Here is a 111,775-nt window from a genome sequence, read left to right as displayed (position 1 = left end):
CCAGCTGCTGAACGAGGGATGCAAGGTTGCCATTGCCGACATCCGGCAGGATTCGATCGACAAGGCGCTGGCATCGCTCGACAATCGTGAAGTGATGGGCGTGCAGCTCGACGTGGCCAGCCGCGATGGTTTCAAGGCGGCGGCGGACGAGGTGGAAGCCCAGTTTGGCCCGGTTTCGATCCTGTGCAACAATGCGGGCGTGAACCTGTTCCAGCCGATCGAGGAAAGCTCCTATGACGACTGGGACTGGCTGATGGGCGTCAACCTCCACGGTGTGATCAACGGGGTGATGACGTTCGTTCCGCGCATGGTCGAGCGCGTGAAGGCGGGCGAGCAGAAGGGCGGGCACGTGGTCAACACCGCGTCGATGGCGGCCTTCCTCGCCGCGGGCAGTCCCGGCATCTACAACACCACCAAGTTCGCGGTGCGCGGGCTTTCGGAATCGCTGCACTATTCGCTGCTGAAGTACGAGATCGGCGTCTCGGTGCTCTGCCCCGGCCTGGTGAAGAGCTACATCTATGCCAGCGACGACGTGCGGCCCGATGCCTTGAAGGGGGCGATGAAGCCGGTCGATCCGAGCGCGGTGGAGCGGCTGCAGGGGCTGCACGAATTCGGCATGGAGCCCGACGTGATCGGCGCCCGGGTGATCGAGGCGATGAAGGCCAACCGCCTGCACATCTTCTCGCACCCCGACCACAAGCAGGAAATGCGCGAGATCTTCGACGAGATCATCGCCGAGTATCAGGACTACCCGAAGGACCCCGGGTTCGACCGCCGCGTGGCGTTCGAGAAGTTCCGGGCGGACAGCTTTGCCGAGGCGCGACGGCAGTCAAGGGCTGCGGATTTTTGAGGGGCTGCGTTTGTGCCCACCCCTGCCCCCTCCCGCTTGCGGGAGGGGAATGAGAGCGCTGTCTTTGCCCTCCCGCAAGCGGGAGGACCGCGAGACTTAGCGAGCCGAAGGCGAGCTTAGTCGCAGCGGGGTGGGCAGCCCGCGCCGCTCAAGCGACGTCGCGCAGGGCCTCGACGAACTTGTCGATGTTGCCGGTGGTCAGACCCGCAATGTTGATGCGGCCGGAGCCTGCCATGTAGACGCCATGCTTTTCGCGGATGGCGAGGATCTGCTCGCCGTTCAGCGGCAGCATCGAGAACAGGCCGTTCTGCACGCCCAGCGGGGCCATGTTGATCGGGCCGACTTGCTGCGCGGCGGCGAGGCGATCACGGACCCAGCGCATGCGGTCGCGCATCTCGTCGAGCTCGGCCAGCCACAATGCGGTGAGGCTTTCGTCGGCGAGGATCAGGCGGACCGCAGCCGCGCCATGGTCAGGCGGCATCGACCACGATGCGCGGGCGATGGTTGCGCCGTTGGCCATGGCGTTGGCGAGCGCGGTGGCATCCGAAGTCACCGCATAGAACGCGCCGACGCGGTCACGATAGAGGCCGAAGTTCTTGTCGCACGAATAGGCCACCAGCGCTTCGGGCGCGAGGCTGAGCACCTTGCGCAGGCCATAGGCATCGGCTTCCATGCCAGCGCCAAGGCCTTGATAGGCAAGGTCGAGGATCGGCAGGACCTGGCGCTCGACCAGCAGCGGGGCGATTTCGTCCCACTGGGCTTCGGTGTAATCGACGCCGGTCGGGTTGTGGCAGCAGCCGTGGAGCAGCACGGCATCGCCGGCCTCGGCCCCTGCCAGCGCGGTCTTCAGCGCTTCGAGATCGGCAAAGCCATCGGCGGTCATGTGGCTGAAGGTCTTCAGTTCCATGCCGGCAGCCGCGATGATCTGCGCGTGGTTGGGCCACGAAGGCGTGCCCATCCACACGCGCTTGACGCCCGAGCGCTTGGCAACCTCTATGGCGAGGCGCACCGCGCCGGTGCCGCCGGGGGCCTGCATGCCTTCCACCTTCGAACGGTCGAAGTCCTTGCCGAAGACGTAGGGGATCAACGCGTGGACGAAGCCCATGTCGCCTTCGGGGCCGAGGTAGGCCTTGGAATCCTGCGTTTCGAGAAGCTTCGCCTCGGCGGCCTTGATCGCCTTGAACACCGGCGTGTCGCCTTCCGAGGTGCGATAGACGCCGACGCCGAGGTCGATCTTGTCGGCACGCGGATCGGCGTTGTGGAGCTTGATCAGCGCCAGCAAGGCATCAGCGGGCTGCGCGGCAAGATTTTCGAGCATGGTTCTCAGGCCTTCCATCCGGGGAGCGAATTGCGGCGGCTCCATGCCGCCGGAAGGCCGCGGGGGCAACCCCCGCATTTCAATTACAAGGTATGCGGGGGGCAATTTGCACGGTTGTTGCGCAAAACCCTCAGAGCGGGAACCAGTTCTGCTTGCGCGAGAACTTCATGTAGCCCCCGTTGATGCCAAGCCGCAGGCCCGCACCCGAGCGGACGGGAATCAGCACCGTATCGCCCTTGCGCAAGTAGCTCACGTGGAATCCGCCGACGAGGTAGGCCTGCCCCTCGCCCGCCGGGAAACGCTTGTAGAGCTCCTCGCTGTCGAACAGGTTGTAGACGAGCACGAAGGTGCTGGCGGCATTGGCGCCTGCGTCGAAGCCGATCGACGGGCCGGTCCAGTAGACCGGGCGCTCGCCTTCGACCTTGTGATGCAGCGTGCCCGAACCATAACGCAGGCCGACGACCAGCGCACCGCCCGCCTCGCGACCGACGATGTAGGCATTGGGTTCGCCCTGCTTCTTGAGCAGATCCCTGATCAGGTCGGCAAGCCCGGCGGCACCCTTGCCGAACACGCCTTCGGCAGCGCCGATCAGGTCGTCGTCCTTGTAGGTCGTGCCTGCGGCGGCCTTGGTGGCAGGCGGCGTTGCGGCGGGGGCTGGAGCCGTCGTGGCCGAAGGCGGCGGTGCGTCTGCGGGGAGCGCGGGGAGGCTACCCGCCTCGGCTCCAGCCGGGCTGGCAGCGGGGGACTGCGAGGGCGTCTGCGCGGGCTGCGCGGGCATTGCGCCGGGGGTGAGATCACCATCGATCACGGCGTTCGGGTCGACGGTCTGGACTTGCGCCGAAACGCCTGTCGCGGCCACGGACAGACAGGCCGTCATGCCGATGGCAAAGCGGCGACCGAGCACGCGTGCGTGATAAACCAGTGTCGTCATAGTCCTGTCCGTCCGATCCCTGCGCAATGCGCGCGCCCCTGCCACGCCACCAGAATCCAAGGCTGGCCTGCGGACAATGAACCGGCGATGAGCCGAGTCGGAAACGCGCCAAAGCGTCGCGAGGAACAGATTTCCACCCATGCGCATTTTTGCCGCGCAAGCCCTTGCCGCCCCCCACAACCCTCGTTATAGCGCCCCCTCGCCGCTGCGATCCGGAGACGTGGGTGAGTGGCTGAAACCAACGGTTTGCTAAACCGTCGTACTGGTAAATCCGGTACCGAGGGTTCGAATCCCTCCGTCTCCGCCACTGCGCCTTGATTTTCCTTGATAAAATTCAAGCAAGGCTGGTGGTTCCCATAACCGCTCCCCGATAGCGCGCTTGCTTGAAGCCGAACGCCACGGGACAATTACGCTCGAAAGGCGTTGGCCACACCTCCTAGCCGCAGTTAATGCCATGACGGTCACTCAAGAGGGGTTCGCATTCGGGCGGCGACGCCAAATGCTGGGAACAGGGCACACACCCTACGCGACAAATCGCGGCTGGAAATGTCTGAATTATGCGGGTTTCGAGCGGTGGCAGCTTCTTAGTCGAAAATGACTAACGACTTGGATTCGACCAAGAGGGCCGTTTTCTGAGGGTTTGCGGCAAATCACTTGCGGGGCAATTTCAGGAATTGTGCTTTCCCACATAAATGCGCGAAGATGGCCGCCGACCGCAGGTTTCGGGGGATAGTGGCGTGAGTAGTTGGCAGTTCGTCGCGTTGGCGGCAATGATCGCGGTCTATGGTGGAATGGTCCTAGACCGGCTTCCAAAGCCCAAAAGGCATAGGGACTACACCTTCGAGCTTCCCGACGATTACGTCACCTTCCGGATTGAAACGATCCTTGAAGATGAGTTCAAAGTTGCATTCATTGACGATTGGGACGTGGGACGCACCTTTGCTCTGTATGGCTCTGTCATCCCCGCCGACGATCAGAAAACGAGCGCTCCACCGGAGTTCGGAAAGCGGATTGGTGTGAAGATTGGCGCAATGCCCGAATGGTTCCAATCATCGCGGATCGGCGGCATCAGGACGTATGATCGCGGCGGCTGCGAATGCTTCATAGGGTTGCCCTACCAACTAGCACGCCACGCATTGGAGGAGGTTCGCCGTGATCCAGAACAACTCGTCACGTTGGGCTACAAGCGAGTGACCGGGAAAGACGGAAAGACGGCATTCCCGATTTACAGCTTTGAACTTACGAAACCTCTAGATTAGCGCACCAGCCGCGCAATCTCCCTAAGGTATCGAGCCGCGGTCATCGCCCTGGCTGAGCGCCCGCCATGCTTCCGGGCGTTGGTATTGCCCTCAGGCGCACCCGGATTCGTGCCCCCGTGCATACGGCACCGCTTCCGCCCCTTCACGGCTGGGGATTGGCACGCCATTCCCGAACGGGTCCGCGCCAAGCAGCGCGGGGCCGATGCCAGCCGCTCCGGTTGCATGGGATTGATCGTCAATTTTTCCATTTTCCTTCCCCCCGGTGTGGACGTTTTCGGCAATGACGGCTTGCCCGCCGCGATTATCGACGTGGACGTGTCGCACGACCTGTTCCCCGCCGCGACGCATCCGAGCCAGCGTTTCCATTTGCCCCTGAGAGGTGCGCAGCAGCTTTGTGGCGAGGTTGCCAAACATCTGCGCAGTCGGCACCCATTCCGCTGATCCAAGCTGGCTGAGTGCCCGGATTGCCGCGTCATGCGTGACATACATTTGCACCAGCAACAGCGCCTCCGCCTGATCGCGCGGGGCCATGCTTTCGATGAACGACAGCGCAGCGTTGTAGCGGTCGGCATTGTCCGCGCCGACTGAGCCAAGGTATTTCAGCAGTTCATTGGCGCGGGCGTTCACCGGGTCCATCGAAACCGCCGCGAACGTCTTTTGCAGCTTGAGCAAGCCGTGTGCCTCACATTTCCCGGCGATGCCGATGGACATTCCACCTTCCGGCTTGCGCGTGAGCGTGACCTTGACCGGTTGGCGTTGCTTTCGCTGCTCAATGGCAATCTCTGCCAGTTCGGTTTGCTGTTCCTTGCTCATTTCATCCCAGCCGGGGATGCTTTTCGCCAGCGTGTCCTTGGCTTCCTCCGCCGTGCCCGATTCCGGCACTGCAATCTCAATCCTATATTCCTTGGTCGGGTCTTTCGATCCGGTTGCCTTCCGGCTTGCCGGTTTGGTTTTGGTATTCTTCGCCGTCATATCCGCACCTTTGATTTAGGCTCTAAACCTCCACTCACCCGCACCCGCACCACCTGCACTCCCTATAAGGGAAGTGCGGAAGGTGCGGACGGGTTCAGCACGGGTCGCCAGCCGCACTTTCCGCACTTTCCGCACCGCACTTTTCAGGGTGCGGGTAACTCACCTGAGCCGGGTCCACGGGATCACCGACCACGACGAACGGACGTTCATCGCCGTTCTTGTCGGGCAGGTTTTCCACCTTGAGCGCGCCGTTGCGCTTCCACGTCTTGAGGATCGCCTTGATGCGGGCCTTGTCCTTGTCGACAGAAAGCCCGGCGACCTGAGCGACCACATGGCCGACCCAATCCTTGGCCTGTGCACTGTCCCGCCACCGGCCAGCCGCGACGCGCAATTGCACTTGGTAGAGGTGCCACGTGTTCAGCCCGTGGAACACGTCCGGCTTTTCCCAGAGGCAGGCGACGCCGACATAATCGGCAGGCTCGCTGCCGTCGCCGTTATCGAGGCACTGACTTTCCAGCTTGATCCACGTTGCCGCATCCGGGGGAGCGCGATTTGCCTTGCCGGTATCGACGCGCACCAGCGAGCGGCGAAGCGCAGGATCGGTAATGCCCAGTTCCTCGGCCTCGGCCTGGCTCATCGCATTGAGCGGCAGCACGACGCGGGCAGCATCGCGCAAGGCGACCGCGCCGCGCCCGTCCTCCGCCGTTACCTCGCGCCCGCCCAGCTTCTTGGTATGGTGCACCAGCACGACCGCGCAGCCGGTTTCCTGAGCCAGCCGCTTCCACCGCTTGGCGATGGCGTCGATTGCCTCATTGCTACTTTCACGCACGGTATGGCTGGACACGAACGGGTCCACGATCACCACCGAGATTGCCCGGTCCCGCACCGTCGCCGCCACCTGAGCAAACACGCCCTCGGCAATAGCGAAGCCGTCGCGATCCTCGGTTGCCGTGCAGAGCGGCTGGACCAGCCCGCTATCGACACAAAGCCGGTTTCGGCAGTCGTCCGGCACTATACCGTGGAACAGGCAGGCAGCCGACACTTGCCGGTCCAGCTCGTCTTGCGAATCCTCAAGGTTGTAGATCCATGCAGATTGCGGGCCGCGCGGGAGTGGCTTGCCAAGCAACGGTTGCCCGGATGCAAGCGACAGCGCCAGCGCGGTGCCAATCGTGCTCTTGCCAGTCCCACCGGGCGCAATGATCGCCGTCACCTCACCCCTTAGCAGCCAATGGCCAAGCAGCCATTGCCGGGTTGGCAGCGAACGGGGATCAGGCCAGCGGTATGGCGTGGCGCGAATGGCCGTGCCGGTATGCGTGGCACCGGCAATGCGGCTGGCCACGTCATCGGGTTCCATATCGGCAAAGTCCATGGGAGCGGTCGCGCTATGCATGGCCAACACTCCCGGCCTGAGCGATCCGGGCCACGGCCTCGGCAGGCGCAATATCCGCAAAATCGGTTCCTGAGTCCGCTGAGCGCGTTTCTGGCCCAAGGGGCAGCGGAGTGGCCAGAAGCGCCCCAATGGACTCAGCGGCCCTCTGAGCGGCATTCAGCCCGATATTCTCCGATAGGTGACGGTCATCGTCCGCCGCGACGATCAGCGTCCGGCTGGGGAACCGCTTGCGCATGGCGCGGGCAACGGTTTCGAGGTTCCGGGCGGACATAGCGGCGACAACGCCGTGCCCGGTCGCATGGTGGACCGCTGCCATGGTGGCGAAGCCTTCCCCGATGACCAGTGGCCCAGCCGATGGCCTGCCATCCTGCACGAACGCGCCGTGCGACCAGAACATGCCTTCGGTGCGCCCGCCGGACAGGAACAGCTTGCGCCCGTCCGGATAGATGCGCTGGACGTTCCACAGGCGGAAACCGCAATCGACCATCGGGACAAGCAGGACGTCACCATGCTGCCGGATACCGACAGGAGCAAGGCACTTGCGGGCCAGATACCCATGCGCGGGATCGGGCTTGCCAGCGTCGCGCCACAGATCACGAGCAACGCCAGCCGTCGCTTCCTGTTTTGCCTCGGTTGCCGCTTTGCGCCGGGCCTCGCTTTCACTGGCCTGAGCCATGATCGCGCGCCGTTCGGCTGGGGACAGCGAACGGGGATCGCTCCCCGCGCGCCATACCGTCCGCACGCCCAGCCGGTAATGCCGAAACACGCCAGCAGGCACGCCATCGAGGTGCAGCCATGCCCAGCCGTTGCGCCGTCCGGGCTTGTCGCCATCAGCGCGGAAGCGGACGGGATCACCGGAAGCGAGCTTGTCGGCAATCGGCTCCACGGGACGGATGCCAGCCACCCCCATGGCATCGAGAAAATCCGAAACGGGATCGGTCACAGTGCGGCCCTCCCTTTTTCGGTCAGGCGAAGCACCGCCGCGCCCTTTCCCGACGGATTGCGCCGACGCGCGCCAGTCGGCTCCACAAGGCCCATGGCCCGCAGTTCGGAGAAACGCGGTTGCAGGCTTTCGCGGGCGACCTCGGCAAAGGCGACGGCTTCAAGCACCGTCGCCTCGCCCAGCCGATCCAGCGAGCGCATGGCGATGCGGCGAAGGTAGGAAACGCATGGCTTGATAGCCTCGGCAGCGTCTTGGCTAGTGCCGTCCGGGCCTTTTGCGCCGGGAATGTCGGGATAGCGATCAGACATGCACCCCTCCCTCAGCCAGTGCGGGAAGGCCATGCCGGGAAAGCAGGATTCGTAGCCAGTTTGCCTGCTTGTCGCTGAGCGGGGCAGTGCGGAAGGCAAGGCCACCGCAAAACTGCCCTTCCTTTTCGGACAGGGAATCGACGGCCAGCAAGGCGCGTGCGGCATCGGGGAAGCTGGGGAAGGTATCAGCCATGATAGGCATCTCCCCCGAATGCGAGCGCCGCGACCATAACGGCCAGTTCCGGGCGAATGCCGTAGCTGTCGATCAAGTATTGAGCGCGATAGGCAGAAACGGTAAGGGATTCCGTGGAAGCGCCGACCAAAGCATTCCACAGAACCCGGTCGCCCTTGGCGGTCGGGTTTTGCTTTAGGGGCATGGCTCAAGCCTCCCCCGCGATCAGGGCGTGGAGCGCCTCGGCTGGGATGATCGTCCTGCCACCGACGCGAACCGCGCGAAGGCGACCAGCCGAAATGTGATTGTAGAGCGTCGTCCGGCCAAGGCTGGACGCATGGCAGGCTTCCCGAATGCTGTAACCGATCTTCGGGGGATCGTGTTTGACGGACTGCATGAATTTGGCCCCATTTGGCCCGCGCGGAGGTGCAACGGACTTCATGGGACAACCAGTTATGGCGCGCCGGAATTTTAAGGAAGACGACTTAATTCGTCGCTATTTCGACCCGACAAAAGCCTGAGGTATTTCGGCCCGACAAAATTCCTTCTAATTTCCTCCCTAGTCCTGAGGTTTGCTAGTTGAGGTAGGGTTGGACAGCAGGCCAAATAAGCCACCCGATTTTTTGGGTTGGCTCAGCGTGTTCAGAGTCAGCAGGGCATTGCGCGCAGCGTCTTCGACTTCTTTCATGGACATATGGGCAGGCGGGGCCTCGCCCTTCTTCGCCTCATAGTCGGCTACATCCGATTTTGCCCGATCCCGGATCGACGCCCAAACAGGATGAGAATCAGCTTCACTCAGTGCTTCGAGCGCGCGAATATGCACGGCATAGGGATAGCCTTCTCGGCTAAAATTCTCGGCTGTAACCAGCGTCATCCACACCCGTTTTTGCACCAGCTTGCGCTCAATTCGCTTCATGGTAGCCGGGTGACTATGGCCGGGATTTTTGTCCGCGAAGTCTTTGGCGATTGAATAGTTGGACCGGGAAGAAAATGGATCACCCCCGGCGAGCCAGTCGCGTGCATCCGATTCAATGACCTCCCGTAATTCTGGCCAATCCTTCTCTGGCTTTCTCCCCCGCTTTGGCTTGGTGACCCTTTTGACGGCCTGCTTCACGGCTTCGGTGCCATAGCGCGCAATAATGCGGCGAATGTCGTCATCGACGGTAGGACCGACCAGATCGAATTTGGGGCCGTCAGGCGACAGGCCAGTTAGTGCATTAATTGTCAAATTCCGCCTCCCTAGCGGTTCCCAAAAAGGTGACGGGGAAGCACGTGGGAAGCGTGCTTGTCGGATGGCCGTCCTATCCCCGCTCCCAATTTATGGCCTCAAGTGTGGGCTTGCCAGCCTCACTCAGAAACCGTCCTCATATTCCTCGGATCGCCTCGATAGCTGCCAGTCCGCGAATAACTCTTTGCGGTCGTTTGTTTTCACGACATAGAATGCGACTAGTGAAGGTGGCCGCTCGCGGTTGTTAGCCAAAGCGAAGCTACCACCATGTTGTTCGATCGTGGAATCGGGGGGCACAATGAAGACAATCTTCACGGTGGTATTGCTGGTCGTATTTGCGACAGTGGCAAACTTTCTGATCGTATTCTTGTTGAACGTAGCGGGGGTTCCTGGTGCCTTGGTCGCTGGCAAACCGGGACAACGAAGCGCGGCACGATTCATAGCGGGTGCGGTTGTCGCAGCGTTGGGTCAATCGCTTGTATACCTTGGATATGTTGCATTTATCGTGAATTGGACGCGGCTCGCTGTATCAATCCAAGACGTTAACGTAATAGTCTGGCCGATAGCTTTCCTAGTTGTCATGGCTCCGATTTGGGTGAACCTCATCCGCGCTAGATTAGAAGCAAGAGAGGCGAGCTTCGCAAACCCACAAGTGGAAGCGCTACATGTGACAACACTCATTGCGCTGCTAGGGTTCTTCGTCTTCGCTTTCGTGCCGAGTGCGATTGAGCCAGTTTATGGTTGGCTTCCCTACGTTGCTGCGAGTGAGTAGGCGCGACCGTCCTCCACGAGATTTGAAATGCTAGGCAACGTGGGCATTCCTGATCGACGTCACTTTGCCACCAACCGCACGACCGCTGGCACAATACTTAGCCCAATCGTCCATGAGCCGCCGCCGCTTGTCGAACAGGTCGCCGCGCCGATAGGCCCGCTCAACCTTGTTCTCGATAGTGTGCGCCAAGGCCATTTCCGCGACCTCATGGGCATAGCCGGTGCATTCGGCGGACCAATCGCGAAAGCCAGAACGGAAGCCGTGCACGGTCACGTCAACTTTCATCCGGCGAAGCAGCATTGTCATGGCCATGCCGGACATTTTCCCGCCCTTGGTCGCCGGGAACAGCCATTCCTTGCGCAGCCCTTGCGTGGACTTCAAAATCTCAATGGCGCGGCCCGATAGGGGAACGCGATGTTCCTTGCCCGCCTTCATGCGGCTGGCAGGGATCGTCCAGATTGCCTTGTCCAAATCGACCTCATCCCACTTCGCGCCGATCACCTCGCCAGTGCGGGCAGCGGTCAGGATCGTAAATTCCAGCGCCAGCGCCGCGACGGCCTCCCGTTTGTGCAGCGCGCCGACAAAAGCCGGGATCGCTTCATAGGCCATGGCCTTGTGATGGCCGCGCGTGAGCCGTGAACGGGCAGGCAAGATTTGGGCGATATGCCCGCGCCACCGAGCAGGGTTTTCGCCCTCCCGGTATCCGCGCGCCTTTGCCGCATCGAGGATAGTCTCCATGCGACCGCGCACGCGGCTGGCAGTCTCGGCCTTGGCTTTCCAGATCGGCTCAAGGATTTTCAGGACGTGGGCAGTCCCGACCTCGGCAACGGGCAATTCCCCGATCACGGGATAGACGTAAGTGGCCAGCGTATTCTTCCATTGCTGGCGATGCTTGTCATTGCGCCAGCTTCCCTCATTTGCGCCGATGTAGGTTTCCGCCACAGCCTTGAACGTCATTCCGGCGACCTGCGCCGCCTGAGCCGCCGCAAGGGCCTCAGCGGCCTCCCGCTGGCGTTCCTCAAGGGGATCAATCCCCGCCTTCACCTTGAGGCGCAGCGCGTCGCGGGCGTCGCGGGCATCGGCAAGGGAAATGCCGTCCGGTCCAGCCGGGCCAAGCCCAATGTCACGCGATTTGCCGTTGAGCATGAAGCGATAGACCCATGACCGGGCACCGCTTTCCTTCACCAGCAAATGCAGCCCGCCACCATCGGCATGGCGACCGGGCTTTGCATTCTTCACCGCCAAGGGCGTGAGCACGTTGCTGAGCTTTTTTGGCATTATGGCTCCATGTCCGGGAACCGAACCTGCCCTTAGATCGCCCCAATAGCGTCGCGGCATCGCGTTCCCAAAACCGTTCCCCGATAATAGCGCGGTTTTATGGGAACGCAACGGGACACATTCGGACTAGCGAACGGGCAGGGCCTCACTGAATCCGCCTATTTTAGCCGTTATCGTGGAGAGATTTGGACGCGGTGGGACGCTAGTTAGGCGGACTCCGTCTCCGCCACTCATCTCAGACAAACTTTTCTCTGAAAGGCCGCTCTCGGGCGGCAAGTGCGCGGATTCGTGCGACTTTTTTCTGCAGAACGGAACCACGAAACTGAACTGCCGGAGCATGGGGCGCAAACTCGTGGCCATGGCCCGCAGCGGAGAATCGAATCTGGTTCCGTTTGCCGCAGCGAAATTGCATCGCAAGAGGGCGCAGCGTTCACAAATTGAACCTTTTCGAGCATGAATTGTCGCTCTGGCCCGAAGTTGGCTGGGCTATTGCCGGAAGCGCCCAGAATCCCTGCCTTTCAGCAGGTTTGGTGCGTCGCGTTACAGGCCTGCGATTCCTGCAAACAGGCTGGTCCTTCATGTGATCAGGCCTGCATTTCGTGCTGGGCGTCTTTCGCAGGTCAGCCCGCATTTTCCGCTTGGTCCGTACAGGTCGTGACAAAATCCTTGGCCCCGCGCTGCGGATGACAAGGGCCCACTCGCGCGCACCACTGGCGAGGCCCCGAGCAAGAATGAGTGATGGCAAGGAAGTCGTGGAACAAGATGACTGCGCTGCCCCCGGAGGGCAATGCGTTCGATCTGGCCTTCGAACCGCTGATCGAGATCAAGGGGCCGGTCACCGAGAAGGTTTCCACTTTCGATGTGCTGATGCGTCGGCGCTACCGTGAGGCGCTCGAAGGCAAGGTTGACGCGATCAAGGTCATGCTGAACGTAATCCGGCATGACGCACGGTTTCGTGCTGAAGCAAACGGTCCGCATCGGACCAGGATCGTGCGCGAGGGAGCGAGCGGTATCGTGCCCGCCACTCCTGCCATGCGCCTGCTCGATATTGCACGGCCCATGGGATTGGCAGGTCGCATCGGCATCGCTCCGTGGGTCGCCGCACTGGTGCGCCAGCGACTGGGTGACCGTGCGGTGGACGCCTGTCGGGAGTATCTCTGCGACCCAGTCAGCAGCGAGGGCTCATGCTCGGAGGACGGTGCCAAGCCGGTGGAACGGTACAGCCTGCACGATGATCCTGACTATTACATACCGCCCAAGGCGAGCGCGCCGCAGGCGACCTGGTTCCCCAAGGGCAAGAGTGGCAACCCGGCAGGTCGCCCTCCGCGCCGGGACATTGACGTCCCCTTTGGCGGCTTCCTGCAGGGAATGGTCGCGATCAAGATTGAAGGGCAGGAGCGAACGGTCACGCGTCTCGAAGCACTGGTTTACCAGTTGCAGGTCAAGGCACTCAACGGCGACGCCAGCGTTTCGAGGCTGCTGGTCGAGGCCGGGGTTGCCGAACACCTCGATCGCTGGCGTCGCCGGCCCGAGGTGATGCGCATCGTCTACGAAGGCTCGCGCGGCCTTGGTGAGGATCCCTTCGTGTGCTGCCTGCAGGACCTGCGCCTGCTCAATCGCCGCGCCCGCAAGCATGCGCTGCTCGAACCGTGGATCGTCATGGCCGCGCTGGCCCGTCTCGATCGCGATGCCCTGAACGAGGAAGAGCAGGCGGTCGTCGTCCGCTCGACCAGCACGCCGCACAAGGTCAACTGGCCCGGATGGTGGTCCCCTGCCCTGCGCAAACGCCAGCGGGTTGACCGCCGCCAGCCCCGCGTGCGCACGCGCAAGCCTGCCGATGAAGCGTGGTAACTGAGGGGGATGGGAGGGCGATGGGAGGCAAGCCGAAGGCTGTGGGACAAGCGGATTGGCGGCCCTGACATGGCTTTTGCCGCCAATCTGCAAATCAACCCCATGCACAGTAGCTGCCTGCCTCTTTGCGCAAACAACCTTTGGCCTCGCCAAGGTCGTGACAGCAGATTCGAATCGGGGCGCGTTGCCCCGGGAATGACCGACGATGATTGACGACAACAACGGGAACGACCCCAGGCGCGAGCGCAAGCGGAGCGGGCAGTTCAGCGGGGACCTGCTCAAGTCGCTTGAACAGAGCGCCGAGGGTCTCGATCCGATCGTGGACGGCTTCGATCAGCTCCTTCGCGAGCTTCAGGACTTTGCGCTCGACAGCTTTGTCGAGGCGCGACAGGAGGCGTTCGACTTGCGTCGCGAAGAGCTGCTCAAGCTCGGCATGACCCTCACCAACACGTTCGGCTCGCTTGCCACCAAGCGGGCTGCGCACGTGAAGATGCTGCGCAAGGTCTGAGACATGCCCAGCACCCACCAGCGCAACGTCGGTCCGATGATCAGCGCTCCGCGCTGCGGCGCGCGCACGCGCAAGGGCACGCCTTGCGCCGCCCCGGCGATTGCCGGTGCCGCGCGCTGCCGGATGCACGGGGGCAAAGGCTCAGGCGCACCCCGAGACAACACCAATGCGCGCAAGCATGGCGCCTATGACCGTGACATGCGCGAGAAGCGCGAGACGCTCCGCGACCTGAAGAAACGGGCCAGGTTTCTGACAGAACTGGCACAAGCCAGTGCACGCGCGAACGCCCGCGGCAAAGACCAGTGAAACATAAGATCCGCAGTCGCAGATAAGACTTGAATGACACGCAAAGTCATGGCGACACACGGGACATCAAGCGCGAGGTGATTTGCATTGCCTTTGAGTAGCTTGGGTAACGTTGAACAGCAGATTGGTCAGCCATGCGTACCAGTATCACGCACCCGTTGCAGATTGCCGAAGTCGCGGTGCCTGGCACCGGCGGCCGGATCGGGGTGACGTTCCTTCCCGGCAAGAAGCAGCCCCATGCCGCAACCGGGCCGTGGGCCCGTGATCTCGACCTCGACCTTGATGCCATCGCCGCGTGGAATGCGGCGGCGGTGGTGACGCTGGTCGAGGATCACGAGCTGGTACGCTACGAGGTCGACGGCCTCGGCGCTGCCGTTGAAGCGCGGCACATGGCGTGGGTACACCTGCCGATCCCGGATATGGGCATTCCCGGTGCAGTGTTCGAAGATGCGTGGAACAAGGTTGGCGCCGGACTACGCTCAATTCTGCGCGATGGCGCGAGCATCGTGGTCCACTGCAAGGGTGGACTGGGCCGTGCTGGCACGGTAGCGGCGCGGCTGCTGGTTGAACTGGGCACGGAGCCTGCAACGGCAATCGCGCAAGTGCGCGCCGCGCGGCCCGGGGCGATCGAGAACGTGCGCCAGGAGAACTACGTCAACGGTCTGAACCAGGTGGATGAAGCTCTCCCCGACACCGGACCCGATGCCACCCGCGATCGTGCGATCGGCGCGCTGCTTGGCCTTGCGGTTGGCGACGCGCTTGGCACCACGCTGGAATTCTCCCGCCGGGACAGCAAGCCGCGCGTCACTGACATTGTCGGTGGCGGTCCCTTCCGCCTGCGCGCGGGAGAGTGGACCGACGATACCGCCATGGCCGTGGCGCTCGCGACCAGCCTGATCGAGAAGCGCAAGCTCGACGAGGCCGACCTGATCGAACGCTTCTGCGACTGGCAGGACAACGGCGAGTATTCCTGCACTGGCACCTGCTTCGATATCGGTGGCACGGTCAGCCAGGCGCTGGCGCGCTATCGCAGCACTGGCAATCCGATCGCAGGTTCCACCGCGGCGCACAGTGCGGGCAATGGCAGTCTGATGCGACTTGCGCCCGTTGCCATCCGTTACTGGCAGGACCGGCAGGCTATGCGCGATGCCGCAGCCCGGCAGAGCCGCACCACCCATGGCGCGCCAGAAGCGGTCGACGGCTGCGTTGCCTTTGCCGGAGTGCTGGCCGATGCGATTACGGGCCTGCCGCGTCATGAGGTGATGCGTTCGCGAGCTGATGACTATGCCGGAGCGATTGCGCCGATCATGGCAGGCTCTTGGCGTGGCAAGCAGCGCCACGAGATCAGCAGTTCGGGCTATGTCGCGCACAGCCTTGAAGCCGCGCTGTGGTGCGTCGGCCGCACCGCGAGCTTTGCGCAAGCCGTGATCCTTGCGACCAACCTTGGCGATGACAGCGACACCGTTGCGGCGATCACCGGACAACTGGCGGGCGCCCTCTATGGCTATGAGGGCATTCCGAAAGACTGGCTGGACAAGCTTGCCTGGGCCAAGCCGCTGGAGACCATGGCGCTGGAACTGACCACGCCGTGGGGATGGTACCCGGACTAGCGCTTCACCGCAGCGGCTGCCTCAGCTCTGCCCGCCACCGCCTTCAGCAACCGTCTTGCGCAGCAGCAGGTCGGCATCGACCTTCAGCGCGTTCGAGAGGAGTTCGACCATCTCCAGCGTCGGGCAATACCGCAGCCGCTCCAGTGAACTGACGTAGGTCCGGTCAATACCCGCAAGGTGCGCCAGCGCCTCCTGCGACAGGCCGCGCTCACGCCGCCAGTGGCGCAGGTTCCGAGCGAAGATCTGTTGCAGCGACATGGCCCGCACATGGCAGGAGCGCTGACTTTACATCTACGGAGTATACTCTACATTCTTTGTCATCCATGCAACTCGATGAGGGAAACCGTGCCTGAGTGCTATCTTTGTGGTGCCTATATCCAACCGGGCCGCGGCCACCGTCGCAACATCGAGACCGGGACTTCCGTGCGCTACTACATGAACCGCCATGGGGGCACGTCCTACGGTGTCCGATACGGATTGCGCACCCTGTGCCACATTTGCGCGCAGATCCATGATCGCTCCCGCGAAGGCCGCGGCGCTCGTGCTGCACTTTACGCAATCGGATGGGGTCTATCGGCATTCCTCGGTTGGCAGCTTCTGGGTCAGGCCGAAGGCCCGGGCGGAAAGCTGTTCGGCATCGGCTTTCTGCTTGGCTTGCCGGTGTTCATTCTCGGCTTCATCGCCGAACAGCAGCGCAGTCAGGAAATCGCCAGCGAGGTCCGTGCTTTTGCCGATGAGGACGTGTCCGATGGACCGGCAGAGGCGTCCCTCACCCGCACTGCCCAGGAAGAGGCTGATGCTCTCGCAGCGCGGCAGACCAACGCGGAAATGACCAGTGCGCTGGGGCTGCCAGCCTTCGGGTTGCTCGCGATTATCGGGTGTCTGCTGATCTTCGTTTTGTTCAATCAGTGATGGGATTTGATTGGCCGCGAATGACGGAAGATGGGACAAAGCCGTCATACCGGTCTGGCCAATCCGGCGGCGGGTTTATCGACAACAGCTGACGTTCAGCAAACGATAGGCTGGACAAGCAGCGCGGCCACGTCAGAATGCGAAACCAACATTCGCTTCCACATAACGCGGCCTCGGCGCAGACATTTGCGGGCTGGAACCTGAGGCAACCGGGCTTCCAAAGGCAAAGTCTTGTCTTCTACTGTCGAGCAGGTTGGACCCACGCAGAAGAAATGACAGCTGATTGTGTTGCAGGCGCAAGGATGCGCTCATGTCTAATGCGGCAGGCAGTCTCGCTCCCCCCAGAGTTGAGGGGAAGAAGTCACGCCTCGCTGTAAACGTCGCATCGGATTGAACGATGACGCGCCAACCGGCCAGGTCGAACTGTTTCGCAAGTTCTGCGTTGCCACGAAACGGCGCGGCGAATGTCAGCCCGATCTCGGCATCTCGCCGGTTGGCGGTGCTCAGGCTGGTTGCCAGCAGAAAGATGCCACTTCGGAACGAGACCCCATGTGACAGTGAAACCTCGCCGCGCAAGTCAAGGCCGGTCAGTGTCGCGTCGCCGATGTTGCGCGCAGAGATTATGCCTCCCGCGATCAGCACGTCGGCCTGAATGTCATGCCAGCGCGCGTGATGGAGATTTGCTTCCAGAACCAGCCCCGGCGAGCGGTGCCGCCAGCCAAGTTCCATCGAACGAAGCTCGTCGCCATCGGTTCGCGAGACGTCGGCGTCCGTGCGCGCCAGCCCGCCCTGGCGGAATCCCGTGCTGACCCGGGCGTAGATCGAATCCGTTGTGTTCGGCCGCCAAGCCAGCGTTATGGCGGGCGTGAAGGCATCCTCTGATACACTTTGTTCATAGCGTGCAGCCGAGGTAATGATCGTGTCTTCGACCGTGCCGTGGAGCAGCCGTCCGGCGAATGTAAGGTCAACCGCGCGCTGGATTGGCACTTCGATGCTCGCAAAGACGGCAAGGTCATGGGAAGCACGGGCCGCTGCTGAACCCTCGTCGCCGTAGACGCGGCCTACGTAACGTCGTGACAGGTCCTGTCTGGCAAAGACGTAGGATAGGCCCGCCAGCCATTTCACATTGCCCGATTGGCCATCGGCGCGAATTTCGTTGTCCCATGTGCTGTACTGACGATTGTCTAGCGCCTGTTCCGCATCTGGCGAGGCATCGAAAGCCTCGCTCGCTTCATGCCATGTCTTGGCCGAGATCGCGACGAGCCGGGTGCTACCCAGCTTGCCCTGCAGGCGGACCGCCAAGTGATCGAGATCGTTGTCGTGCGGTTCCGGCCTCTGCGCCGAACGGGACCGGTCGCCCTCGCCGCTGACATATTGCGTGTCGTCAATGGCCAGACGCTGGTGCAACCCGCTCAGGTTGATGTCCCAATCGGGTGAGAGCGAGGCCTTCAAGGCAAGTCGCACTCCGAACAGGGAGCCGCTGTTGCTGTCACGGCGATCTCCGGTATCGATCCAGCCTGGCATTCGCTCGCCGTAGCTGACGAGCCGCACAGCAGAAGAGCCCGATAGCGGCAGATTGACCATGGCATTGCCAAGATAGCCCTGGCCGGGCCCTGTCAAAGCTAACGCACCCGTTGGAGCTGGGCACTGCCTTCGCTAACTTGAGCTGATGCCAAGGCCGCGCAAACCTCCCAGTCCATTCCGCTACTTCAACTCCTCGCCGGAGATCATTCGGCTCGCGGTCATGATGTACGTCCGCTTCCCGCTGTCGTTGCGCAATGTCGAGGACCTCCTGTTCGAACGGGGGATCGACATCTGCCATGAGACGGTGCGGCTGTGGTGGAACCGCTTCGGACCAATGTTCGCAGCCGACATCCGGCGACAGCGGGTGAACCGCATGCGCGGCTTCCGGCATTGGCGGTGGCATCTCGACGAGATGTACGTGAAGCTCAACGGCGAGATGGTCTATCTCTGGCGCGCGGTGGACCAGGAAGGCGAAGTGCTTGAAAGCTACGTCACCCGCACTCGCGACAAGGCGGCCGCCCTCACCTTCATGCGCAAGGCCCTGAAGCGCCATGGTTCGCCAGAACGGATCACCACCGATGGGCTGCGCTCGTACCGCGCCGCGATGACCGAACTCGGCTGCGAGGATAAACAGGAGATCGGGAGATGGGCCAACAACCGGGTGGAGAACAGCCACCTGCCCTTCCGACGAAGAGAGCGTGCGATGCTCCGCTTCAGGCAGATGAAGGCGCTACAGAAGTTCGCCTCGGTCCACGCCTCGCTCCACAATCACTTTTCCCAGGAACGCCACCTCGTCGATCGACAGACCTTCAAACAGCGACGCTCGGCAGCTCTTGCCGAGTGGCAGTCGCTCGCATCCTGAAGTCTGTCTGCCTCTGGGGGCTCTTTGTCAGCAGAGAACGTTTCGCTTTAGACTGACAGCTCCCCGCAAAGCTTGTACGATGATCAGCGCGAGAACCATGATCGTGATCCATGACCATGGCGTTGCCCAGGGTGTCTGTCAGGCCTGATCTTCCAATCGATAATTCACGGTCTCGAAAAAGGGGCCAATCTCGTCAGCTACGACGGCAACGTAGCCTTCTCGCTGCTCTTGGGTACGCCAGCGATTTTCCCACACGACGGCATAGGACCAGAGTTGGGCTCTGGCGGGCATTTCTGCGAGGAATTTCTGCCACGCCTCGTGGAGGTGACCAAAGGGCACACGCGGGGCTCCGCCCAAGGGATCGTTGACGATTTCGTGCGCCTCGATTTCCTCAGCCGTAAAACTGCTGACGAGATCCTCCTTGCTCGGAGCAAAGATGCGCTCTTCGCTCTTCCGTTGCGTCTCATTTCGCCGCGAGGTCCACTTTTCATAGATGATGAAGGGAACGAAAAGCGGCCAAAGGATCGTCGTTACGAGCACGACCAGGACGTAGGATCGGAGCGCTTGGGCGGGCGCGGGACGCTTGGCCCTCTCGGAGAGACTGACCCAGATTTCCTTCGCCAGAACGGCGACCATGGGCACTGCGAGGACCAGCCCAATTACAGGATACCATTGCCAGTAGGGCATCGTGTCAGCTCTCACCCGAGCGATTGCCAAGTGTTGTCAGAGCGGCGATGCCATAGCCTTCTGGCGCCTCCGGTTCTCCCGTTCCGTTCTCCCGGACCGAGCGCTCGATCAATTCGCCCCTGCTAAAGCGCAAGAGAAGGTCCCGCTCATAAGTGCTGCCATAGCCCATATGGACGTACTTGAGCTGTTTTCCCTGAGGGAGCCTAACCGTATCGGTGAACCAATGGGCAAAAACTCGCTCGCCATATCCCGGGAACACCGTTTCAAGCGTCGCTTCTTCTCCGCTCTTCAGCCAGCCCTTCAGCTCCGTGAGGTAAAGTCGTTCGTCGATGACCTCCCAAGTGCCGACATACCCTCTCCAGCAAGCGGTGTGCGGCGAACGGAATTCGGGCCGCCTTCCACCTAAACCAAAGAAATCGCCCAGTGGCTCCGAGCACATTGAGTGTTCGCGACCCTCAAAAATCAACCGCTCAGGCGTTTGCGCTGTCATGGCTCACCTCCCGGTTGATCAGGCAATCAGCCCCGACAGAACGGCAACCTTCTTGGCCCCGACTTGGTTGGGCATGCGGTTATTGAGCATGTCGCGGACTGCCGCCCGCACACCATCGATATCGCCGTCCTCAGCACAGGCCATACCCCGCTGCACAATGCTGTCGTGCAAGGCCTTGTCGAGCGCGGCGTAGCGTTCCCCGGCAAGATCCGCGAACATCCCCAGAATGAACTCCGGCTGCGCGTAAAGCGCATTGTAGAACGTCGCGTACATCTGATCGATGATCTGGCGGGCCTTGGCCCAGTCCTCGCGACCAATAGCCTCGCGGGCGCTATGCCCGAGCTGATTCAGGCGCTCCACAGTGCCGCGATCGAGCTTTTCGACAAGTTCGGATACAGCGTCTTCGAAGGCCGCAAGGTCCCTGAGCATGACAGCGTGGCGATTGTCCGGAGCGTCGCGTAACCGGGCCAGTTCCTGCTGGATGTGCAGCGCCTCCTCGGTTGCTGCGCGGCGAGCCTCTGCGTCGGCAGAGTTCTCGAGGAGTTCTTCCATCCGGGTAAGACGCCGCGTCAGCGTGGAGATTTCAGGGGCGTTCTTTTGGCGCAGGGCCTCCTGGGTCTCGGTGAGGGCTTGCCGGGCGCTATCTAGCTGCGCCCGCGCGAGTTCAGCTCCTTCCTCGCCGTCAAAGTTGCGGTGGCCAACTTCGGGGACATAGAAGTTCTTTTGCTGAATGCTAAGCCCGAGGTCCGGGATCTCGACTTCGCAGGCAATCAGGCCGTTGTCATCCATCTGCCAATGGATGTTGATCGGCGAGCCCGCCTGCAAGCGTTGCCCGGGATCAAGCACTTCCTCGGCTGCAATGCGGAACACGCCGATCGGCAAGTTTAGCACGGGATCCTCGACGCCCTCAGCCTGATTGTAAATCTCAACGTCAAACCTGCCTTCTTCTCCACCGATCAAAGTCTCGCGGAGGCGGAAGTTTTCCGTGCCCTGAGCAGGAAGCGGAGTGCCCTTGGTGATGAGCGGAACCAGAACATTCCGTCGTTCGGCGGCCGGGCCTTTGGCGACTTTTACCGATACGGTCTGGGTTGCCGGAATGGCCGTGGCGGTCGCTTCAGTGCGAACAATGACGATGTGCTGTACGTCGCAAAGCCTGCGCCCATCCTCACCGACAACTTCAATCGAGAATGCGTTTTCGCCCATGACGGCGAGAGGCAGAGACAGCGTTTCGTCGCCGTCGAAAGGCGCGAACCCCGAATCATATCCTTCCGGCCCGGTGACCCTCACTTTGCAGCCGCCGCCGGGCAGGTTCGCGCGCAGTTTCAGCCTTGCCCGCTGATCGGACGCGCGCGCGGTAAAATCGAGACGAAGATCGATCTCACCCTTCACGGCCTTGGACCCGCGTGCACTCTTACGGCGGCCCTTGGCCTCGTCCCATTCACGGCTCTCGGCAAAGATCGCAGCGCCTCGCGCAACTGCGGTCATCGGATCGCATTTCAAATCGGCAGGAATGCCGAGGGAGGTGCTCACATGTTCGCGCACGATTGGCATCTTCGAAGGTCCGCCAATGAAAACAATCCGGTCGATGTCTTCATGACTGAGGCTGTTGTCCTTTAGGATCTTTCGGCACAGATCGATGCTGTCATCGATCCGGTCGGTAATCAGTCCCTCCAGGGTCTTCCGGTCCAGCGGGCACTCGACATAAATCGGCTCTCCGTCGCTGTCCTCCGCGCGAACGTCCTCGTCGCTGAGGAAAATTACTGTTTCCTGCTTGGTGGAAAGCTCAACCTTTGCCTGCTCGGCTTTGAGCCGTGCCACCGCAAAGAGGCGCTTATATGCCGGCAGAGCCATGACATTTGCGGGTAGCGTAAAATGGGCATCGAGCCACGGCCGGATAACGGAATCCACGATAACCCGGTCGAAGTCACGACCGCCCAGCATGTTGATGCCTTCGTGAGCTATGACTGTGACAGAGCCGGACGTCGCCTCAACCAGGGCAACGTCGAAGGTGCCGCCTCCAAGGTCGTAGACCAGGAACCGGCCGTCCCGCCTCGTCGCACCTTCGAGGGCTGCCATGGCTGCTGCGATCGGCTCCTGGAGCAATCCGACTTGCTCGAGGCCGGCCATATGGGCCGCCTTGATCGTAGCCTCGGACTGCATCTGGTTGAAGGCTGCCGGAATCGTGATGATTGCGCCGGTTACCTCGACCTTGCCAAGTTCGGCCTCAACTTGTCGCAGCAGCGTCTTGACGATCTCGGCGCTCGCTTCCTCGGGCGTAATGCTCTTGCCGGCGGCGGCCAGATCGAGATGGCTTGAAGTGCCCATAAGGCGCTTGAAGCCTTGGGCAACGTTTCCCGGAGCAAGCTCCGCCTGTGCATGGGCCCGGCTACCTACCAGCATGTGACCGCGTCTATCGAAGTAGATCATGCTTGGCAGGACATCCCGCCCATCATCAGTCTTGAACAGGCGGAGACCCTCACTGTCGCGACCGACGATAGCCGAGTTCGAAGTCCCAAGATCAATCCCAATGTACATTATACGCCCCCTGCAGCCGCTACGACGCGACCTACTGAAACAATCCGTGACCCGGCAACAACCGCGGGCTCAATAGTGCTTTCCACGATAACCCCGGCTTGTCCCTCGAACTCATCGGCATTGATGGCAACGATCGGCATCTCCGCGGCGATCGCCTGCCCTTCAAAAGTCGCAAGCTGAAGCCCGTAAGCTTCCAGATGGGTCGAGAGGCGTCCTGCCGAAAAGCGCGCCTGAGCTTGCAGACGTGCAGATTTCTCTGCCGGCGCTTCGGATGCGAGGCGTTCAAAGGATCGCAGAAGCTTCCAGTAATCGACGGCCAGAGCCCCGAGGATTGTCTCCGCATCTGCACTCATTACTCGCTCCCGATAATGTCTTGCGCCTCAGCGCGAATATTCGTCTGATCGTTCGCCATTTCCCTGTTGACGGTGTCCATATCAGACTCGCGGTAACGGAAGCTCCCGCACCGCGAGTTATAGTCTTCAATGGCGGAGTTGAAGCGATCGATCTGTGGGTTGGACATCGGCTCGTTCTGCACTGCTTCAAGCCGTGCCTTTTGCCGCTTGCAATAACGCAGCTCAGAGACAGAGACCGTTCGATAGCTCTGATAAGGCGCGGGCGGGGTTTCGATCTGAGAGCTGCCTGCATCATCCGCGTAGGGCGCTGCGGCTGCAGCTTCGGATGCGGCAGCGGCTGCGTCAGATGCCGCAGCGGCGGCAGCTGCAGCAGCGTCAGCTGCGGTGCCCGCAACATTGGTCGGGTCCGTAACTTCGATCGCGTCGCTAGGATAGTCATAGGCCGTACTGGCTGATGTGTCGTAGCTCGATCCGGAATTCGAGTTATCGTTGGCTACAATGATCGCGAGGGCAATGGCGGCAAAAACGCTCCATCCTACGAACTTCCGCTTCCGGGCCTTCTTGCGCTCGACGATCGCCGAACGGACACCGAGCAGGATCCCGCGGGTTTCTGTGTCAGCGCCATCAAGCATGCCTTCGGCAAGTCGATCGGCCTCGTCCAACTGGCCGAGTTTCATCGCCTCGGTCATCGCGTTGAAATCGATATTGCGCTGCAACGTCTTTAGGTCGCCTTCCAGCGCCTTGATCACATCAACCGGCAATGAGGAGCGGTGCTTCAGCAGCCCCTTCACGATCGCCAGTGCCGCATGGTTGTCGTTGGACTCGTTGCACAGATCAATGCCGAGATTACGAACCAGGCGGGCGCCCATGCCGTTGAGTTCGATATCGCTCGACATGCGGATCAGGGAAGCAAATGCACCATGCATTTCCCGAACCGGCGTTGGCGCCTCAGCGCTGAAGCCAGACTTTCTGAGGCCCGCGCAGGTCTCGGAATGGCGACCGTCGGCATCCGATACGGCCTTGCCGAGTGGCGCGAGTAATTCTGCTTTGGCCTTCTGGGAGGACAAGTCAGAAAGCGTCTCGATATCCTCCTCGAGCTTCCCTGCCGCATCAGGGAGCTCCGAGAAGACTTCGGCGGCAAGTTCGCTGATGGCCAAGGCTTGCGAATATAGCCCTCGCTCATTGGCGAATGAGAGGCAGACGTCCCGGATCTCTCCGAACAGTTCTCGGGAATGATGCTCATCGATCCCTCGTGCGCGGTCCGCATTCTGAAGGGGCTGTGCCAGCCTGTCCCATTCACGAAGATCGGTCGCCAAAGCCGTGATGAGGCGCCGGTCTTCAGGATCGGCATCAACGGCAGCCAGACTATCCCGCACCTTGGAAGCGGCGTGCCCAAGTTCGGGAGCGATCCGAGACTCATACTCCTGAAGCAATGCCTCCAGGAAAGCACGTCCACTCGGGCCAGCGCAGGACAGTTCGTCGGCCCAAGTGGCGAGATGGTCTACGCCGTCATCGTTTGCGAGGATGGCATCCAAAGCGGCGCGGGCATGAACCAACCTGAGACGATTCAGCGCAGTTTTCACCTGCGCGGGCTCGACCGGGCCGAAACCAGAGACTGAGCGCAAGGCATTCAGAGATTGCGAAACTTCGTCGAAATCCAATGCTTCATAGCCTGCGACCAGCTGATCCGCGTGTTTGAACCGCTCGCTCGGGTTGCCAATGCCGCACAGGTGCGCAGAAAGGTTAATGAGGTCCAAGCCAGCGACTTCGCCGAAAGGAAGGTCGCTAGCTCCGTTTCTCAGGGACGAAAGGATGGTCTTGGCTGTCGAAGGCTTCGTATCAATGAAGTACCCCAACTCGCTTTCGAGACGGTCACGGGGGGATATGAGTGACTGCTGGGCACGATTGAGAACAGCTTCAGCTTTATGATTATCTGCCTCCAGAAGCGCATCTTGGTAGGCATCTTCGAGTTGTGCCCGATTTGCTCGTGGCGTCACATCCAATAGTGCGAAGGCATTTTTCGTTAAGTCAAACGCTGCCACCCCATTGCACTCCATACTTCATTTCAGAAAATAGACCAAAGAAAGCCGACTAAGCAGTGTCCGTGGTTAAGAAAAGTTTAGCCGACTGCCCCCAAAATCGTTACTTAGCATAGCCGGAGATCTTGATATCAAGCAAGTCCGGCTGGGACAGCCGCTCTCAGGATGCGCTTGGCCGCCGCATTGCGGCGTGCAGCAATCCGGCCAAGCGCCACCTCGATAGGAAAGACGTCAAGCTCGTCGGGGTCGTATTCGTCCAGCCACTCGCTGATCTCGGCATGGTCCGGATGTGATGGATCAGCTCTGGCTTCCAACATCTCGTAAAAGCCGGGAATGCCACCGCAATCTTCGGGTGGGCAATCTCGCTCGCCGCCAATGTAGCGGGGGTAGGGGCCCTGTCAAAGCTAACGCACCGGTTGGAGTAAGATGCTCCGTCCGCTAGCTTCGCCTGATGCCAAGACCGCGCAAACCTGCGAGCCCGTTCCGCTACTTCAATTCCTCGCCGGAGATCATCCGGCTCGCTGTCATGCTATATGTCCGCTTCCCGTTGTCGCTGCGCAACGTCGAGGATCTCTTATTCGAGCGGGGGATCGACATCTGCCATGAGACGGATCTGCTGTGGTGGAACCGTTTCGGACCAATGTTCGCAGCCGACATCCGCCGGCAGCGGGTGAACCGCATGCGCGGCTTCAGGCACTGGCGCTGGCACCTCGACGAGATGTACGTGAAGTTGAACGGGGAGATGGTCTATCTCTGGCGTGCAGTGGACCAGGAAGGCGAAATACTTGAAAGCTACGTTACCCGCACACGGGACAAAGCAGCCGCCCTCACCTTCATGCGCAAGGCCTTAAAGCGCCACGGATCTCCCGAACGGATCACCACCGATGGTCTACGCTCGTACCGCGCCGCGATGACCGAGCTCCGATGCGAGGACAAGCAGGAGATCGGCAGGTGGGCGAACAACCGGGTGGAGAACAGCCACCTGCCTTTCCGACGACGAGAGCGTGCTATGCTCCGCTTCAGGCAGATGAAGGCGCTACAGAAATTCGCCTCGGTCCACGCCTCGCTCCACAACCACTTCTCCCAGGAACGCCACCTCGTAGACCGACAAACCTTCAAGCAGCGGCGCTCGGCAGCTCTTGCCGAGTGGCAGTCGCTCGCATCCTGAAGTCTGGCCGCCTCTGACACCACTTTGTCGGCAGAGAACGTTTCGCTTTAGACTGACAGCTCCCATTGGAATATTGGGGTAATCCTTAGAGCGTTTTCCACAGCGCCTGAATCGCGAGGGATTCCGTTGGCGTTGAAATTCTGATTCATCCTGCTGGCTGGGCAGGAGGCCAGCATGGATGGCCAGAGCTTTATCTCAGGATTTGCGGGACCGTGTCGTTGCGGCGACAGACGAGGGCATGAGTTGCCGGGCGGCTGCGGCTCGCTTTGGGGTTGGCGTCGCCACGGCGATCCGCTGGCGGCAGCTGGCCCGTGAACATGGCCGCGCCATTGCAGGCAAGCCCGGTGGCGATCAACGCTCGTCGAAAACTGACATTCTTGCGGACCAGATTATGGCGATGCTGGCTGAGAACGGCGACATCAAGCTGGTTGAAATCCAGTCGGGTCTTGCCGTCCAAGGCGTGCATATCGGGATCGGCACCTTGTGGCGGTTCTTTGATCGACGCGGCATCACACGCAAAAAAAGACCGGGCATGCGATCGAGCAAGACCGTCCCGACATCTTGAGACAGCGCCGGGTTTGGTTCGACGATCAACTCGATCTGGAGCCCGGGCGCCTCGTGTTCATCGATGAGACCTGGACCGCGACCAACATGACCCGCAGTCATGGGCGGTGCGCCAAGGGCGAGCGCCTGCGGATGGGCTTCCCCCACGGTCACCGCAAGACGACTACGTTGGTCGCCGGGCTGCGGATGACCGGTATGGTCGCGCCGATGGTGCTCGACGGCCCGATCAACGGCGACTGGTTCGAAGCCTACGTGACGCAGGTACTCATACCCGAACTTCGGCCCGGCGATGTCGTGATCATGGATAATCTGTCGAGCCACAAGCGGGCAACAGTGCGTGAGCGGATCGAAGCCGCAGGCGCATCCCTGCGCTTCCTTCCACCCTACAGCCCAGACTTCAACCCCATCGAAAAGGCGTTCTCCCGCCTCAAGGCTATGCTGCGCAAAGCGGGTGAACGAACCGTCTCAGGCCTGTGGGATCTGATCGGAATGCTCGTCGACATCTTCAAGCCCGACGAATGCGCCAACTACTTCAGCTCGTGTGGATATGATCCAGAATGATCGGAAAACGCTCTAGACTGACAGCTCCACCCGTGGCGTTGTCGGAGCTTCAAGCTCGTTAGACTGATTGGGATCCAGCCAGCGGACACCATCAGGGCAAGCGGTCCATTCATGCCGCACAAACAGGCCAGACAGATGGCCGCACCCTGTCAGATCAAATCGTCAAACCAGAATCCCTCTTGCAGCGCATGGGCCATCCACAGATGACAGCTCCCGGTCTCGGCATCAGCGAAATCCAGCAAGCGGTGCATCCAACTCCAATCGGCGCGTTTGCTTTGACGGTGCCATCTGAATACATGCGCTCCATCGTTGGAACCCGCAGAATGCGCCGAAGGATGATGAGTTTATGTCCGCATACAACCCTTCGGTGACACATATCGCCATACTGTTAGCATGCTCGCTGCCTGCGGTTGCTCGTGCGGACACCCCGGGTGATCAGGCATCCACCTTCTGCGTGGACCGTCCAGGCCAGACCACGCCGCCCTGCGTGCTTGGCGTTAACGAGGCAATGATCGAGATTGGTCTTGCCAGCTGGGACCGCACCGCGACTGGCGGCTCCGACCGTGTGACCGATCTTGCGCTTGGGGCTTCGATGCTGCGCTTCGGTGTCGGATCGCAGACCGAAGTGCAGTTAGGCTGGGCTGGCATGCTGCACAGTTCCTATCGCGACATCGCCAGGGATACCGGCCACGGGCAGACCGATGCAGGCGACATGACGATCGGTTTTGCCCATGGCCTGTCCGGTGCGAATGGCCCGGTTGCGGTACAGGGCTTCGTAACCTTGGCCACGGGTACTGGCAACGCGACCGCAGGAGAGTGGAACGGTGGCCTGCGCGTCCCGGTTGCACTCGATCTGGGCCAGAATTGGCAGATCGGATTGACTCCGGAATTCGATCTGGCGGCGAATGCGAGCGGACATGGCCATCACGTGTCGTTTGGAGGCGCGGCAGGTCTCTCCCACCCGGTCTCGTCCAGTCTCAGTGCGGGTATCGATGTCAGTCTGTTCGAGGACCGGGACCCCGAGGGGACGTCGGCCAACTCGACAGCAACGGCGTCACTGGCCTGGCAGGCAGGCGGTAATACCCAACTCGACCTGGGTGCCGGGTTCGGCATTTCCGGGGATGTCCCGGGCATGCTGTTCTATGTCGGACTAGCCCAGAGGCTATAGGCTTCAGAATGCGGCGTCCAAGCTGCGCAAGGCGCGTTCGGTAAGGTCTATGGCTTCCTCGAATTTGCGCGCAAGAGCGGGGTTGGCGTTCAGAAACTGCAGCACATCGATCGTATCCACCACCAGGACCGTCGTTTCCTCGGTTGCGACAAGATAGAGGCCGGAAGGTGATGTGGTAAGGTATGCGCGATTTACGAAGAAATCGCCGTCGCTCACCGTCTGAACCGCCTCGCGTCCCTCGGGCCCGTCGACTTGTGCGGAAAGCAGCCCTTCCAGCACGACGAACAATCGCGCGAACGGCTCGCTCGCAGCCAGCAGCACCTCGTCCTCGTCGTAGATCTGGATCCTGGCCGCATCTACCAGAGCATCGAATCCGTTGGCGTTGCGAGGGAATATTCCGGTGCCCGCCATGGCTTCGGCGATCTCATCGCGCGGTACCACGTGTGGCGCAAACCGATACCGGCGATTGACCGCACCGGCGAAATCAAGTCCTTCGCGTTGGCAGACGTACCAGAGCTTCCGGAAGAAATGGGTGAGGCCCTCGTCGCCATCGAAGCGAGTGGCGGCGTGGAAGGTGACTTCAAACTCGATCCCGTCATCACCAAGCCCGACAATGTCGATGCCCGGCCCCGGTTCCCTGAGGATCAGGCTGACTGCATTCAGGGCGCGTTCGATCGCGGCGCTGGCGCGGGCAGGGGGAACCGAATAGGCGAACTTCACGCGCACGCTCTGGCCAAAGGGCCTGACATCGGTGTTGATCACCATGAACTGCGCTTTGGCGAGTTCGGAATTGGGGAACACGACAAGGTGCTCGTCGTCGAGCGTTTCGACAGTGACCGAGCGCCAGTCCATCTGCACGATGCGCCCGGCTACCCCGTCGCTTTCGATCCAGTCGCCTTCCTTGAAATGACGGCCCGAAATCAGCGATATGCCGGCAAACAGACCGGACACGGTATCCTGCAATGCAAGGCCGAGCACGACCGACCCGACGCCCAGTGCAGCCAGCATGTTGCCAAGATCGACGCCCCAGATGCTTGATGCGACGAAGGCGGCCGCGAGCAGCACGATGATCAGACGCAGCAGATCGAGGATCAGGGCGGGTATGCGGCGCGCCCAATCAGCTGCAAGCATTCCGGAGTGAACCGCAGCGTTGATAGCGGCAAGGCCGGCATTGATCCCGGCAACCACAAGCAAGCTCTGCAACACGCGCGGCAGCAGGTCATCCGGATGCATGCCGGAAATGCGCGTTGCGAGCACGAACAAGGCCGCTGTCGGCAGGATCGTCAACTGGATCAGCGTGCAGATGGCCGCCGCCTTGCGGAAGCGCGGCAGCAGACTGCGCCGCAATTCCAGCAACATGATCACCAGTGCCGGGTAACCGATCGTGACGGCCAAGGTCCAGCCAAGCGTGGCCATGACGCTTTCAGACACGGGCCGAAGCCTCGATCGCCGTGCTTTCGATAGCAGCAGTCTCGGCCAGTTCGGCGGCCATCGCCTCGCTGAAGTTGATGCCCGGACGTCCGTCAATCAGGGCAAGGCGCCGGGCTTCTGCAACGCATTCGCCGAGCAGTTCATAGACGAAGCGCCTGCGCCCCACGATGCCGGCATCTACCTCGCCGAACGCGAGACCGACCTGTAATTGGAGTGAATAGCCCTTGGCCTGATTGAAGCGGGCGAGGATGACAAGCATTTCCTCGGCGAAGGCGCGGGCCCGCTGGCGGTGGTCAAGTCGCGGCGTGGATAGGCCGCAGGCGGCGAGATAGGCATCGCCGATGGTCTTGATCTTCTCGACGCCATGCCGTTCCGCAGCTTCGTCGATGGCATCGACCAGTTCGTTCAACAGGCCGATCGACTCTGCCGCCGAGGTCTGTTTGATGATCGAATTGAGGCCGTGGATGGTTGCATAGATGATGCTGACGTTCTGGAAAGTATCCGCGACCATCGTCTCCCCGCCACTGACCCGGTCGGCCACCGCATCAGGGAGAATATTGCGCAGAAGCTTCTCGTACTGGGCAGTCTTCGAGGCGATAACCTGATTTCGCTCATCCAACTCGTCCAGCATCTCGTTGAATGCCTTGCCGAGTTCCTCGAACTCGTCGGTGCCGATGATTGGAATCTGGAAGTGGGTCTCACCACTGCGCAGGCGCTGTACACCGGCCTGAAGGCGCGCGATCGGGCCGAGGAAGAAGCGCGATCCGAACATCGAGAAGAGCGTGATCAGGATCGCCATCAGGCCCGTGGCAAGAAACACCCGCTCGCGCAGGGTGCTGACTGGTTCGAGCGCTTCGGCCACGTCCTTTTCGGCGATGATTGCCCAGCGCATGCCGCCCACATCGAAAGGTGCATAAGCCGAAAGCACGGGCTCGCCGCGATAATCGCGGATGCTGTCGCTGCCGGTTTCTCCATCAAGCGCACGCTTGACGGCCAAGGTGGCGAAGGTCTGGTTCAGGATCGAATGCCCAGATGTACGGATCGCTTCGATGGTCGGTTTGGAGACCTCAAGGCCGGCCAGCGTCTTGAGATAGCCCGCCTTGTCCTCGACAAGGAAACGGCTGTCCGACCGAGCGGTGCCGTCCTGTCCAACAAGGTAGACTTCCCCCGTCTTGCCAAGGCCTTCCGAAGTCCATCTACCTGACGACGTCAGCGCAGCGTTGAGGTCGTCGATCGAAAGCTGGCCGATCACCACGGCGACAGTGCGCCCGTCCATCTGGACCGGTGCGGCAATGAACGAGGAGGGGATGTCGAAAGAGGCGCGATACTTGTCGAAATCCACAAGTGCCGTTCCGGTCGCATCTACGCGACCATCCCTGGCCAGCCTGAAAGCGCGCGCGAGGCCGCTGTCACGATAAGGGCCGGTCTCGAGATTGGTGGCGAAATCCGCTTCCTTCTGAGCGGAGTAAAGCACATCGCCGCTGGCTACATCGACCAGGAACAAGTCGTACAGCTTCATCGCTTCCATGGCCTTCACCATTCCGGGATGAAAGCGGTTGTGCGCGGCCGAGTAGGCTTTGACGCTTGCAACCTGTTCGCCATTCAGGCCGAGTTGATAACGCTTGCTGTCGCTGTTCGGATTCGATGCGATGTACGCGGCCTGCAGCCGGACGGCCGATGTGGTCCTTGGCCAGTAGTCTGCCAAAATCGCACTTCCCGCGTGGTCCGGGACCTTCGGCAGGAATTTCTCGCGATAGTAGGCTTCGAGCTGTTCCTGAGCAATTCCATCGCCATCGCGCGCTTCGGCTGCGAACGCAGCGCGCAACATCGCAGCAGCTTCCGGCAGTTGGGCGCTGCGCGCATAGACCGCGAACATACGGGCTTCGCTGTCGAAGTAACGGGCAACATCAGCCTTCTTCGTTTCGCGGATCGAGACCAGTTGGTCGGTAATCGCCCCGCGCAAGGCGCTCTCGGCACTGAAGTAGCTGATGCTGCCGATCGCGAAGGCCGCTGTGATGCCGCTCGTGCAGAGCATGACGAGCAGTTTCGAGCTGACCGAAACGCAGATGCGCATCCTGCTACTCCCTTGCCGATTGCCGGTCGTCAGAACAGGATGCCGACGCCGACCGCGAACTGCTCGGCGCTGGTCTTGTCGAGGTGGCGGTACTCGATGTCGGCTAGGAATTTGCCGAAGCTGTGTTCCAGACCTGCGCCGTAGACCGCCTGGGTTTCCTCGTTACCGCCGGTCGAGACGCCGCCCAGGCCATAGAGCTTGTCGGCCTCGCTGAGCTTTGCGCCCGCGCGGACAACCGTTGCGAACGTGACCTTGGTGTCCTCGGCGAGCACCTTGTCGATGCCGATCTCGGCGCCGACGAACAGGGTCTTGCCAAGGTCGAAGTCGTAGCCCGCTGCAAAGCCTACAAGGCCTTCGCTCTCGCCCTCTGCGCGTTCGACACCAGCGTTGATCTGGGCGTGGCCTTCGCCTTCGATACCCTCGGCAAATGCGGGCGTGGCGGCCAGCAGGCCGACAGCCAGAAACAATATCTTCATTGTAACCCCTCATGACGTCTGGCGACTGATCTGCGCCATGCCGACCAGCAACCAACCAGACACAAAACCCCTATTCCGAGGTGGACAGGGAAGCCATAACCGACCCGGCTATGCGTTGAGTGGTTGTCGTCAAGTCAGACGCACCGGTTGGAGAGGGACGCTCGGACCGCTAGCGTCGGGGCACTGTCAAAAGGAATGCACCACTAGCGATGGATGAGGGCGGGTTGCAGGAACCATTTATGGGCCGCCCTCGCAAACCAGAAAATCCATTCCGCTATTTCCACTCCTCGCCTGAGGTCATTCGCCTGATGGTGATGCTGTATGTTCGCTTTCCGCTAAGCCTGCGAAACGCGGAGGATTTGCTGTTCGAGCGCGGCATAGACATTTGTCACGAAACGGTGCGGCTATGGTGGAACAGGTTCGGGCCGATGTTCGCGGCCGACATCCGGCGCCAGCGCGTGAGCCGCATGCGCAGTTTCCGGCATTGGAAGTGGCACCTCGACGAGGTCTACGTGAAGATCAACGGCGAGATGGGCCCTGTCAAAGCTAACGCACCGGTTGGATTAAGATGCTCCGTCCGCTAGCTTCGCCTGATGCCAAGACCGCGCAAACCTGCGAGCACGTTCCGCTACTTCAATTCCTCGCCGGAGATCATCCGGCTCGCTGTCATGCTATATGTCCGCTTCCCGTTGTCGCTGCGCAACGTCGAGGATCTCTTATTCGAGCGGGGGATTGATGTCTGCCATGAGACGGTACGGCTGTGGTGGAACCGTTTCGGACCAATGTTCGCAGCCGACATCCGCCGGCAGCGGGTGAACCGCATGCGCGGCTTCAGGCACTGGCGCTGGCACCTCGACGAGATGTACGTGAAGTTGAACGGGGAGATGGTCTATCTCTGGCGTGCAGTGGACCAGGAAGGCGAGGTGCTTGAAAGCTACGTGACCCGCACACGGGACAAAGCAGCCGCCCTCACCTTCATGCGCAAGGCCTTAAAGCGCCACGGATCTCCCGAACGGATCACCACCGATGGTCTACGCTCGTACCGCGCCGCGATGACCGAGCTCCGATGCGAGGACAAGCAGGAGATCGGCAGGTGGGCGAACAACCGGGTGGAGAACAGCCACCTGCCTTTCCGACGACGAGAGCGTGCCATGCTGCGCTTCAGGCAGATGAAGGCGCTACAAAAATTCGCCTCGGTCCACGCTTCCCTCCACAACCACTTCTCCCAGGAACGCCACCTCGTCGACAGAGAGACCTTCAAGCAGCGGCGCTTGGCAGCTCTTGCCGAGTGGCAGTCGCTCGCATCCTGAAGTCTGTCTGCCTCTGGGGCAACTTTGTCAGCAGAGAACGTTTCGCTTTAGACTGACAGCTCCGCCGAAACTTGCCATCCGGTGGACCGCGAGAGCACTCCTGCCCATGTCCGGGTTTGCGGACGATCCGGAAGGGCAGCTTACGGACCGCGAAACCGAGTTAGCGGCCGTTTAAACGAGGCGGCGCCAACGGTGGCTGTCGACCAAAACTTGCCAGTCAGGCGCGGTGCCGACTATGTCGGCTTTGGTGCTAATCGGTCGATCGCTCCAACTAGGCTTAGCAGGTGGCGAGACGCTAAAAGAAGTTAGCAATATTCTGCGCCGTCGCGCGCATTGCAGTGACAAAAATCGCTACTTCCTCGAGCCGCATCGAAGTATTAAGCACATTCAACTCCCTAGCTGCGCTCCATCTTTCAGGTCATCAGCGATTTTCGACACTTTGACGCAGTATTTCGCTTCAGAACGGCCAGCCTTTTCGGGACGGGCCGACGCAAACGTCAGCCACAGTTTCTGAGGCACCTGTTCACTGTTGAATCCGCTGTCATCGATGGTCAGTTCGACGCCAACGCCGTTTCGGATTGCCAGATCAACGATGGCTTCCGCGAGTTGTGCAAGGAACACGTCGATTTCAGGACCGCCTGCAGACAACGATTTGACTCGAGTTGGGTGCCCCGACGTTCTTCCGCTGCGCAAGTTGCTCGCATGGGGGTTGATCGAAAAGTCATGCGTTCTGGCGATCTCGTCGATCCGGCGCCTTGTTTCAGCCCTTACACCAGGCTTGCCGGCAAGCGATCTTGAGACGGTAGAAGGGGTGACACCAGCCAACCGCGCAATATCGGCGATAGTCCTGACGCCTTGCGGTTGGAGGTGGCAGCTTGCTTCACCCATGCGTGCTGTCACAGTGCGCGGAAGCGGATGGCCTGCCCGCCGCCCGACGCCAGAGCGAGAGTGAGAACAGTTCTGGAGGTAACGATCTTGCGCTGGATAACGATGCGCTCGGGCGCAGTCCGCCAGTCCGCTCCCGGCCCGTCGGCATAGATCTGCGCTTCGTAGCGCTTGCCTGGCTCAAGGAAGTCCAGTGGGATGGACAAGTTCCGGGCAGTGTCGTTGGTCAGGGCACCAAGGAACCAGTCCTTTCCGGATCGTGCTTGCCTCGCTGTGACCACATACTCGCCGATCTGCCCTGCCAGTGTCCGGCTTTGCTCCCAGTCCGTGGGCACCTCTCGGATGAACTGGAAAGCAGGGTTGCCCTCGTAGTTCTCGGGCAGATCCACGGCCATTTGCACAGGGGAGTAGATCACGACGAAGAGCGCAAGCTGCTGCGCGAGCGTCGAGGGGACGCGATTGCCCGGGCGCTTGTCCCGGTAATCGAAGTTGAAGACGCCGGGGGTGTAATCGAATGGCCCTGACAGCATTCGCGTGAACGGGACGATGGCAAGATGGTCCGGCGCATTTCCGGAGTCCGGGCTGCCGCCATTGTATTCCTGCCCGCGCGCGCCTTCGCGGCTCATCAGGTTGGGCCAGGTCCGGCGCAGGCCTGTGTCCTTGACCGGTTCGTGCGGGAAGAGCGCGATGTGGTGCCTCGCCGCAGCTTCGACGACCTTCTGGAAGTTCTCTACCGCATACTGTCCGTCGGGCCATTCGGTCATGTCATGACGCGTGCCGACATAGCCCAGCTTGATCGCCTTGATCCCGTAGCGGTCGTAGTAATCGAGCGCGGGTTCGAGTTGGCGCAGGTAGTCCTGCACCTGGGCCCCGGTCTCGTGATGGCCGACGATGTCCACCCCTCGGGCCTTGGCGTGAGCGGAGACCGCATGCATGTCGAAATCCGCAGCCGCTTCGTTCTGGATGAAGCGGGAGTGCCCGTTCAGCCACCATTGCGGCGCTTCCCAGCCCTTGTTCCAGCCTTCGAACAGCACGCCGGGGATGCCATGCGTGGCTGCCCAGTCAATGTATCGCAGCGCGCGAGCGGTGGTTGCGCCATGGTCCGAGCCCGGCTCCCAGGTGTACTTGCCGATGTGCATGCCCCAGAAGATGCCGATGTACTTCATCGGCTTGGCCCATGATGCATCGCCCAGACGGTTAGGCTCGTTGAGATTGAGAATCAGGGTTGAGTCGGCAAGCTTTGCGGCATTGTCAGCCACAAGAACGGTCCGCCACGGCGTTACGAGGCCGCCATGGGCGCGCACCAGATCACCGTTGGACCATGGCGACAGATCGGCCTTCAGGGTCTTTGTGTTGTCCGCAACCAGCCGCAAGTTCATCGAGGCATAATCGACCAGCGCGGCTTCATGAACCGCCATGGCGACGCCTTGGCCCTCAACCGTAAGGGGCGTCTGAACCGCCGGCAGGGCGGACAATGCCGAGCGCGAATACTCGTACTCGGAGTATTTCTCGCGATAGGCCGGAATCCACCACGCGCGGTAATTTTGCGCGAACGCGAACTGGGTGACCTCATCGCTGATGACAAAACGCTCCGACGTTTCGCCGGGGAGGACGTAGCGGAAGCCGAACCCGTCGTCGAAGACACGGAATTCGATGCGCAGCTTGCGTCCGTCAGATGCCGTGACGGTCGCGAGGAAGCCGTTGCTCTCGTCCTTGATGACCCGGCGTTCGCCCCAAGGCTGTTGCCATGACGCATTTGTCGACGTTCGCCTGGTGTCGGCGAGCACCAGGCCTGAAACCAGCGGCTCGCGGTCCTTGAAGCGGAAACCCAGCAAGGAGCGATCAATGATCGGCTTGCCCTTGAAGCTCGCGCGATAGACGGCCTCTCCCTTGTCGACGGCGAAGTCCACCTCCAGCCGCCCATCGGGTGAGCGGACCTCCAGCCACTCCTGCGCCCGCGCTGCAGGAGATAAAAAGAAAGCCGTGGCAGCAAGAGCTGCCACGGCAAGGTGGGAGGTGAATTGACGGATGGCGGTCAGGAGAACCATCGTCGTCAGAACTGGAAGGTTACGCCTGCGCGGACCCGGCGGCCGAAGATCGGACGGCCCTGAAACGCAGTCTCGTTCACGCCGGTGATCACACCTGCACGCGGGTTGCCTTCGGTAAGACCCACCGTATCGAACAGGTTCGTGACAATGACTTCGGCCGAAAGGTTGTCGGCAATGTTCCACCGTCCGCCAAGGCTGACTTCGGTGAATGCCGGCAGATCGATGCGGTTCGACACATCGGCAAAGCGCTTACCAGTGTGCATGACGTTGCTGTAGATATCGACCTTGCCGTCGAGCAGGTGGAGGACGGGGCGGATCGAGAAGGTCATGGCCGGCTGGCGCACGATGCGGTTGCCGCTGAAGTCGAACGGACCATTGCCATCGGTGCCGCTGAAACCAGTGTACTTGATCGACTGCAGGTTGCCCGAGAAGTTGACCTCGAACATCTCGACCGGACGGAGCGCGAGTTCCAGTTCGACACCGTAGGAGCGAGCGGCCGCCTGCGCGGTCTGCGGAGCGCCTGCGACGATGTTGTTGAACGAGATGTTCGGGAAGTTGTTGTAGAACACGGTCACGAAGGCCGAGACTGGGCGCGAGGAGTACTTGAGGCCTGCCTCGACCAGATCGATGCGGTCTTCCACCGGATTACAGCAATTGAACCACTGCGAGAATTCAGGCGTGACGCGGAAGCTGCGGCTGTAGCGGGCAAAGGCGGCAAGGTCGGGGTTGAACGTGTAGTTCAGACCTGCCGAGAACGCCCATTCTCCGGTCTTGAACTTGTAGGGCGTGATCGCGCCGCTCAGCACGGTGACCGCATCGTCGAGCACGGTGTTTGGATCACCAAGGTTGACGGTCTTGCTCTGGGCAATCGTGCCCTTCTTGCTGACGTGGTGGTAGCGTGCGCCGAAGTCCAGGCGCAGGGCCGGGCTGACTTCGAACGAGTCCGCAAGGTACAGCGCGTTGATCGTCACGTCGTCGCGGAAGTCCTGCAGGTTGCTGTGCAAGCCGACGATGCCGTTGCGGGTCAGGGCGATGGTCTTGTTGCCGGCAGCATCAAGACCGAAGACATCGATCGATCGGGGCTGGTTGGCAGCCTCGGTCAGCACGTTGTTCCAGTTCCACTGCTGCCGCTGCGTGAACTGGCTGTGATAGTAGCCGACGGTCAGCGTGTTGCTGCCGGTCTTGGCTGTGAAGCTGAGATCGCCCACCAGATTGTCGACATCGACATAGGTCGAGAAGATGTTCTGAACCAGCGTGAGGCCATTGGCGATGCTGGCCGTGGGAATCGCCGCACCGGTATTGGCGTTGAAATAGCCGGCACGCACCGTTGCAGGATTTGCTGCCTGCAGACGTCCCAGCGAGTTGTCCAGGAACGCCTGCGCGCCAGCCACCTGGTCGCTGAACAGCGCGTTGAAGTCGACCACGCCGCCGGTGTAGCGGCCCTTGGCGCTGACGCTCAGCCAGTCGTTGAACTTGTTGTCGAAAGTAACGGTGAACGTATCGGTGTTGGTGTGGACACCATTGCCGAGGTCGATCGAGGTGCTGCCGGTGCCGTAGAGATCCGGCACGGTGATGTTGCGGAATGCCGGGGATACGACCGTGCCATCGCCCGCATCGAGACCGGGCAGGCCCTTGCTCTTGCTGGCGAGCGGAATGCCCGTGTAGAAGATGTTGCGATCGTTGAGCTTGCGATAGCCGACGTAGATCTCGCCATCGTCGAGCAGATAGGTAAGGCCTGCACGGAACTGGCCGCCGCGGTTTCCGGTGAAGCCCGGATCGCGCATGCCGTTGTTCGAGCGATAGAACCCGCCGACGTTGAAGCGCAGCTTGTCGTTAATAGGACCGGTCAGGCTGAAGTCACCGCGATAGTGATCGTAGTCGCCCCATTCCAGCTTCACGAGGCCCTGCAGGTCGGCCGTGCCCTTCTTGGTGATGACGTTGAGAACGCCGCCAGGGGCATTCGAAGCTGTGATCGATGCCGAACCGCCGCGCACGATCTGGGCGCTCTGGATGGTCTGGTCGACGCGGTAGAAGATGTCGGCATTGGTGAAGGCACCGGCGCCTTCCTCCCACACGGGAAGGCCATCTTCCAGAACGGGCACGTAGCGGAAGTTGTCGTTGGGAAGCCCGCGTGAATAGACGTTGTTGCCGATTTCGCCGCCAGAGGATTCAGCAAAGATGCCCGGCGCCGTGGCGTAGACTTCCGAAATGCTGACCGGCGCACGCTGCTGCAGATCGGCCGACGACAGCGTGGTAATCGCGTAAGACGTTTCCATCTTCTTGCGGCCCGAACTGGCGCCGGTGACGATGATCTCGGCAAGGCCGAGGTTGTCGTCAGCCGCAGTAGCATCTTCCGTGGCCGCAGGCTGTGCAGTCTGGGCGTGGGCTGGTGCGGCCATCGCAACGAGTGCGACAGTGGAGAGCGCGGCGATACGCGTCGAAACCTTCATGACATCCCCCTTGAAAAGGTGCTTGCAGACGACTCATTGGTGGCCGTCTGGCCGACGCTCTTTTCCCGCAAAACAACAATCGATTGCAATGAATTTGTGCAATAATATCCAGAGTTGCAGTCCATCCAACCGCTCCATGGATGATAATGAACTGATTTAGCTTGGTTTAACTGCAATCGCCCAGAGCCGTATGGTTGGAAGTTGCATAACTTTTTCGATTCCTGGCGCGAAGGATTGCAGTCACGCGCCACAGGATCCACGAATGATCAGCTCTGTTGGCAATCGCTCGGATACGGCGCGGTGGCCGTCCATCATGCGCAGCACTTTGGACACCAGCATGTTGCCAGCCTTGATCACGTCCTGCCGCACGGTGCTCAACTGCGGGCTGGAGAACGAGGCAACGTCGATATCATCATAGCCGATCAGGGCGACATCTTCGGGGACACGCAGGCCGTGCCGCTTGAGCGCCTGCAAAGCTCCGAGCGCAACAATGTCCGAGGCAGCAACGATCGAGTCGAAAGCTACCCCGCGCTCGACGAGATTGTCGACGGCATCAGCACCCTCATAACGGCTCGAGAACGGAGTCTGGACGATTGCAGGATCAAAAGGAATGCCCTCGGCGGTCAAGGCAGCCTTGTAGCCCTCGAGCCTCTGGGCGATCTGAGACAGTGCCGTCCGCGCCTCGGCGATCGGCGGCATGGATCCGAAGAACGCAATACGCTTCCGACCGGTCCGGATAAGGTGGCGCGTCGCGCGGAAGCCACCATCAAAGTTGTCGGTGCCCACCGAACAGTAGCGCTGCCCTTCGGTTTCCACGCCCCAAACCACGATCGGACGATTGGCCGCCCCGAAACGATTGAGCGCATCATGAAACTGCGACTGCCCGAAGAAGATGAACCCGCGATAAGGGGAGGTGTCGATGAACTCGCTCAAAGTCCGATCATCATGCGGAGTTTGCCAACTGATCGAGAAATCGCGACGCCTTTCTCTTAGCGCAGCGCCGATGCCGCCGAGCAGCGACAACTCGAACGGATTGCCGAGCTGTCCGCCATGCCCGGTGGCAACAGGCAGGACGACGCAGACCTGTTCTGGCAGGTTCCCCTTGCCGGACTTGCCCTTCGGCCCCCGCTTGGGTGCGGAGTAGCCCAGCCGTGCCGCCGTCTGGACCACCAGTTCGCGTGTCTCCTCACTGATTGCAGTGTTCCCTGCAATCGCCCGCGACACCGTGGCGGTCGAGAGGCCGAGCTCCTCGGCAATGTGTTTCAGCGTAAACTTGCGTCCGGCACCATCTTCCATGCAACTCTCCTTGGACCCAGCCATCGGAGATAGATTTGCGCAAAATATTGCACAGTTTGCAAACTAAATTGCAGATCGCCGTGCCCCGGTCGCCGCGATGACGGCGGCGAGACAGCAGAAAGCCCCGGCGATCAGCAACGTGCCTGACGGGTTGCCCGCTGGAAACATCCGGACCACCGCGCGCATGCCAAGGCCCATCACCAGCTGCGGCACTACAATGAACACGTTCATCAGGCCGATCGCGCCGCCTGCCTCTCCCTGCCGGGCGATACGGCTCGCCATGACGAAGGGCGCGCTGAGCATCGAGGCATAGGCTATGCCGATCAGGCCAGCGCAGACCAGCAGCAGCAGGGGGGTTCCCGCCAGCGCTACACCTGCAAAGCCGAAGGAACCGGCCAGAAGGTTAGTGGAATGGACGCGAGACACGCCGAACTTCTCGAAGAGGCGGGGCAAGATGAAGGCGAAGAGCCCCGCCACGCCATTGTATGTCGCGAACATGACACCGACCCAGTCCGCGCCGTCGCCATAACGCGGATCTTCTACCGATCTGGCAGCGAAAGCGCCCTGTGCTACGACCGGCGTTGCGTAGACCCACAGCAGATAGAGCGCAGCCCAGGCAAAAAACTGCATGGCCGCGATCCGGCGATAGGCAAGAAGATTGGCTAGCCAGTCTGCCGAAGTCCGTCCGGTCTCGCGCTCGTCCACCTGTTGATCCGTCAAACAGATGCCGAAGCGCGCGTAGTCTTCCTTCGAGTATTCGCGCACCTTGAGGACCGTGCCGGCGACCGAGATCGCCAGGCATGTCGCCGCCGCAAGGAACGCCAGCCGCACCGAGACCGGCGTGGCACCTTCGGCAACGACATTGGGCATTCCAGCGACGCTGAGGGCCTTTGGCACCAGAGCACCAAGGAACGCACCAACACCGATGAAGACGGTCTGCATGGCAAAGCCCCTGCCGTGCTGCTGCTCGGGCAAAGTGTCGCCAACCAGCGCTCGGTAGGGTGCATTAAGGGCGTTCATCGAGATTTCGAGCAGCCAGATCATTGCGATTGCCCAGACCAGGCTCGGCGCGAACGCGATCCCTGTGAGCGCAGCAGTCGCGATGGTTCCCGAACCGAGCATCCATGGCCGACGGCGCCCGAACCGCGTCCAGCTCCTGTCACTCAGGCGGCCGATCACCGGTTGAACCAGCAGCCCTGATACTGGCCCTGCGAGCCACAGTAGTGCCAGATCTTCGACGCCGGCCCCAAAGCCCTGATAAATGCGGCTGAGGCTGGCGCTCTCTATCCCGAACGTGATCTGCAACCCAAGATAGCCCGCGCTCAGGCCAATGATACGGCTCTGCGTGACTGGCGGCAATGCACCCTTCATTGTTCAGATCCCTGCCATCCTCTGGACTATGGTCGCGCGAACGGCGGTGGGTCGACAAGAGTCAAGATAGCAAAAGTCACAACTTTCGAAACACGCTTCTCGGATAGGCGGTGGGTTACGGACAGAGCCATGAGGCGAATAACGGATGGTGGACTCCCCACCTTTGGCGAGGAGCCACGATCTTAAATCTCGGTGTTCTCAGCAAGCACAAGCGCGTCTTCCACATCAATGCCGAGATAACGAACGGTATTTTCGATCTTGCTATGGCCGAGAAGGATCTGGACAGCCCGCAGATTGCCCGTTGCCCGGTAGATGATCGATGCCTTCGTTCGCCGCAGCGAATGGGTTCCATACTCGCTGCGCATCAGCCCCACTCCAGTCACCCACTCATCGACAAGCCGCGCATACTGTCGGGTGCTGAGATGACCGTTGCGATCAACCCGGCTTGGAAAAACAAAATCCTCCACCGTGCCGCCGCGACGTTGAAGCCACGCCAACAAGCTGCTGCGAGCGTCTGGCAAGAGTTCGAACTGGACGGGGCGGCCGGTCTTCTTCTGGATTACCATCGCGCGTGTACGAATGGTCCCGCCGCTGACTACATCGCCGATCTTCAGTCGCACAAGGTCACAGCCGCGAAGTTTGCTATCAATGGCTAGGTCGAACGACGCGCGATCTCGCAAGCGTTTCCGTTGATTGAGATAAAACCGAATCTCCCACATTTACTTTGGCTTCAGCGCACGCTTCGCACCAACTGCTCGTCCTGCGTTCCAAACCTGCCGCTTTGTTGAGGTGGATCCTGTTTGGGGCATCTCCATGATCGTTCTCTGATGGCCAAAGTGGCCACGCTTAAAACGTGCGACGCACAGAAGCGGGAATGAGGCAAAAGCGATCATACATTCCCCAGCAATCAAAAAATTGAATGGCGGGTTTTGGCGACGGATCTGCCTATCGGCGTGCTGAGCGAAAACGGCAGTTTTGTCCCAGACCAGATCAAGCCCTTCAGCCCGATCCACCATTCGATGAACGTATGGCAAGTTCTGACTGCTTCACCTTGAGCCTTGAACGTCCGAAATGAAGGCGATTGCCGCGAAGTGACTGCAATCGAAACGCACCGGCCGACCAGAATACCTTGTTCCGATACGGGTGCTCGACAGCCCGAAGATTGCGGAAACCCGATCTTCGCGTTTGGCTGACCACTCGAACAGCTATTGTTGCTCTTCAAATACGACCTTGGCCCGGCAGTCTGCCACGGCACGTGGTTTACATATGCTACTTCGGACAGAGCCTCTGCTCATTGGTGCTCGATCAGCTGAGGGTCGGGAGAATTGCGGCAGGAACCTGCGCGCATTATCGCCGTTTTAACGGGCCGGAGAAAGCCCCTTATGAACGTAACGACCCAAGACCTTAGCTATGCGGAAGAAGCCCTGTTCAAAACCATCTCTGCACCGGAGTTTCCTTGTGTCGGTGCCAAATCGGCAATGGCACGCGGCACGCTCAAGGTGCTGACCTGCCGCAGCCTTGCAAGTGGTTGGGACGATCTGATCATCCATCGCGAACTGATGGACTGGGCTGCGCAATACCGCTCGGAGCCAGAGGGCCTGCGCAGCCTTGCCGTGTCGTTTGACGGTCCGGGCGATCTCGATGAAGCGCAATTCGAGGCGCTGATGTGGGAGCGTATTCAATCCTTTGCCGACAAGGACGCATGGCTGGGGCAACCCTACGATCACCGCGTCAGCGCCGATCCATCCGACCCGCACTTCTCGCTCAGTTTCGGCGGCGAAGCATTCTTCGTGGTTGGCCTTCATCCCAACGCCTCGCGCCCGGCACGCAGGTTTGCTCGCCCTACACTTGTGTTCAACCTTCATGACCAATTCGAACGCCTGCGAAGCGAAGGCCGTTATGAAAAGATGCGCGAACGCATTCTTGAGCGCGACGTCGCGCTTGCCGGGAGCATCAACCCGATGCTCGCCAGGCATGGATCTGCAAGCGAAGCAGCGCAGTACAGTGGGCGGCTGGTCGACCAGGAATGGCGGTGCCCTTTCCGCGACAAGCGCGATCCGGCCGCGTGAGCGTTCAGGAAATAGCGCCACGGTCCGGGACCGCGTTCGTGCTGCGCAAAGGCGAAATACTGCGCGTTATCGACCCTCGCGGCGTTCAGGTGAGCGATATGCTTGCGTTTGCTCAAGCCGATGTGCGGGAAGTGATCTCGGCCGGGCGCACGTTCGATTATGAGGAAACGATCAGGCTCACCACGGGGAACCGTATCTGGTCCAACCGGTCGAATCCCTTGCTCGAGATCATAGAGGATACTGTCGGACAGCACGATTTCCTGCTGACGCCGTGCAGCGAAGCGACCTTTCGCCATTTCTATCCCGACGAACCGGTACACCGGGGCTGCTTCGGCAACCTGGCCGAGGCGCTCGCCCCCTACGGGATTGAACCCGATGCCATCCCGGTGGCATTCAATATCTTCATGAACGTGCCGGTGGACGGTGAAACGGGACAGATCGCAGTGCTGCCACCGACGAGCCGCGCCGGCGACTATATCCGGCTTGCCGCATTGACCGACCTTATCGTTGGGCTGACCGCATGTTCTGCCGGGGCGTCCAACGGCGGCAGTTTCAAGCCGATCCATTACCGGATCGAAGATTGATGGCGATGAAGACCGACATCACCGAACTGGCACGCCGTATGGCGGCTGCGGCCGAGGCCCAGGACTTTGAAGAAGCGCGGCGACTCCGTGACCAGATCAACCTTATACGCGGCGGGGCCAGCCCGACGGAAGCCGCCCGCGCTGACACGGCGGGGCTGTCCCGTCAAAAGTCAGGGGCAATGGGCATTGGCACCAATACGCCAAAGCCGGTCAGACCCGCGGGTTGGCAGTCGCCCAAGAAGCCGGACCCTATGACGTCGGGTCGGCGGGCCAGGCAACGGTGATGCTCAAGACAAGCAAGCCGGCTCGTGGCTTCTGTGCCGGTCATCCTGACCATGACAGAACCAGACCTGTATAGGGGGGTACGTCATAGCACAGTTCGTCCGGGGTCGCGGTGAAGGCTGGAATGACCTCGCCCGAGAGCTTGCGCACAATGACCTCGGGCAACGCCGCGCGGCCCGTGCGTACCAAGGCGAACCTTGCGACGTGATTGTCTTCGCCGTCGATCTTGAGGCTTAGCGTGCGATCATCGATGCGGGTGACGGCGCGCAGGAAATAATCGCAGAAGATCACGAAAGGCGCGCCGGGAACGCGGTGGTAGGAGCGGGTCGCGAAGACCATGGCAGCCCCGGCGCCATAGATCTCTTGCCCCACCTGGCCGGCAGGCTGCCCGTCGGGATAGAGATCCTCCACTGGGAAAGACAAGGCGCGGTCTATCTCGCCGTTGCGCTGTTGGGTAGCGATCGCCTCTTTTGGCAACGCATCAGGATAGTAAAACCAGGCGCGATGCAGAGCGTAGCGGCAGTACTCGGACACCAGCATCTTCGCAGAAGGAATCAGGTCCGGTCCCCCAAGGTCCAGATACCGTTCGAAAGCGGCATAGCTGTCGAAGCATTCGTAGAGGGCCATGTAGGGCGCATCCTGCAGGCAGGTGACAGCCATAAAGTTGGAGTAGTGCTGTGCCAGGCCGATTTCACTCTCCCAAATCTGTGCGTTGTGAAAGAAGCTGGCGAGGTAGACGTAGCTCAGAGCTAGGTAGGTCTTGCGGTTCGTGATGCGCCAAAGCCGGATGCAAGCAGCTGCCCCCCAAGCTGTTAGGTTGGCCTGATAGTTGAGATCGAAGCGCATGCCCCGCGCGGTCTCCAGGGCGTTGCGCGCTTCGTCGAGAAAGCGGACTTCGCCGGTCAGTTCGAAGGCCTGGAGCATGACCCAAGCATAAATGCCTCCGACATCGGTCTGGCCGAGGTTGTCAGCAGGTGCGACCCGGGTAATGACTGAGAAGTCAGTCACATCGTACTGGACTGGCCACTTGTACTTGAAATGCTGCGCCGCGCGGATGCCATAATCGATCGTGCGCAGGAAAAGGTCCTTGGCTTCCTCGTCCCCTGCCAAGGCTAGATTGCTGAGATTGAGGAGCGGATGGTAAAGGTACCAACTATCGACCGCATCCGCGTTCTTGTCAGGTCCAACATCGGAGAGATAGCGCCGCAAAGTCTTCAATTTCGGGTCGTAGAAATTCTCCATGCCGCGCCGAATTTCGGCACCAAGGGGGTGGACCTTCCCTTCCCAGATCCCCAATCCCGAATAGCCGAGGCCAGTGTGAGCTGGACCATGGAATCCGGATATTCGGCCGACGTGTAGGGGTGGAAATAGACTTCGCCAAAATGCCGCCCGCGCGCCTTGGGGGAGCGGGCAAGATCCCGCAAAGTGCGCTTGGTGCGTTCGATCCACGGCCGCCGCATTGTCCGGGGCTTGTCGAGGTTGCGGTAAATTGCGCCCAGCATATCCAGGAACTGCCAAGCGCTCTCGGTCTCATCCTCTTCAGCCTTGCGGCGGAAAACGAGGTGCGTGTCGTACAACACCGTTTGCAGGCCAGCCGGAATGGCCGCCGAAGGGTTACCCGGCTGAGTGGGCGCAAGATAGCCGAGGACCGGCCACTCGCCGCCAACGACGCTTTCAGGCGTGGTGCCGGTTGCGAGGAAATAGGGATTCAGCGCGGTAAGGTTCTGGACATAAAGCAGTTTTCCGAGCTTGGGGCGTTCCAGTTCCAGATAGCATAGCCCTGTGTTCAGCTTGCGCTGCCTGGCCTCGAGTGTACCGCGCGTGCCCAGCGGATCCCCGTCTTTGTCAAAGGGGATAAGGTCATGCGGGAAGTAGGGTAGGTGGACCGTCTCGGCCGGGGTGAAGCGGACACGGTAGGCAAATTGCGCCAGGCCGGTTTTCTCACCAGTCAGCTCGCCTGTAAATCGGCCGATCTCGCTACGCGCTTCCCAGGCGATCAGGCAGTCCTTTGGACGCTTCCGGGTAACCGAAGCTGACGCGGTGAACAGCGGCGCGCGCAGAGCTATCCCGCCACTGTCACCGCCTCGCATCACGATCCAGACGTCGGCGTTGTGGTGCACCAGCTCGATCTGGAAATTTTCGTGCGCGGCGGCCTTTCCGATCCTCTTGCCGCGCTTGACCGCCTCGCGGGCCTCGATCGCTTCCAAGGGCAGGCTTTCCATCAGGCCGCACCGGCCCAAGGGCCGCGGCATGCACCGTAAGGACCACCATTGCCGGTCACGTGTCGAGCAAAACGAGAGAAAACCAACTGCGCGGGGGCTCCAGCGCTGTGACGCTGCGTCTTCGTCAAATGCGTGGCCCGCACGATACCACCGACGTCTCCAGATTTTCGGATGATGCCTAGCGCATTCACGTGAGGCTGCGGGTTACGGCCGCAACATGTGGATTTGACCCCGCAACGGGTGAGGTGGGCCTCAATGGCGGTGGCCGATACGCTAGGCTCCCGCGTTTGTGCGGGGCGCTGGCTGTCAAGAGGGGGCCAATCGGCATCGGCGCCTCGGAAACCGGGAGTGTTTTGGACCATCGTGCCCTCGTTCCTGCGCGCCCCGCTTTCAAAACCACAATTCTGACGTTTGTTCCCCCACCAGAGATGGAACAGATTGCAGTTAGATGGCCAACTTTCTTGCAGAAGGTGCCCACGCCCTAGAAGTCGGCAGCCGACGGCGAAACGGCGATGTTCGATGCCACATCCCAGACAGCAGTCGCCCTGATTGGACAGACGTCGGAATCAGGTCAAACAACCACCCCATTCGACTCATGTCCTGTTGGGCCCACTTGGAACACAGCTAAATCCCCGGACTGGTCAGGTCGGGTGGCTAAGGGAACAATGACAGGTCGATCCCGTCTCCCATTCTGGCGTAGCCGGCATCACTGGGATGAAGGTGGTCGCCGGAGTCGAACGCGGCCTTGAACGCGTCGGCATTCTCTGGATCCCGCACCATCGCTTCAAAATCGATCACGGCGTCGGGCTCGCCTGAGTTCCTGATCCAGTGATTCACGGACTCTCTCAGACTGACCTTGGCAGCGGTGTTCAACTCGCTCGCCGGGTTGGGGGTCAGGGTTGCGATGTAGACCTTTACGCCTCGCTCATGGGCCCGGGCAATGACCTGCCGGTAGCCCGCGATCAGCTCATCGGCGGACAAGTCAGGGTTCGTACCGAACAGGCTCTGCCCCGAGAAGCTGATGTCGTTGATGCCTTCGAGGAGTATCAGGTGCGAGATGCCCTCGATGCGCAGGGCATCGCGGTCGAGCCTGGCAAGGCCTGCTGCGCCCCAGCCCGGCGCCAGCAACCGGTTGCCCGCGATCCCGGCGTTGACCACATTGTAGCGTCCGCCGCGTGTTCGCCCCTTAAGCCGCTGGGCCAGTCGCTCAGGCCAGCCATGCGGAGCGCGGGGATCTACGCGATTGCCGTCAGTGATCGAATCCCCGAAGGTGACAATGACATGCGGTGGCGAGCCGCTCAGAACACTCACTCCCGACACGAGCGAGCGCCCCTTCAGCGGGCTGCTCCGAGCGATTGCCAGATCACGGGTCTGGTCCCCGGGCGCGAGCAGAAATCCGCTGCCGCCGCGCCCTTCATTCATCATGGGCGAGGCAAGGGCCGCACTCACGACCAACTGGGTTCCGAACTCGACCGGCAGGTCGACGGGATCGCTGATCACAAGTGCAGCAGTCGGGATCGTCACGCCATGCGAACCGCCGCTGAAAGTAACGGAGTGGAGTGACCCCGGTTTCACGATGAATGGACCTTGCGCAAGGCCAACGGTGACGGCCGTCAGACGGAGCGGCGCATTCCCTTCCTGGTTCGACAGCCGGAGCCGGATGCGTGACCCGTCAGCCATCAAGGTTACCTGATAACGAACCGTTCCAGTGACAGGCTGGGGCGTCAGCTCAGCCAGCAGCGCTTCTGGCGGCAGGTGCCAATGCTGCCTGGCAAATTCCAGAAACACATCTGACGGCTTCTCGTACGTTGCAGGGCTGGATTGAAACGCTTCGCGCCAAGCTGGTTGCGCTATCGCTGTGGTGGCACCACAGATCAACATGGCCGCGCCCACCAAACCAGCCCATATTGTTTTTGCTGTCACCGCGTCTCTCAATGTTTGCCTGGGCCGCCGAACCCGATACCAGGTGCATGCAGCGGCCGCTTGTCGAGGCCCTCATCAAAGCGCAGATCGAGCCCGCAAGCAATTTATTAAAACCAGCATTCTTATTTAGAGCAACAACGCAATGGGAAGCGTTGTGCAGCCGATGTAGATCGGGTTGCGCAAGATTGCATAGACCTGTCCCCGCGACAGGAACGTGCCGCCATGGCTGCGCCCCGAGGCGGTCTTGCGCCTGGGGCTGATGATCCCTTCGCTGCGCAAGGCCTCGGTCACAAGGCGTACGTTGCCAAGGGTGCGGTAGCGCGTGAAGATCTCGCGCACGAGTTCGGCATGCTCCTCGACCACCACCAGCGTGCGGCCCGAGGGCCGGTAGCCCAGCGGCGGGATGCCGCCCATCCACATGCCCTTGGCCTTGGAGGCAGCGAGCTTGTCGCGGATGCGCTCGGCCGTCACCTCGCGCTCAAACTGGGCGAAGGACAGCAGCATGTTTAGCGTCAGCCGTCCCATCGAGTTGGTGGTGTTGAACGACTGGGTGATCGAGACAAAGCTCGTGCCGCAGCGGTCGAAGGTCTCGACCAGCTTGGCAAAGTCGAACAGCGAGCGTGTCAGGCGATCGACCTTGGATGACCTCGCGTTTGGACTTGGGCTTGCAGTCAGCCGCTACTTCAGCGGGTGGCGACGCGTCGCAATTTGGCGCTTTCTGCTCGGCTGTCCCTTGCTTTAGTCTTCTTGCCATCTCGGGCTCCCTGTCTCGCAGGAGCCGCTTCTCGGCTCCCACCAGCCGGAGCCCGGACCATCGCCTATGGCCGGGTATGCGAAACTGCTGACGCAAGCGCAGATTCGCTGCAGCGGACATAGGCAAATGCAGCGCTGACAGTCGAGTGGAATCAGTGGTTTGGAAACAGAAACGTGACTGCAGGCCCCACCGGTTTCACACTATGGCTAGCCGCGAAACGAGGAAATGAGCCAGCCGGATTCCCTAGGCAGCGTTGGCCTCGATCTCCCTTGCCGCATTCCTAAGCGCATCGAGGATCACTGGATCCGCATGATCCTGATGGCCGGCGCCAACAGGCAGCGACACGGATATCGCTGCGACTACTCCACCCTGTGCCGTCCGGATGGGCACGGCGTAACAGAGCAAGCCATCCGCAATTTCTTCATTGTCGACAGCGTAGCCCTTGGCCACCACATTTGCGAGTTCGGTTCGGAGTTCCGCTGGGTCGGTTATCGTGCGTTGTGTCAAGGCAGGGAACGGTCCGGTCGCGAGATAGGCTTCACGAACTTCAGGCTGAAGGTGCGCCAGGAGCACCTTGCCGATGCCGGTACAATAGGCCTCGAGTTGAAGCCCCACCCGGGTAAAGAAATCGCCAGCCCCGCGCCCAGTCTTGATGCGGTATGTGACCATGTCGTTATCGAGAGTTCCAAGCTGCGCCACGCACCGTAGCTTGTGCGCCAGTCGGTGGAGCACGGGCGCTGCAGCCGCGATCAGAACCTGTTTCTGGTCTACCGCTTCGACCAGCGCCATCAGACGAGGCCCTGCAACGAGCCGCCGGTTTTGGAGGCGTCGGAGGTAGCATTCCTTCAGCAGCGTCGCCACCTGGCGATGCGCGGTGGCTTTGGGCAGGCCGACGTCGTCCGCAATCGCGGCAACGCTGCGGCCTTCCCGGTCGCCGAGGATGGCTTCGAGCAGGACGAGTGTTCGGCCGAGCGAAGCGATGGTTGGTGTGCCGCCTGCAGGTGGCAATTTTTGTCTCATATGGTGAGACTATAGACTGGGCCCGATCTGGTTCCAAGCCTGCACCGCCGTTAGATCCCGGTGCGAGCAGGAGGAACCGACCGATGCAACAACCCAGCCAAGAAGCTCTCGCCGAGCGCCTGCGCGATGCTAATTCCAGTTGTGCGGTGGCACCGCTTCGCGACGGGCTGGAGCCGACCGATGCCGCAGGTGCCTATGCCGTGCAAGAGATCAACACCCGCTTCTGGGAAGCGCAGGGACGCCGCATCGTTGGTCGCAAGGCGGGGCTCACGGCCAAGGCGGTGCAGGCGCAACTCGGCGTGGATCAGCCCGATTTCGGGGTGCTGTTCGCGGACATGCGCGTAGCCGATGGCGGCGCGCTCGATCCGGCGCGATGCCTTCAGCCCAAGGCCGAGGCGGAGATTGCCTTCGTGCTGGCGCAGGACCTGCCCTCGCCGGATACCACGCCCGATCAGGTCGCCGCTGCGGTGGCCAGCGTTCATGCCGCGATCGAGATCGTCGACAGCCGGATTGCCGACTGGAAGATCACCTTTGCCGATACCGTGGCCGACAACGGCTCGTCTGCCTTCTTCGTGCTGGCCGATCAGGGTCTGCCGGTGGACGGGCTGGATCTGAAAGGCGCAGGCATGGAGATGACCTTCGATGGCGAGGTCGTCTCGACCGGGGTCGGTGCCGCAGCGCTCGGCAATCCGCTCAACGCGGCTGCGTGGCTGGCCCAGACGCTGGCGGCGCGGGGAGAGCCGCTCAAGGCCGGGGACGTGCTGCTGGCAGGTGCGCTCGGCCCCATGGTCGCGCTTCGGCCGGGCGTCACGATTACCGCAAAGATCGCCGGCATTGGCGAATGCAGCTTCACTTATGGAGACGCCTGAGATGAGCAAGACCAAGGTTGCCCTCATCGGCTCGGGCAATATCGGCACCGACCTGATGATCAAGGTCATGAGCCTGTCCGAAACGCTCGAAATGGGCGTGATGGTGGGCATCGACCCCGCCTCTGACGGGCTGGCCCGCGCGCAGCGGATGGGCGTGGCGACGACGCACGAGGGCATCGACGGGCTGCTCGCCATGCCCGAGTTTGCCGACATCGGCATTGTCTTCGACGCGACCAGCGCAGGTGCGCACGAGCGCAACAGCGCGCTGGTGCTGGCGGCGGGCAAGCGCATGATCGACCTCACGCCTGCGGCCATCGGACCCTACACGATCCCGCCGGTCAACGGCGATGCCAACCTCGATGCGCCCAACGTCAACATGGTCACCTGCGGCGGGCAGGCGACGATCCCCATCGTCGCCGCCGTGAACCGGGTGGCCAAGGTCCACTACGGCGAGATCGTCGCCTCGATCAGCTCCAAGAGTGCAGGCCCGGGCACCCGCGCCAATATCGACGAGTTCACCGAGACGACCAGCGAAGCGATCCGCCATGTGGGCGGCGCGACGCGCGGCAAGGCGATCATCATCCTCAACCCTGCCGAACCGCCGCTGATCATGCGCGATACGGTCTATTGCCTGTGCGAGGACGGCGACCGCGAGGCGATCCGCCAGTCGATCCACGACATGGTGGCGCAAGTGCAGAGCTATGTGCCGGGCTACCGGCTCAAGCAGGCGGTGCAGTTCGAGAGGATCGGCGGCAACCAGCCCCTGCGCATTCCCGAAATGGCCGAGACCGGGCAGAACTCGTTCACCGGGCTCAAGGTTTCGGTCTTCCTCGAAGTGGAAGGCGCGGCGCACTACCTGCCAGCCTACGCCGGCAATCTCGACATCATGACATCGGCGGCGATGAAGACTGCCGAGAAGATTGCGATGAGGATGGCGGCATGACTTTCGATCCGACCACGCAGAAGCTGTACATTCAGGACGTGACGCTGCGCGATGGCATGCACGCGATCCGCCATCAGTATGGCCTCGATCATGTCAAGAAGATCGCGAAGGCCCTCGATCTGGCCAAAGTCGATGCCATCGAAGTCGCCCATGGCGATGGGCTGCAGGGGTCGAGCTTCAACTACGGCTTTGGCGCCTATACTGACTGGGACTGGATCGGCGCGGTGGCCGAAGCGCTGGAGCATGCCGTCCTTACCACGCTGCTGCTGCCGGGCATCGGCACGGTACACGATCTGAAGCATGCCGCCGAAATGGGCGTCAAATCGGTCCGCATCGCGACGCATTGCACCGAGGCCGACGATTCGAAGCAGCACATCGAGGCTGCGCGCAATCTCGGCATGGATGTCTCGGGCTTCCTGATGATGAGCCACATGACCAACCCGGAAGCTCAGGCGAGCCAAGCCCTGCTGATGGAAAGCTATGGCGCGCATTGCGTCTATGTGACGGACAGCGGCGGCGCGATGAATATGGCCGACTATGCCGCGCGGCTTCGCGCCTATGATCGCGTGCTCAAGCCCGAGACCCAGCGCGGGGTGCATGCGCATCACAACCTGTCGCTCGGTGTGGCCAACTCAATCGTCGCGGTCGAGAACGGCGCGTTGCGGGTCGATGCGAGCCTTGCCGGGATGGGCGCGGGCGCGGGCAATGCCCCGCTTGAGGTGTTCATTGCTGCGGCAGACCGCATGGGCTGGAACCACGGCTGCGATCTCTACGCGCTGATGGATGCAGCCGAAGATCTCGTGCGTCCATTGCAGGACCGCCCGGTGCGCGTGGACCGCGAGACACTGACGCTGGGCTATGCAGGGGTCTATTCGAGCTTCCTGCGCCATGCCGAGAAGGCTGCTGCCGATCACGGCCTCGACACCCGCTCGATCCTTGCCGAAGTGGGTCGGCGCAAGATGGTCGGGGGGCAGGAAGACATGATCGTCGACATCGCCCTCGATCTGGCAAGACAGAAGGAAATCGCGCAAGGCTGATCCCATGCGGATTGCAGTCATCGGAGCAGGAGCCATCGGCAGCGCGATTGCTGCCACCTTGGCGCAGACGGGGCGCGACGTCGTGCTGGTCGCGCGCGGGCGCAGGCTGGCAGCGCTTCAGGCGGGGCCGCTGCGGATCGAGAGCAACGGCAGCATGCGGGACGTCCCCGTGCCGAGCTGCGCCGCAAGCGAACTCGGTGACGGTGCGATCGGCATGGCGATCTGCTGCGTGAAGGCGAACGGTCTGGACACGGCGCTGCACGATGTACGCGCTGCGTTGCAGCCCGGTGCCGTGGTGCTCACACTGCAGAACGGGGTGGAGGCGCACGAGGTTGCCGCGCGGTTGCTGCCCGATGCGGCCATCGTGGCGGGCCGGATGCATGGCTTCTTCGAGATGAGCGGCGATGTGGTGCGGCATGTCGGGGTTCCCCCCTCGATCATGCTCGGCTCGCCGCAGGGCAACGGGGAGGCCGAGCAGGCCGTGGTGGCTGTGCTGGCCGACAGCGGCATTGCGGTGGACGTGTCTGCGGACATCACCCTCGCGCTGTGGGAGAAGTTCCTGCTGGCAGCGAGCCTTGGCAGCGTGGGCGCGGCACTGGCCACGCCCGCAGGCCAGGTCCTCGCCACGGCGCAGGGCGAAGCGATGCTGCGCGAGGCCATGGCCGAAATCGTCGCACTCGCCCGCCATCGCGGCATCGCGCTCGATGACGGGCACATTGCCCGGGCGCTGGCCTTCGTGGCGAGCTTTCCGCCAGACGCGACAACCTCGCTGCAGCGCGACCTCGCCGCTGGGCGTGCTTCGGAATATGACGCGCTGACCGCCGCGGTCGGGCGGCTGGCCAGGGATCGCAGCGCGGCTGTCTCCGTTTTCCCGGGGCTTGAAGCACTTATCGCAGCGAGACTGGAAATTCGCGGCGACGATCTTAATCTGCGCCCTCAGGGGCAGTAGTCCTCCATGCCTTCCGGGGCAACGAAGGTGCGCGGGTCAACGCCGAAGCAGCTCTCGCCCCGGTCCAGCCCGCCCATCGCGGCCATGTCCCGGTTGGTCAGGACGAAATCATCGAGTGCGAGGTTTTGCGCCATGTGCGCGACGCAGCTTGCCTTGACGACGGGCAGGACGCCAAGCTGCGCCAGCCAGCGCAGGATCACCTGAGCGGGGGCACGGCCATGCGCATCGGCGATCCCGGTAACAACCGGGTCCGCCAGATCGCCGCCGTGTCCGAGCGGGCTCCATGCCTGCGTGGCTATGCCACTTCGGCGGTGAAAGTCGCGCAAGTCTGCCTGCTGGAACGAGGGATGCAGCTCGATCTGGTTGACGGCGGGGGCAACGCCGGTTTCCCCCATGATGCGTTCGAGATGCTCGGGCAGGAAGTTGGAGACGCCGATGGCGCGGATGCGGCCCTCGTCTCGCAGGCGCACCAAAGCCTTCCATGTTTCCACGAAGCGATCCCGCGCCGGGACCGGCCAGTGGATCAGGTAGAGGTCAAGCACATCGAGCTTCATTCGCTGCATCGTGCGCTCGAATGCTGCCAATGCTTCGTCATGACCGTGGCAGGAGTTCCACAGCTTGGTGGTGACGAAGAGCTCGCTACGGTCGATCGGCGCGGTCCGGATCGCTTCGCCGACTTCCACCTCGTTGCCGTAGATCGGCGCGGTATCGAACGAGCGATAGCCCAGCGCGATGGCCCGGTGAACCGCAGCGACGGTGTCTTCGGCAGGGATGGCCATGGTCCCGAGCGTCACCGCAGGGAACCCGGCCAGGCCGGTGACTCGCGCACTCATGCGAGCTTGCCCGGCAGTTCCAGCACCAAGGCCTTGTCAAACGGGTTCACGCAGACCAGGGCTTTCATGTCGCTTTGCTCCGTAGTAAAGTGATTTACCAATATCGAAGCATTGTGAGGCAGGCAAGTCCCGGTCGATTGGTCACCAATCGATCAGGGTGTAATCCTGTTTTTCCGAGCCGCATTCGGGACATATCCACTCTTCGGGCACATCCTCCCAACGCGTGCCGGGTGCCAGGCCGCTGGCCGGATCGCCCTCGGCCTCGTCATAGACATGCGAACAGTTCATGCAGCGATAGCGACGGTAGGGTTCAGCCATGGGCCGCCTCCTTTCGCTGCACGGTCACCATCATCTGCTCGTAGCCATTGGTAAAGCAGGACGGCAAGCGGAGAGGGTCGCCCACGAGCGTGACTTCCATGTCCCGTGCGGCCATCTCCTCGATCAGGGTGACGAGTTGCAGTTCGGCAAGGCGAGCACCGAGGCAGCGATGGATACCGTAGCCGAACGAGAGATGACGCCGCGAGTTCTCCCGGCGCGGGTCCCAGCGGTCGGCATCAGGGAAGATCGCTTCGTCGCGATTGCCGGAATTGTACCACAGCACGACCTTGTCGCCCTTGCGGATGGTCTTGCCGCCGAATTCCGCGTAGCGCGTGGCAGTCCGGCGCATGTGGGCAATAGGCGTCTGCAGGCGGATCGTCTCCGTGGCGGCGCCAGAGGCGAGGCCACGGACATCTGCCTTGACCGCCGCCCAGGCATCCGGAAACGCGTTGATCTGCTCGATCAGCCCCGACATCGAATTGCGCGTCGTGTCGTTCCCGCCGACGAGCAGCAGCGCGATCGCGCCGATGAAGCGCTGTTCGTCCATCTCGCCGTAAGACGACGAATGGGCCATCATTGACAGGAGGTCCGGCTTGGGCGGCAGCGCACGCCTCTCGTCGTAGAGTTCGCGGAAGCGGGCGGCCATGGCGAAGACGTGGCGTTCACGCTCGGCATTGAGCACCGGGTCGGGACCGATATCGATCCGCGCCGCCCAATCGGACCATTCCGGCAACTTGTCGCGCTCTTCCCATGGGAAGTCGAACAGCGTGGCGATCATGGCGGTGGTCAGCGGGATCGAGACAGAGTGGACCCAGTCAAAGGGTTGCCCGACCGGCAGCGCATCCAGGATTGCGGCAGTCCGCCCCCGCAACGGCCCGGCGAGCTTCGCAATCTCGCTCGGTGCAACGGCCGGCGCGATGGCCTTTCGCTTTTCGGAGTGTTCGGGGTCGTCCATCGCGATGAACATGCGCAGCTGCACCCCGGTATCCTGCATGTCGAAGATGACGATCCCGCCATGTTCCCATGAAGAGGAAAAGGTTGCGGGATCGCTTTCGACCGTAACGATGTCGTCGTAGCGGGTGATCGACCAGTAGGGTCCGAACAAGCTGTTGCGGCAAAAGTTCACCGGATCTTCATCACGAAGCCGTCCGAACAGCGGTCTCCACGCATTGCGCGCCCAGAGCCCGCCTTCGGATACGTCGATCCCATCGCGCAAAAGCGCCTCCGTCAGTGTCATTTCCCGCCTCCTCTCCCTTTGGAAATCTAGTTTACCACTTTACATTATTCCCGGAGTGCATTGTATGCGCGACTCGGTGTAACAGATTTTTGCGTTGTTAATATACGCAATTTATTGTGAGGAAGGCAAGGTATCGTGCTGGAACGGGATGGAAGCCTGCTCTTTGGCGAGGAACACCGCGCATTTCGCGATATGGTGCGCAAGTTTATCGCCCGTGAGTTTAGTCCGCGCATTACCGCCTTCGAGGACGCCGGAGTCGTCAGCCGCGACTTCTGGCGTCTTGCGGGTGAGGCAGGCCTGCTCTGCCCGACGATGCCCGAAGCCTACGGCGGACCAGGCCTCGATTTCACCTTCAACGCGATCCTCAACGAGGAATTCACCTACGCGATGATGGCCGACAGCCTGACGCTGCAAAGCGACATCACGATGCCCTACCTGGTGCGCTATGCGAGCGACGGACTGAAGAAACGCTGGCTGCCCAAGCTGCTGACCGGCGAGGTCATCGCCGCCATCGCCATGACCGAGCCCGGTGCCGGTTCAGACCTGCAGGGCGTGCGCACCAGCGCGCGCCGAGACGGGGACGACTTCGTCATCAACGGATCGAAGACCTACATCACCAACGGCCAGAACGCCGACATCATCCTGACCGTCTGCAAGACCGAACCCGAACTCGGCGCCAAGGGCACATCGCTGATCCTGGTCGAAGCCGACCGCCCCGGCTTTCAGCGCGGGCGCAATCTCGACAAGGTCGGCCAGTGGATGGCCGATACGTCCGAACTGTTCTTCAACGACGTGCGGGTTCCGGCAAGCAACGTGATCGGCGAGGTCAATCGCGGCTTCATCTACCTCGTCAGCGACCTGCCGCAGGAGCGCCTGTCGATCTCGATCACCGCTCAGGCAGCGACGCAGCGGGCTTTCGATGAAGCGGTTGCGTTCACCCGCGATCGCACGGCGTTCGGCAAGAAGGTCATCGACTTCCAGAACACCCGCTTCACCCTGGCCGACATCAAGGCCAAGCTGCAGGTCGGCTGGGCCCATCTCGACTGGGCAATCGCGCGCCACGTGCGGGGCGAGCTGACTGCTGACGAGGCGGCGGCATCGAAGTACTGGCATACCGAAATGCAATGGCTGGCGTGCGATGCCGCGCTGCAGCTTCATGGCGGGGCGGGATACATGAATGAGTATCCGATTGCCCGCATCTGGCGCGACGCCCGCGTAAGGCGGATCTATGGGGGTACGAGCGAGATCATGCGCGACCTTGTCGGCCGATCGCTGTGACGGCCTGAAGGCCAGACCCGGCGGCTGAGGCTATCAGCCGCCGAGGTAGTCCCACATCCGTTCGACCACGCCGCCGCTCCAGACCTGCCGGTCGCGAATCTCCTCTGGCGCAAGGACGCCCTGCATCGGATCGCCGCCAAGCTGGCGCACGTCCCGCTCGATCCGCGCAGCGTCCTCGAGGAACCAGGCCAGCGTCACCGCCTTGGGCAGGCTTTCGGCCGCGACGACCGCTCCGTTGCCGCGCAGGACGATAGCAGGCGCATCTCCCATCGCCTCGGCTACTGCCGGAGCCGACGCATCGTCGCGCAGGAGCCGTGGATCATCCCATAGCGGCACATGATCGAAGTAGGCTCCGATGCCATGCCTTGGCAGCGGGACGAGCGAGCGCGTCGACAGCGCCATCACCACCGGTGGCATGACCCGGCAGATGCCTGCGATCTTGGGACGACGCGCATAGATCTGCTGGTGGACGTGCACTTCGCCCAGAACCCCTTGTGGCAAAGGCCCTTGAACGGGGCAGAGCGTGCCCGGCATCGTTGCTGCGACCCTGAGCGAATGGGGAGCGGACACCACGAAAGTCTCCTCATCGATCCGCGCGCTGCAATGCCCATAGGCATGCACCAGCCCCGCCCGGTCCAGCGCCGCTGCCGCGCGTCGGACAATGGTTTCGGCTTCGCTCTGCTCCATGCCCCATCATCTCCTGCTCAAGCGATCTTGTAAACCTGTTGACACACCGACACATCCTTTTACATAGCAAGCGCACGGTTTGTAAATGACTGGCAACAAGGGGATCTGAAATGGCGGATTTTCCGCGGATCATCGAGGATGCAGGGGCGAATCGATTCCTCGTACCGCGCAGGGCCTTCACCGAACGGGACACGTTCGAACGGGAATACCGTGCAATCTTCGATCGTTGCTGGCTCTATCTCGGCCATGCGTCGGAGCTTGCCGAGCCCGGCGCGTTCCTGACCCGCAAGGTTGCACGCCGTCCGATCCTGTTCACGCGCGACAAGGAGGGCGAATACCGCGCCCTGTTCAATGCCTGCCCACACCGCGGGGCCCTCGTCTGCCGCGAACGCAAGGGCAAGTCGCGCGCATTCATGTGCATGTATCACGGCTGGACCTTCGGCTCTGACGGCCATCTGATGAGCCTGCCCGGTGCGTCTGGCTATCCCGAAGGGTTCAAGACCGATCCGCAGAAACAGATGGTCCACGTTCCGCGCATGGAGCGTTTCGGCGACTTTTTCTTCATCAGTTTTGCAGCCGATGGCGAGGATCTCGCGACCTATCTGGCTGAGGCGGGCGATTACCTCAAACTCGTGTCAGAACACTCCGAAAGCGGGATGCAGATCGTCGGCGGCACGCAGGAATATGCCATCCGCGGCAACTGGAAGCTGCTGTCCGAAAACAGCTTCGACGGCTACCACGCCGCCTGCAACCATTCGACCTACCTCGACTATCTCAAGAACGCGAACGGGGCGCTGGGTGCCACACCGCTCAAGGGCGACGCTCACGATCTTGGCAACGGCCATGCGGTTGTCGAATACAGCGCACCGTGGGGCCGCCCGATTGCCAACTGGGTGCCGCTGTGGGGCGAGGAAGGCAAAACCGAGATCGCCGCGATCCGCGCCTCGCTGGAACGCCGCCTCGGGCCGGACAGGGCCGAGCGGATCGCCTCGCGCAACCGGAACATGGTGATATTCCCCAATCTCGTGGTGAACGACATCATGGCGATCACCGTGCGGACGTTCTACCCGACCGCGCCTGACTACATGGAAGTCAATGCCTGGGCCCTCGCCCCGCGCGAGGAGAACGAGTGGCTGCGCAAGTACCGGCTCTATAACTTCACCGAGTTTCTCGGCCCCGGCGGCTTTGCCACGCCCGACGACGTCGAAGCCATCGAGAAGTGCCAGCAGGGCTATGCGGCAGCGGGCGAGACGCTTTTCAACGACATCTCCAAAGGGATGAACCGCCCGGACGGCCCGATGTTCGACGACGAGGAGCAGATGCGCTGCTTCTGGCGGGAGTGGGACCGTCGCCTTGCCAAGGTGGAGGATTAACCATGCACGACATCCGGACACTGGACGATGCCCTACTGCTGCGGCTTCGCGTGGAAGACCTGCTCTATCTCGAAGCGGACCTGCTGGATCGCTGGAAGCTGGACGAATGGCTGGCGCTCTACACACCTGACGCGTGCTACTTCGTTCCGCCAAGCGACGTTGATGGCGACACCGCCGATCCCGAACAGTCGCTGTTCTATATCAACGACGACAGCGTGCGCATGCGCGAGCGGGTCATCCGGCTCGGCAAGGTCGGCGCCCACAGCGAGCATCCGCGTTCGAAGGTGCGGCACCTGGTCTCGAACGTCCGCTCGTGGCGCGACGGAGATCTTATCCGCGCGCGCTCCTCGTTCGTTGTCTGGCGCAGCAAGGACATCACCAGCGACGCATTCGTCGGCCACTATCTCCATGACATCGTCGAGATCGAGGGAGCTTTGCGCATCCGTCGCAAGACCTGCGTACTCGATATGGAAGCACTGCGCCCCCACGCGCGGATCAGCATCATCCTGTGAAGGACCACTCGGGCATGGAACATCCTGATCACCCGCCGATCCGCTTTGCGCGCCTGGGCTATTGCCGCCTGCAATGCTCCGACCTTGCGGCGACGACCCGGTTCTACCGCGACGTGATGGGGCTGGGCGTCAGCCGCGACACGGGCGGCGAGGTCTGGCTGCGCTGCAGCGACAAGCCCTATGACATCATGCTGAAGCAGGGCGAGCCGGGCCTTGTCGGGGCCGGCTTCGAGATGGAAAGCGCAAGCGACCTCGATCGCGCCTTCGCGCGGCTTGAGCACCTTGTAGGCGATGCACGCTGGCTTTCCCCGGACGAATGCCTGACGCTCCAGGTTGAACGCGGCCTTGCCTTCACCGACCCGGTCGGCGGGCTGTGCTGCACGCTCTACGTCGGGCAGGCTTGCGCACCCTCACCGTACGTCCCGCAAGGGGTCAAGATCGCCCGGTTGGGCCACCTCGTCCTGAATGTCCCCGACCTCGAGGCCGCGCACGAATTCTGGTGCGATGCGCTGGGCTTTGCCGTTTCCGACCGCGTCGAAGGCGTGGCGGAGTGGCTGCGCTGCTGGCCCAATCCGCTGCATCACAGCCTCGCCTTGCTGCAGCATACGGCCAGCACGTTGCACCATATCAACTTCATGGTCAGCGATATCGACGACATCGGCGTGGCGATGAACCGCATCAAGGCGGCCGATATCCCGATCGTGTTCGGGCCGGGTCGGCACCTGCCCTCGACCAGCATATTCCTCTATTTCCTCGATCCTGACGGCAACACCAACGAGTTCAGCTTCGGCATGGAGCTGTTCGAGGAACACGACGCCCGCCTCCCGCGCGCGCTGGAGCACAAGGCTGAAGTCATGGACATCTGGGGCAGCCGGCCCGATCCACGCTTTGGCAAAGGGCAGCCGGTTCTCCCCATTCGCGCGACGGAGGCAGCGCATGGTTGATCGACCGCCGCCGCTGGACGGACAGGTGGCCATCGTCACCGGAGCAGGTCGCGGGATCGGCCTTGCCATAGCCCGCAGGCTGATCCGCGACGGGGCCGGCGTGGTCGTCGCCGATCTTTCCGCCGAGGCTGCGGCGCAAGCCTGCGAAGCGCTGGGCAAGGAGCGGACCCTTCCGTTCTCTGGCGACCTCTCAGAGGAAGCAACCGCGCGCAAGCTGGTCGATGCGGCAATGGCTTGGCGCGGCAAGATCGACGTCCTGGTGAACAATGCAGGCGGCGGGGTGCTGCGCCCGTTCCTCGACCACACGCCCGAGACGCTGCGCGCCACCATCGACCGCAACCTGTGGACCGCGATCTGGTGTTCATGGCTGGTGCTCCCGCACATGAAGGCCGCAGGCTTTGGCCGCATCGTGATGATCGGCGCGGATTCGGTTCGCAACGGCCTGTTCGACCACGCCGCCTACAACGCGGCAAAAGGCGGAATGCACGGCATGACCACGGGCCTTGCCCGCGAGTTCGCGACCTGCGGCATCACGGTGAACACGGTCGCACCCTGCGCCGTGCAGACAAGCCAGCTTGAAGAAGTGCGGGCGACCAATCCCGACCTCGTCGACAAGATCTGCGCCATCATCCCGATGGGGCGTCCGGCCGCAGAGGACGAAGTGGCCTCGATGGTCGCCTATTTCGCCTCACCCGAGGCCGCCTTCGTGACCGGACAAGTGATCAGTGTGAACGGCGGCACGACAATGCTCTGAACCAGCGCAACAGCTGGACAACCGGAATTCTGGGAGAAAAAGAGTGACAGACAATCCCGAGATCGGGCGCAACGTCAGCGTTGCAGGGGTGGCGACGAACTACATCGCCGCAGGGTCCGGCGAACCGCTGATCCTGATCCACGGTTCGGGACCGGGCGTCACCGCCTATGCCAACTGGCGCGGCGTCATTCCCGATCTTGCCAAGGACTTCGCCTGCTTTGCGCCCGATACGCTGGGCTTTGGCTACACCGATTTCCCATCGGACATTCGCGGCTTTTCCATGTCGCGATGGGTGTCGCATCTGGTCGGCTTCATGGATGCGCTGGGCATCGCCAGAGCCCATTTCATCGGCAACTCCTATGGCGGCGCACTGACGCTCGCGCTCGCTGTCAGACACCCCGGGCGCGTCGGGAAGATCGTGCTCATGGGCGCGGCCGGACTGCCGTTCCCGATCACCGAAGGTCTGGAAAAGGTCTGGGGATACCAGCCTTCGCTCGAGGCCATGCGAGACCTCATGACCACGTTTGCGTTCGACCCTTCGCTGGTCAAGGACGAGATCGTCCGTTCGCGCTACGAGGCGAGCATCCGGCCCGGCGCGCAGGAGGCCTTTTCCAGCCTGTTCCCTGCCCCACGCCAGCGCTGGCTGGATGAACTGGCGACCGCCGAAGAGGACCTCAAGGCCCTGCCGCACCCGACCCTGATCGTGCATGGCCGCGAGGATGTCATCGTGCCCGTGGCGCAGTCCGTCCGGTTCAGCGAACTCATTCCCGACAGCGAACTGCACGTCTTCGGCAACTGCGGCCACTGGACCCAGATCGAGAAGCGCGATCGCTTCGTGGGCCTCGTGCGTGCGTTCCTGAAGCAAACCTGACAAGTAGGCGCTGGGTTCAAGGTCGCCTGGTTTGCGACTACGTGTGCGGCCAACCGGGAAACTGCGGCATTCCGGTGCAAGGGCTGGTAGACGAACCATGACTTGGCCATCAATACGTTTTCAGAGCAGGAGGACAGTCGGCGCGTGACAATGCCCGAGCAGCAGGATGACCAGCCCGGCCATCGCCGCGGGCCGGAAGGGTCTTCGGCAGGGTCCGCGAAGGCCCGGAGCCGACGTTCTCAGGCGGAGCGCACGGAAGCCATGCGCGCCCGGTTATCGGTCGAGGCCTACAGAATCGTGGCCGAAAGCGGGGTGCGGGGCCTGACGATCCGCTCGCTTGCTGCCGCTGCCGGAGTTTCGCAGGGCGCGGTCCTGCACCATTTCCCCGACAAGAATTCCATCGTCCTGCTTGCCATCGAGCAGACTCTTACCATGGCGCGCGAGGACAGCCACCGGTGGCTCGAAAGCACCGGCGACGCCGAAGGCGTTTTGCGGGCCATGCTTTCGGAATTCCATGCGTTCTTCTTCAGCGACCGGTTCTGGGTGGCGATGGGGATCACCATCGAGGCATCGAAGGATGCAGACCTCTTCAGGGCGGTGCGCGCCATGGTGGCAAGCCTGCGCCTGCCCGTGTATCAGGCTTGGGAACAGCGGCTCGTGGAACTGGGGTGGGATGCGGCGCGTGCGCAGCGCGATGTCCGGGCCGCGGCAGCGCTGGTCTCGGGCGCTGCTGTCCGACGGTTCTGGGCCGACCCTGACGACGTGTCGCGGGCCATCGAGGACGAATGGATCGCAGCGCAGCTGGCAGACCTGCGTTAGGCCTCGGCCTGCCGTCCCGAGCCGGGGGGAACGATCCTGACCTCGTCGCCGCGTGTGGCCTTGCCGATGTTGCGCAAGAAGGTTTTCAGGCGGATCAGGCCGAAAAATTCGAGCATAGCTGGCAATGCAAACTCGAGCATCGCCGCGGCCTCATCCTCCTCGATCCGTCCTTCGACCTGATCGAGAAAGATGCGCGCTTCCTTGCCCGCCACGTATTCGGCGGCCTCGATGTAATATCCGAGGATCTCGGGCGGAAAGCCGCGGTCCTCATCAAAGCCATGCTGCCGCATGCGCCCCCAGATGTTGACCAGGCCCGCATCGGTGACGCTGAGCGAAGGCCCGCGCGGACCCTTCTCGATCGAGATCACCCCGATCTTGTCGAGCGCGCGCGCATCATCGGCAGCATGCGGGTTCTGCTTCGCCAGCGTGCTGACAGGGACCAGGCTCTGCCGGACGCCTACGCGCGCCGCCAACAGTTCCTCAAGGTGGCCGAACGCCGTTGCGCCCACGGGTCTCGTTGCGACGCCGCCGCTCAGGACATGCTTGATCTGCGGCAGGGTCATCGCTGAATCGCGTTGCAGCTTGCGTACCGCGAGAATGGCCCGAACATGCTCTTCGCCGTAATCCGCGACGTTGCGCGCAGGTCGGCTCGGCTCTGGCACAAGGCCTTCGCGCAGATAGACGCGAATGGTTTCGCGGTTAACCCCGGTTTTGGCTTCTAGCTCCCGCATCTTCATGGCCGAATGCTTAGCGTTTCATTGCGGCGCTGTCTGCCCCCGTCGTTGCGGAAATGGAGAAACAATTTACCTGTTTACGAATCTCTTTTTTTGCGTATTATTAATACGTGAAATTGATCCGCCGGAAAAGGCGGGGGAGAGAAACATGGACTACGCGCGGTATTATCTGGGTGTCGCCCTGCAACTGGCAGTCATCGCCAGCTTTGCGGTCGGCGGCCATTGGGTCTGGCTCGGCATTGCATCGCTGCCTGCCTTCGGGATCATCGACTCTTTGCTGCCAAACGATTTTGCCGTGCGCCGCATTCGTCATCGCGCGCTGGCCGATATCCCGGCGTGGCTGTGCTCGCTGCTTGGCCCGGTGATCTACCTTGCCGCCGCCTACTGGGTAGCCCGCACACCCGAGGCCAGCGGCTGGGACTATGCCGGCGCTATCCTGTCATGCGCCTGGCTGAGCGTGATCCCGCTGGTGCCCGCCACCCATGAGCTTTACCACCAGCGCGGCAAGTGGCGCCGGTTCATCGGGCGCTATGCCCAGATCTGCTACCTCGACAGCACGCGCGAAATCGCCCACGTCGTCGGCCATCACATCCACGTGGCAACGACCAAGGATGGCGACACTGCGCCGCGCGGCGTGCCATTGTACGTTTTCACGCCCAAGGCCGTGGTGCATTCCACGCTTGAGGCCTGGCGCTCGGAAAGCGACAATCTCGAGAGCCTGGGCAAGGGCCGTTGGTCCATCGGGCACCGACTCTACAAGGCAATTCTGGCGCAAGTGCTGTTCCAGACGCTGGTTCATGCCATCGGCGGCTGGACGGCCAATGCGGTGGTTCTTTCCGGCATGGTGGGTGCGCGGTTCTGGGTTGAGAGCTTCAACTACTTCCAGCACTACGGCCTGATCCGCATCGAGGGCACGCCGATCCATCGTCGCCACGTGTGGAACCACTTGAAGCCGCTCTCGCGCATCCTCGGCTTCGAGATCACAAACCACGCCGATCATCACACCAACAGCTATGCGGCCTTCCACGAACTGAAGCCCGATACCCAGTGGATTCCCATGCCATCGGTGTTCGTGTGCTTCTTCTCGGCGCTGATTCCGCCGCTGTGGCACAACCTGGTGATCATGCCCGCGCTCAAGCGCTGGGACAACGAACTGGCGAGCCCCGAAGAACGCCAGCTAGCCCGCGAGCAGAACCGTCGCGCCGGATGGCCCGACTGGTTCGACGAAACCTCGACCACCCCGGATCGCGCAGCAGCCGCCTGACCCTCGCCAGCGCTACACATGAAAGGGCCTGCCAGTAATGGCAGGCCCTTCGTCATTCGACCGGGCGACCAGCGCGGTCGCCCGGACTTCACCCCATCACGTAGATCGACTTGAGCTGTTGGTAGCTGCTCACCGCTTCGGGTCCGAACTCGCGCCCGAGGCCGCTGGCCTTGATGCCGCCGAAGGGGGAGCCGAGCGACGGCATGTAGCCGTTCACGCCGACCGTACCGCTTGCCACCTTGCGCGCCACGTCGAGCGCATGGGCGCTGTCGGACGACCATACCGAGCCGCCGAGGCCGTAGTCACTGTCGTTGGCGATGAGGACGGCCTCGTCCTCGCCATCATAGGGGATGACGGCCAGCACCGGACCGAAGATCTCCTCGCGAGCGATGCGATCGGTGTTGTCGACATCAGCGAAGATCGTCGGCTCGACAAACCAGCCGCGATTGGTGGCCTTCGGGCGTCCGCCGCCTGCCACAAGCCGGGCCTCATCCTTGCCGATGGCGATGTACCCCTCGACCCGGTCACGATGCGCGGCCGAAGCCATCGGGCCGACGTGCGTTTCCGGATCGAGCGCATCGCCGATCGTCAGTGCCGAGGCAAAACCGGCCAGCGCATCGACGACCTCGCCGTAGCGGCTGCGCGGTGCAAGTACGCGGGTCCCGTTGAAGCAGGCCTGCCCGTTGTTGAGCATGCATGCAAACGGCACCCCCTGAAGGAAGCCACCGATGTCGGCATCCTCGAGCAGGATCGCCGCGGACTTGCCGCCAAGTTCGAGCGTGACCGGACGAAGCAGTTCGCCACAGGTGCGCGCAATGGAACGGCCTGCCGGGGTGGAGCCGGTGAACGCCACCTTGTCCACGCCGGGATGCGAGACGAGATAGGCCCCGACCTCGCGGTCTGCCGCCACCCAGTTGAGAACGCCCGCCGGAACGCCGGCTTCGAGCGCGGCTTCTGCGATGATGTAGCTGTCGAGCACGGTGCCGGGTGATGGCTTGATCACCACGGTACAGCCCGCTGCCATGGCTGGCGCAATCTTGTTGAGAGCCAGCGTCACCGGGAAATTCCACGGCACGATTGCCGCCACCACGCCGATCGGCGAGCGTTCCACCAGCGTTTCCTTGCCCATCTGCGAGGCGCGGACGTCGGGTTCGCCCAGTGAACGGGCCAGCGCGGCGTAGTACTGGACAACGCCGATCGCGAACTGCCCTTCGAGTTGGCTGCTCACCGCCAGCGGCATCCCGTTCTGTGCACTGACCGCGCGGGCGATGTCGTCGCTGCGGGCGGCAAGCGCACCCAGGAAGCGATCCATGACATCGGCGCGCTCGGCTGGCGTCGCACGCGCCCAGGGGCCTGCGACCAAGGCCTGGCGCGCGGCGGCAACAGCCGCATCGACATCGGCTTCCACAGCTTCGGGCACCGTGCCGATAACCTCCTCGGTCGATGCATTGACCAGCGTGAACGTGCGGCTGCTCGCGGGTTTGACCCATGCGTTGCCGATGAAGAATGTGTCTCGTGATTGTGTCATGGATCCTCTTCCAATCAGTATTTGCCGGGCATCAGGATTTTCCGGTGCCGGCATCGGTGAACTTGTCGTAGAAAATGGATGTTATGGGGACGCCCGCCGCGACGAGCGCGGCAACGCCCGCGTCGATCATCCCCGGCGGGCCGCAGAGATAGCCTTGCAGGTCTGCACTGCCTCCGAGGTCCATCATGACCGAGGGAATTTCTGCGGTGACCAGACCGTAGCGGCGTCCGGCAACCTGCTCGTCCGACAAGGCGGGACGAAACTCGAACCGGCCGCGCCAGCGCGACGCGATCTGCGCGATTTCATCGATGCAATAGAGGTCGCGCTCGGTCCGACCACCGAACAGCAGGATCGCATCACGCTCGACGCCACGGGCGGCTGCGTCCTCAAGCAGGCTCATCAGCGGCGACAAGCCGCTGCCGCCGCCGACAAGCACGATCGGCCCCTTGCCCTCGCGCAACCAGAACCCGCCGTGCGGTGCCTCGATTTCGAACTCGGCGTCATCGAGCCGGCCTGCAAAGAGCGCCTCAGTGAACGCGCCGCCCGGAACCAGTCGAACGAAGGCGGACAGGCGGGTCTGGCCTCCCGGTTGGGGCGCGGCGCTGAACGAGTAGGATCGCGGGCCCGGCATGCCAGCGCATGTGACGCTCATGTATTGCCCGGCCCGGTACTCGACCGGTGATGCAACCTCCCAGGTCACAGCCCGGATGTCGTGCGTGAGATCGCGTTGTTCGACGATGCGCCCCTTTGTCGCGCGCGGTGCGGGCCCACCCATGGGCACGTCGACGACAAGGTCGCTCTCGGGGACAGCCTGGCAGGCGAGGATGTATCCGGCCTGCAGCTCTTCGCGGCTCAGCGTGTAGCCGAACGGGGTGATGGCATCGACCTTGCCTGCGAGCAGGCGTGTGCGGCACGAGCCGCAAGTGCCGACGGTGCAATCGTGGGGATAGGCGATGCCCGCCTTGAGTGCCGCCTCCAGCACGGTTTCATTGCGTCCGACCTCGTAGCTGAGGCCCGAGTCGGCAATCGAGACCTTGGGCAGGGGTCTCTTTGCAAACCACTTACTGAACATCTCCCATTCCCCTTGAAGCGCTGCCCGATAAGGCAAATTCCCGCCTTGCGCCGCGACCTCTCTAACAATTGCCGGGCCATGTCGTAAAGCAGTTGACATTACCTCCATCTATCCTAAATTACGTAGAGAGGTCACGTAAAAACGACAGCAAGGCCGCGGATCGTGACAAGGGAAGAGAGGGAGGAAGCCATGAAGGCCATTGGGCACGTCAGCCTGTGCGCGATTGCGATTGCCATGACGACACCGGCGCATGCCGCCGATAATTCCAGCGAGACGCCGCAGCAGGCGCAGGCACCTGAAGGTCCGGGCCTTGCCGAAATCGTCGTGACGGCGACGAAGCGGTCCGAGAACTTGCAGAACGTGCCAGTCGCCGTCTCTGCCATTCCGGCCTCGGCACTGCAGGCCAAGGGCGTGTTCGAAACGTCCGACCTCAGCAATTCGATGCCGAACCTGCAGGTCTCCTCGCCTTACGGCCAACAGCAGCCGAACTTCTCGTTGCGCGGCGTTGGCGTGGGAACCGAATTCAATGCGAATGCGGCATCACCCGTCGGCGTCTATGTCGATGAAGTGTATCAGGCGTTCCGCGCGAGCCATGGGCAGCAGCTTTACGATCTCCAGCAGATCGAAGTGGTGCGCGGCCCGCAAGGCACGCTCTACGGCAGAAACACGACCGGTGGCGCGATCAACTTCATCACCAAGGGCCCTTCGCTCTCGGGCACCGAAGGCTATATGACGGCCGGATACGGCAACTACAACCGGATCAATGCCGAGGCGGCGCTGGAATTCACGCCGGTGGAAGACAAGCTCGGCATCCGCATTGCCGGGACTTACGTCAATTCGGACTCCTATGTGCACAACCGGCTGGCAGCTGGCCTGAACACCTCGGCTGCCGGAGGCGCATCGGGCCTCAACCGCAATTCCGGCATCAACCCGGGCGGCGCTGAAACCTATGGTGGCCGCCTGATCATCCGCGCCAGGCCGACAGAAACGATCGACCTCAAGCTCAAGCTCTATGCCGCGCGTTCCGAAGGCGGCACGGAAACCCCGATCCCGACCGGTCAGTCCAAGACCAACGACCTGATCGACTACACCAGTTCGAACTTCCTGCTCGGCGGACTGTTCGGCGCACTCTCGCCTGCGGGACTCGTGCCTTCCAGCTACAGCCAGTCGGGCCGCGGCCTCGGCATCAACGAGATCGAGGCAGACACCGTCGGGATCGCCAAGACCCGCGCCCGGGGAGCCGTGTTCGATGCCCGTTTCGAACTGTCCGACAACCTGAAGCTCGTCTCCATCACCGGCTATGACGACGGCCTCTACCAGCAGACCGCCACCGATTGCGACGCGACGCCGCTGCGTCTGTGCTCGATCGGCTACAAATCGAAGTTCCACGCCTTCAACCAGGACGTGCGCCTCGATTACAATGGCGGTCGCTTCAAGATGATCGTCGGCGCCTATTACGGCAAGGACACGGTGACAGCAGACAACACGCCGGACTTCTTCAACTTCACCAGCGATGTCCGCGCTGCGTTGGGCCTGCCGAACACCTATTTCAACCCCGGCGGCGCTTTCAACGGCACGGCTCTTTCCGCTGGGTCTCTACCCACCGGTATCCGCGCGAACCAGCACTTCAAGCAGATCCGCGACAGCTACGCGATCTATGGCGAAGGCAGCTACGAAGTCACGCCCACGATCAAGTTCACCGCAGGCCTGCGCTACACCTGGGACAAGAACAAGTTCCGCGACGGCGTCACGACCTATTTCGACGACGCCGGCAACGCCCGGCTGATCACGGTTTCGAACTTCCAGCAGGGGGGGGCATTTGCGCCATACTTCCTGCAGGCCGTGCGAAACGAGGCCGGCAACGTGGTGATACCTTCGTTCCAGGACCTGGGCATCCCTGTTCCGGGCGGACTGTCTCGCGACGGCTCATCGGGCAAGTTCTCAGGCCGCGCCATCATCGACTGGAAGCCGACGGACGGCGTAATGGTCTATGCCAGCTACAGCCGTGGCTATCGCGCCGGCACCTTCAACGGCCTTGCCTATGGCAGCGCCAACCAGGTGTACTTCGTGAAGCCCGAGCAGGTGAACGCCTACGAAATCGGCCTGAAGTCGCGCTTCTGGGACAACCGGGCCCAGTTCAACATCTCCGCGTTCATCTATGACTATCAGGGCCAGCAGGGCCAGGTCGTGGACGCCACGGCGACGGCGAACCTGATCTCGCTCGATGGCACGATGAAGGGCATCGAGGCAGAACTCACCGTCAAGCCGATCGAAAGCCTGACGCTGAACGCAAGCTTCGGCCTGCTGGACAGCAAGTACAAGGACGGTGCCTGCCCCGCCAATCCCGCCACGATCCCGAACTTCCCCGCACAGCTCGGAAGCTGCGTGGTTTCCTCGGGCGGGCCGGTCAGCGTCGCGGGTAACCCCTTCCCGTTCGCGGCCAAGTCATCGGCCACCCTTGGGTTCGATTTCAACGCGTTCGACAACGGCACGACCAAGCTGACCTTGCATGGCGATGCCAATTACACCGGCCGCTTCTACTTCGACTCCTTCAAGGACTACAGCCGAGGCCCGCTGCCTGCAGTGGCTTCGGGCAAGTTCGGTCAGGGTGAAGGCGACTACTGGCTGCTCAACGGGCGGATCACCCTGACCCATGCGAACTACTCGCTGGCGGTCTGGGGCAAGAACCTGACGAACAAGACCTACTATCCCTACGGCATCGCCATCGAAAACCTCTTCGGCAACGGCTATCGCGTTCGCGCCCAGCCCCGCACCTTCGGCGTAGAGGCGACGATGCGCTTCTGATTTCTCCACACCTGCCGGGGCGGAAGGCCAACTTCCGCCCCGTTTTTTTCTTCGGAGATCATTGATGTCATTGTCTGACGAAAAGACCGTCGACACACGCTACTGGCGCTTCTGCGCCTGGATGGGGCCGCTGTTCGTGGCGGTATTCTATTATTGCTGGGGCGTTCTGGGCCACAATTTCCCGCCCTTCACGCCCGATACGCCAGCCTCTGAAGTGGCCGGATGGTTCCGGGAAAATGCCAATGGCGCGCGGCTCGGCATGGTCGTGGCAATGACCTTTGCGCCTGCCTATGGCGTCTGGGGCTATTCGCTGGCCAAAGTTCTCGAACAGGTGGACGGCAAGGACACGATCCTTGTCCAGCTCGCTCGTGTGGGCGCTGCCTGGACGACGATCACCGTGCTGATCCCGTCATCGTTCTGGCTGACCGCAGCATTCAGGCCCGAGGCCCTGCCCGACTGGATGATCCAGATGCTCTATGACATGGCATGGCTGCTGATCGACCTTGCCTATGCCGTGACCTCGGTCCAGCTCTTCGCGTTGGGGGTGGGCTTCCTCGGTGACAAGCGCACCAAGCCGCTTATCCCCAAATGGCTGGCCTGGTATGGCATCTGGGTCGGGTTCATGTTCATCATCGAATGCGTGATGCCCTATTTCCGCAACGGTGCTTTCGCACGGTCGGGCATTCTCAACTTCTGGATCGAGTTCCTGATCTGGATGGCCTGGGTGCCTGTCCTTACGGGCTACGTCCTCAAGGCCATCGGCCGGATCGAGCGCGGCGAGTAGGCGCAGATGCAAGGCCGCAGTGTCACCGAGATCGAGGGCCGCCTGCCGGGAGACACGCCGGGAGATTCAGGCGTCTGGTTCTTCATCCTGGCCGACATGTGCGCCTTTGCGGTGTTCTTCCTCGTCTTTATGGCAGGGCGCGCCGCCGCTCCGGAGACCTACGAAGCCTCCCGCACGCACCTCGACCTGCGCTTCGGTCTTGCCAACACGCTGATCTTGCTGACCAGCGGTGCGTTGATGGCCAAGGCGACACGCGAAGCGCAGGCTGGCCGCTGGCGCAAAGTGCAACAGTATCTGATGCTTGCGCTTGTCAGTGGCCTGCCTTTCGGCCTGTCCAAGGCTCTCGAATGGAAGGCCAAGCTGGCGCAAGGGCTGGGGCTGACCAGCAGCGAGTTCTTCACCTACTACTTCGTCTTCACAGGCGTTCACTTCCTGCATTTCGTGATCGGCCTGATCGTGCTCGTCGCGCTGTTCGTGATGGCTGGCAAGGAGGATCTGGCAAGTCCGGATCGTCTGCGCTGGATCGAGGCTGGCGGGGCGTACTGGCACATGGTCGACCTGCTGTGGATCGCTCTCTTCGCCATGCTTTACCTGCTGCGTGCCGCATGACCGAGGGGCAAGGCAGACCGCTTTCCGTTGCAGCGATATGGCTCATGCTGGCTGGCGCAAGCCTTGCCGGGTTTGCCCTTGCCGAAGGCCTTGCACCTGCGCGCATCGCAGCGACGGCCGCCGTGCTGCTGGCGGGGCTCAAGATGCGCCTCGTCGTCGGCCACTACATGGACGTCGGCTGGAACACCCGGTCGCTTCGCCTGCTGCTTGAACTGTGGCTGATCACAGTGATGACAATACTGCTGGCCGGATACTGGCTGGCATGAACACAAGACCGGGAGATTGCGATGTTTGACAATTCCGTGCTGGCCGAACCAGAAATGGCAATCGATCCAGTGCACGACGGGCGTCACGAACTGCCCGATATCCTGCAGGCGCGGGAGTCCATTCCCTACATCGTCGTCCTGCCCGAACATCGCATTGCCTTCTTCACGTATACCTGGGTGAACAGGAACAGCGAGGCAGGCGCGGCGCTTGCCGTGTTCGGCCCCGGCGTCGGCGGGGCGCCCATCCAGCAGCGGCTTGCCGATCGCCCCGTCCCGCGCGACATGGGTTTCGACGATTGGCGCATCGACAGCTTCCGCATGGCGCAGGACCTCAAGTTCGACCGCGCCTCGCTGTTCTGGGAGACGCCGGAGGCGACGGTCGATGTCACTTTCGAGGCCTTCCACCCGCCCTACTCCTATGGCGCAGACCCGCGTGGCTGCCCGAAGTATTGCGCGGTGGACCGCATCGAGCAGGCAGGGCGCGTGCGGGGCACATTGCGGATCGGCGATCGGGTAATCGAGGTCGATGCCACGGGGCACCGCGACCATTCCTGGGGCACACGCGACTGGGTGCCGTTCCAGCAATACGAATGGTTCGTCGGCCAGGTCGGCACGGACGTGTCACTCCACTTCTGGCGCTTCAACGCTCTCGGCAAGGAACACGTCAGGGGTTACGTGTTCAAGGACGGCCTGATGAGCGGCGTCGATACGGTCTGCGTCGATGTCGACTATGACGAACGGTATCTCCAGACTGGGTACCGCGCCAGCATCGTCGACCGCGCGGGCCGGGCAACCTCTGTCGAGGGCAGCGTCTTCGGGACCTACTGCCTTGTCCCCGATCCCTCAATCAGCCTCAACGAAAGCGGTGCACAGGTCCTGATCGATGGCAAGGCGGGCGTTGGCTGGATGGAGTGCGCCTGGCCCACCACCTACCTTGAGCACATCCGCGCCAATGGGCCCTACTGAGAAGGCAGGAACACCATGAACGACATGGAAACCGTCCACCGCCGCATACTGGATCGGCGCGCGGCCAACCGCAGCCTCCCCCCTTATCGCGCGGCCCTGATCCCAGAAGTGACAGCGCTGCTTGAGGGATACTTTGCCACCGTAAAGCCCGGCACAAGCGTTTCGGGAGTCAGGCGCGTAGGTGGCGGCGCTTCGAAGGAGCAGTTCTTCTTCGCCCTCACCGACACCGATGGTTCAGCCGAGCAATACCTGCTGCGGATGGACCCACGCTCGGCCATTACCGAAACCGATCGCGAACGCGAGTTCGTCCTGCTCGAGGCGATGAAGGACTGCGTGCCCGTGCCCGAGGCGGCATGGATCGACGCTGCGGGAAGCCATTTCCCGCAACCTGCCGCGATCATGAAGGTCGTCCGGGGTGTGACCAAGCCGAGCGGCTCGGGCATAAAGGTCTCCGGCCTCGGCACGTGGCTGGGCGATAGCTTGCGCGCGACGCTCAAGGACCAGTTCCTCGATCATCTCGTCTCCATCCATCGCTTTGACTTCCGCGCCAACCCGCTGCCCGGCTTCGACGTTCCCGATCAGGACCCGAAGCAGGCTCCGCGCTGGGGGATGAACTACTGGCGCGAACTCTGGCGGATCGATCAGGGCGAGACGCGCCCTGTCCTTGCGCTGGCGGAGCAATGGCTGCTGGACAACATGCCGGATTGCCCGCCCGAAAACCTCGTGCTCACCCACGGCGATTACCGGACCGGCAATTACCTGTTCGACGAGGACAGTGGCGAAATCACCGCGCTGCTCGACTGGGAGCTGGCACGCATCGGCGATTTCCATGAGGACCTTGGCTGGGTCCTCATGCAGATCTTCGGCACCTGGGAGGACGGCAATTTCCGCGCCAGCGACCTGTTCGGCCGCGAGGAGTTCATCACGGAATATGAACGCCGGTCCGGACGCACGGTCAACCGCCGCACGCTCCACTACTACGACGTCCTGTCGAGCTACAAATGCTACGTGATCTGTGGCGCCAACGGTCCTGCCGCCGCGCGCTCGCAGCACAATCACCAGGATGTCCTCCTGACCTTCCTTGCCTCGGCCACCGCAATGTTCGCCGGTGACCTTGTCCGCCTGCTCCAGCAGGGAGAACCCGCATGAGCCCCGATATCGACGAACGCCTCGCCAGCGTGGTGCGAGCGCTGTCCGAAGTGATCCTGCCCCACCTGCCGCCCGATGCCTCGCTCGCGCAGGAGCAGGTCCACCTCTGCATCGGCCACCTGCAGATACTCCGGGCGCAGATCGACGAGGCCCCGGCCTTCGAGCGCGGCGAACTGGAAGATGCCCTGACCTTGGCAGAGGCCCCGTCGGCAGGCATCTCGGGCGGTGAGCAAACGACGAAGGCTCTTGCCGCACTGGCAGTTGCGAGGACCGAGGCAGCGACGCTGGGCGAAAGCCCCTCGGCCGTCAGGGTCGGTCGCCAGAACGTCCTTCAGGCAATCGACGCGCTCGTCAAGGCTGCGGCCTGCGATGCCGATGCGCAATCGCGGGCATTCCTTTCGGCAGAGATCCTGCGCCACGAGAGCGAGCGCTCGCTGAAGGACCGCCAGTGGTTCGCCCCCTTTGGCTTTGACACGCTGTGATCCGCCCGGAAGATTTCGACTTCCATTTCGGCGAGGACAGCACCTGGCAATGGGCTGAAACGCTTGCGCTGCCCTTCTGCGTTCCCGAAGCGAACATCAACGCGATCGTCTATCTCGTCATGCGGCCAAAGCTCGGGGTGGCCATGTGCGATATCACGATGATCGACCGCATCGCCCCGCTCTGGGAGGAGCAGCTTTACGTCGACAACATGCAGCACCTGCCGTGCCCCGAAACGCTGCTGCGGTTCTCCCTGCCAAACGGCCTGTCCTTCGAAGTGATCGAGCCGCTCAAGCTCTACCGGCTGCGCTACGAGGGCTTCGACGAAACCGGCTTCGACCTTGAATATCGCGCTCTGCACGAACCCTACGACATCAACGATCCAGCGATGGACCCTACTGCCGCTGCCCGCACCGGGCCAGCCTGGGACGCAAGCTGGTCGGGACATTATGAACAGACGTACCATATAACAGGAACGCTGATCGTGCGGGGGCGCGAACTGCGCGTGGACTGCGTAGAGACTGGAGATCGCAGCTGGGGGCCAAGGCCCGAGCGCAACAACGGTTCCGTGATCTGGTGGCATGCGAGCTTCGGAGAGAGCTTGACTGTTCACCTGTTTACTGGTCACGATATAGCAACCCGCACGACTCTTGGCCCGCACGTTTCGGGCTACGTCCTCGAAGGTGGGGAAGTGTACGGCCTCGTATCGAGCGAAGGCGAGCAGGACTACATGGGTGCCATGGCAATGGGAGGGAGGCTTTCGGTGACCGACGTTCGCGGCAAGCGCTTCGACATTACCTATTCCACGGTGAACGGCTGCTACTGGGCGCCCTGTCCCTCCAACACCTACCTGCAAAGCTCGCTGCGCGTCTCATGCCAGGCGCCCGATGGGCTGCACCACGGCCATGGCGTGCAGCAGATCGGCCTGAGCCGCGGATACCTCACGCGCAACCGCGATGCGATCCGCACCCGCTATTGAAGGAACAGAACCACATGCAAGCAACAGCCGCCGTATTGAACCAGCCCAACGGCCCGTTTGCGGTCGAAACCGTAGACGTCGCCGCGCCGCAGGCGGGCGAAGTGCGCGTGGCGATCAAGGCCGTGGGCATCTGCCATACCGATCTGGTCATTGCCTCTGGCGCGATGGGCCTGCAGTTCCCTGCAGTGCTGGGTCACGAAGGCGCAGGTATCGTGGAGTCCGTCGGCGAAGGCGTCACCAGCGTGAAGCCGGGCGACAAGGTGCTCCTGACGTTCAATTCCTGCGGCGGCTGCAAGCCCTGCGCACACCACGAACCGGCCTACTGCAACAGTTTCGTGCCTCTGAACATGGTGGCCGCCCGCGCCGACGGATCGACCCGCATCACACGTGACGGGCAGCCGGTTGCCGACAACTTCTTTGGGCAATCGTCGTTCTCGTCGCTGGCTGTCGCCAACGAGCGCAATGTGCTGAAAGTCGATGACGATGCCGATCTTGCGGCCCTCGCCCCGCTCGGCTGCGGCATCCAGACCGGCGCTGGCGGCGTGCTGCGCTCGCTTGGCGCGCGCACGGGAGAGACGCTGGTGGTCCTGGGCGCGGGTGCAGTTGGCCTTTCAGCCCTGCTCGGCGGACGCATCGCCGGATGTGCGACGATCATCGTCGTCGAACCACAGGAAGCCCGGCGCGCCATGGCGCTGGAACTGGGCGCGACCCACGTTCTCGACGGACAGGGCGACGTGGCTGCCGCAGTGCGCGCCATCGTTCCCGAAGGCGCGGACATGGTGCTCGATACCAGCGGCTTCATGCCGGTGGTGCAGCAGGCGGTAAACATGCTTGCCAATCGCGGCAGGCTTGGCCTGCTGGGCGTTCCCGGATCGCTTGACGCTGCGCTGTCGGTGCCGATGCTGCAACTCCTGACCCAGGGCGGGACCGTGCGCGGCATCGTCGAGGGGGATTCCGATCCGCAGGTCTTCCTTCCCGAACTGCTTGCACACCACAAGGCCGGGCGGCTGCCGATCGAGAAGTTCTCGCGGACCTATGCCCTGTCCGAGATCAATCAGGCCATCGATGATGCACACCATGGCAAGGCCATCAAGGCCATCCTGCTGATCGACTGACATCGCGTGCTTTCAGGAGCGAATTCCAGATGACCTACAGCGCCATGCGTCTCGAGCGCGAGGACGGCCTCGTCCGCCTCACCTTCTGCCAGCCGGTTCGCGGAAATCCGATCGACGGCACGTTCTGCGCCGAGTTCTGCGACGTCGCCAACGAGCTGGCGTCGGACCCGACCGTGCGCGCTATTCTCGTCACGGCCGAAGGGCTCAATTTCAGCTTCGGAGGGGACATCGCGATGTTCCTGCAGAACCTCGATGCCCTGCCGATGCAGATCCGCAAGTGGACGGCCGACCTGCACATGGGCATCGCCCGGATGCAGCGCCTCGATGCCCCCATCGTTTCGGCCGTTCAGGGCATTTGCGCAGGCGGCATGGCAGGCATGATCGCGGGGGCCGACATCATCGTGGCCGAATCCTCGACCCGGTTCGTGGCCGCCTATGCCGGGATCGGCTATTGCTGCGATGCCGGAAGTTCGATCATGCTCAGCCGTCGCATGGGGCTGGCGCGTGCGCGCAAGTACCTTCTGCTCAACGAGACGCTCGATGCCCAGACCGCACTGGCCGCAGGGCTGTGCGACGAAGTGGTCGAAAGCGAGGCGGTTCTGGCACGGGCCGAGGCGATAGCCCGCCAGCTCGCATCGGGGCCGACCGCGGCCTATGGCGAGATCCGGCGCCTACTCGTCTCCGCCGCGAGCGAGCCCATGGACGCGCAGCTCGAGCGCGAAGCGCAAGGGCTTGCCCGTATCGCCGGGACCGCCGACGCCCGCGAAGGGCTCACCGCCTTTGGCGAGAAGCGCAAGGCTCGGTTCACCGGGCGCTGAGAACAGATCTGGCAACATTCTATAATTTGCAAGCGCGCGCAGGATGGTTTAGGCCTCACTTAGTAAACTGGTTTCCTTTGGAGAGGATTCGGAGATGTGGGTCTATCCCGAAGTGCGCACGCTTGGGGAATTCATCGAATACCATGCGCGCCACACCCCTGACCGGCGCGCACTGGTAAGCGGCGCAAGGACGATCGGTTTCGGCGCCTACGATGCGATCGCCAACCGCATCGCCAACGGCCTGCTGGCGCGCGGCATCGGCGGGCAGGACTGCGCAGGCGACCGTGTCGGCTTCCTCGGCCTGAACAGCCCGGACTTCTACTTCGCGCTCATCGCCTCCGCCAAGACAAGAGCCGCCTTCATCCCGTTCAACTGGCGGCTCTCTGCGCCGGAACTGGCGCAACTCCTGCGCGACAGCGCGGCGCGGCTGGTCTTCGTCGAGCGCGGACTGACAGACCTGTGGCACGCCGCCGCCGACCTTGCGGACGTGCCGGTCGAGGTCGTGTGGTTCGATGGCGAGGACACGCTCGAAGCGCAGTTTGCCGCGCAGCCTGCCAGCCGTCCCGCCTTGCACATCAGCGAGGAGGACACCGCGATTCAGCTCTACACATCGGGCACGACCGGCGTCCCCAAGGGCGTGATGCTCAGCCACGGCGGGTTCAACCGCATGCGTCTGTGCGAGCATCTCGAACCTGCCTATGACTGGCACGACGGCGACATCTTCATCAATCCGCTGCCGAACTTCCACCTCCTGTCCATCGGCATCGCCTTCCAGTGCCTCTACAATGGCGTAGCCATCTCGATCGTGCGCCAGTTCGATCCTGCGGTCATCTGCGAGACGATCCAACAGGACCGTCCGACGCTGCTGACGCTGACCCCGACGATGATCCAGATGCTGCTCGATCACCCCCGGGCCGAGACGACCGATTTTTCTTCGATCCGCCTCACCCTCTATGCGGGATCGGCCATCTCGCTCGGCCTGATCAAGCGCGCCATCGTGCGGATGCCGGGCAAGTTCATGCAGTTCTATGGCGCAACCGAGGCAGGCGGGGCGTTCTCGATCCTGCGGCCCGAAGAGCATGACCTCGAGAACGAAGCCAGGCTCCAATCGTGCGGGCGCCCGCTGCCGCTGATCGAATTCCGCATCGTCGATGCCGACGGCAACGACGTACCCGAGGGCGAACCGGGCGAGCTGGTCGCCCGCTCCCCCGCCATCACCACCGGTTACTGGAACCAGCCCGAAGCGACGGCCAAAGTACTGGAGAACGGCTGGTATCGCACCGGCGACGTCGCGCGGCGCGATGCCGAGGGCCTGTACTACATCGTCGACCGGGTTAAGGACATGATCGTCTCGGGCGGCGAGAACATCTACTCCGCCGAAGTCGAGAACGCACTTTCGACGCATCCCGAAGTGGCGCAAGTGGCGGTGATCGGCGTGCCTGACGACCGCTGGGGTGAGGCGGTGATGGCCTGCGTCATCCGGCGCGAGGGCAGCACGCTCGATGGTCCGGCGCTGATTGCCCATGCCCGCACGATCCTTGCAGCCTACAAGGTGCCCAAGCGTGTCGAGTTCATGGACAGCTTCCCGCTGGTTCCGAGTGGCAAGGTCTCCAAGAAAGACCTGCGCGCGCCCTATTGGGCCGAAGCCGGGCGCAATGTCGCCTGAACCAGTCGGGACCTGAAGAGGTCGGGCGAGGCAAGCCTGTCAAAAGCCCCGGCCTCGCCCTCCCCCGCTTCCGCTTGCCCCGGAGCTTCAGCTCACGTGGGCAGGCGGATAATCGGTATAGCCTTTCTCTTCGCCGACATAGGCGTAGTCGAAGTTGGGCTGTGCCAGCGGCAAGCCGTTGCGCATGCGCGTGACCAGATCGGGATTGGCGATATAGGGCCTGCCGAACGACACGGCGTCGGCCTTGCCCGCCGCGATGCAGGCATTGGCTGCCTGACCGTCGAAGCTGCCGTTCTGCACCAGCACGCCGCCGAACAGGGCGCGGACGCGGTCGATTACCGGGTTCACCGGCTTTTCCATGAAGCCCGAAGCAATCGGTTCGATCAGGTGGAGATAGGCGATGCCGAAGTCCTGTGCGATCTGCGCGACCGCTTCGGCCAGCGCACCCGGATTCTCGTCGCCCATGCCCTTGCGGTCGCTCGTCGGGCTGATGCGGATGCCAACGCGGCTGGGGGGGGCCGAGCGCATCACCGCCTCGAGCACTTCGCGCAAGAAGCGTGTGCGATTGGCGAGGCTGCCGCCGTAGGCGTCGGTCCGATGGTTGGAATTCGACTGGAGGAACTGGTCGATGATGTAGCCATTGGCGGCATGGATCTCGACTCCGTCGAACCCTGCGCGCAGGGCATTCACCGCGCCCCTGCCATAAGCCTCGATCACCCGGGCGATGTCTTCCGCCGTCATTTCACGCGGGACGACATAGGATTTCATCGGCAGGAAGCCGCCGGCATAGTCGGGCGGTGGCGGGGCCATGGTCTCGCCCACGCCGGCAATGGCCGACGGCCCGATCGGCTGCGCGCCGCCGATATAGTCCGGCAGGACGAGCCGCCCCATGTGCCAAAGCTGCGCGAATATCCGCCCACCGGCGTCGTGGACAGCCGTGGTCACGCCTTGCCAGCCCCGGACCTGATCGTCATTCCAGATCCCCGGCACGCGGTACCAGCCCATACCGAACGGATCGACCGCCGTTGCTTCCGACACGATCAGTCCGCAATCCGCGCGCTGCGCATAGTACTGTCCCATCAGCGCACAAGGAACGTTGTCGACACTGGCGCGGGCTCGGGTGAGCGGCGCCATGATTACGCGGTTTGGCAGCGTCAGGCTGCCAAGGTCCAGCGGGCTGAACAGGGAATCGAGGCTCATCTCTTGCATTCCTTCAGGCCGCGAGGCCCATGGCGGCGCGTGCGGCAGCGTAGTCGCCGGCCAGCCAGTCGATCCATGCGCCCGCAGGCTCTGCGCGCTTGACCGCTCCGATGCCTTGCCCGGCGCTCCAGATTTCCTTCCACGCCTTGGCATTGTCGCCACCGCCATCGATGTTGATCCCGCCGCCGCTGCGCTTCTGCAGGTTGTCCGGGTCAAGGCCGTGCTCGATCAGCGAGGGACGCAGGAAATTGGCATTGACCCCGGTGAAGCAGTTGGTGGTGACGATGTCCTTCGAGGCACCGTCCACGATCATCTGCTTGAAGTGGTCCTGCGTATTGGCCTCCTCCGATGCGAGGAAGGCCGAGCCGACATAGGCAAGGTCTGCCCCCAGCACTTCGGCGGCGAGCACCGAACGGCCATTGGCGATGCAGCCCGAGAGGATCAGCAGTCCGTCCCACCATTCGCGGATTTCCTGCATCAGCGCGAAAGGCGAGGTATCGCCGGTGTGCCCCCCTGCCCCTGCGCCCACTGCGATGATCCCGTCGACGCCCATTTCGGCGCACTTGCGGGCATGGCGGTCCTTGACCACGTCCTGGAACACCAGACTGCCATTGGCCTGGAGCTGGCGCACCAGATCGGGATTGGCCGCCAGCGCCAGCACCACGATCGGCACCTTGTGGCGCAGCACCACTTCGAGATCGGCCTCAAGCCGCGAGTTGCTCTTGTGGGCGACGAGATTGATCGCATAGGGCATGTCGCCCGCGCTCGCCCTGATGCGGGCAATGTCTGCGTCGAGGTCAGCGGTGGTCCGCGGATTGAGCGCGGGCATCGCACCGATGATGCCGGCCTTGCACTGCGCAATCACCAGATCGGCAGTCGAGGCGATGAACATCGGCCCCGCCATGACCGGCAACCGCAGCCGTGACTTGAGCGATCGGGCGAGTTCGCGTCCGTTCATTGATCTCTCCATGCAATCTCGCCACCGTCGAGCACCTTGCGCTCGCCGACATGGGCGGTGAAACGGGCACCAGCGTCACCATTGCGCCAGATGCTGAATGTGATGGCGTCTCCGGGCAGGACCACGCCGGAAAAGCGGCAGGCGAGCATGGCCTGCGACGCAGGGTCACGACCGAGCGCACGGGAAACCGCAACGCCGGTAGTCCCGTAGCTGGCAAGGCCATGCAGGATCGGGCGCGAAAAGCCCGCACGCGAGGCAATGTCAGGGTCGAGATGCAGCGGGTTCCAGTCGCCCGAAAGACGATAGATCAGCGCCGCGCGCGGGGAGACCGCGAAAGTTGTGCGCGCATCGGGTTCGTCCGGCAGCGGCACGGCCTGCTCGCGCGGGGCGGGAGGTCCGCCAAAGCCGCCATCGCCGCGCAGCAGCAGCGTCTGGTGCAGACGGCAATAGACGGCCCCGCTATCGGCATCCGCAATCGTCCGCTCCAGCACCAGCACCGCGCCCTTGCCCTCGCCCCGGTCGGTCAGCGAGACCACCCGGGCCGATCCGCGCACGCGGGCCGAAGGCGGCAGCGGGGCAGGAAACTCCGCCCACTGTGCCGAATGGACCAGCATGCCGAAATCGACCCCGAGCGCGGGATCGCGTATCCACATTCCCGGCGTGCAACGGGTGACCGCAAACGTGGGCAGAACCGCCAGCGCCCGCTCGTCGAGAAAGCGCAGATCACCCGCATCCAGCGGATCTGAGCCCAGACCCAGGCCCAGCGCATAGAGGATCGCATCGCGCGGGGCGTAGCTCTCCTCCGGCTTGCCGAAGTCGTAGGCGAGAATGGCGGCAGGATCGATCACGTCAAACCGGGTCCCAGGTGAACCAGTCGCCCGAGCGGTGCAGCGGATAGAAGTCATTGGCGAACTGCGGGAACACGCGCTCGGCAATGGTCTCCGGCGTCCAGCCCTCGGCGGTGTGCGCGGTGCGCACCGGGCGCGGTTGCGAGAACAGGTAGATCTCGTTGTTGCGCACGCCAAAGATCTGCCCGGTGACCTTGGCCGCAGCATCGCTGCACAGCGCCACGCAGAACGGACCGATCTTGTTGGCATCGAGCTTCTTGAGCCCTTCGACCCGCGCCTGCTGCTCGGGCGTGTCGGTCGGGATGGAGTCGATCATGCGCGTCCAGGCCCAGGGCGCGACCGCGTTCGACCGCACGCCGAAGCGCTGCATGTCGAGCGCGATGGACTTCGACAGGCCGACGATGCCCAGCTTTGCCGCCGCATAGTTCGCTTGCCCCATGTTGCCGACAAGGCCCGTCGATGACGTCATGTGCACATAGGCACCGCTGCCCTGCTCCTTGAAGAACGGCGCGGCGGCGCGGCTGGTGTTGAAGCTGCCCATCAGATGGACTTCGATCACCGCACGGAAATCGTCGGGGCTCATCTTGTGGAAGAACACATCACGCAAGTTGCCCGCGTTGTTCACCACGCCATCGATCCGGCCAAAGTTGTCGACCGCGTCCTTGACCATCCGGCCCGCGCCGATCCAGTCGGACACGCTGTCGTGATTGGCCACGGCGCGGCCGCCCATGGCACGGATTTCCTCAACGACCAGTTCGGCCGGAGAGGCACCTTCCTGCCCTTCCCCGGTCAGCGACACGCCAAGGTCGTTGACCACGACGGCTGCGCCCGCCTTCGCCATCGCCAGCGCAATGCCGCGCCCCACGCCGCGGCCCGCGCCCGTCACCAGCACGGCCTTGCCTTCCATCAGACCCATGTCGAAATTCCTCAGTAGCTCTTGGGCAGGTCCAGCACCTTCTCGGCAATGAAGCTGAGAATGAGCTGCTCGGTGATCGGGGCGAGACGGGTCAGCGCGGATTCGCGATAGAGCCGCTCGACGTGATACTCCTTGGCGTATCCGAAGCCGCCATGGGTCGCGACCGCCTGCCAGGCCGCATCGTGGCAGGCACGCGCCGCGAGGAACTTGGCGGCATTGGCCTCGGCGCCACATGGCTGGCCGCTGTCGTAAAGGCGCGCGGCCTTCTCGACCATCAGCCACGCACTTTCGAGATAGCACCAGCGCTCGGCCAGCGGGTGCTGGATGCCCTGGTTCATGCCGATGGGTCGATCGAACACCACGCGTTCGCGGGCATATTTGGTTGCGCGGCGCAGAGCATCGGTGCCGATGCCCATGGCTGCCGCCGCAATCAGGATGCGCTCGGGATTCAGGCTGTGCAGGATGTAGCCGAAGCCCTTGCCTTCCTCGCCGATGCGGTCCTCTTCGGGGATGAACAGGCCGTCGATGAAGATCGCGTTCGAATCGACTGCCTTGCGGCCCATCTTGGGGATCAGGTGAACATCGATCTTGGTGCGATCGAGATCGGTATAGAAAATGGTGATCCCGTCAGTCGGCTTGGCGCAGTCCTCGAACTTGGTGGTGCGCGTCAGCAGCATGATCTTGTTCGCGACCTGCGCGGTCGAGGTCCAGACCTTCTGCCCGTGGACCACATAGCCGTCCGGCACCTTCTCCGCGAAAGTCTTGATGCGGGTGGTGTTGAGACCCGCGTCGGGCTCGGTGAAGCCGAAGCACACCTGGTCCTCGCCGCTGACGAGGCGCGGCACCCAGCGCGCCTTCTGCTCTGGCGTGCCCTTGACCACGATGGGGTGCGGGCCGAACAGGTTGATGTGGACGGCAGACGAAGCGGCAAACCCGCCGCCGCACGCCGCCACTTCACGGATCATGGTCATCGCCTCGGTCACGCCGAGGCCCGATCCGCCGAACTCCTCGGGCATGGTGATACCCAGCCAGCCGGCATCGGCCATGGCGCGATGGAACTCGCGCGGGAACTTGCCGTCGTCGTCGCGGGCCAGCCAGTATTCGTCGTCAAACGGTGCGCAGACAGCGCGCACGCCGTCGCGGATGGCGTTGATATCTTCTTCAGTGGGAAGCGGGCGGCAGTTGGACATCAGGCAAACTCCGAATGTGCACGACGGATGCGGCGGAACAGGTCAGGGCCGCGCCAGAGCAGCCAGGCGGCGTTGACCATGTTGCCGGTCGCGCAAGTGACGAGAAACAGAAGGATCGTCAGCCCGAGGCGGCGCTCGTAGGCGTAGATCAGCAAGGCGAAGAGCGCGAAGCCGCTGTAGGCATCGGCCCAAACGTAAAGGCCCCAGACGACCTGCCATACGTGGAGTTGGTCGGCCACGACCTCGCCCGTGGCAAAGGCGTAGATCAGGAAGGCAGTCAGACCGGCCACGATGGCGAGGCAGACCATGCGTGCGAAGGAACTCATGCACTTTCACCTGCCGATGCCAGCGTCTTGTACGCGGCCTTGAGGTGGGGAATGTCGTACATCTTGCCATCGATGCCGAGCGTTCCGGCAGCGGGGTTGGCGGCAAAGGCATCGACAATGCGGCGCGCGTGAGCGATCTCTTCGGCCGAGGGCGTGAAGCAGCGGTTGATCGCCTCTACCTGATCGGGATGGATCGCGATGCGTCCGGTGAACCCTTCGCGGCGCGCGCGACGGCAGTCGCGTTCTAGCCCTTCGGCATCGCGGAAATCGGCGTAGAGCGTATCGATCGGCGCAACCCCGGCAGAGGCCGCCGCAAACAGGCACAGCGCCCGCGCAATCCGGTAGGGTTCGGTCCAGGAGCCATCGGGCTCCTTGTTGTCGGTGGCACCAATGGCAGCGGCTAGGTCTTCGGCACCCCACGTCAGCCCGACGAGCCGGGGATGCGGTGGGGTATAGCTGCCCAATGCAAACATCGCCTGCGGCGTCTCGGTCGAGACCACCGCGATGCGCACCGTGCCCACTGCCATGCCGCACGCCGCCTCCAGCGGATCGATCATGGCTGCAATGGTGGCGATGTCGTGCGCGCCATTGGCCTTGGGTACGAGTATGCCGGCAAGGCCCGGGCGCACGACCACGCGCAGGTCCGCCTCGGTCAGCCCGCTTTCCAGCGGATTGACCCTGACGAACAGGGCGGCCGGAACTTCACCCGCACGGTCGAGCCAGCCCGCCACCTTGGCGCGGGCCTCGTCCTTGAGCGCGGGTGCGACCGCATCCTCGAGATCGAGGATCAGCACGTCGGCCCCGGTGGTCGCGGCGCGGGCGAACTTCTTGTCGCTGTCGCCCGGCACGAAGAGCAGCGAGCGCAGCCTCATGACGGCTTCTTCAGCATCAGCGCATTGCGCACGGTGCGGCAGACGATCTCGTCGCGCTGGTTGAGGCCGATATGCTCGAAGGTGACGATGCCCTGCGTCGGGCGCGACTTGCTCTCGCGCAGTTCAAGAACGCGAGTCTCGGCGCGGATCGTATCGCCCGAGAACACCGGCTTGGGAAAGGTCGTATCGGTCATGCCCAGATTGGCGACCGTGGTGCCGAGCGTCGTCTCCTGTACCGACAGGCCAATCACCAGCCCCAGCGTGAAGATCGAGTTCATCAGCGGCTTGCCGAACTCGGTTTCCGCGCAATAGGCGTGATCGATGTGCAGCTGCGCCGGGTTGTAGGTCAGCGAGGAGAACAGGCTGTTCTCGTAATCGAGCACGGTCTTGCGCACTTCGTGCCGGAACACCTGCCCCACGGTGAATTCATCGAACCACAGACCTGCCATGGACTCTATCCTCTCAGTTCAGTCGGCCAAGGATCGCGACAGCGGCAACGCTGTTGAAGGGCGATCCGCCGAGGTTGTGGGTGAGGCCGAAGTCGGCCTTGGCGCGCTGGCGGTCGCCCGCGCGGCCCTGCAACTGGTTGTAGACCTCGTAAGCCATGCGCAGGCCCGATGCGCCTACCGGATGGCCGAAGCACTTGAGCCCGCCGTCTAGCTGGCACGGTATCGCACCGTCGCGGTCAAAGCGTCCGTCCAGGATATCGGCAGGCGCCCGGCCTTCGTCGGACAGGCCGAGGTCTTCCATGATCACCAGTTCGGTGATCGAGAAGCAGTCGTGCACTTCGGTAAGATCAAGCTCTGCGCGCGGGTCAGATATCCCGGCTTCGGCATAGGCGCGTGCGGCCGCGGCGCGGGTGTTGGGCACCGAAGCCCCGTCCCATGCGCCGAACTGCATTTCCCAGCCGTTGCTGGCCGAAAGCTGGATCGCCTTGATCGTGACCGGATCGGCCTTGCCCAGTGCACGGGCGATCTCGGGCGTGGTGACGATGGCAGCCGCCGCCCCGTCCGAAACGCCGCAGCAGTCAAACAGTCCGAGCGGATCGGCGATCAGCGGCGCGCCGAGGATCTTTTCCATGTCCACCGCGCCGCGCAGGTGCGCTTTGGGCGAAAGCGCGCCGTTCTGGTGGCTCTTCCACGAAACATGCGCCATCGCCCGCTTGAGGTCTGCCGCGTCGATCCCGTGGCGCGCGGCATAGGCACCAGCGAGCTGCGCGAACGTGCCCGGTGCCGAACCATAGGGCATCCACAGGTCGTTCTGCACGCCCTTGGTGCGCAACGGCAAGCCGCCGTAGCCGGTGTCCTTGAGCTTCTCGACACCGATCGCCAGCGCCACGTCGACCGCGCCCGAAGCCACGGCGTAGGCCGCGCCGCGCAGGGCTTCCGTGCCGGTCGCACACATGTTCTCGACGCGGGTGACAGGCACCTTGTCCAGCCGCAGCGCATGCGCAGCAGGGAGCGCGCTGTTGCCGACGTTGATGTCGTCAAGCGCATTGCCGACCCACACCGCCTCGATCCGGCTGCGCTCGATCCCGGCATCGGCCAGTGCCTCGGCATAGGCCTCGACCATCAGCCCGTCAGCACCGACGTCCCAGCGCTCGCCAAAGCGGGTGCAGCCCATGCCGACGATGGCCACCTTGTCGCGAATGCCGCTCGCCATCAGGCGTCTCCCAGTTGCGGGCGGGCCAGCGGCGCCGCCTTCCAGAAATAGGTACGAAAGCCAAGGCGCGCGTTGCGCGACTTGATGCGCAGGCGCATGCCCACGCGCTGGCCCACGGCAAAACCTGCCTCGGGCCGGTCAACCATCTCCATCAGCACGCGTGCGCCGTTTTCGAACTGGACAAGGCCGAAGTCGAACGGCGGGTCGGGCGTGAAATTGAGCCGGTCGGCCGTGACCGAGACGATCGTCGCCTCAAGGTCAGCGAGGCGCACATCCTCCAGCACCTCGGGCGCATCGAGCGCCGGGTTGACCGGAATGGGGCTCTTGGGAAACTGCACGTTGCCAAGGCTGTCACGCCCGCCGATGAAGCCGATCATGTCGCGCCCGACGCGTTCCAGCACCGTGGCCTGAGCCTTCTGCTCGAACTCGGAGCGCATACCCCAGTCGAGATCGACGCCGTCCGCCAGGCTGAGGAAGCGCGAATAGCTCGTCAGGCGCTGCCCTTGCCCAAGCGCTTCGGCCATTGCCGCGGCGCCCGGCACAGGCGCGTCGACTGCAAGAACCAGCGCATCGACGCCGCTGCCAAAGCCCAGGACGAGCACGAATTCGCCCGGCTGCGCTGCCGCAAGCGCAAGGCCTGCGCCATAGACCGCATGGGCTGCGCCGAGGTCCCCGGCGACATGCGCAAGCGCCTCGCAGTGGTTTGGTGCCGCACATCTCAGCGCGCGCGCCGCCACCTTCCATGCAGCACCAACCGGTTCTGCCACCGCGACATGGGCCAGATCCGAAGGCTCGATGCCCGCATCAGCGCAAGCGGCCTTCACTGCAGGCACAAGCAACTCGCCCACCGCAATGTCGCGCACGAAACGCTCTTCGTAGGCGTAGGACGCAGGGTGCTCCTGCGAGGAATAGCGATCGACCAGATCGTGCGTCACGCTCGCATGGCCGACCAGCCGTGCTGCAGCATCGGCCCCGGTCCGCACCGCTGCTGCCCCGTCTCCGAAGGCGAGCTGTGCTGCGCTGCCGGGCTGGGTAAAGCGCTTCTCGCCTGCCGCCACGATCTCGTCACGCCCACCGAGCAGGGCATCGAGCAGCGCGCTGGTGCCAGCCCGGCGCGAATTGGCCGCGTCAGTGCAGCGCGTGGTGCGTGGCAGGGCAAGGGCATCGAGCGCGATTGCGCTTTGCGCCCGGTCGGTGAAGTAGGCCGAAGTCGAGGCGAATCGCAGTGCAGAGGGCGCAGCATCGCCGACCAGGCCGCGCGCCGATTCGACCGCCATGGTCAGCGCATCCTCGTCCCACCCGGCAACCGCGCGCGTGCCGGCTCGCGGCATGGGCAGGCCAGACCACGCCAGCTCCCGCGCGGCGGTCTTCCGGTCGAGGCGAAGCAGCGGGAGATATCCGCCAATCGCTGTAATGCCGTGTCCCAAGCAGCCCTCCGATAACTACATTACTATCATCTGCCTTACGGGTGTGACCGGCCAAAATCCGCCACTCCGCCTTGACAGCTTCGAATCATGTAGTAAACAGCTTCACATTATCTGGCAAGGGCCGAGACGGAGAGGACAATGGCAATCTTCACGAACGATGCACTGGCTGGCAAGTCCGTGCTCGTCACCGGTGGCGGTGGCGGACTTGGGCGCGAGATCGCCCATGCCATGTCCGCGCTCGGCGCGCACGTCCACATCTGCGGACGCCGTCAGGCCATGCTCGATGCGGCAGCGCAAGACATCTCGGCGGCCACCGGCCAGCCCGTCGGCGCTTACGTGTGCGACATTCGCGATGCCGATGCGGTCGATGCGATGATCGATGCGATCTGGCAGGTCGCCCCGCTCACCGGGCTGGTCAACAACGCCGCAGCCAACTTCATCGCCCCGACCAAGGAGCTCTCCGCTCGCGGCTTCCGCGCAGTCACCTCGACCGTGATGGACGGCTCGTTCCACGCCACGCTTTCGTGCGGCAAGCGCTGGATTCGCGACGGCCTGCCCGGCTCGGTCGTGTCGATGCTGACAACCTGGGTCTGGACCGGGTCGGCCTTCGTCGTGCCCTCGGCCATGGCCAAGAGCGCGATCCACGCGATGACCATGTCGCTCGCGGCCGAGTGGGGCCCCTACGGCATCCGCCTCAACGCCACCGCGCCCGGCCCCTTCCCCACCGAAGGCGCATGGGAAAAGCTCAATCCGATTCCAGACACGCAAAGCTCGGCCACGAACTGCGATACGGTGCCGATGCGCCGGTTCGGCCAGATGCCCGAATTGACCAACCTCGTCGCCTATCTCCTGTCCGACGCCAGCCCCTACCTCACCGGGCAGACCATCGCGATCGACGGCGGCCAGCATCTCGCAGGGCCCGGGACATTTGCCGATCTCACCAACCTGACCGGCGAACAGTGGCGCGCCGCCCGCGAGGCCATCGCCGCCTCGGTCGCCAAGGAAAAATCACAGCGCAGCGAAGGCTGATACGTCCATGATCGAAAGAAACATCTTCCAGCCAGAGCACGAGATGTGGCGCGAGACCGTTCGCCACTTCATCGAAAAGGAAATCGTGCCCCATCACGAACAGTGGGAGAAGGACGGCATCGTCCCCCGCGAGCTGTGGCTCAAGGCGGGTGAAGCGGGCCTGCTGTGCTGCACGGTGCCAGAGGAATACGGCGGGCTCGGCCTCGATTACCTGTTCGACGTGGTCGTCTTCGAGGAACTGTGGCGCGTGGGCGCAAGCGGCCCCGGCTTCCTGATCCACACCGACCTTGTCGCGACCTATATCCTGACGTTTGGCTCCGAGGAGCAGAAACGCCACTGGCTGCCCAAGATGGTGCGCGGCGAGGCCATCGGCTCGCTCGGCATGACCGAACCTCACGCCGGAAGCGACCTGAAGGCCATCCGCACCAAGGCAGAGCGAGATGGCAACCACTTCTTGATCAACGGGCAGAAGGTGTTCATCTCGAACGGCCAGATGTGCGACGTTCTGGTGCTGGCGACCAAGACGGACTCGATGGCTGGGGCCAAGGGCGTCACGCTCTTCCTCGTCGATGCCAGCCTGCCCGGATTCAACCGCGGCAAGAACCTCGACAAGCTCGGCATGAAGGCACAGGACACGTCGGAACTGTTCTTCGACAACCTGCGCGTGCCCGCCGATGCCATGCTCGGCGAGGAGGGTCAGGGCTTCTCGCTGATGATGACCAAGCTCGCGCAGGAACGCCTTGCGCAGGCAATCCGCTCGGCCACGGTGGTCGAAACGGTAATCGACTATACGGTTGAATACACCAGCGAGCGCAAGGCCTTCGACCAGACCATCGCCGACTTCCAGAACACCCAGTTCGTGCTTGCCGACCTCAAGGCGCGCAGCGTGATGGCTCGGGTCTTCACCGACAAGTGCATCGAGTTGTTCATGCAGGGCAAGCTCGACCCGGTCGATGCCGCAGCAGCCAAGATGGTGACGTCGGAGCTGCATTGCGAGACCGTCGACAAGTGTCTCCAGCTGTTCGGCGGCTGGGGCTACATGTGGGAGTATCCGATCGCCCGCGCCTATGCCGATGCGCGCATCGTGAAGATCGCAGGCGGCTCGATCGAGGTGATGAAGACGATCATCTCGCGCGACATGTTCAAGGGCCGGCTGGGCCGCAAAAAGTGAACCGGCTTACCCAACCTCTTGCTAACGGCGCATCTGTCACTAGTCCGGGAACGTCACTTTCCGGAGTTCTCCAGATGATCCAGAAGAATCTCGATTCAAGCCTGCGTTTCGGCTTCCTCATCCACGACGTGTCGCGCCTGCGCCGCATCGTCGTGGACCGGGCGCTGAAGCCTCTCGGGCTGACCCGTTCGCAGTGGTGGGTACTGGCGTTTCTGTCGCGACGCGATGGCATGACGCAGACGGCGCTCGCCGCCGATCTCGACCTGACCAAGGTTGCCGTGGGCGGCCTGATCGACCGCATGGAAACGGGCGGTTTCGTCGAACGTCGCGCCGATGAGCGCGATGCGCGCGCACGCCGCGTCTATCTCACGCGCGCTGGCCAGAAGCTGGTCTCGACCATCCGCGAAAGCGTGGACGCTGTCGAAGCCGACATTCTGGCCTCGGTTACCGAAGACGAGCTCGATGCCGCTGCGGCCGTGCTGGTCAAGATCAAGGGCCGTCTGCTCGAACTCGTGGGTGGCGAAGCTGAAGGCGGACAGGACTTCGACACCTGACCGCAATCGATGGAGGAATACGTGAAGGGACTTGAAGGTAAGGTCGCAATCGTCACTGGCGGAGGCCAGGGCATCGGTCGCGCGCTCAGCCTGCGGCTGGCGGCAGAAGGTTGCAAGGTCGCGATCTTCGACCTCAGCACCGCTGCTGGCGAGGAAACCGCCAAGCTTGCAGGCGAAGGCGCCACCGTGCGCACCTGGCAGCTCGACGTGAGCGATCTTGGCGCCGTGCAGGCCGCGGTCGAGGCGGTCGAGGCCGAACTTGGCCCGATCTGGACGCTGGTGAACAACGCCGGCTGGGACCGCCCGGCGCCCTTCCTCAAGACCACGCCCGAGTTCTGGGACAAGGTCATTGCCATCAACCTGACCGGCAACCTCAACACCCACTTCGCAGTGGCCGGTCGCATGGTCGCCAATGGCGGCGGGCGGATCATCAACATCGCGTCCGATGCCGCCAAGGTCGGCACCGCGATGGAAGCGGTCTATTCGGCCTGCAAGGGCGGCCTGATCAGCTTCACCAAGTCGATCGCGCGCGAACTGGCCCGCAAGAACGTGCTGTGCAACTGCGTCTGCCCGGGGCCGACCAACACGCCGATGATGGCCGAAGTTGCAGGGACCGGACCCGAAGCCGAAAAGTGGAAGGCAGCGCTCGAACGCGGCATCCCGCTCGGCCGCATGGGCGAACCCGAGGACTACGCTGGCATCGTTGCCCTGCTCGCTTCCGAAGACGGCGGATACATCACCGGCCAGGCCATTTCGGTCTCCGGCGGCATGAACATGGTCTGATCGCCCGAGGGGTGAGAGCGAGCCATGCTTACCGACACGAGACCTGATCTTCCGGGCGACTGGACCTGCGACTTCAATACCGGGGTCGGGCAATGGTCGCTCGGCGGGCTGTGGCTCGACCGGCAAGGCGCGCGGCTCGCGGTCCGCGTGGCCAAGCGTCACTGCAATGCCTTCGGGGTCATGCACGGTGGTGCCATGGCGACCTTTGCCGATGCGCAGGCGCTCGCCGTTCGGAGTTACAGCGGAGAAGGAACCGATCACACGCCGACCGTTTCCTTGTCCGTCGACTACCTTGGCGGTGCCCGCTTCGGAACCTGGCTCGTCGCCGACGTCACCCTGCTGCGCACCACCCGCGCACTGATCTTCACCCAGGCGCTCATCACCGCAGACGGCAAGCCCGTCGCCCGCAGCAGCGCCATTTACCGGAACTTCCAAGGAAAGGATGCACAATGAGCACGCCCCAGTTCGAAGACATCATCTACGAAGTGCGCGGACGCGCCGCGTGGGTTATCATCAACCGCCCCAAGCTCTACAACGCCTTCCGCGCGCAGACGATCGAGGAACTGATCGCCGCGTTCAAGCTGGCCGCTGACGACAAGGGCGTCTCGTCGGTCGTGCTCACCGGCGCTGGCGACAAGGCCTTCTGCACCGGCGGCGACCAGAGCGCCAAGGACGGCCAGTACGACGGGCGCGGCATCGTCGGCCTGCCGATCGACGAATTCCAGTCGGCCATCCGCGACATCCCAAAGCCGGTGATCGCTCGTATCAACGGCTTCGCGATCGGCGGCGGCAACGTCTTCGCCACGCTTTGCGATCTGAGCATCGCCGCAGATACAGCCAAGCTGGGGCAGGTCGGGCCGAAGGTCGGCTCGGTCGACGCAGGCTGGGGCACCGCCTTCCTCGCCCGTCACGTCGGTGACAAGAAGGCGCGCGAGATCTGGTATCTCAACCTGCAGTACACCGCGCAGGAAGCGATGGAGATGGGCCTCGTCAACAAGGTTGTCCCCGCCGCCGAACTCGACGACGCGGTCAACGAATGGACCGAAATGCTCGGCCAGCGCTCGCCCACCGCACTCGCCTTGGCCAAGCGCAGCTTCAATGCCGACAGCGACAATATTCGCGGCATCTCGATGCTCTCGCTCAACGCGGTGAAGCTCTACTACGATTCCGAGGAATCGAAGGAAGGGATGCGCGCATTCCAGGAACGTCGCACGCCCGACTTCCACAAGTACGTCAAGTAAGGGCGAAGGGGCGCGGACCATGTCTGCAAGGCACCTGCGCCCCGGCGACCTGCCCGGCGCTCTCCCGCCGGGCGGGTTGACGCTCGTCTCGTCGAGCCCGGCGGAATCCGATCTGCTCGCAGCCGAAGTCACCGCCGCCGGACCCGCACTGGGCGCGATGACCTTCTCCGGCATCTTCGTGCCCGGCCTCAACAAGGCCACTTGGAACGCGGGGCCCGACAGCCGCGTGTTGACATTCTTCCAGACGCCCGAACTGCGCAAGGAATGCCCGCGCAGCGATTTCAGGCCCTTGTGCTACCAGGACATCCTGCGCCTCTACCGTCGGCAGAAGCCCGCCGCCGCGCTGTTCATGTGCAGCCCGCCCGATGCCGAAGGCATGTGCAGTTTCGGCGCTGAGACCGGCTTCATCGCCGCGCTCTGGCCCGATATCCCGGTGCGCATCGCCCACATCAATGCCGCCATGCAGCGCACGCCGGGCGATCCGGGCATTCCCCTCTCCGCGATCACCGCCTTCTACGAGGGCGAGCAGCCGCTGCGCACTATGGCGGGCGGCTCGGACGCGGTGAGCGAAGCCATCGCTGTCGCCATCGCCCCGCTCATACCCGATGGCGCCACGCTGCAGACCGGCCTCGGCAAGATCCCCGATGCCGTGCTGCGCGCGCTGTCCGGGCACCGCAACCTGCGGCTGCACAGCGGCTTGATCGGCGATGGCGCGCTCGAGCTTGTCCGTTCGGGTGCCATGGCACCGGGGCCGTCTGCGCTTGCCGGCGTCGCCATCGGCAGCCCCGAGCTCTATGCCAGTCTCGACCACGAGCACTTCCAGTTCCGCCCGGTGACGGTCACCCACGATCCGGCGATCCTTGCCGGGATTGATTGTCTGGTCACGATCAATTCGGCAATGGAAGTCGATCTCTACGGGCAGGTCCATGCCGAGGCATCCTCGCGCGGGTTCATGTCCGGTCCTGGCGGCGCGGGCGACTATGCACGCGGCGCACGCGCAGGCGGGGGTCTCAGGATCATTGCCCTGCCCTCTACCGCTGGCTCCGCAAGCCGCATCGTCCCTGCCGGGCAAGGCCATGGTCCGGTCTCGCTTTCGCGCTTCGATGTCGATCTGGTCGTGACCGAACACGGCGTCGCAGACTTGCGCGACCTCGGTCACGAGGCCCGCGCGCAGGCCCTCATCACCATTGCCGCCCCCGCGCACCGCGAAGAGCTCGCCAGGAGCTGGCGCGACGGGATGCACGCCCTTCAGGAGAGATAGCCATGGCGTCGAACAAGGTCATCATCAGCTGCGCAATCACGGGTTCGATCCACACCCCGTCGATGTCGCCACACCTGCCCGTCACGGCCGAGGAAATCGCCGAGAGCGCTCTCGGCGCGGCAGAGGCGGGTGCGGCCATCGTCCACCTACACGCGCGCGATCCGCAAGACGGCAGGCCCGTCCACACGCCCGAGGACTTCGCGCCGTTCCTCAAGGTGATCAAGCAGTCGAGCAACGTGGTGGTCAACATCACCACCGGTGCCTCGCCCTACATGCCCGTCGAATACCGGGTGAAACCCGCCGAGACATGGAAGCCCGAAGTCGCCAGCCTCAACATGGGCTCGATGAACTTCGGCCTGTTCCCGATGCTGCGCAAAGAGCGCGAGTGGAAGCACGCGTGGGAGCCCGAGATGCTCGAAGCCAGCCACGACCTCGTCTTCCGCAACAGCTTCAAGGACATCCGCTACGCACTCGACACGCTGAACGCCACCGGCACCCGCTACGAATTCGAGTGCTACGACACCGCCCACCTCTACAACCTGCACTACTTCTGGACCGAAGGCCTCGTGCAGGGGCCGCTGTTCATCCAGACCTGCTTTGGCCTGCTCGGCGGCATCGGCGCGCATCCGGACGATGTCATGCACATGAAGCGCACCGCCGACCGGCTGTTCGGCGACAACTACCGCTGGTCGGTCTTGGCCGCAGGCGCAAACCAGATGAAGGTCGCGGCGATGGCCGCCAGCATGGGCGGGCATGTCCGCGTCGGCCTTGAAGACTCGCTGTGGCTCGACAAAGGCAAGCTGGCGCCCAGCAACGCCGCGCAAGTGGAACGGGTGCGCCAGATCATCGAGGGCCTCGGTCTGGAGGTCGCTACGCCCGACGAAGCGCGCGAAATTCTCGCCCTCAAGGGCGGCGACGCGGTGGGCTTCTGAAATGGAGCCCTTGTCGCTGGCAGCGGCGCTTGCCCGTCATGACCCCGCCCGCGAGGCGGTGGTTCATGGGCATGAGCGGCTGACCTTCGGACAACTCGATGCCCGCGCGCGCCGCCTTGCCAGCTGGTTGGTTGAACGCGGCGTCACGCAAGACGATCTCGTCGCTTTTGCCTTGCCCAACGGCCCGGACTTCATCGCGCTGGCCTTTGCCATTTACTTGGCCGGTGCCACCCCTGCTCCGCTCTCGGCAAGGATGGCCGTAGCAGAGCGTGACGCAATTCTCGAGACGATGCGCCCGGCGCTCTTTGCCGATGCAACTGACGTTGCCATGGCGTTAGCTTCGGATCGCCCTCCGTTGTCCGGCGATCCGGTCATCGCAGCCTCGTGGAAGGCCTGCACCAGTGGCGGCAGCACCGGACGACCCAAGGTCATCGTCGATGGACGCCCTGCAGCCTTCGCGCCCGAAACCGGCTTCATCGCCATCCCGCGCGATGGGCGCGTGCTGGTCCCCGGCCCGCTCTATCACAACGCCCCGTTCAGCGCGGCGGTCTTTGCGCTGTGGAGCGGCTCGACCGTGGTCACCATGGACCGCTTCGAGGCCAGTGTTGCGCTTGAACTGATCGAGCGGGAATCGATCCAGTGGGCGATGATGGTGCCGACGATGATGCACCGCATCATGGCCCTGCCCTTGGCCGAGCGCGAGGCCTTCGACCTGTCGCACTGGCAGACCGTCGTCCACACCGCCGCACCCATGGCACGCTGGCTCAAGCAGGCATGGATCGACTGGCGCGGGCCAGATCACATCTGGGAAGTCTATGGCGCGACCGAAGGCCTCGTGCGCTGCTGGATCGGCGGGCGCGAATGGCTTGCCCGGCCCGGCTCGGTCGGTCGACCGCTGGGCGATGCGCGCATCCGCATCCTGCGCGCCGATGGCAGCGAGGCGGCGACCGGCGAGACGGGCGAGATCTTCGCCATGCCTGCGACCGGCCCCGGAACGACCTATCGTTATATCGGCGCTGATCGGCGGACTGGCCCCGATGGCTGGGAAAGCGTGGGCGACATGGGCCACGTCAATGAACAGGGCTATCTCTTCCTCGCCGACCGCAAGGACGACCTGATCATCAGCGGCGGCATCAACATCTGGCCGGCCGAAGTCGAAGCGGCCATCCTGCGCCATCCGGCCGTGCGCAGCTGCGCCGTCTTCGGCGTGCCGCACGAGGATCTGGGTGCCGCCGTCCACGCGGTGATCGAGACCGGCGAGGACCTAGCCCTGCCCGAGCTTGCCCGTTTCCTTTCATCCCACCTGACGCGGGCCAAGCACCCGCGTTCCATCGAATGCACCAGCGCGCCCGTGCGCGACGATGCGGGCAAGTTCCGCAAGCCGCGCACGCTGGCAATGAGTTCCCATGACGCTTCCTGACCTGACCCAGTTCCGCCTCGAGATGCAGGACAACGGCCTCGTCCACCTCGTGTTCGATTGCCCCGGCAAGTCGATGAATGTGTTCTCGAACAAGGCGATACACGAACTGGGCGCCTTCGCCGAATGGCTGCACAAGGCCGACGTGCGCGGCGTCGTGCTGCGTTCGGGCAAGCCGACCGGCTTCTGCGCGGGCGCGGACCTGACCGAACTCGGCGTTGCCTACGACATGATTGTCGCCGCCCCGCAGGCTGACCGCTTCGACATCGCCTTCAATCACTTCTTTCCGCTCAGCCACGCCATCCGCCGCATGGAAACGGCAGGCAAGCCGATTGCGGCGGCCATAGCGGGCGTTGCGCTCGGCGGCGGCTGCGAACTCTCGCTCGGCGCGCACTACCGCGTTGCCACGGATTCGAAGCGCGCCATGCTCGGCCTTCCCGAATGCGCGGTGGGCCTGCTCCCCGGCGCGGGCGGTACGCAACGCATGCCGCGCCTCGTCGGGGTGGACCTTGGCCTTGAAGTCCTGCTGCTCGGGCGCAACCTCCAGGGCACGGACGCACTGGACGCAGGCCTCGTCAACGAGATCGTCGCCGAGGGCGAAGAGGTGGCCGCAGCGGAGCGCTGGCTGCTATCGCCCGATGCCCACGCGGTGCAGCCATGGGACCGCGAAGGCGCGGTTCCGCCAACCCATGCCGACTATGCCGAAGCGATCACGCGCCACCGCACGCGCGAACTTGCCCGCATGTTGGGCCACGAACCTGCCCCCATCGCCATTCTCGATTGCGTCGAACTCGGCCTCATGCAGCCGATCGATGGTGCGATCCGCGCCGAGATGTCGGTCTTCGCGCATCTCATCCAGCGCCGCGAGGCGCGCAACATGATCCGCACCATGTTCCTCGGCAAGCAGGCCTATGACAAGGCCGCGCGCGATGGAGGACCGGCTCAGCCGGTTAGCGCTGCCGCCGATGCCATCACGCAGGCAAGCGCAGCGGCGCTGGCAAGCTGCCCGGACCTCGCATCGGCCGGTTTCGGCAATGGTTCCGCAGATCCGGTGCAGTCGCGCGTAGCGGCACGCACCTGGCTCGAAGGCCAGCCCGTCCTCGTCCAGGCGCTCAAGGGCCTTGCCGAGGCCTGCCGCACGCAAGCCGCCGCGCTCGACGAAGCCGGATGCCTCCAGCTCGATCATGCCGTGGTCCGCTCGGGTGCCGTCCCGGCCTATCTCGGCGGCGCCACCGGCTTGGCTGACCTGATCGGCTGACGCCCAGCCCGCCGAGGCGTTGCGCACCCCGGCGGCTTACCGCGCCAGATAGACCAGCGCGATGCCCGCGCAGATCAGCGCTATGCCTGCGCCCTGCGCCAACCCGATCGTGTCGCGATAGACGAGCACGCCGACCAGCGTCAGCACGGCAATGCCGGTGCCCGACCAGATCGCGTAAGCAACGCCCAGGGGAATTGTCCGCAACGCCCGCGCCAGTGCGCCAAATGCAATGACATAGCCGACGAGCGCCACAGCCGAGGGCAGCAGCCGACGCAGCCCCTGGCTTTCCTTTAGCGCCGACGTCGCCACGATCTCCATGGCGATGGCCAGCGCCAGATACAGCCAGTTGGCGCTCATCGGGTCCCCTTGCGGCAGGGTCCGCCCGTCAGTCGCGGGCGAACGTCAGTTCCTTGAATGGCTGGAACTGCTGCACGTAAGGCTTGGCGAATTCAAGGTAATCCCTGTTCCAGCAGAATTCGCACCAGCCGGTACCGCTTTCATCGCCGATCTGCACGGTGATGGCAGATTCGCGCAGCAGGATTTTCGGATCGGTCTCGTAGTCGAACTTGCCGAAAGTCTTGCAAGTGACCAGCGTGGTGCGGCCCATGTCGTCATCAAGCTGCGCGTTGAACGCCACGTGGTGCATGTCGTCGTCGAACAGGTATTCGTGCCGTGCGTCGGTAACCTGCGCCATCGCGCCATCGCGGAAGACGAAGCCGATCACGTGCTTGGTGCCGAAGCTCTGCATCTCGAAGAAGTGCAGCGCGGCCGAGGGCGTGGTGGCGTGGAACCACTTGTAGTGCTGGTTGAGACCCCAGATGCGGTGCCCCCAGGCGTGGTCACGCTGGCTGAAGCAGCGGAACTCGAAGCGGTCGCCATCGATCTCCATCGTGCCCGTGGCATGGCCGTGCTGCTCGGTGCGGTCATCGGCGTAGTAGGGCGGGCATCCGTTCGGATGGGCGCTGAACGGGAAGACGGGGTGGAAGGCCTCGAAAGTGCAGTCGATCTTCACCCGCTTGCCCTGGAAGGAATAGAGCACGGTCTTGTGCGGCTCGATCACTTGCATCCGCAGGCCCTGCACCTGCCAGTCGCTGAAATCCATGTCGACCGGCACCGCCACCGCCTCGAACCGCTCCTGGATCGGCGCGGCAAGGCCGGGACCGAACAGGCATACCGCGGCACCTGCCGTGCGGTCGGCATTGATCCAGGGATAGATGAACCCGGCAATCCCGCGTTCGGGAAGCTGCAGCATCAGCGCCACGGCCTCGCGCGCGTGGGGTTCGTCGCGCAGCTGGTGGCGATTGTCGTGCTCGTCGGCAAAGGCGGGGATCGTCGAGGGTATGTGTTCGAAAGCCATCGGCCTGCATTCTCCGAAAGGTTTGGCCCTGCCGCTCAGGCAGCCGTTGCGCCGAAGCGCGACAAGCGCTTCGACAAGGTGGTCACGCCGATCACGTCGGTCACGTTGCTGAAGCCAACGCGGCTGCCCATGGTCCAGCGGTAGAGGCTCTGGAACGAAATGAAGCTGGTATAGGCGGTATGCCAGGGCGCGGCCGCGATCGCCGCGCCGTGCATTTCCCACTGGCGCCCCTTGGCATCGGTGATGCGCACCACGCGATGCATGCCGAGCATTCCAACGCTTTCCGCATCGACCTCCGCTGCCACCACCGCGCAGCTTTCGCCATCGACCACGGCATAGCCGAAGCGGAACGTGGTATAGACCTGCTGCCCGCCGACCACGTCGAGCGTGACGACCAGATGGAAGGCAAGATCGTCGCCGAAGGTCATATGCATCCACGAGACCGGCGCTGAATTCCACTCTGCCCTCGGCCCCCAGCTGCGGTCGAGGCCGTCGACGCAGGACACCTCGAACCTGCGCCCGTATAGCTCAAGCTCGCCCTCGATCCGACCGACCAGATCGTAGTGGCCCTTGGTCCAGGCATCGCCCGCGCCGGTGGAGGCCTCGGCATTGCCCTTGAACGCTTCCAGCATCGGGTTCTGCGCCGCATCCAGCGGATCGAACGGGTGCATCAGCCCCCGGAACGACAGGTCGAACCGGCAAAGCCCATCGCGCCCGTCATAGCGGAAGCGATAGTCGCGCGCACCGTTAGTGCCTTTGACCGAAAGCCCGTTCTCCAGCGTGAAGTCGGCCATCGTCGGCGGGCATGGCACGTGCATCGGCGCGTCCGAATAGTCGACGGTCCAGGCGTTGGCATGAATGCCCTGGTGCACATATATCGACGACAGGCACACGCCGAGGTTGGGCCTGCACAGGACATAGGCGTTGCCGCTGATCCGCTCCTCGGGGACAGAGAAGATCAGGAACAGCGTTTCGGCATGGTCAAGCGACGGCGAGTTGCCGTTGTGCAGGTGCAGGTCCTGATCGGTAATCACGGTTTCTGTCCACGGTTGGCAAGGAGGGCGCGCGGGCGCTTCACCATGCAGGCGGGGGAAGGTCCTCGGGCTTGAGCTCGAAGCCGAAGGGGCTGGTCCACTGTCGCGCCTGCGCCACCATGGCCGCGCCATGATCGAGCACCAGCGCATCGAGGTCCCGGCTGACGGCAGGGTCGGTGCAGCGGCTGCCAAGCGCGGTCACCTCGTCACGGAGCGCACGGCAGGCATCCTCGATCGCGGCAGTATCGGCTTCGGCGCTCGCCATAACGGCCCGCGCACCTTCGAGCACTGCGGCCAAGGCATCGGCACTGCCGACGCGGGCCAATGTCTGCTCTGCCAGGGTCACATAAGCGACCAGCTCCATCCGCGCATATCGGCGGGCATCGGGCAGGCGGGTCTTGACGAAGCCGATGGTGGCGATGGCAAGGTGCAACTGCTCCACCACGTGTTTCTCGGCATTGCCGAGCGCGGGCGCCACGACTTCTTCCAGCGCCCGCAGCGCAACCTGCAGCTGTACGTCCAGTCCGAGGTTCATCGCACGACCTCCATGAAGCTCTCGCGCAAGTCCGAAAGCGCGCCATAGCCGACCGCGACGACATAGTTCACCAGCACGTCCTGATGTGTGCCCCTCATGCGCGAGGCGCGCGCCGAGGCGGCCAGCGTAAGCACCGCGATCAGATAGCGGTTGAAGATGTTGTAGTACTGCAGCCGCACCGGATCGACCGAGAGCCCCGAAGCCTCGCTATAGGCGGCATAGAGCGCATCGGCCGACATCATGCCCGAGCCCAGCTGCGTCACGCCATCTTCGGCATAATGCGAGAACGAGGGCATCGCCGCGTAAGTCAGGTCCTGATGCCGGTCACCCAGCGTCGCGCCTTCCCAGTCAAGCCAGGCGGTGATCCGTCCCTCGGCCTCGTCGAACAGGAAGTTGCCGCTGCGATAGTCGCCGTGGACGATCGAGACGTGATCGAGCGCGGGCGCATTGGCCACGAGCCAGCGATAGACCACCTCGAGCACCGGCTCCTCCTCTACGCGGTCCTCTTCCCACACCCGGCGCATGGCGTTGACCTGCCGGATCACCGAATGGTTCGATCCCACCTGCGGCCGTTCGAAATGCGCAAGGCCGTCTGCGGCGGCAACGTCGATGCGATGCAGCCTGGCCAGCAGGCCGACGAAGTCGGGCGCAAGCTTCGCGCGCAGTTCCGGGCCGTAGTTCTGGCCGAGACCCGAGACCTTGCCGGAATCGTAGGAAGGCTTGGCCGCACCCGTGACGAAGCCATAGATCATCGCCGGATAGGGCAGGAATTCGCCCTCGCCGTCCACCCACCAGGGCTTGGGCGAAGGAATGATCCCCTCGACCGCCTGCAGGACCTCGAATTCGCGATGACGGCTGGACTCGGTGACCGAAGCCGCCGGTTCCATGCGCAGGACCATGCGCTCTTCCTGCCCGGCCTTCGCGGTGCCTTCGGGCCAGCGCAGATCGAACAGCACCTGCAGCTTCGAAGCGCCGCCCGAAAGCCAGCGCCCGTTGACGATCTCGACCGGCGTGCCCAGCCGTGCCGCGATCAGCGCCTTGGTTCCGTCGAGCAGACGCTCGAGCGTCACGCCTTCATAACCCGGACCGTTGCGGCGGTGCATCTTGCGCGTCAGCACCGTGTCGATCTCGCGCTCCACCGGATAGCGTGCGCGGATTGCGTCAATCGTCGCCTCGTCAGGATGGCGGCGCCGCGCCTCATCGATAATCTCGTATTCGCCGGCCATGTCTTCTCTCCCAGCCCGGACCCGTCTTTTCGTTCGTCGCTTCTAGTAAAGCGCATCCGCCATGTTCAGCGACAGCGCATACTGGCCAACGAAATCGGCGATATGTCCATAGCCTGCGCGGCTGCCGGACTCCCAGCGCAACAGAACCTGGTACCCGCAGCTCGACGGATTGAAATTGTACCACGGCCCTGCCGCAATGCTCTTGCCGCGCGCGAAATATTCCTCGCCCCGGTCGTCGACGAAGCGCACGTTGGCGCTGGTCACCAACATGTCGGTGCGCTTGGCATCCATCTGCGCCGACATCAGCGGACGCCGCTCGCCGTTGACGAGCACGTAGCCGTAACGCAGCCCGCCATAGACCATGTCGCGGCCCTGGAAATCGATGTCGAGGATCAGGAAAGCCCGGACGTCCTCGCCAAGATCCACGTGGATCCAGGTCGCGCCCTTGTTGCCCCAGTCATTGCGCGGGCCCCAGCTCTTGTTGACGCCTTCGATGCAATCGACCTGATAGGTCTTGTCGCGCAGGCGCAGCGTTCCGGTGACGCGGCCCTTGCCTTCGAGATGGCCGTTGTTCCAGCCGCTGTAGCCCTGCACATGACTGCCTGCCGCCTGCGGCACCTGCGCCGGATCGCGCGCATCGGTCGGCTCGCAGATCGCCGAATAGTGCAGTTCAAGCGAGCAGATCCCGTCGCGCGATTCATAGCGCCAGTCATGCTCGCGCTCGCTGTGCGCCTTGAAGCTGAGCCCGTTGGCCAGCGTGAAGTCCGAATAGTCCTCCGGGCAGCGCAAGTGCATCTGCGCATCGTTGTGATGCAGCTGCCAGGGGTGGAAGCACATGCCCTGGTGGATCTCGATCGAGCTGTGGCAGACCCCAAGGTTCGGCCGCGCCACGCAGTAGAGATTCCCGCTTATCCCGAACTCGGGCACCGAGAATATCTGGAAGATCGTCTCGGTCCAGGTGTCGTCAGCCGGATCGCGGTCGTGGAACTTGTAGTCTTCGGCGGTGATCATCGACCAGGACTTCCAGAGAAACGGGAATGGGTCAGAAAGGGGTGGCAGGCCGGCACAAGGGAACACCGGCCTGCCTGGTGCATCAGAAGCGGTACCGCGCTTCGAGCATGTAGGTGCGCGGTTCGCCCGGGATGACGAAGTTCAGCGCGAACAGGCTCGCGAAGCCGACGCCGCCGGTATAGAACGTCTTGTTGAAGGCGTTCTTGACCAGACCCGAGAACGACCAGCCACGGCCATCCTGCTCCTCGATCCCGAGCCGGAAGTTGGCGAGCGTGTACCCGTCGATCTTCGTGTTGGGGTTGAGCGAAAGGCCCGTCGAGCTGAAGTAGTTCGACGACTGGTAATAGGCATCGCCGTGCGCGGTCACGTTCCAGCCATCGGTCACCGGCAGGGTGATGTCGGCCGCAATCGTGCCCGACCAGCGCGGGGTATCGGGGTAAGTGTCGAAAGTGGCGAAGCTGGTGCCGCCGTTGGTGCCAAGCACCGCGACGCGATTGTCGGTGAAGCGGGCATCGGTGTGGTTCAGGCTGCCGCTCAGCGTGAGCCATTCGGCAGGCTGGATCATGCCGTCAAGCTCGAAGCCGGTGATCTTGGCCTTGGGCACGTTGACGGTGATCCCGGCGAGAGCACCATAGACCGCGACATAGTTGGCGCGCTGGATGTTCTCGACCCACATGTTGTAGACCGCGAGGTTGAGACGGACCGGCATGCCGCCCGCATCGCCCTTGAACTTGGCGCCCAGTTCGACGTCGGTCGCCACTTCCGGACGGAATTCGCCGCCCGAGGTGTTGGCAAAGCCCGGCGTCGGCGGAGCGTGGAAGTTGAAGCCACCGCTGCGGAACGAACGGCGCGTCATCGCATAGAGCATCAGGTTGCTGTTGACCTGGTTCTGCAGACCGGCGGTCCAGCTCACCTTCTTGAAGGTGTCTTCCTGGTTGGTGATGAAGCGGCCATCGGCGTAGAACGGCGCATAGACGGGGTTTCCGGTGACGGTCCACTGGTCGTCCGGATCGCGGACGAAGCTGATCTTCTCCGAAGTGTAGCGCAGGCCGCCGGTCAGCTTGAAGCCTGCAAACCCGGTGTCGAGCGTTGCCTGGGCATAGCCTGCGAACGTCTCGCTGGTGGTGGTGCCGGCGTTGATCTGCGGCGGCAGACCCAGCCCGTTCAGGATGAAGCTGGTGTTGCGCAGGTGATCCTTGATGTGGGCATAGTAGCCGCCGATCACGTACTCCAGCTTCTCGTTGAAGGCCTTGCCCTGCAGCTGCAGTTCTTCGGAAACCTGCTCGATCTTGCTGTCGCCGCCGAAAGCGCCCGTGGTCGAATTGCCGCGACCGTCGATGCCAAAGCGCGTGCCGTCGATGTCGCTCGCGCTGAACGATTTCGACCGGGAATAGCCGAAGACGTTGCGCAGCTTGACGTTGTCGCTCAGCTCGGCCGAAGTGATGTTCGAGACCACCCAGTTGCGGGCGCGGAACACGCTCAGCGAGTCCACGTCGACCACGAAGGGCCCGCGCTTCTGCTGTTCCTTGCCGAAGTTGACGAGGTCAGGGAAGAACACGTTGTTGGGCACGAACGGGTTGCCCGGCACGTTGTTTGCCACCGGCACGACATAGGACACGACCGGCTGGATGTTCGAGCCGTTCGAACGGAAGTAGTCCACCACCAGATCGTTGCTGATCGGGCCATCGGGCATAATCGAAAGGCTGAAGCGCAGGCCGAGGCGATCGATCTTGCCCTCGTCGGTGTCGTAGAACAGATTGTGCTGATAGCCGTCACGGTTGCGGTACGAACCCGCCACGCGGACAAGAACCTTGTCCTCGACCAGCGGCCCGCTGACCGCGCCTTCGACCTGAACGTCGTTGAACCGGCCATAGCGCACTGCGCCATAGCCGCTTAGCTCGCGCGTCGGCTTTGCAGTGGTGAACAGCACCGCGCCACCTGTGGCATTGCGGCCGAACAGGGTGCCCTGCGGCCCCTTGAGGACCTGGACCGACTGGAGGTCGTAGAACGCAGTGGAGCCGCCACCGGTCGCCACCTGCACTTCGTTGACATACGGCAGGACCGAGGGCAGCGAGCTGGTGTAGGCGTCGACCGTCTGGCCACGCAGCGAATAGTTCAGCTGGTTATCGTTCTGGCTGCTGCGGACGATCAGGCCCGGTGCCACGAACTGAAGGTCACGCTCGGACGTGACGGCCTGCTTGGTCAGCGCTTCGGCACCGACAACCGCGACGGCCACTGGCGTGCGCTCGAGCGCTTCGCTGCGACGCTGCGCGGTGACCACGATTTCTTCCGATCCTGCAGCCGGGGCTTCGTCAGCCGCCTGTGCTGCTGCCTGCGCCATGGCAACGCCCGGCGCAAAACCGCACGCAAGGGCCGAGCCCACCAGCAATGCGCGTTGCAAGTCCTTCAACATCCTTCCCTCCTTCGACGCGGGAGCCGTCCCTGTTTTTGGCCGCTTTCACGGCCTCATCCGACTCATCACGTCTATAACGATAAAGCTGTTTATTTTTAGATCAACCGTTTTTTGCATCGGCCTGTTTCGTCCATTTATCCTGATTTATATGGGTTTGAAAGGAAACATTTTGATGATCATACGTTTTCCCGATAGCAGCGTTGACGGGATGATGGTTCCTGCCCATAACGAAGATGACCATTGCCGGAAGCCGAACGAGTGCCATCTGACCTGCATGAAGACCTCCTCAGACTGACGATCGCGCTGGGCGCCGAAAGCGGCCTGGAGCGCCTTTCGCTCCGGCAGATCGCCACGGCGGCAGGGGTCTCCACCACGGCAATCTTCCAGAACTTCGCCGGCAAGGCCGAACTCTTCGCCGCCGCCGTCTCGCAGGCAATCGCGCTGGACGAAGCGTTCCAGCAGCGCTTTACCGAAGACGCCTTCCCTCTCGTCTCAGGGCACGACGCGCTGGCGGATGTAATGGCAGCATGCGTCCAGTTGCGCGCATCGCGGTGCGAGGCACGCTTTCTGTCCGAGATGCTGATCAATCTGCGCGATTATCCCGAATCCGCAGAATCCATCGGACGCTGGCACGAGAGGCGTGTGGATCAGTGGCGGCAGCTGCTCGTTCGGCTCGGGATCGATGCCGCCTTTGCGCCGCTCCTGGTCGGCTACCTGCTGATGGAGGGCTTCTATGCCCACGCGCTCACCGATTCGGCCTCATACCGGATGCTGCTCGCGGAAACCTGCCGAGCCCTTTGCGATACCGTTACCCGCGAGCACGGCAACGAGCGGAAGAGCGATGGCGTCAGCATGGCATTGGACGTGCAGCCCTTTGCCGTGCGCGCGCCTTCCCTGCCCGAATCCACGCTGCCAATGGCCGAACACCTGCTCGCCTGCGCGGTCGAGATTATCAATGAGGGCGGCATCCGCAAGCTCAACCAGCGGTCGCTGGCCTCCCGCGCAGGCGTCTCGGGCTCGCTGATCGCCTACCACTTCGGCGACATGAAGACCCTGACCATCCAGGCAATCTGGCGTGCGCTTGTGCAAGGCATCCCGTCGCAACTCGATCCGGGTGGCGATCAGTCAACCTTCCCCAAATCGCTCGGCGAATGGTTCGACGCACTTGAAGCCATGCTTGACATGTCAGACCATGGTTCGAATGGATTCTACATCAGCGTCTCGCTGCTGTCGGCAAGTGCCTGCCTGCTCGCTTGCAACAATCCCGAATTAATGCCGCTGGTTACCTACTTGCGTGGGCTTGAAGGCTGGGGAACCTACCGCGTGAGCCAGGCGCTCCCTTCCACGGGCGGCGCGATTCACCGCGACCATGCGGCAGCCTTCGGCATATGGATCAAATCGGAAGCCTTGCTACGCCACCTGCGCGTCCGTTTCCAACTTGCAGCGCCGGTCCTCGTTGCAGATGCTGCGGCAATGCTTTTTCCGGTTCGGCAGCCATAGCACCGAAGGGCACTGACAAACCTAACGCACCGTTTGGAGATGAACGCTCAGTTCGCTACCTTCACCCCATGCCAAGATTGCGCAAATCTGCGAGCCCCTTCCGCTATTTCAACGGCACCATCAAAAAAAGGAATGCACCACTAGCGATGGATGAAGGTGGATTGCAGGATCCGCTTATGGGCCGCCCTCGCAAACCAGAAAATCCGCTCCGCTATTTCCACTCCTCGCCTGAGGTCATTCGCCTGATGGTGATGCTGTATGTTCGCTTTCCGCTAAGCCTGCGAAACGCGGAGGATTTGCTGTTCGAGCGCGGCATAGACATTTGTCACGAAACGGTGCGGCTATGGTGGAACAGGTTCGGGCCGATGTTCGCGGCCGACATCCGGCGCCAGCGCGTGAGCCGCATGCGCAGTTTCCGGCATTGGAAGTGGCACCTCGACGAGGTCTACGTGAAGATCAACGGCGAGATGCACTACCTTTGGCGGGCGGTGGACCAGGAGGGCGAAATCCTGGAATCCTACGTCACCAAAAGTCGCGACAAGGCAGCGGCCTTGCGCTTCATGCGCAAGGCATTGAAGCGGCACGGTCAGTCAGAAACGATCGTGACTGCGGCCTGAAACCCTACCCGGCGGCGATGAAGGACCTCGGCAACGAACAGCGCCGTGAGGTTGGCCGCCACGCAAACAACCGGGCCGAGAATTCGCATTTGCCATTCCGCCGACGAGAGCGAGCCATGCAGCGATTTCGGCAAATGAGGTCGCTGCAGAAATTTGCCTCAGTGCACGCCTCGATCCACAACCACTTCTCACAGGCACTTCTCACAGGCACTTCTCACAGGAACGCCACCTAGTCGACCGCCAGACCTACAAGCTTCGCCACTCGGCCGCGCTGGCCGAGTGGCAGGCGCTTGCAAGCTGAGATCTGGCCTACAACAGGGACGCTTTGTCCACAGAGAACGTTTCGCATCAGACTGACACCTCCAGACGGACCGTTGAACAGTCTGCGACTTGTCACGCCCCTATCAGCCCGCAGGTCGGTCCCTCTCAGAGACTATTTCGCCGCGCAATTCTGCCCAGAATTGCTGCGCTGGCTTTGGCGGTTCTCTGGAAGGTGGTTTTGTCGAACGAGTGAAGGCCGAACCGGTACTTGTAACCGAAGCCCCATTCGAAATTGTCGATCAGCGACCAGTGGATATAGCCGCGCACCGGCACACCATCGTCGATTGCACGCTTCAGTTCGGTAAGCGCTTCGGGAATCAACCACTGGCGCAACGCGTCGTCGTCGGAATTGACGCCGTGTTCGGTGACATAGACCGGCAGCTTCGTCACCTCGTGAGCGTAGCGCACCGCCCCCGCCAGAGACCCGGGCCAGACTTCAGTGCCGCCGGTATTGCGCGGCGCATCGGCAGAAGGCGGCAGTTCGCCCTTGTCGTTCCAGACTTTGCGCTCGTAGTTCTGCACACCGATGAAGTCGCAGGTCTCGCCCGCAAGGCGCAACCACTCGTTGTAGTAGCGCTCGCGGATCCGGTCGCGCATCGAGTTCTTGCCGACCGCCTGGTCGTCGATCATCGCGAGGCTCACGCCCACTGGTAGGTCCGGCCGCACCGCCTTGATCGCGGTCAGGCCTTGGCGATGCCCTTCCATCATATTGGCGCGATAGGTCTTCGGTTCCTTGATGTAGAGCGCTACTCCCGGCGTGTAGAGCGCGACGCCAAGCTGCCTCGCTGCCGCTTCTTGCGTCGCCTTGTCGCCTGCCGTCAGTTGCGGCGGCAGGATCTCGCCGATCACGCCAGCCAGATTGGGCTCGTTCAATGTCGTGGCGAGTTCGATTCCTGCCGCAAGATGCCGTGCCGCCCGGTCGCAGAAGCGGGCGAACAGCGCGGGCGATTGAGGATTGTGCCAGCCGCCCTTGGCTGCAAACCAGCGCGGCGTGGTGAAGTGATTGAAGGTGACGACCGGCTTGAGTCCCCGCGCCCGGCAACCCTCGATCATCGCCTTGTAATGATCGAGCATGGCATTGGAGAAATGCCCTTCATCCGGCTCGATCCGCGCCCATTCCAGGCTGAAGCGATAGGAATTGAGGCCTATGCCCTTCACCAGATCGAGATCGACCGGCCACAGTTCGAAGCTGTTTGCCGCATCGCCCGAGCGCTCGGCAAAGATAGTGCCGGGGACGTTCTCGATCACCCACAGGTCGGCGTTGAGATTGTTGCCTTCGATCTGGTGGGCAGCCGTCGCCGCGCCCCACAGGAAGCCGTCGGGGAACTTCGGCTCCACTGGCCTGATCTTCGCAGCCCGTGCCAGCGCGGTGCTGCCCGCCAGAGCGGAAGCTCCCAGAGCCAGGGCCGAGCCCATCACGCTGCGACGATCGATCATCTCACTTCTTCTCCGTTGCCAGCAGGCCTTGCGTGCGCATCCACCGGTACATCAGGTCAAGCCAGCCTTCCTCGGGCGAGCCGACAGGTCCAGCCCCGAAGCCATGGCCGCCTGAGGAAAACAGGTGGAATTCTATCGACTTGCCCGCCGCACGATAGCTTTCCAGCAGCGGCAGTCCCTTCTCGCGCGCCAGCAGGAAGTCGTCGGCGGCAATCGCCACGAACATCGGCGGCGCGTCGGCAGGCACGGTCATGGCAGCCATGTTGGGATAGATCGGCGCGGCGAAGTCCGGGCGGTCAGCGCCGCCCTTCTCCACCATGCTGCGGGTGAGGAAGCCACCAGCGGAAAAGCCCATGAACCCGACCCGCTTCGGATCGATCCCGAACTGCGCGGCGTTCGCGCGTACATGGCGCAGCGCGGCTATGCCATCGGCCAGAGCCTCCGCAGGCGTGTCGGCAGGCGGCGCGAAAGCGGCCTTCTTCCCGGAAATCATCTTGTCGAGTTCGCCTACGAAGACCTTCTGGTCAGGCGGCGTCGGCAAGGTGCGGTATTTGAGAACGAAGGCCGTCACGCCATGGTTGGCGAACCAGCGCGCCACTTCCCAGCCTTCCTTGTCCATCTCCAGGCCGAGGAACGCACCACCGGGAGCGATGATGACCGATGCCGGCGATGGCTTGCCGACGGGCTGGAACACGGTGAGCGTGGGCCGGGTGACATTGCGCACGGCATAGCGGCCCATGTCGCTGGGATGCCAGACCTCGCGGTCGACCTTTTCGGCCGTGGGCAAGGTGATGGTGTTCGGTTGAGCGGGCGCGACAACTGTCTCGGTGGAAATGCCGGTCTGTGCCAGAACCGATGAGCTTGCG

General features: G+C 62.9%; 110 protein-coding genes, 1 tRNA gene and 3 pseudogenes (2 of these 114 cut by a window edge). 53 read left to right on the top strand and 61 right to left on the bottom strand.

Annotated elements, in window-relative coordinates; translation table 11 throughout:
- On the top strand, positions 1–850 hold the 3' portion of the coding sequence (locus tag ACZ1JW_RS09695; protein WP_465140417.1) for an SDR family NAD(P)-dependent oxidoreductase. 71 nt of this gene lie to the left of the window's left edge; 850 of the gene's 921 nt are visible here — the last part of the coding sequence; its start codon lies beyond the left edge, outside the window; the stop codon is at positions 848–850.
- Between the two features lie 148 nt (positions 851–998).
- Here the strand turns inward: ACZ1JW_RS09695 and ACZ1JW_RS09690 are convergent, their stop codons facing one another.
- Together ACZ1JW_RS09690 and ACZ1JW_RS09685 are read right to left on the bottom strand one after the other, a co-directional pair.
- Positions 999–2,213: an amino acid aminotransferase gene (locus ACZ1JW_RS09690; protein ID WP_465140416.1), complete on the bottom strand. Its 1,215-nt coding sequence runs from the start codon at positions 2,211–2,213 to the stop codon at positions 999–1,001.
- Between the two features lie 85 nt (positions 2,214–2,298).
- Positions 2,299–3,099, bottom strand: coding sequence for a DUF1134 domain-containing protein (locus tag ACZ1JW_RS09685; protein ID WP_465140415.1), 801 nt, complete (start codon positions 3,097–3,099; stop codon positions 2,299–2,301).
- 214 nt (positions 3,100–3,313) lie between these two features.
- Between ACZ1JW_RS09685 and ACZ1JW_RS09680 the strand changes: the two genes are divergently transcribed.
- Positions 3,314–3,406: transfer RNA gene (locus tag ACZ1JW_RS09680), tRNA-Ser, on the top strand.
- 385 nt (positions 3,407–3,791) lie between these two features.
- Positions 3,792–4,358: a hypothetical protein gene (locus ACZ1JW_RS09675; protein ID WP_465140414.1), complete on the top strand. Its 567-nt coding sequence runs from the start codon at positions 3,792–3,794 to the stop codon at positions 4,356–4,358.
- Here ACZ1JW_RS09675 and ACZ1JW_RS09670 read toward each other — a convergent pair.
- From ACZ1JW_RS09670 to ACZ1JW_RS09620, 11 genes are all read right to left on the bottom strand, one after another.
- The gene (locus ACZ1JW_RS09670) at positions 4,355–4,525 is read right to left on the bottom strand and encodes an HGGxSTG domain-containing protein (RefSeq protein ID WP_465140413.1); all 171 of its coding nucleotides are present in this window, start codon (positions 4,523–4,525) and stop codon (positions 4,355–4,357) included. The two genes, ACZ1JW_RS09675 and ACZ1JW_RS09670, sit on opposite strands and share 4 nt — an antisense overlap.
- Positions 4,449–5,330 carry a hypothetical protein gene (locus tag ACZ1JW_RS09665; protein WP_465140412.1) on the bottom strand — a complete coding sequence of 294 codons (882 nt, stop codon included), beginning with the start codon at positions 5,328–5,330 and terminating at the stop codon, positions 4,449–4,451. The genes ACZ1JW_RS09670 and ACZ1JW_RS09665 overlap by 77 nt, the downstream gene beginning before the upstream one ends.
- Before the next feature lie 94 nt (positions 5,331–5,424).
- On the bottom strand, positions 5,425–6,720 hold the full coding sequence (locus ACZ1JW_RS09660; protein ID WP_465140411.1) for an AAA family ATPase: 1,296 nt from the start codon (positions 6,718–6,720) through the stop codon (positions 5,425–5,427).
- Positions 6,713–7,663: a toprim domain-containing protein gene (locus ACZ1JW_RS09655; protein WP_465140410.1), complete on the bottom strand. Its 951-nt coding sequence runs from the start codon at positions 7,661–7,663 to the stop codon at positions 6,713–6,715. Before ACZ1JW_RS09655 ends, ACZ1JW_RS09660 begins: the two co-directional genes overlap by 8 nt.
- Positions 7,660–7,971: a hypothetical protein gene (locus ACZ1JW_RS09650; RefSeq protein WP_465140409.1), complete on the bottom strand. Its 312-nt coding sequence runs from the start codon at positions 7,969–7,971 to the stop codon at positions 7,660–7,662. Before ACZ1JW_RS09650 ends, ACZ1JW_RS09655 begins: the two co-directional genes overlap by 4 nt.
- The gene (locus ACZ1JW_RS09645) at positions 7,964–8,164 is read right to left on the bottom strand and encodes a hypothetical protein (RefSeq protein ID WP_465140408.1); all 201 of its coding nucleotides are present in this window, start codon (positions 8,162–8,164) and stop codon (positions 7,964–7,966) included. The genes ACZ1JW_RS09650 and ACZ1JW_RS09645 overlap by 8 nt, the downstream gene beginning before the upstream one ends.
- Positions 8,157–8,348: a hypothetical protein gene (locus tag ACZ1JW_RS09640; protein WP_465140407.1), complete on the bottom strand. Its 192-nt coding sequence runs from the start codon at positions 8,346–8,348 to the stop codon at positions 8,157–8,159. Before ACZ1JW_RS09640 ends, ACZ1JW_RS09645 begins: the two co-directional genes overlap by 8 nt.
- A gap of 3 nt (positions 8,349–8,351) precedes the next feature.
- Positions 8,352–8,540, bottom strand: a complete 189-nt coding sequence (locus ACZ1JW_RS09635) for a helix-turn-helix domain-containing protein (protein WP_103000628.1) — start codon at positions 8,538–8,540, stop codon at positions 8,352–8,354.
- A 162-nt stretch (positions 8,541–8,702) separates the two neighbouring features.
- Positions 8,703–9,371 carry a hypothetical protein gene (locus ACZ1JW_RS09630; RefSeq protein WP_465140406.1) on the bottom strand — a complete coding sequence of 223 codons (669 nt, stop codon included), beginning with the start codon at positions 9,369–9,371 and terminating at the stop codon, positions 8,703–8,705.
- A gap of 123 nt (positions 9,372–9,494) precedes the next feature.
- Positions 9,495–9,686 carry a hypothetical protein gene (locus tag ACZ1JW_RS09625; RefSeq protein WP_465140405.1) on the bottom strand — a complete coding sequence of 64 codons (192 nt, stop codon included), beginning with the start codon at positions 9,684–9,686 and terminating at the stop codon, positions 9,495–9,497.
- Between the two features lie 487 nt (positions 9,687–10,173).
- On the bottom strand, positions 10,174–11,532 hold the full coding sequence (locus tag ACZ1JW_RS09620) for a tyrosine-type recombinase/integrase (protein WP_465140404.1): 1,359 nt from the start codon (positions 11,530–11,532) through the stop codon (positions 10,174–10,176).
- A 651-nt stretch (positions 11,533–12,183) separates the two neighbouring features.
- On the opposite strand from ACZ1JW_RS09620, the gene ACZ1JW_RS09615 reads away from it, so the two are divergent.
- The 4 genes from ACZ1JW_RS09615 to ACZ1JW_RS09600 all read left to right on the top strand — a co-directional run bounded on the left by ACZ1JW_RS09615 (position 12,184) and on the right by ACZ1JW_RS09600 (position 15,696).
- Complete coding sequence (locus tag ACZ1JW_RS09615; protein ID WP_465140403.1) at positions 12,184–13,272, top strand: DUF5681 domain-containing protein; 1,089 nt, start codon at positions 12,184–12,186, stop codon at positions 13,270–13,272.
- 205 nt (positions 13,273–13,477) lie between these two features.
- A complete protein-coding gene (locus ACZ1JW_RS09610) occupies positions 13,478–13,780 on the top strand; it encodes a hypothetical protein (protein ID WP_465140402.1) in 303 nt (100 codons plus the stop codon).
- Between the two features lie 3 nt (positions 13,781–13,783).
- Positions 13,784–14,086 (top strand): HGGxSTG domain-containing protein, encoded by a 303-nt coding sequence (locus ACZ1JW_RS09605; protein WP_465140401.1) that lies wholly within the window; start codon positions 13,784–13,786, stop codon positions 14,084–14,086.
- A gap of 134 nt (positions 14,087–14,220) precedes the next feature.
- Positions 14,221–15,696 (top strand): ADP-ribosylglycohydrolase family protein, encoded by a 1,476-nt coding sequence (locus tag ACZ1JW_RS09600; protein ID WP_465140400.1) that lies wholly within the window; start codon positions 14,221–14,223, stop codon positions 15,694–15,696.
- A gap of 21 nt (positions 15,697–15,717) precedes the next feature.
- Here the strand turns inward: ACZ1JW_RS09600 and ACZ1JW_RS09595 are convergent, their stop codons facing one another.
- A complete protein-coding gene (locus tag ACZ1JW_RS09595; RefSeq protein ID WP_465140399.1) occupies positions 15,718–15,954 on the bottom strand; it encodes a helix-turn-helix domain-containing protein in 237 nt (78 codons plus the stop codon).
- 87 nt (positions 15,955–16,041) lie between these two features.
- Here ACZ1JW_RS09595 and ACZ1JW_RS09590 point away from each other — a divergent pair, with 87 nt between their 5' ends.
- Positions 16,042–16,608, top strand: a complete 567-nt coding sequence (locus ACZ1JW_RS09590) for a hypothetical protein (RefSeq protein ID WP_465140398.1) — start codon at positions 16,042–16,044, stop codon at positions 16,606–16,608.
- A gap of 132 nt (positions 16,609–16,740) precedes the next feature.
- On the opposite strand, the gene ACZ1JW_RS09585 is transcribed toward ACZ1JW_RS09590, so the two are convergent.
- Positions 16,741–18,192 (bottom strand): TonB-dependent receptor domain-containing protein, encoded by a 1,452-nt coding sequence (locus ACZ1JW_RS09585; protein WP_465140397.1) that lies wholly within the window; start codon positions 18,190–18,192, stop codon positions 16,741–16,743.
- Between the two features lie 85 nt (positions 18,193–18,277).
- Between ACZ1JW_RS09585 and ACZ1JW_RS09580 the strand changes: the two genes are divergently transcribed.
- Positions 18,278–18,994, top strand: a complete 717-nt coding sequence (locus tag ACZ1JW_RS09580; RefSeq protein ID WP_465140396.1) for an IS6 family transposase — start codon at positions 18,278–18,280, stop codon at positions 18,992–18,994.
- A 138-nt stretch (positions 18,995–19,132) separates the two neighbouring features.
- On the opposite strand, the gene ACZ1JW_RS09575 is transcribed toward ACZ1JW_RS09580, so the two are convergent.
- The 6 genes from ACZ1JW_RS09575 to ACZ1JW_RS09550 form a co-directional block, all read right to left on the bottom strand.
- Entirely contained in the window at positions 19,133–19,636 is a 504-nt protein-coding gene (locus ACZ1JW_RS09575) for a hypothetical protein (RefSeq protein WP_465140395.1), read from the bottom strand.
- A 49-nt stretch (positions 19,637–19,685) separates the two neighbouring features.
- On the bottom strand, positions 19,686–20,171 hold the full coding sequence (locus ACZ1JW_RS09570) for a hypothetical protein (protein ID WP_465140394.1): 486 nt from the start codon (positions 20,169–20,171) through the stop codon (positions 19,686–19,688).
- Positions 20,172–20,189: 18 nt separating this feature from the next.
- Entirely contained in the window at positions 20,190–22,706 is a 2,517-nt protein-coding gene (locus tag ACZ1JW_RS09565; RefSeq protein WP_465140393.1) for an Hsp70 family protein, read from the bottom strand.
- The gene (locus ACZ1JW_RS09560; RefSeq protein WP_465140392.1) at positions 22,706–23,059 is read right to left on the bottom strand and encodes a hypothetical protein; all 354 of its coding nucleotides are present in this window, start codon (positions 23,057–23,059) and stop codon (positions 22,706–22,708) included. Before ACZ1JW_RS09560 ends, ACZ1JW_RS09565 begins: the two co-directional genes overlap by 1 nt.
- Entirely contained in the window at positions 23,059–25,101 is a 2,043-nt protein-coding gene (locus ACZ1JW_RS09555) for a hypothetical protein (protein WP_465140391.1), read from the bottom strand. The genes ACZ1JW_RS09560 and ACZ1JW_RS09555 overlap by 1 nt, the downstream gene beginning before the upstream one ends.
- Before the next feature lie 128 nt (positions 25,102–25,229).
- Positions 25,230–25,433 carry an IS1096 element passenger TnpR family protein gene (locus ACZ1JW_RS09550; protein WP_465142756.1) on the bottom strand — a complete coding sequence of 68 codons (204 nt, stop codon included), beginning with the start codon at positions 25,431–25,433 and terminating at the stop codon, positions 25,230–25,232.
- A gap of 116 nt (positions 25,434–25,549) precedes the next feature.
- Here ACZ1JW_RS09550 and ACZ1JW_RS09545 point away from each other — a divergent pair, with 116 nt between their 5' ends.
- The 3 genes from ACZ1JW_RS09545 (at position 25,550) to ACZ1JW_RS09535 (ending at position 28,559) form a co-directional block, all read left to right on the top strand.
- On the top strand, positions 25,550–26,266 hold the full coding sequence (locus ACZ1JW_RS09545; RefSeq protein WP_465140390.1) for an IS6 family transposase: 717 nt from the start codon (positions 25,550–25,552) through the stop codon (positions 26,264–26,266).
- Between the two features lie 178 nt (positions 26,267–26,444).
- A protein-coding gene (locus ACZ1JW_RS09540; RefSeq protein ID WP_465140389.1) for an IS630 family transposase occupies positions 26,445–27,391 on the top strand; the annotation gives its coding sequence in 2 pieces (ribosomal slippage) (positions 26,445–26,781 and positions 26,781–27,391; 948 coding nt in all).
- 454 nt (positions 27,392–27,845) lie between these two features.
- Complete coding sequence (locus ACZ1JW_RS09535; protein ID WP_465140388.1) at positions 27,846–28,559, top strand: transporter; 714 nt, start codon at positions 27,846–27,848, stop codon at positions 28,557–28,559.
- Positions 28,560–28,562: 3 nt separating this feature from the next.
- Here the strand turns inward: ACZ1JW_RS09535 and ACZ1JW_RS09530 are convergent, their stop codons facing one another.
- Genes ACZ1JW_RS09530 through ACZ1JW_RS09520 form a run of 3 tightly spaced genes read right to left on the bottom strand, consistent with a single transcriptional unit; the run spans position 28,563 to position 32,540 of the window.
- Positions 28,563–29,990 (bottom strand): mechanosensitive ion channel domain-containing protein, encoded by a 1,428-nt coding sequence (locus ACZ1JW_RS09530; RefSeq protein ID WP_465140387.1) that lies wholly within the window; start codon positions 29,988–29,990, stop codon positions 28,563–28,565.
- Positions 29,983–32,064, bottom strand: a complete 2,082-nt coding sequence (locus tag ACZ1JW_RS09525) for an adenylate/guanylate cyclase domain-containing protein (RefSeq protein WP_465140386.1) — start codon at positions 32,062–32,064, stop codon at positions 29,983–29,985. Before ACZ1JW_RS09525 ends, ACZ1JW_RS09530 begins: the two co-directional genes overlap by 8 nt.
- 29 nt (positions 32,065–32,093) lie before the next feature.
- Positions 32,094–32,540 carry an outer membrane protein gene (locus tag ACZ1JW_RS09520; RefSeq protein WP_465140385.1) on the bottom strand — a complete coding sequence of 149 codons (447 nt, stop codon included), beginning with the start codon at positions 32,538–32,540 and terminating at the stop codon, positions 32,094–32,096.
- Positions 32,541–32,779: 239 nt separating this feature from the next.
- On the opposite strand from ACZ1JW_RS09520, the pseudogene ACZ1JW_RS09515 reads away from it, so the two are divergent.
- Both ACZ1JW_RS09515 and ACZ1JW_RS09510 read left to right on the top strand, forming a co-directional pair.
- Positions 32,780–33,070: pseudogene (locus ACZ1JW_RS09515) on the top strand (IS6 family transposase); the annotation flags it as partial.
- 63 nt (positions 33,071–33,133) lie between these two features.
- Complete coding sequence (locus tag ACZ1JW_RS09510; RefSeq protein WP_465140384.1) at positions 33,134–33,850, top strand: IS6 family transposase; 717 nt, start codon at positions 33,134–33,136, stop codon at positions 33,848–33,850.
- 387 nt (positions 33,851–34,237) lie between these two features.
- Here the strand turns inward: ACZ1JW_RS09510 and ACZ1JW_RS09505 are convergent, their stop codons facing one another.
- From ACZ1JW_RS09505 to ACZ1JW_RS09480, 6 genes and pseudogenes are all read right to left on the bottom strand, one after another.
- On the bottom strand, positions 34,238–34,738 hold the full coding sequence (locus tag ACZ1JW_RS09505; RefSeq protein WP_465140383.1) for a LacI family DNA-binding transcriptional regulator: 501 nt from the start codon (positions 34,736–34,738) through the stop codon (positions 34,238–34,240).
- A gap of 8 nt (positions 34,739–34,746) precedes the next feature.
- On the bottom strand, positions 34,747–36,783 hold the full coding sequence (locus tag ACZ1JW_RS09500; RefSeq protein WP_465140382.1) for a glycoside hydrolase family 97 protein: 2,037 nt from the start codon (positions 36,781–36,783) through the stop codon (positions 34,747–34,749).
- 5 nt (positions 36,784–36,788) lie between these two features.
- Positions 36,789–39,233 carry a TonB-dependent siderophore receptor gene (locus tag ACZ1JW_RS09495; protein WP_465140381.1) on the bottom strand — a complete coding sequence of 815 codons (2,445 nt, stop codon included), beginning with the start codon at positions 39,231–39,233 and terminating at the stop codon, positions 36,789–36,791.
- A 240-nt stretch (positions 39,234–39,473) separates the two neighbouring features.
- Positions 39,474–40,529, bottom strand: coding sequence for a LacI family DNA-binding transcriptional regulator (locus ACZ1JW_RS09490; RefSeq protein ID WP_465123797.1), 1,056 nt, complete (start codon positions 40,527–40,529; stop codon positions 39,474–39,476).
- A gap of 63 nt (positions 40,530–40,592) precedes the next feature.
- Positions 40,593–41,900 (bottom strand): MFS transporter, encoded by a 1,308-nt coding sequence (locus ACZ1JW_RS09485; RefSeq protein ID WP_465140380.1) that lies wholly within the window; start codon positions 41,898–41,900, stop codon positions 40,593–40,595.
- 182 nt (positions 41,901–42,082) lie between these two features.
- Positions 42,083–42,715 (bottom strand): annotated as a pseudogene (locus ACZ1JW_RS09480) (tyrosine-type recombinase/integrase).
- Between the two features lie 567 nt (positions 42,716–43,282).
- On the opposite strand from ACZ1JW_RS09480, the gene gntA reads away from it, so the two are divergent.
- The 3 genes from gntA to ACZ1JW_RS09465 are packed head-to-tail and all read left to right on the top strand — an operon-like array spanning position 43,283 to position 44,837.
- Positions 43,283–43,969 (top strand): guanitoxin biosynthesis heme-dependent pre-guanitoxin N-hydroxylase GntA, encoded by a 687-nt coding sequence (gene gntA / locus ACZ1JW_RS09475; RefSeq protein ID WP_465142755.1) that lies wholly within the window; start codon positions 43,283–43,285, stop codon positions 43,967–43,969.
- A complete protein-coding gene (locus ACZ1JW_RS09470) occupies positions 43,927–44,553 on the top strand; it encodes a DUF1989 domain-containing protein (RefSeq protein ID WP_465140379.1) in 627 nt (208 codons plus the stop codon). The genes gntA and ACZ1JW_RS09470 overlap by 43 nt, the downstream gene beginning before the upstream one ends.
- The gene (locus ACZ1JW_RS09465) at positions 44,553–44,837 is read left to right on the top strand and encodes a UvrB/UvrC motif-containing protein (RefSeq protein WP_465123801.1); all 285 of its coding nucleotides are present in this window, start codon (positions 44,553–44,555) and stop codon (positions 44,835–44,837) included. Before ACZ1JW_RS09470 ends, ACZ1JW_RS09465 begins: the two co-directional genes overlap by 1 nt.
- A 40-nt stretch (positions 44,838–44,877) precedes the next feature.
- On the opposite strand, the gene ACZ1JW_RS09460 is transcribed toward ACZ1JW_RS09465, so the two are convergent.
- From ACZ1JW_RS09460 to ACZ1JW_RS09445, 4 genes are all read right to left on the bottom strand, one after another.
- On the bottom strand, positions 44,878–46,077 hold the full coding sequence (locus ACZ1JW_RS09460; protein ID WP_465140378.1) for a hypothetical protein: 1,200 nt from the start codon (positions 46,075–46,077) through the stop codon (positions 44,878–44,880).
- Positions 46,050–47,057 carry a hypothetical protein gene (locus tag ACZ1JW_RS09455; RefSeq protein WP_465140377.1) on the bottom strand — a complete coding sequence of 336 codons (1,008 nt, stop codon included), beginning with the start codon at positions 47,055–47,057 and terminating at the stop codon, positions 46,050–46,052. The genes ACZ1JW_RS09460 and ACZ1JW_RS09455 overlap by 28 nt, the downstream gene beginning before the upstream one ends.
- Before the next feature lie 654 nt (positions 47,058–47,711).
- Positions 47,712–48,992 (bottom strand): SGNH/GDSL hydrolase family protein, encoded by a 1,281-nt coding sequence (locus ACZ1JW_RS09450; RefSeq protein ID WP_465140376.1) that lies wholly within the window; start codon positions 48,990–48,992, stop codon positions 47,712–47,714.
- Positions 48,993–49,106: 114 nt separating this feature from the next.
- Entirely contained in the window at positions 49,107–49,577 is a 471-nt protein-coding gene (locus ACZ1JW_RS09445) for a recombinase family protein (protein ID WP_465142754.1), read from the bottom strand.
- Between ACZ1JW_RS09445 and ACZ1JW_RS09440 the strand changes: the two genes are divergently transcribed.
- Positions 49,483–49,722, top strand: a complete 240-nt coding sequence (locus tag ACZ1JW_RS09440) for a hypothetical protein (RefSeq protein ID WP_465123804.1) — start codon at positions 49,483–49,485, stop codon at positions 49,720–49,722. The two genes, ACZ1JW_RS09445 and ACZ1JW_RS09440, sit on opposite strands and share 95 nt — an antisense overlap.
- Before the next feature lie 255 nt (positions 49,723–49,977).
- Here the strand turns inward: ACZ1JW_RS09440 and ACZ1JW_RS09435 are convergent, their stop codons facing one another.
- Positions 49,978–50,742 (bottom strand): IclR family transcriptional regulator, encoded by a 765-nt coding sequence (locus ACZ1JW_RS09435; RefSeq protein WP_465140375.1) that lies wholly within the window; start codon positions 50,740–50,742, stop codon positions 49,978–49,980.
- Between the two features lie 95 nt (positions 50,743–50,837).
- Here ACZ1JW_RS09435 and ACZ1JW_RS09430 point away from each other — a divergent pair, with 95 nt between their 5' ends.
- The 4 genes from ACZ1JW_RS09430 to ACZ1JW_RS09415 are packed head-to-tail and all read left to right on the top strand — an operon-like array spanning position 50,838 to position 54,552.
- Positions 50,838–51,623: a 2-keto-4-pentenoate hydratase gene (locus ACZ1JW_RS09430; RefSeq protein ID WP_465140374.1), complete on the top strand. Its 786-nt coding sequence runs from the start codon at positions 50,838–50,840 to the stop codon at positions 51,621–51,623.
- Between the two features lies 1 nt (position 51,624).
- Positions 51,625–52,566 carry an acetaldehyde dehydrogenase (acetylating) gene (locus ACZ1JW_RS09425; protein WP_465140373.1) on the top strand — a complete coding sequence of 314 codons (942 nt, stop codon included), beginning with the start codon at positions 51,625–51,627 and terminating at the stop codon, positions 52,564–52,566.
- The gene (dmpG, locus tag ACZ1JW_RS09420) at positions 52,563–53,603 is read left to right on the top strand and encodes a 4-hydroxy-2-oxovalerate aldolase (RefSeq protein ID WP_465140372.1); all 1,041 of its coding nucleotides are present in this window, start codon (positions 52,563–52,565) and stop codon (positions 53,601–53,603) included. The genes ACZ1JW_RS09425 and dmpG overlap by 4 nt, the downstream gene beginning before the upstream one ends.
- Positions 53,604–53,607: 4 nt before the next feature.
- Entirely contained in the window at positions 53,608–54,552 is a 945-nt protein-coding gene (locus tag ACZ1JW_RS09415) for a ketopantoate reductase family protein (RefSeq protein WP_465140371.1), read from the top strand.
- Here ACZ1JW_RS09415 and ACZ1JW_RS09410 read toward each other — a convergent pair.
- The 3 genes from ACZ1JW_RS09410 to ACZ1JW_RS09400 form a co-directional block, all read right to left on the bottom strand.
- On the bottom strand, positions 54,540–55,385 hold the full coding sequence (locus ACZ1JW_RS09410; RefSeq protein WP_465140370.1) for an aldo/keto reductase: 846 nt from the start codon (positions 55,383–55,385) through the stop codon (positions 54,540–54,542). The genes ACZ1JW_RS09415 and ACZ1JW_RS09410 overlap by 13 nt on opposite strands.
- Before the next feature lie 141 nt (positions 55,386–55,526).
- Entirely contained in the window at positions 55,527–55,703 is a 177-nt protein-coding gene (locus ACZ1JW_RS09405; protein WP_465140369.1) for a rubredoxin, read from the bottom strand.
- A complete protein-coding gene (locus ACZ1JW_RS09400; protein WP_465140368.1) occupies positions 55,696–56,940 on the bottom strand; it encodes a cytochrome P450 in 1,245 nt (414 codons plus the stop codon). The genes ACZ1JW_RS09405 and ACZ1JW_RS09400 overlap by 8 nt, the downstream gene beginning before the upstream one ends.
- Positions 56,941–57,075: 135 nt before the next feature.
- Between ACZ1JW_RS09400 and ACZ1JW_RS09395 the strand changes: the two genes are divergently transcribed.
- Complete coding sequence (locus ACZ1JW_RS09395; protein WP_465140367.1) at positions 57,076–58,218, top strand: acyl-CoA dehydrogenase family protein; 1,143 nt, start codon at positions 57,076–57,078, stop codon at positions 58,216–58,218.
- 33 nt (positions 58,219–58,251) lie between these two features.
- On the opposite strand, the gene ACZ1JW_RS09390 is transcribed toward ACZ1JW_RS09395, so the two are convergent.
- On the bottom strand, positions 58,252–58,905 hold the full coding sequence (locus ACZ1JW_RS09390) for a class II aldolase/adducin family protein (RefSeq protein ID WP_465140366.1): 654 nt from the start codon (positions 58,903–58,905) through the stop codon (positions 58,252–58,254).
- Between the two features lie 110 nt (positions 58,906–59,015).
- On the opposite strand from ACZ1JW_RS09390, the gene ACZ1JW_RS09385 reads away from it, so the two are divergent.
- The 6 genes from ACZ1JW_RS09385 (at position 59,016) to ACZ1JW_RS09360 (ending at position 64,178) form a co-directional block, all read left to right on the top strand.
- Positions 59,016–60,278, top strand: coding sequence for an aromatic ring-hydroxylating oxygenase subunit alpha (locus tag ACZ1JW_RS09385; RefSeq protein ID WP_465140365.1), 1,263 nt, complete (start codon positions 59,016–59,018; stop codon positions 60,276–60,278).
- A 2-nt stretch (positions 60,279–60,280) separates the two neighbouring features.
- On the top strand, positions 60,281–60,790 hold the full coding sequence (locus tag ACZ1JW_RS09380) for an aromatic-ring-hydroxylating dioxygenase subunit beta (protein ID WP_465140364.1): 510 nt from the start codon (positions 60,281–60,283) through the stop codon (positions 60,788–60,790).
- A gap of 14 nt (positions 60,791–60,804) precedes the next feature.
- Complete coding sequence (locus tag ACZ1JW_RS09375) at positions 60,805–61,734, top strand: VOC family protein (RefSeq protein ID WP_465140363.1); 930 nt, start codon at positions 60,805–60,807, stop codon at positions 61,732–61,734.
- Entirely contained in the window at positions 61,727–62,488 is a 762-nt protein-coding gene (locus ACZ1JW_RS09370; protein ID WP_465140362.1) for an SDR family NAD(P)-dependent oxidoreductase, read from the top strand. The genes ACZ1JW_RS09375 and ACZ1JW_RS09370 overlap by 8 nt, the downstream gene beginning before the upstream one ends.
- A gap of 43 nt (positions 62,489–62,531) precedes the next feature.
- Positions 62,532–63,359 (top strand): alpha/beta fold hydrolase, encoded by an 828-nt coding sequence (locus tag ACZ1JW_RS09365; protein WP_465140361.1) that lies wholly within the window; start codon positions 62,532–62,534, stop codon positions 63,357–63,359.
- A 150-nt stretch (positions 63,360–63,509) separates the two neighbouring features.
- Positions 63,510–64,178 (top strand): TetR/AcrR family transcriptional regulator, encoded by a 669-nt coding sequence (locus ACZ1JW_RS09360; RefSeq protein ID WP_465126408.1) that lies wholly within the window; start codon positions 63,510–63,512, stop codon positions 64,176–64,178.
- On the opposite strand, the gene ACZ1JW_RS09355 is transcribed toward ACZ1JW_RS09360, so the two are convergent.
- Complete coding sequence (locus ACZ1JW_RS09355) at positions 64,175–64,915, bottom strand: MerR family transcriptional regulator (RefSeq protein ID WP_465123820.1); 741 nt, start codon at positions 64,913–64,915, stop codon at positions 64,175–64,177. The genes ACZ1JW_RS09360 and ACZ1JW_RS09355 overlap by 4 nt on opposite strands.
- 145 nt (positions 64,916–65,060) lie before the next feature.
- On the opposite strand from ACZ1JW_RS09355, the gene ACZ1JW_RS09350 reads away from it, so the two are divergent.
- Positions 65,061–66,176, top strand: a complete 1,116-nt coding sequence (locus ACZ1JW_RS09350; protein ID WP_465140360.1) for an alkane 1-monooxygenase — start codon at positions 65,061–65,063, stop codon at positions 66,174–66,176.
- A gap of 88 nt (positions 66,177–66,264) precedes the next feature.
- On the opposite strand, the gene ACZ1JW_RS09345 is transcribed toward ACZ1JW_RS09350, so the two are convergent.
- Together ACZ1JW_RS09345 and ACZ1JW_RS09340 are read right to left on the bottom strand one after the other, a co-directional pair.
- The gene (locus ACZ1JW_RS09345; RefSeq protein ID WP_465140359.1) at positions 66,265–67,704 is read right to left on the bottom strand and encodes an aldehyde dehydrogenase; all 1,440 of its coding nucleotides are present in this window, start codon (positions 67,702–67,704) and stop codon (positions 66,265–66,267) included.
- 31 nt (positions 67,705–67,735) lie between these two features.
- The gene (locus ACZ1JW_RS09340) at positions 67,736–68,776 is read right to left on the bottom strand and encodes a 2Fe-2S iron-sulfur cluster-binding protein (protein ID WP_465140358.1); all 1,041 of its coding nucleotides are present in this window, start codon (positions 68,774–68,776) and stop codon (positions 67,736–67,738) included.
- A gap of 189 nt (positions 68,777–68,965) precedes the next feature.
- On the opposite strand from ACZ1JW_RS09340, the gene ACZ1JW_RS09335 reads away from it, so the two are divergent.
- From ACZ1JW_RS09335 to ACZ1JW_RS09285, 11 genes are all read left to right on the top strand, one after another.
- Positions 68,966–71,581, top strand: coding sequence for a TonB-dependent receptor (locus tag ACZ1JW_RS09335; RefSeq protein ID WP_465140357.1), 2,616 nt, complete (start codon positions 68,966–68,968; stop codon positions 71,579–71,581).
- Positions 71,582–71,645: 64 nt separating this feature from the next.
- A complete protein-coding gene (locus ACZ1JW_RS09330) occupies positions 71,646–72,365 on the top strand; it encodes a hypothetical protein (protein ID WP_465123826.1) in 720 nt (239 codons plus the stop codon).
- A gap of 6 nt (positions 72,366–72,371) precedes the next feature.
- Positions 72,372–72,974, top strand: a complete 603-nt coding sequence (locus ACZ1JW_RS09325) for a cytochrome c oxidase subunit 3 (RefSeq protein WP_465140356.1) — start codon at positions 72,372–72,374, stop codon at positions 72,972–72,974.
- A complete protein-coding gene (locus tag ACZ1JW_RS09320; RefSeq protein ID WP_465123828.1) occupies positions 72,971–73,240 on the top strand; it encodes a cytochrome C oxidase subunit IV family protein in 270 nt (89 codons plus the stop codon). Before ACZ1JW_RS09325 ends, ACZ1JW_RS09320 begins: the two co-directional genes overlap by 4 nt.
- 21 nt (positions 73,241–73,261) lie before the next feature.
- The gene (locus ACZ1JW_RS09315) at positions 73,262–74,206 is read left to right on the top strand and encodes a DUF7064 domain-containing protein (RefSeq protein ID WP_465123829.1); all 945 of its coding nucleotides are present in this window, start codon (positions 73,262–73,264) and stop codon (positions 74,204–74,206) included.
- 15 nt (positions 74,207–74,221) lie between these two features.
- Entirely contained in the window at positions 74,222–75,355 is a 1,134-nt protein-coding gene (locus ACZ1JW_RS09310) for a phosphotransferase family protein (RefSeq protein WP_465140355.1), read from the top strand.
- Entirely contained in the window at positions 75,352–75,837 is a 486-nt protein-coding gene (locus ACZ1JW_RS09305; RefSeq protein WP_465140354.1) for a hypothetical protein, read from the top strand. Before ACZ1JW_RS09310 ends, ACZ1JW_RS09305 begins: the two co-directional genes overlap by 4 nt.
- On the top strand, positions 75,834–76,814 hold the full coding sequence (locus tag ACZ1JW_RS09300; RefSeq protein ID WP_465140353.1) for a DUF7064 domain-containing protein: 981 nt from the start codon (positions 75,834–75,836) through the stop codon (positions 76,812–76,814). Before ACZ1JW_RS09305 ends, ACZ1JW_RS09300 begins: the two co-directional genes overlap by 4 nt.
- A 14-nt stretch (positions 76,815–76,828) precedes the next feature.
- The gene (locus tag ACZ1JW_RS09295) at positions 76,829–77,929 is read left to right on the top strand and encodes an NAD(P)-dependent alcohol dehydrogenase (protein WP_465140352.1); all 1,101 of its coding nucleotides are present in this window, start codon (positions 76,829–76,831) and stop codon (positions 77,927–77,929) included.
- A gap of 29 nt (positions 77,930–77,958) precedes the next feature.
- Positions 77,959–78,747 (top strand): enoyl-CoA hydratase/isomerase family protein, encoded by a 789-nt coding sequence (locus ACZ1JW_RS09290; RefSeq protein WP_465140351.1) that lies wholly within the window; start codon positions 77,959–77,961, stop codon positions 78,745–78,747.
- A 94-nt stretch (positions 78,748–78,841) separates the two neighbouring features.
- The gene (locus ACZ1JW_RS09285; RefSeq protein WP_465140350.1) at positions 78,842–80,413 is read left to right on the top strand and encodes a long-chain-fatty-acid--CoA ligase; all 1,572 of its coding nucleotides are present in this window, start codon (positions 78,842–78,844) and stop codon (positions 80,411–80,413) included.
- Positions 80,414–80,500: 87 nt separating this feature from the next.
- Here the strand turns inward: ACZ1JW_RS09285 and ACZ1JW_RS09280 are convergent, their stop codons facing one another.
- Genes ACZ1JW_RS09280 through ACZ1JW_RS09235 form a run of 10 tightly spaced genes read right to left on the bottom strand, consistent with a single transcriptional unit; the run spans position 80,501 to position 89,812 of the window.
- Entirely contained in the window at positions 80,501–81,613 is a 1,113-nt protein-coding gene (locus ACZ1JW_RS09280) for an alkene reductase (protein ID WP_465140349.1), read from the bottom strand.
- A gap of 13 nt (positions 81,614–81,626) precedes the next feature.
- Positions 81,627–82,571 carry an NAD(P)H-dependent flavin oxidoreductase gene (locus ACZ1JW_RS09275; protein WP_465140348.1) on the bottom strand — a complete coding sequence of 315 codons (945 nt, stop codon included), beginning with the start codon at positions 82,569–82,571 and terminating at the stop codon, positions 81,627–81,629.
- On the bottom strand, positions 82,568–83,419 hold the full coding sequence (locus tag ACZ1JW_RS09270) for a MaoC/PaaZ C-terminal domain-containing protein (RefSeq protein ID WP_465140347.1): 852 nt from the start codon (positions 83,417–83,419) through the stop codon (positions 82,568–82,570). The genes ACZ1JW_RS09275 and ACZ1JW_RS09270 overlap by 4 nt, the downstream gene beginning before the upstream one ends.
- A 1-nt stretch (position 83,420) precedes the next feature.
- Positions 83,421–84,335, bottom strand: coding sequence for an SDR family NAD(P)-dependent oxidoreductase (locus ACZ1JW_RS09265; RefSeq protein WP_465140346.1), 915 nt, complete (start codon positions 84,333–84,335; stop codon positions 83,421–83,423).
- A gap of 11 nt (positions 84,336–84,346) precedes the next feature.
- Entirely contained in the window at positions 84,347–85,525 is a 1,179-nt protein-coding gene (locus ACZ1JW_RS09260) for an acyl-CoA dehydrogenase family protein (RefSeq protein WP_465140345.1), read from the bottom strand.
- Positions 85,525–85,851, bottom strand: coding sequence for a hypothetical protein (locus tag ACZ1JW_RS09255; protein WP_465140344.1), 327 nt, complete (start codon positions 85,849–85,851; stop codon positions 85,525–85,527). Before ACZ1JW_RS09255 ends, ACZ1JW_RS09260 begins: the two co-directional genes overlap by 1 nt.
- The gene (locus ACZ1JW_RS09250; protein WP_465140343.1) at positions 85,848–86,723 is read right to left on the bottom strand and encodes an HpcH/HpaI aldolase/citrate lyase family protein; all 876 of its coding nucleotides are present in this window, start codon (positions 86,721–86,723) and stop codon (positions 85,848–85,850) included. The genes ACZ1JW_RS09255 and ACZ1JW_RS09250 overlap by 4 nt, the downstream gene beginning before the upstream one ends.
- Positions 86,720–87,172, bottom strand: coding sequence for a MaoC family dehydratase (locus tag ACZ1JW_RS09245; RefSeq protein WP_465123843.1), 453 nt, complete (start codon positions 87,170–87,172; stop codon positions 86,720–86,722). Before ACZ1JW_RS09245 ends, ACZ1JW_RS09250 begins: the two co-directional genes overlap by 4 nt.
- Before the next feature lie 13 nt (positions 87,173–87,185).
- Positions 87,186–88,385 (bottom strand): acetyl-CoA acetyltransferase, encoded by a 1,200-nt coding sequence (locus ACZ1JW_RS09240; RefSeq protein WP_465123844.1) that lies wholly within the window; start codon positions 88,383–88,385, stop codon positions 87,186–87,188.
- A complete protein-coding gene (locus ACZ1JW_RS09235; RefSeq protein WP_465140342.1) occupies positions 88,385–89,812 on the bottom strand; it encodes a hypothetical protein in 1,428 nt (475 codons plus the stop codon). Before ACZ1JW_RS09235 ends, ACZ1JW_RS09240 begins: the two co-directional genes overlap by 1 nt.
- A gap of 138 nt (positions 89,813–89,950) precedes the next feature.
- Between ACZ1JW_RS09235 and ACZ1JW_RS09230 the strand changes: the two genes are divergently transcribed.
- The 10 genes from ACZ1JW_RS09230 to ACZ1JW_RS09185 all read left to right on the top strand — a co-directional run bounded on the left by ACZ1JW_RS09230 (position 89,951) and on the right by ACZ1JW_RS09185 (position 99,458).
- Positions 89,951–90,841, top strand: a complete 891-nt coding sequence (locus ACZ1JW_RS09230) for an SDR family oxidoreductase (protein WP_465140341.1) — start codon at positions 89,951–89,953, stop codon at positions 90,839–90,841.
- A 7-nt stretch (positions 90,842–90,848) separates the two neighbouring features.
- Positions 90,849–92,012, top strand: a complete 1,164-nt coding sequence (locus tag ACZ1JW_RS09225; RefSeq protein ID WP_465140340.1) for an acyl-CoA dehydrogenase family protein — start codon at positions 90,849–90,851, stop codon at positions 92,010–92,012.
- Between the two features lie 74 nt (positions 92,013–92,086).
- On the top strand, positions 92,087–92,566 hold the full coding sequence (locus tag ACZ1JW_RS09220; RefSeq protein WP_465123848.1) for a MarR family winged helix-turn-helix transcriptional regulator: 480 nt from the start codon (positions 92,087–92,089) through the stop codon (positions 92,564–92,566).
- Between the two features lie 21 nt (positions 92,567–92,587).
- On the top strand, positions 92,588–93,349 hold the full coding sequence (locus ACZ1JW_RS09215; protein ID WP_465140339.1) for an SDR family NAD(P)-dependent oxidoreductase: 762 nt from the start codon (positions 92,588–92,590) through the stop codon (positions 93,347–93,349).
- Positions 93,350–93,373: 24 nt separating this feature from the next.
- A complete protein-coding gene (locus ACZ1JW_RS09210; protein ID WP_465140338.1) occupies positions 93,374–93,802 on the top strand; it encodes a PaaI family thioesterase in 429 nt (142 codons plus the stop codon).
- On the top strand, positions 93,799–94,590 hold the full coding sequence (locus ACZ1JW_RS09205) for an enoyl-CoA hydratase-related protein (protein WP_465140337.1): 792 nt from the start codon (positions 93,799–93,801) through the stop codon (positions 94,588–94,590). The genes ACZ1JW_RS09210 and ACZ1JW_RS09205 overlap by 4 nt, the downstream gene beginning before the upstream one ends.
- Positions 94,591–94,609: 19 nt before the next feature.
- Entirely contained in the window at positions 94,610–95,851 is a 1,242-nt protein-coding gene (locus ACZ1JW_RS09200) for an acetyl-CoA hydrolase/transferase family protein (protein WP_465140336.1), read from the top strand.
- Positions 95,852–95,853: 2 nt separating this feature from the next.
- The gene (kce, locus tag ACZ1JW_RS09195) at positions 95,854–96,783 is read left to right on the top strand and encodes a 3,5-dioxohexanoate:acetyl-CoA acetone transferase (RefSeq protein ID WP_465140335.1); all 930 of its coding nucleotides are present in this window, start codon (positions 95,854–95,856) and stop codon (positions 96,781–96,783) included.
- A gap of 1 nt (position 96,784) precedes the next feature.
- On the top strand, positions 96,785–98,203 hold the full coding sequence (locus ACZ1JW_RS09190) for an AMP-binding protein (protein WP_465140334.1): 1,419 nt from the start codon (positions 96,785–96,787) through the stop codon (positions 98,201–98,203).
- Complete coding sequence (locus ACZ1JW_RS09185; protein WP_465140333.1) at positions 98,190–99,458, top strand: enoyl-CoA hydratase-related protein; 1,269 nt, start codon at positions 98,190–98,192, stop codon at positions 99,456–99,458. Before ACZ1JW_RS09190 ends, ACZ1JW_RS09185 begins: the two co-directional genes overlap by 14 nt.
- 36 nt (positions 99,459–99,494) lie before the next feature.
- Here the strand turns inward: ACZ1JW_RS09185 and ACZ1JW_RS09180 are convergent, their stop codons facing one another.
- The 7 genes from ACZ1JW_RS09180 to ACZ1JW_RS09150 form a co-directional block, all read right to left on the bottom strand.
- Positions 99,495–99,815, bottom strand: coding sequence for a DMT family transporter (locus ACZ1JW_RS09180; protein WP_465140332.1), 321 nt, complete (start codon positions 99,813–99,815; stop codon positions 99,495–99,497).
- Positions 99,816–99,843: 28 nt separating this feature from the next.
- The gene (locus ACZ1JW_RS09175; protein ID WP_465140331.1) at positions 99,844–100,815 is read right to left on the bottom strand and encodes a DUF7064 domain-containing protein; all 972 of its coding nucleotides are present in this window, start codon (positions 100,813–100,815) and stop codon (positions 99,844–99,846) included.
- 35 nt (positions 100,816–100,850) lie between these two features.
- A complete protein-coding gene (locus ACZ1JW_RS09170; protein ID WP_465140330.1) occupies positions 100,851–101,849 on the bottom strand; it encodes a DUF7064 domain-containing protein in 999 nt (332 codons plus the stop codon).
- Between the two features lie 40 nt (positions 101,850–101,889).
- Positions 101,890–102,384: a hypothetical protein gene (locus ACZ1JW_RS09165; RefSeq protein ID WP_465140329.1), complete on the bottom strand. Its 495-nt coding sequence runs from the start codon at positions 102,382–102,384 to the stop codon at positions 101,890–101,892.
- Positions 102,381–103,610: a phosphotransferase family protein gene (locus tag ACZ1JW_RS09160; protein ID WP_465140328.1), complete on the bottom strand. Its 1,230-nt coding sequence runs from the start codon at positions 103,608–103,610 to the stop codon at positions 102,381–102,383. The genes ACZ1JW_RS09165 and ACZ1JW_RS09160 overlap by 4 nt, the downstream gene beginning before the upstream one ends.
- Positions 103,611–103,652: 42 nt before the next feature.
- A complete protein-coding gene (locus tag ACZ1JW_RS09155; protein ID WP_465123861.1) occupies positions 103,653–104,621 on the bottom strand; it encodes a DUF7064 domain-containing protein in 969 nt (322 codons plus the stop codon).
- 82 nt (positions 104,622–104,703) lie between these two features.
- Positions 104,704–107,034, bottom strand: coding sequence for a TonB-dependent receptor (locus ACZ1JW_RS09150; protein ID WP_465140327.1), 2,331 nt, complete (start codon positions 107,032–107,034; stop codon positions 104,704–104,706).
- Between the two features lie 258 nt (positions 107,035–107,292).
- Between ACZ1JW_RS09150 and ACZ1JW_RS09145 the strand changes: the two genes are divergently transcribed.
- Both ACZ1JW_RS09145 and ACZ1JW_RS09140 read left to right on the top strand, forming a co-directional pair.
- Entirely contained in the window at positions 107,293–108,534 is a 1,242-nt protein-coding gene (locus tag ACZ1JW_RS09145; RefSeq protein ID WP_465140326.1) for a TetR/AcrR family transcriptional regulator, read from the top strand.
- Positions 108,535–108,710: 176 nt separating this feature from the next.
- A pseudogene (locus tag ACZ1JW_RS09140) lies at positions 108,711–109,452 on the top strand (IS6 family transposase).
- Between the two features lie 125 nt (positions 109,453–109,577).
- On the opposite strand, the gene ACZ1JW_RS09135 reads toward ACZ1JW_RS09140, so the two are convergent.
- The gene (locus tag ACZ1JW_RS09135; RefSeq protein WP_465140325.1) at positions 109,578–110,909 is read right to left on the bottom strand and encodes a family 1 glycosylhydrolase; all 1,332 of its coding nucleotides are present in this window, start codon (positions 110,907–110,909) and stop codon (positions 109,578–109,580) included.
- A 1-nt stretch (position 110,910) separates the two neighbouring features.
- Positions 110,911–111,775 carry the 3' portion of an alpha/beta hydrolase gene (locus tag ACZ1JW_RS09130; protein ID WP_465123866.1) on the bottom strand. The gene runs 53 nt beyond the window's last position, so 865 of the gene's 918 nt are visible here — the last part of the coding sequence; the start codon falls outside the window, past its right edge; the stop codon is at positions 110,911–110,913.

It is taken from the genome of Novosphingobium sp. BL-A-28-Hi1-0D (genome assembly GCF_055521755.1).
This window is presented reverse-complemented; position numbering and strand designations above follow the sequence as displayed.

Bases quoted from the DNA above. Each gene is read 5' to 3' on its own strand.
- ACZ1JW_RS09585 (WP_465140397.1), bottom strand. From the start codon at position 18,192: ATGGTCAATCTGCCGCTATCGGGCTCTTCTGCTGTGCGGCTCGTCAGC.
- ACZ1JW_RS09685 (WP_465140415.1), bottom strand. From the start codon at position 3,099: ATGACGACACTGGTTTATCACGCACGCGTGCTCGGTCGCCGCTTTGCC.
- ACZ1JW_RS09670 (WP_465140413.1), bottom strand. From the start codon at position 4,525: ATGGCGTGCCAATCCCCAGCCGTGAAGGGGCGGAAGCGGTGCCGTATG.
- ACZ1JW_RS09305 (WP_465140354.1), top strand. From the start codon at position 75,352: ATGAGCCCCGATATCGACGAACGCCTCGCCAGCGTGGTGCGAGCGCTG.
- ACZ1JW_RS09675 (WP_465140414.1), top strand. From the start codon at position 3,792: ATGCGCGAAGATGGCCGCCGACCGCAGGTTTCGGGGGATAGTGGCGTG.
- ACZ1JW_RS09350 (WP_465140360.1), top strand. From the start codon at position 65,061: ATGGACTACGCGCGGTATTATCTGGGTGTCGCCCTGCAACTGGCAGTC.
- ACZ1JW_RS09440 (WP_465123804.1), top strand. From the start codon at position 49,483: ATGTTTAGCGTCAGCCGTCCCATCGAGTTGGTGGTGTTGAACGACTGG.
- ACZ1JW_RS09660 (WP_465140411.1), bottom strand. From the start codon at position 6,720: ATGCATAGCGCGACCGCTCCCATGGACTTTGCCGATATGGAACCCGAT.
- ACZ1JW_RS09315 (WP_465123829.1), top strand. From the start codon at position 73,262: ATGTTTGACAATTCCGTGCTGGCCGAACCAGAAATGGCAATCGATCCA.
- ACZ1JW_RS09525 (WP_465140386.1), bottom strand. From the start codon at position 32,064: ATGCGCATCTGCGTTTCGGTCAGCTCGAAACTGCTCGTCATGCTCTGC.
- ACZ1JW_RS09465 (WP_465123801.1), top strand. From the start codon at position 44,553: ATGGCGATGAAGACCGACATCACCGAACTGGCACGCCGTATGGCGGCT.
- ACZ1JW_RS09280 (WP_465140349.1), bottom strand. From the start codon at position 81,613: ATGAGCCTCGATTCCCTGTTCAGCCCGCTGGACCTTGGCAGCCTGACG.
- ACZ1JW_RS09560 (WP_465140392.1), bottom strand. From the start codon at position 23,059: ATGAGTGCAGATGCGGAGACAATCCTCGGGGCTCTGGCCGTCGATTAC.
- ACZ1JW_RS09380 (WP_465140364.1), top strand. From the start codon at position 60,281: ATGCACGACATCCGGACACTGGACGATGCCCTACTGCTGCGGCTTCGC.
- ACZ1JW_RS09640 (WP_465140407.1), bottom strand. From the start codon at position 8,348: ATGCCCCTAAAGCAAAACCCGACCGCCAAGGGCGACCGGGTTCTGTGG.
- ACZ1JW_RS09135 (WP_465140325.1), bottom strand. From the start codon at position 110,909: ATGATCGATCGTCGCAGCGTGATGGGCTCGGCCCTGGCTCTGGGAGCT.
- ACZ1JW_RS09495 (WP_465140381.1), bottom strand. From the start codon at position 39,233: ATGAAGGTTTCGACGCGTATCGCCGCGCTCTCCACTGTCGCACTCGTT.
- ACZ1JW_RS09635 (WP_103000628.1), bottom strand. From the start codon at position 8,540: ATGCAGTCCGTCAAACACGATCCCCCGAAGATCGGTTACAGCATTCGG.
- dmpG (WP_465140372.1), top strand. From the start codon at position 52,563: ATGACTTTCGATCCGACCACGCAGAAGCTGTACATTCAGGACGTGACG.
- ACZ1JW_RS09160 (WP_465140328.1), bottom strand. From the start codon at position 103,610: ATGGCCGGCGAATACGAGATTATCGATGAGGCGCGGCGCCGCCATCCT.
- ACZ1JW_RS09190 (WP_465140334.1), top strand. From the start codon at position 96,785: ATGGAGCCCTTGTCGCTGGCAGCGGCGCTTGCCCGTCATGACCCCGCC.
- ACZ1JW_RS09470 (WP_465140379.1), top strand. From the start codon at position 43,927: ATGGCGGTGCCCTTTCCGCGACAAGCGCGATCCGGCCGCGTGAGCGTT.
- ACZ1JW_RS09290 (WP_465140351.1), top strand. From the start codon at position 77,959: ATGACCTACAGCGCCATGCGTCTCGAGCGCGAGGACGGCCTCGTCCGC.
- ACZ1JW_RS09405 (WP_465140369.1), bottom strand. From the start codon at position 55,703: ATGGCTGAACCCTACCGTCGCTATCGCTGCATGAACTGTTCGCATGTC.
- ACZ1JW_RS09360 (WP_465126408.1), top strand. From the start codon at position 63,510: ATGCCCGAGCAGCAGGATGACCAGCCCGGCCATCGCCGCGGGCCGGAA.
- ACZ1JW_RS09415 (WP_465140371.1), top strand. From the start codon at position 53,608: ATGCGGATTGCAGTCATCGGAGCAGGAGCCATCGGCAGCGCGATTGCT.
- ACZ1JW_RS09605 (WP_465140401.1), top strand. From the start codon at position 13,784: ATGCCCAGCACCCACCAGCGCAACGTCGGTCCGATGATCAGCGCTCCG.
- ACZ1JW_RS09665 (WP_465140412.1), bottom strand. From the start codon at position 5,330: ATGACGGCGAAGAATACCAAAACCAAACCGGCAAGCCGGAAGGCAACC.
- ACZ1JW_RS09570 (WP_465140394.1), bottom strand. From the start codon at position 20,171: ATGACAGCGCAAACGCCTGAGCGGTTGATTTTTGAGGGTCGCGAACAC.
- ACZ1JW_RS09295 (WP_465140352.1), top strand. From the start codon at position 76,829: ATGCAAGCAACAGCCGCCGTATTGAACCAGCCCAACGGCCCGTTTGCG.
- ACZ1JW_RS09355 (WP_465123820.1), bottom strand. From the start codon at position 64,915: ATGAAGATGCGGGAGCTAGAAGCCAAAACCGGGGTTAACCGCGAAACC.
- ACZ1JW_RS09690 (WP_465140416.1), bottom strand. From the start codon at position 2,213: ATGGAGCCGCCGCAATTCGCTCCCCGGATGGAAGGCCTGAGAACCATG.
- ACZ1JW_RS09220 (WP_465123848.1), top strand. From the start codon at position 92,087: ATGATCCAGAAGAATCTCGATTCAAGCCTGCGTTTCGGCTTCCTCATC.
- ACZ1JW_RS09615 (WP_465140403.1), top strand. From the start codon at position 12,184: ATGACTGCGCTGCCCCCGGAGGGCAATGCGTTCGATCTGGCCTTCGAA.
- ACZ1JW_RS09510 (WP_465140384.1), top strand. From the start codon at position 33,134: ATGCCAAGACCGCGCAAACCTGCGAGCACGTTCCGCTACTTCAATTCC.
- ACZ1JW_RS09210 (WP_465140338.1), top strand. From the start codon at position 93,374: ATGCTTACCGACACGAGACCTGATCTTCCGGGCGACTGGACCTGCGAC.
- ACZ1JW_RS09310 (WP_465140355.1), top strand. From the start codon at position 74,222: ATGAACGACATGGAAACCGTCCACCGCCGCATACTGGATCGGCGCGCG.
- gntA (WP_465142755.1), top strand. From the start codon at position 43,283: ATGAACGTAACGACCCAAGACCTTAGCTATGCGGAAGAAGCCCTGTTC.
- ACZ1JW_RS09175 (WP_465140331.1), bottom strand. From the start codon at position 100,815: ATGGCTTTCGAACACATACCCTCGACGATCCCCGCCTTTGCCGACGAG.
- ACZ1JW_RS09410 (WP_465140370.1), bottom strand. From the start codon at position 55,385: ATGAGTGCGCGAGTCACCGGCCTGGCCGGGTTCCCTGCGGTGACGCTC.
- ACZ1JW_RS09265 (WP_465140346.1), bottom strand. From the start codon at position 84,335: ATGGGTCTGATGGAAGGCAAGGCCGTGCTGGTGACGGGCGCGGGCCGC.
- ACZ1JW_RS09205 (WP_465140337.1), top strand. From the start codon at position 93,799: ATGAGCACGCCCCAGTTCGAAGACATCATCTACGAAGTGCGCGGACGC.
- ACZ1JW_RS09340 (WP_465140358.1), bottom strand. From the start codon at position 68,776: ATGTTCAGTAAGTGGTTTGCAAAGAGACCCCTGCCCAAGGTCTCGATT.
- ACZ1JW_RS09650 (WP_465140409.1), bottom strand. From the start codon at position 7,971: ATGTCTGATCGCTATCCCGACATTCCCGGCGCAAAAGGCCCGGACGGC.
- ACZ1JW_RS09610 (WP_465140402.1), top strand. From the start codon at position 13,478: ATGATTGACGACAACAACGGGAACGACCCCAGGCGCGAGCGCAAGCGG.
- ACZ1JW_RS09390 (WP_465140366.1), bottom strand. From the start codon at position 58,905: ATGGAGCAGAGCGAAGCCGAAACCATTGTCCGACGCGCGGCAGCGGCG.
- ACZ1JW_RS09180 (WP_465140332.1), bottom strand. From the start codon at position 99,815: ATGAGCGCCAACTGGCTGTATCTGGCGCTGGCCATCGCCATGGAGATC.
- ACZ1JW_RS09425 (WP_465140373.1), top strand. From the start codon at position 51,625: ATGAGCAAGACCAAGGTTGCCCTCATCGGCTCGGGCAATATCGGCACC.
- ACZ1JW_RS09400 (WP_465140368.1), bottom strand. From the start codon at position 56,940: ATGACACTGACGGAGGCGCTTTTGCGCGATGGGATCGACGTATCCGAA.
- ACZ1JW_RS09325 (WP_465140356.1), top strand. From the start codon at position 72,372: ATGCAAGGCCGCAGTGTCACCGAGATCGAGGGCCGCCTGCCGGGAGAC.
- ACZ1JW_RS09520 (WP_465140385.1), bottom strand. From the start codon at position 32,540: ATGAAGATATTGTTTCTGGCTGTCGGCCTGCTGGCCGCCACGCCCGCA.
- ACZ1JW_RS09370 (WP_465140362.1), top strand. From the start codon at position 61,727: ATGGTTGATCGACCGCCGCCGCTGGACGGACAGGTGGCCATCGTCACC.
- kce (WP_465140335.1), top strand. From the start codon at position 95,854: ATGGCGTCGAACAAGGTCATCATCAGCTGCGCAATCACGGGTTCGATC.
- ACZ1JW_RS09485 (WP_465140380.1), bottom strand. From the start codon at position 41,900: ATGAAGGGTGCATTGCCGCCAGTCACGCAGAGCCGTATCATTGGCCTG.
- ACZ1JW_RS09285 (WP_465140350.1), top strand. From the start codon at position 78,842: ATGTGGGTCTATCCCGAAGTGCGCACGCTTGGGGAATTCATCGAATAC.
- ACZ1JW_RS09335 (WP_465140357.1), top strand. From the start codon at position 68,966: ATGAAGGCCATTGGGCACGTCAGCCTGTGCGCGATTGCGATTGCCATG.
- ACZ1JW_RS09345 (WP_465140359.1), bottom strand. From the start codon at position 67,704: ATGACACAATCACGAGACACATTCTTCATCGGCAACGCATGGGTCAAA.
- ACZ1JW_RS09580 (WP_465140396.1), top strand. From the start codon at position 18,278: ATGCCAAGGCCGCGCAAACCTCCCAGTCCATTCCGCTACTTCAACTCC.
- ACZ1JW_RS09545 (WP_465140390.1), top strand. From the start codon at position 25,550: ATGCCAAGACCGCGCAAACCTGCGAGCCCGTTCCGCTACTTCAATTCC.
- ACZ1JW_RS09260 (WP_465140345.1), bottom strand. From the start codon at position 85,525: ATGTCCAACTGCCGCCCGCTTCCCACTGAAGAAGATATCAACGCCATC.
- ACZ1JW_RS09330 (WP_465123826.1), top strand. From the start codon at position 71,646: ATGTCATTGTCTGACGAAAAGACCGTCGACACACGCTACTGGCGCTTC.
- ACZ1JW_RS09200 (WP_465140336.1), top strand. From the start codon at position 94,610: ATGTCTGCAAGGCACCTGCGCCCCGGCGACCTGCCCGGCGCTCTCCCG.
- ACZ1JW_RS09155 (WP_465123861.1), bottom strand. From the start codon at position 104,621: ATGATCACCGCCGAAGACTACAAGTTCCACGACCGCGATCCGGCTGAC.
- ACZ1JW_RS09375 (WP_465140363.1), top strand. From the start codon at position 60,805: ATGGAACATCCTGATCACCCGCCGATCCGCTTTGCGCGCCTGGGCTAT.
- ACZ1JW_RS09250 (WP_465140343.1), bottom strand. From the start codon at position 86,723: ATGAGGCTGCGCTCGCTGCTCTTCGTGCCGGGCGACAGCGACAAGAAG.
- ACZ1JW_RS09500 (WP_465140382.1), bottom strand. From the start codon at position 36,783: ATGGTTCTCCTGACCGCCATCCGTCAATTCACCTCCCACCTTGCCGTG.
- ACZ1JW_RS09455 (WP_465140377.1), bottom strand. From the start codon at position 47,057: ATGGAAAGCCTGCCCTTGGAAGCGATCGAGGCCCGCGAGGCGGTCAAG.
- ACZ1JW_RS09230 (WP_465140341.1), top strand. From the start codon at position 89,951: ATGGCAATCTTCACGAACGATGCACTGGCTGGCAAGTCCGTGCTCGTC.
- ACZ1JW_RS09645 (WP_465140408.1), bottom strand. From the start codon at position 8,164: ATGGCTGATACCTTCCCCAGCTTCCCCGATGCCGCACGCGCCTTGCTG.
- ACZ1JW_RS09430 (WP_465140374.1), top strand. From the start codon at position 50,838: ATGCAACAACCCAGCCAAGAAGCTCTCGCCGAGCGCCTGCGCGATGCT.
- ACZ1JW_RS09275 (WP_465140348.1), bottom strand. From the start codon at position 82,571: ATGAACGGACGCGAACTCGCCCGATCGCTCAAGTCACGGCTGCGGTTG.
- ACZ1JW_RS09490 (WP_465123797.1), bottom strand. From the start codon at position 40,529: ATGGAAGATGGTGCCGGACGCAAGTTTACGCTGAAACACATTGCCGAG.
- ACZ1JW_RS09385 (WP_465140365.1), top strand. From the start codon at position 59,016: ATGGCGGATTTTCCGCGGATCATCGAGGATGCAGGGGCGAATCGATTC.
- ACZ1JW_RS09565 (WP_465140393.1), bottom strand. From the start codon at position 22,706: ATGTACATTGGGATTGATCTTGGGACTTCGAACTCGGCTATCGTCGGT.
- ACZ1JW_RS09505 (WP_465140383.1), bottom strand. From the start codon at position 34,738: ATGGGTGAAGCAAGCTGCCACCTCCAACCGCAAGGCGTCAGGACTATC.
- ACZ1JW_RS09460 (WP_465140378.1), bottom strand. From the start codon at position 46,077: ATGGAGAATTTCTACGACCCGAAATTGAAGACTTTGCGGCGCTATCTC.
- ACZ1JW_RS09320 (WP_465123828.1), top strand. From the start codon at position 72,971: ATGACCGAGGGGCAAGGCAGACCGCTTTCCGTTGCAGCGATATGGCTC.
- ACZ1JW_RS09600 (WP_465140400.1), top strand. From the start codon at position 14,221: ATGCGTACCAGTATCACGCACCCGTTGCAGATTGCCGAAGTCGCGGTG.
- ACZ1JW_RS09240 (WP_465123844.1), bottom strand. From the start codon at position 88,385: ATGGCGAGCGGCATTCGCGACAAGGTGGCCATCGTCGGCATGGGCTGC.
- ACZ1JW_RS09595 (WP_465140399.1), bottom strand. From the start codon at position 15,954: ATGTCGCTGCAACAGATCTTCGCTCGGAACCTGCGCCACTGGCGGCGT.
- ACZ1JW_RS09150 (WP_465140327.1), bottom strand. From the start codon at position 107,034: ATGTTGAAGGACTTGCAACGCGCATTGCTGGTGGGCTCGGCCCTTGCG.
- ACZ1JW_RS09245 (WP_465123843.1), bottom strand. From the start codon at position 87,172: ATGGCAGGTCTGTGGTTCGATGAATTCACCGTGGGGCAGGTGTTCCGG.
- ACZ1JW_RS09225 (WP_465140340.1), top strand. From the start codon at position 90,849: ATGATCGAAAGAAACATCTTCCAGCCAGAGCACGAGATGTGGCGCGAG.
- ACZ1JW_RS09255 (WP_465140344.1), bottom strand. From the start codon at position 85,851: ATGAGTTCCTTCGCACGCATGGTCTGCCTCGCCATCGTGGCCGGTCTG.
- ACZ1JW_RS09165 (WP_465140329.1), bottom strand. From the start codon at position 102,384: ATGAACCTCGGACTGGACGTACAGCTGCAGGTTGCGCTGCGGGCGCTG.
- ACZ1JW_RS09185 (WP_465140333.1), top strand. From the start codon at position 98,190: ATGACGCTTCCTGACCTGACCCAGTTCCGCCTCGAGATGCAGGACAAC.